This window comes from Collinsella sp. LCP19S3_H3, from assembly GCF_052119145.1.
Taxonomy (GTDB): Bacteria; Actinomycetota; Coriobacteriia; order Coriobacteriales; family Coriobacteriaceae; genus Collinsella.
In genome coordinates, this window is record NZ_JBQKFW010000005.1 from 1 (window position 1) to 115,343 (window position 115,343).

General features: G+C 59.7%; 99 protein-coding genes, 1 tRNA gene, 1 rRNA gene, 2 pseudogenes and 1 riboswitch. Of the genes and pseudogenes, 43 read left to right on the forward strand and 60 right to left on the reverse strand.

All coding sequences use genetic code 11. From position 1 onward, the window contains the following. From ACTQZF_RS03645 to recJ, 10 genes are all read right to left on the reverse strand, one after another. Positions 1-196, reverse strand: a 16S ribosomal RNA gene (locus tag ACTQZF_RS03645); the annotation flags it as partial. A 537-nt stretch (positions 197-733) separates the two neighbouring features. After that, a complete protein-coding gene (rplT, locus tag ACTQZF_RS03650; protein WP_006234421.1) occupies positions 734-1,093 on the reverse strand; it encodes a 50S ribosomal protein L20 in 360 nt (119 codons plus the stop codon). Positions 1,094-1,139: 46 nt separating this feature from the next. After that, positions 1,140-1,331 (reverse strand): 50S ribosomal protein L35, encoded by a 192-nt coding sequence (rpmI, locus tag ACTQZF_RS03655; protein WP_006234422.1) that lies wholly within the window; start codon positions 1,329-1,331, stop codon positions 1,140-1,142. Positions 1,332-1,363: 32 nt separating this feature from the next. Next, positions 1,364-1,933: a translation initiation factor IF-3 gene (infC, locus tag ACTQZF_RS03660; protein ID WP_006234423.1), complete on the reverse strand. Its 570-nt coding sequence runs from the start codon at positions 1,931-1,933 to the stop codon at positions 1,364-1,366. A gap of 432 nt (positions 1,934-2,365) precedes the next feature. Then, a tRNA-Leu gene (locus tag ACTQZF_RS03665) sits at positions 2,366-2,452 on the reverse strand. A gap of 39 nt (positions 2,453-2,491) precedes the next feature. Continuing rightward, positions 2,492-3,925: a transglutaminase-like domain-containing protein gene (locus tag ACTQZF_RS03670; protein WP_441554578.1), complete on the reverse strand. Its 1,434-nt coding sequence runs from the start codon at positions 3,923-3,925 to the stop codon at positions 2,492-2,494. Between the two features lie 253 nt (positions 3,926-4,178). Next, positions 4,179-5,045, reverse strand: coding sequence for a class II fructose-1,6-bisphosphate aldolase (gene fba, locus ACTQZF_RS03675; protein ID WP_154517212.1), 867 nt, complete (start codon positions 5,043-5,045; stop codon positions 4,179-4,181). Between the two features lie 194 nt (positions 5,046-5,239). After that, entirely contained in the window at positions 5,240-5,923 is a 684-nt protein-coding gene (locus ACTQZF_RS03680; protein ID WP_427796208.1) for an MBL fold metallo-hydrolase, read from the reverse strand. An 86-nt stretch (positions 5,924-6,009) separates the two neighbouring features. Beyond that, the gene (locus ACTQZF_RS03685; RefSeq protein ID WP_154517206.1) at positions 6,010-8,370 is read right to left on the reverse strand and encodes a RelA/SpoT family protein; all 2,361 of its coding nucleotides are present in this window, start codon (positions 8,368-8,370) and stop codon (positions 6,010-6,012) included. Positions 8,371-8,384: 14 nt separating this feature from the next. Continuing rightward, positions 8,385-11,672, reverse strand: a complete 3,288-nt coding sequence (gene recJ, locus ACTQZF_RS03690) for a single-stranded-DNA-specific exonuclease RecJ (RefSeq protein ID WP_441554579.1) — start codon at positions 11,670-11,672, stop codon at positions 8,385-8,387. 275 nt (positions 11,673-11,947) lie between these two features. On the opposite strand from recJ, the gene ACTQZF_RS03695 reads away from it, so the two are divergent. After that, positions 11,948-12,946, forward strand: a complete 999-nt coding sequence (locus tag ACTQZF_RS03695) for a bile acid:sodium symporter family protein (protein WP_427794445.1) — start codon at positions 11,948-11,950, stop codon at positions 12,944-12,946. 30 nt (positions 12,947-12,976) lie between these two features. Here ACTQZF_RS03695 and ACTQZF_RS03700 read toward each other — a convergent pair whose 3' ends face one another. The 8 genes from ACTQZF_RS03700 to ACTQZF_RS03735 form a co-directional block, all read right to left on the reverse strand. After that, a complete protein-coding gene (locus tag ACTQZF_RS03700) occupies positions 12,977-13,774 on the reverse strand; it encodes a DUF4931 domain-containing protein (protein WP_441554580.1) in 798 nt (265 codons plus the stop codon). Between the two features lie 3 nt (positions 13,775-13,777). Then, positions 13,778-14,455: a copper homeostasis protein CutC gene (locus tag ACTQZF_RS03705; protein WP_427729154.1), complete on the reverse strand. Its 678-nt coding sequence runs from the start codon at positions 14,453-14,455 to the stop codon at positions 13,778-13,780. 123 nt (positions 14,456-14,578) lie between these two features. After that, on the reverse strand, positions 14,579-15,292 hold the full coding sequence (locus ACTQZF_RS03710; protein WP_229770701.1) for an ABC transporter ATP-binding protein: 714 nt from the start codon (positions 15,290-15,292) through the stop codon (positions 14,579-14,581). Then, entirely contained in the window at positions 15,293-16,153 is an 861-nt protein-coding gene (locus tag ACTQZF_RS03715) for an ABC transporter ATP-binding protein (RefSeq protein ID WP_427719717.1), read from the reverse strand. Further along, on the reverse strand, positions 16,143-17,222 hold the full coding sequence (locus ACTQZF_RS03720; protein WP_427719716.1) for a branched-chain amino acid ABC transporter permease: 1,080 nt from the start codon (positions 17,220-17,222) through the stop codon (positions 16,143-16,145). Before ACTQZF_RS03720 ends, ACTQZF_RS03715 begins: the two co-directional genes overlap by 11 nt. A 9-nt stretch (positions 17,223-17,231) precedes the next feature. Further along, positions 17,232-18,113, reverse strand: a complete 882-nt coding sequence (locus tag ACTQZF_RS03725) for a branched-chain amino acid ABC transporter permease (protein ID WP_154517188.1) — start codon at positions 18,111-18,113, stop codon at positions 17,232-17,234. Between the two features lie 139 nt (positions 18,114-18,252). Then, complete coding sequence (locus ACTQZF_RS03730) at positions 18,253-19,440, reverse strand: ABC transporter substrate-binding protein (RefSeq protein WP_427719715.1); 1,188 nt, start codon at positions 19,438-19,440, stop codon at positions 18,253-18,255. Between the two features lie 269 nt (positions 19,441-19,709). Further along, positions 19,710-20,876: an ABC transporter substrate-binding protein gene (locus ACTQZF_RS03735; RefSeq protein WP_427719714.1), complete on the reverse strand. Its 1,167-nt coding sequence runs from the start codon at positions 20,874-20,876 to the stop codon at positions 19,710-19,712. Between the two features lie 250 nt (positions 20,877-21,126). Between ACTQZF_RS03735 and ACTQZF_RS03740 the strand changes: the two genes are divergently transcribed. Beyond that, positions 21,127-22,470, forward strand: coding sequence for a homoserine dehydrogenase (locus ACTQZF_RS03740; RefSeq protein ID WP_441017283.1), 1,344 nt, complete (start codon positions 21,127-21,129; stop codon positions 22,468-22,470). Between the two features lie 214 nt (positions 22,471-22,684). Beyond that, positions 22,685-23,434, forward strand: coding sequence for an SDR family NAD(P)-dependent oxidoreductase (locus tag ACTQZF_RS03745; protein WP_441033393.1), 750 nt, complete (start codon positions 22,685-22,687; stop codon positions 23,432-23,434). Positions 23,435-23,842: 408 nt separating this feature from the next. Here ACTQZF_RS03745 and ACTQZF_RS03750 read toward each other — a convergent pair whose 3' ends face one another. Next, the gene (locus ACTQZF_RS03750; protein WP_441554581.1) at positions 23,843-25,405 is read right to left on the reverse strand and encodes a cation:proton antiporter domain-containing protein; all 1,563 of its coding nucleotides are present in this window, start codon (positions 25,403-25,405) and stop codon (positions 23,843-23,845) included. A 184-nt stretch (positions 25,406-25,589) separates the two neighbouring features. Here ACTQZF_RS03750 and ACTQZF_RS03755 point away from each other — a divergent pair, with 184 nt between their 5' ends. The 5 genes from ACTQZF_RS03755 to ACTQZF_RS03775 all read left to right on the forward strand — a co-directional run bounded on the left by ACTQZF_RS03755 (position 25,590) and on the right by ACTQZF_RS03775 (position 34,277). Next, positions 25,590-29,336 (forward strand): phosphoribosylformylglycinamidine synthase, encoded by a 3,747-nt coding sequence (locus tag ACTQZF_RS03755; RefSeq protein ID WP_427747911.1) that lies wholly within the window; start codon positions 25,590-25,592, stop codon positions 29,334-29,336. Between the two features lie 100 nt (positions 29,337-29,436). Beyond that, positions 29,437-30,372: a DMT family transporter gene (locus ACTQZF_RS03760; RefSeq protein WP_441554582.1), complete on the forward strand. Its 936-nt coding sequence runs from the start codon at positions 29,437-29,439 to the stop codon at positions 30,370-30,372. Between the two features lie 135 nt (positions 30,373-30,507). Then, on the forward strand, positions 30,508-32,418 hold the full coding sequence (gene iorA, locus ACTQZF_RS03765; protein ID WP_441554583.1) for an indolepyruvate ferredoxin oxidoreductase subunit alpha: 1,911 nt from the start codon (positions 30,508-30,510) through the stop codon (positions 32,416-32,418). Further along, positions 32,418-33,026, forward strand: coding sequence for a 2-oxoacid:acceptor oxidoreductase family protein (locus ACTQZF_RS03770; protein WP_441554584.1), 609 nt, complete (start codon positions 32,418-32,420; stop codon positions 33,024-33,026). The genes iorA and ACTQZF_RS03770 overlap by 1 nt, the downstream gene beginning before the upstream one ends. Positions 33,027-33,041: 15 nt before the next feature. Next, positions 33,042-34,277: a phenylacetate--CoA ligase family protein gene (locus tag ACTQZF_RS03775; RefSeq protein ID WP_427719611.1), complete on the forward strand. Its 1,236-nt coding sequence runs from the start codon at positions 33,042-33,044 to the stop codon at positions 34,275-34,277. 55 nt (positions 34,278-34,332) lie between these two features. On the opposite strand, the gene ACTQZF_RS03780 is transcribed toward ACTQZF_RS03775, so the two are convergent. Together ACTQZF_RS03780 and ACTQZF_RS03785 are read right to left on the reverse strand one after the other, a co-directional pair. Continuing rightward, positions 34,333-35,484 carry a diguanylate cyclase domain-containing protein gene (locus ACTQZF_RS03780; protein WP_441554585.1) on the reverse strand — a complete coding sequence of 384 codons (1,152 nt, stop codon included), beginning with the start codon at positions 35,482-35,484 and terminating at the stop codon, positions 34,333-34,335. 150 nt (positions 35,485-35,634) lie between these two features. Beyond that, on the reverse strand, positions 35,635-36,657 hold the full coding sequence (locus ACTQZF_RS03785) for a 2-keto-3-deoxygluconate permease (RefSeq protein ID WP_427719609.1): 1,023 nt from the start codon (positions 36,655-36,657) through the stop codon (positions 35,635-35,637). 514 nt (positions 36,658-37,171) lie between these two features. On the opposite strand from ACTQZF_RS03785, the gene ACTQZF_RS03790 reads away from it, so the two are divergent. Next, a complete protein-coding gene (locus tag ACTQZF_RS03790; protein ID WP_441032797.1) occupies positions 37,172-37,984 on the forward strand; it encodes an HD domain-containing protein in 813 nt (270 codons plus the stop codon). On the opposite strand, the gene ACTQZF_RS03795 is transcribed toward ACTQZF_RS03790, so the two are convergent. From ACTQZF_RS03795 to ACTQZF_RS03805, 3 genes are read right to left on the reverse strand one after another with little or no spacing between them, the layout of a single operon-like run. Beyond that, positions 37,981-39,186, reverse strand: a complete 1,206-nt coding sequence (locus ACTQZF_RS03795) for an FAD-binding protein (RefSeq protein ID WP_441032800.1) — start codon at positions 39,184-39,186, stop codon at positions 37,981-37,983. The two genes, ACTQZF_RS03790 and ACTQZF_RS03795, sit on opposite strands and share 4 nt — an antisense overlap. Beyond that, positions 39,187-40,002: an electron transfer flavoprotein subunit beta/FixA family protein gene (locus ACTQZF_RS03800; protein ID WP_441032803.1), complete on the reverse strand. Its 816-nt coding sequence runs from the start codon at positions 40,000-40,002 to the stop codon at positions 39,187-39,189. Between the two features lie 2 nt (positions 40,003-40,004). Then, positions 40,005-41,606: an FAD-binding oxidoreductase gene (locus ACTQZF_RS03805; RefSeq protein WP_427719605.1), complete on the reverse strand. Its 1,602-nt coding sequence runs from the start codon at positions 41,604-41,606 to the stop codon at positions 40,005-40,007. Positions 41,607-41,950: 344 nt separating this feature from the next. On the opposite strand from ACTQZF_RS03805, the gene ACTQZF_RS03810 reads away from it, so the two are divergent. The 9 genes from ACTQZF_RS03810 (at position 41,951) to ACTQZF_RS03850 (ending at position 51,633) form a co-directional block, all read left to right on the forward strand. Continuing rightward, positions 41,951-42,247, forward strand: a complete 297-nt coding sequence (locus ACTQZF_RS03810; RefSeq protein ID WP_154517147.1) for a hypothetical protein — start codon at positions 41,951-41,953, stop codon at positions 42,245-42,247. Further along, positions 42,244-42,753, forward strand: coding sequence for a hypothetical protein (locus ACTQZF_RS03815; protein ID WP_441554586.1), 510 nt, complete (start codon positions 42,244-42,246; stop codon positions 42,751-42,753). The genes ACTQZF_RS03810 and ACTQZF_RS03815 overlap by 4 nt, the downstream gene beginning before the upstream one ends. 87 nt (positions 42,754-42,840) lie before the next feature. Then, entirely contained in the window at positions 42,841-43,443 is a 603-nt protein-coding gene (locus ACTQZF_RS03820) for a hypothetical protein (protein WP_441554587.1), read from the forward strand. A 279-nt stretch (positions 43,444-43,722) separates the two neighbouring features. Then, on the forward strand, positions 43,723-43,851 hold the full coding sequence (locus ACTQZF_RS03825; RefSeq protein WP_427794193.1) for a hypothetical protein: 129 nt from the start codon (positions 43,723-43,725) through the stop codon (positions 43,849-43,851). 110 nt (positions 43,852-43,961) lie between these two features. Beyond that, on the forward strand, positions 43,962-45,128 hold the full coding sequence (locus tag ACTQZF_RS03830; RefSeq protein WP_441554588.1) for a hypothetical protein: 1,167 nt from the start codon (positions 43,962-43,964) through the stop codon (positions 45,126-45,128). 87 nt (positions 45,129-45,215) lie between these two features. Next, entirely contained in the window at positions 45,216-45,932 is a 717-nt protein-coding gene (locus ACTQZF_RS03835) for a DUF554 domain-containing protein (protein WP_427747902.1), read from the forward strand. An 88-nt stretch (positions 45,933-46,020) separates the two neighbouring features. Next, the gene (locus ACTQZF_RS03840) at positions 46,021-47,781 is read left to right on the forward strand and encodes a TerB N-terminal domain-containing protein (protein WP_441554589.1); all 1,761 of its coding nucleotides are present in this window, start codon (positions 46,021-46,023) and stop codon (positions 47,779-47,781) included. After that, the gene (locus ACTQZF_RS03845) at positions 47,774-49,072 is read left to right on the forward strand and encodes an ATP-binding protein (protein WP_441017292.1); all 1,299 of its coding nucleotides are present in this window, start codon (positions 47,774-47,776) and stop codon (positions 49,070-49,072) included. The genes ACTQZF_RS03840 and ACTQZF_RS03845 overlap by 8 nt, the downstream gene beginning before the upstream one ends. A gap of 116 nt (positions 49,073-49,188) precedes the next feature. Continuing rightward, positions 49,189-51,633 carry a DEAD/DEAH box helicase gene (locus ACTQZF_RS03850; protein WP_441554590.1) on the forward strand — a complete coding sequence of 815 codons (2,445 nt, stop codon included), beginning with the start codon at positions 49,189-49,191 and terminating at the stop codon, positions 51,631-51,633. 204 nt (positions 51,634-51,837) lie between these two features. On the opposite strand, the gene ACTQZF_RS03855 is transcribed toward ACTQZF_RS03850, so the two are convergent. From ACTQZF_RS03855 to ACTQZF_RS03870, 4 genes are all read right to left on the reverse strand, one after another. Beyond that, positions 51,838-52,713: a spermidine synthase gene (locus ACTQZF_RS03855; RefSeq protein ID WP_441554591.1), complete on the reverse strand. Its 876-nt coding sequence runs from the start codon at positions 52,711-52,713 to the stop codon at positions 51,838-51,840. Next, the gene (locus tag ACTQZF_RS03860; RefSeq protein ID WP_441554592.1) at positions 52,714-54,621 is read right to left on the reverse strand and encodes an elongator complex protein 3; all 1,908 of its coding nucleotides are present in this window, start codon (positions 54,619-54,621) and stop codon (positions 52,714-52,716) included. 98 nt (positions 54,622-54,719) lie between these two features. Further along, the gene (locus ACTQZF_RS03865; protein WP_441554593.1) at positions 54,720-55,616 is read right to left on the reverse strand and encodes a DUF4097 family beta strand repeat-containing protein; all 897 of its coding nucleotides are present in this window, start codon (positions 55,614-55,616) and stop codon (positions 54,720-54,722) included. Next, the gene (locus ACTQZF_RS03870) at positions 55,616-56,332 is read right to left on the reverse strand and encodes a helix-turn-helix domain-containing protein (protein WP_441554594.1); all 717 of its coding nucleotides are present in this window, start codon (positions 56,330-56,332) and stop codon (positions 55,616-55,618) included. Before ACTQZF_RS03870 ends, ACTQZF_RS03865 begins: the two co-directional genes overlap by 1 nt. Before the next feature lie 267 nt (positions 56,333-56,599). Between ACTQZF_RS03870 and ACTQZF_RS03875 the strand changes: the two genes are divergently transcribed. The 3 genes from ACTQZF_RS03875 to ACTQZF_RS03885 all read left to right on the forward strand — a co-directional run bounded on the left by ACTQZF_RS03875 (position 56,600) and on the right by ACTQZF_RS03885 (position 61,422). After that, complete coding sequence (locus ACTQZF_RS03875; protein ID WP_441057144.1) at positions 56,600-57,472, forward strand: class I SAM-dependent methyltransferase; 873 nt, start codon at positions 56,600-56,602, stop codon at positions 57,470-57,472. A 119-nt stretch (positions 57,473-57,591) separates the two neighbouring features. Next, positions 57,592-58,473, forward strand: coding sequence for a tRNA (guanine(46)-N(7))-methyltransferase TrmB (trmB, locus tag ACTQZF_RS03880; RefSeq protein WP_154517108.1), 882 nt, complete (start codon positions 57,592-57,594; stop codon positions 58,471-58,473). Between the two features lie 267 nt (positions 58,474-58,740). Then, the gene (locus tag ACTQZF_RS03885) at positions 58,741-61,422 is read left to right on the forward strand and encodes a DEAD/DEAH box helicase (protein WP_441554595.1); all 2,682 of its coding nucleotides are present in this window, start codon (positions 58,741-58,743) and stop codon (positions 61,420-61,422) included. Between the two features lie 79 nt (positions 61,423-61,501). On the opposite strand, the gene ACTQZF_RS03890 is transcribed toward ACTQZF_RS03885, so the two are convergent. From ACTQZF_RS03890 to ACTQZF_RS03915, 6 genes and pseudogenes are all read right to left on the reverse strand, one after another. Then, positions 61,502-63,259, reverse strand: a complete 1,758-nt coding sequence (locus ACTQZF_RS03890) for a DUF2130 domain-containing protein (RefSeq protein ID WP_441554596.1) — start codon at positions 63,257-63,259, stop codon at positions 61,502-61,504. Between the two features lie 150 nt (positions 63,260-63,409). Further along, positions 63,410-63,970: a metallophosphoesterase gene (locus ACTQZF_RS03895; protein ID WP_427719591.1), complete on the reverse strand. Its 561-nt coding sequence runs from the start codon at positions 63,968-63,970 to the stop codon at positions 63,410-63,412. Between the two features lie 92 nt (positions 63,971-64,062). Further along, positions 64,063-64,200, reverse strand: a complete 138-nt coding sequence (locus ACTQZF_RS03900) for a hypothetical protein (protein WP_427719590.1) — start codon at positions 64,198-64,200, stop codon at positions 64,063-64,065. Between the two features lie 18 nt (positions 64,201-64,218). Continuing rightward, positions 64,219-64,545: an HIRAN domain-containing protein gene (locus tag ACTQZF_RS03905; RefSeq protein ID WP_117655201.1), complete on the reverse strand. Its 327-nt coding sequence runs from the start codon at positions 64,543-64,545 to the stop codon at positions 64,219-64,221. 123 nt (positions 64,546-64,668) lie between these two features. Further along, on the reverse strand, positions 64,669-66,048 hold the full coding sequence (locus ACTQZF_RS03910; protein WP_441042181.1) for an aldehyde dehydrogenase: 1,380 nt from the start codon (positions 66,046-66,048) through the stop codon (positions 64,669-64,671). 8 nt (positions 66,049-66,056) lie between these two features. Further along, positions 66,057-66,602, reverse strand: a pseudogene (locus tag ACTQZF_RS03915) (iron-containing alcohol dehydrogenase); the annotation flags it as partial. A 375-nt stretch (positions 66,603-66,977) separates the two neighbouring features. On the opposite strand from ACTQZF_RS03915, the gene ACTQZF_RS03920 reads away from it, so the two are divergent. Next, positions 66,978-67,538 (forward strand): ferritin family protein, encoded by a 561-nt coding sequence (locus ACTQZF_RS03920; RefSeq protein ID WP_154517090.1) that lies wholly within the window; start codon positions 66,978-66,980, stop codon positions 67,536-67,538. A 250-nt stretch (positions 67,539-67,788) separates the two neighbouring features. Here the strand turns inward: ACTQZF_RS03920 and ACTQZF_RS03925 are convergent, their stop codons facing one another. Both ACTQZF_RS03925 and pdxR read right to left on the reverse strand, forming a co-directional pair. Then, positions 67,789-68,661 (reverse strand): hypothetical protein, encoded by an 873-nt coding sequence (locus ACTQZF_RS03925; RefSeq protein WP_441554597.1) that lies wholly within the window; start codon positions 68,659-68,661, stop codon positions 67,789-67,791. A 546-nt stretch (positions 68,662-69,207) separates the two neighbouring features. Next, positions 69,208-70,638, reverse strand: a complete 1,431-nt coding sequence (pdxR, locus tag ACTQZF_RS03930; RefSeq protein WP_441554598.1) for a MocR-like pyridoxine biosynthesis transcription factor PdxR — start codon at positions 70,636-70,638, stop codon at positions 69,208-69,210. A gap of 145 nt (positions 70,639-70,783) precedes the next feature. Between pdxR and pdxS the strand changes: the two genes are divergently transcribed. The 3 genes from pdxS to ACTQZF_RS03945 all read left to right on the forward strand — a co-directional run bounded on the left by pdxS (position 70,784) and on the right by ACTQZF_RS03945 (position 73,779). Then, positions 70,784-71,674, forward strand: coding sequence for a pyridoxal 5'-phosphate synthase lyase subunit PdxS (pdxS, locus tag ACTQZF_RS03935; RefSeq protein ID WP_154517081.1), 891 nt, complete (start codon positions 70,784-70,786; stop codon positions 71,672-71,674). 20 nt (positions 71,675-71,694) lie between these two features. Next, a complete protein-coding gene (gene pdxT / locus ACTQZF_RS03940; RefSeq protein ID WP_441540911.1) occupies positions 71,695-72,282 on the forward strand; it encodes a pyridoxal 5'-phosphate synthase glutaminase subunit PdxT in 588 nt (195 codons plus the stop codon). A 375-nt stretch (positions 72,283-72,657) separates the two neighbouring features. Then, positions 72,658-73,779 carry an IS110 family transposase gene (locus ACTQZF_RS03945; RefSeq protein ID WP_441554599.1) on the forward strand — a complete coding sequence of 374 codons (1,122 nt, stop codon included), beginning with the start codon at positions 72,658-72,660 and terminating at the stop codon, positions 73,777-73,779. A gap of 423 nt (positions 73,780-74,202) precedes the next feature. Here ACTQZF_RS03945 and ACTQZF_RS03950 read toward each other — a convergent pair whose 3' ends face one another. Next, positions 74,203-75,102, reverse strand: coding sequence for a hypothetical protein (locus tag ACTQZF_RS03950; RefSeq protein ID WP_441554600.1), 900 nt, complete (start codon positions 75,100-75,102; stop codon positions 74,203-74,205). Positions 75,103-75,316: 214 nt separating this feature from the next. Here ACTQZF_RS03950 and ACTQZF_RS03955 point away from each other — a divergent pair, with 214 nt between their 5' ends. Further along, positions 75,317-75,727 carry a peptide deformylase gene (locus ACTQZF_RS03955; RefSeq protein WP_154517072.1) on the forward strand — a complete coding sequence of 137 codons (411 nt, stop codon included), beginning with the start codon at positions 75,317-75,319 and terminating at the stop codon, positions 75,725-75,727. Positions 75,728-75,953: 226 nt separating this feature from the next. Here ACTQZF_RS03955 and ACTQZF_RS03960 read toward each other — a convergent pair whose 3' ends face one another. Then, positions 75,954-77,435, reverse strand: a complete 1,482-nt coding sequence (locus tag ACTQZF_RS03960; RefSeq protein WP_427719776.1) for an aminotransferase class I/II-fold pyridoxal phosphate-dependent enzyme — start codon at positions 77,433-77,435, stop codon at positions 75,954-75,956. 202 nt (positions 77,436-77,637) lie between these two features. After that, complete coding sequence (locus ACTQZF_RS03965) at positions 77,638-78,495, reverse strand: LysR family transcriptional regulator (RefSeq protein ID WP_441048506.1); 858 nt, start codon at positions 78,493-78,495, stop codon at positions 77,638-77,640. A 118-nt stretch (positions 78,496-78,613) separates the two neighbouring features. Between ACTQZF_RS03965 and ACTQZF_RS03970 the strand changes: the two genes are divergently transcribed. From ACTQZF_RS03970 to ACTQZF_RS03980, 3 genes and pseudogenes are all read left to right on the forward strand, one after another. Next, positions 78,614-79,525, forward strand: coding sequence for a DMT family transporter (locus ACTQZF_RS03970; protein WP_427794950.1), 912 nt, complete (start codon positions 78,614-78,616; stop codon positions 79,523-79,525). Between the two features lie 267 nt (positions 79,526-79,792). Next, positions 79,793-79,936, forward strand: a pseudogene (locus ACTQZF_RS03975) (KUP/HAK/KT family potassium transporter); the annotation flags it as partial. Positions 79,937-79,974: 38 nt separating this feature from the next. Further along, positions 79,975-80,136: a hypothetical protein gene (locus ACTQZF_RS03980; protein ID WP_441546571.1), complete on the forward strand. Its 162-nt coding sequence runs from the start codon at positions 79,975-79,977 to the stop codon at positions 80,134-80,136. 79 nt (positions 80,137-80,215) lie between these two features. Here the strand turns inward: ACTQZF_RS03980 and bsh are convergent, their stop codons facing one another. Next, the gene (gene bsh, locus ACTQZF_RS03985; RefSeq protein WP_427719772.1) at positions 80,216-81,181 is read right to left on the reverse strand and encodes a choloylglycine hydrolase; all 966 of its coding nucleotides are present in this window, start codon (positions 81,179-81,181) and stop codon (positions 80,216-80,218) included. A 244-nt stretch (positions 81,182-81,425) separates the two neighbouring features. After that, positions 81,426-81,845 carry a peptide deformylase gene (locus ACTQZF_RS03990; RefSeq protein WP_154517060.1) on the reverse strand — a complete coding sequence of 140 codons (420 nt, stop codon included), beginning with the start codon at positions 81,843-81,845 and terminating at the stop codon, positions 81,426-81,428. Positions 81,846-82,038: 193 nt separating this feature from the next. Between ACTQZF_RS03990 and ACTQZF_RS03995 the strand changes: the two genes are divergently transcribed. Then, complete coding sequence (locus tag ACTQZF_RS03995; RefSeq protein ID WP_441554601.1) at positions 82,039-83,352, forward strand: NCS2 family permease; 1,314 nt, start codon at positions 82,039-82,041, stop codon at positions 83,350-83,352. 136 nt (positions 83,353-83,488) lie between these two features. After that, positions 83,489-84,154 carry an alpha/beta hydrolase gene (locus ACTQZF_RS04000; RefSeq protein ID WP_427719770.1) on the forward strand — a complete coding sequence of 222 codons (666 nt, stop codon included), beginning with the start codon at positions 83,489-83,491 and terminating at the stop codon, positions 84,152-84,154. Positions 84,155-84,213: 59 nt separating this feature from the next. Here the strand turns inward: ACTQZF_RS04000 and ACTQZF_RS04005 are convergent, their stop codons facing one another. The 4 genes from ACTQZF_RS04005 to ACTQZF_RS04020 form a co-directional block, all read right to left on the reverse strand. Further along, complete coding sequence (locus tag ACTQZF_RS04005) at positions 84,214-85,548, reverse strand: uracil-xanthine permease family protein (protein WP_441554602.1); 1,335 nt, start codon at positions 85,546-85,548, stop codon at positions 84,214-84,216. A 122-nt stretch (positions 85,549-85,670) separates the two neighbouring features. Further along, positions 85,671-86,804: a 5-methyltetrahydropteroyltriglutamate--homocysteine S-methyltransferase gene (locus tag ACTQZF_RS04010; protein WP_441554603.1), complete on the reverse strand. Its 1,134-nt coding sequence runs from the start codon at positions 86,802-86,804 to the stop codon at positions 85,671-85,673. A gap of 148 nt (positions 86,805-86,952) precedes the next feature. Beyond that, on the reverse strand, positions 86,953-87,849 hold the full coding sequence (locus ACTQZF_RS04015) for a LysR family transcriptional regulator (RefSeq protein WP_441017188.1): 897 nt from the start codon (positions 87,847-87,849) through the stop codon (positions 86,953-86,955). A gap of 10 nt (positions 87,850-87,859) precedes the next feature. Then, positions 87,860-88,768 (reverse strand): HAD-IIB family hydrolase, encoded by a 909-nt coding sequence (locus ACTQZF_RS04020; protein WP_441041835.1) that lies wholly within the window; start codon positions 88,766-88,768, stop codon positions 87,860-87,862. A gap of 161 nt (positions 88,769-88,929) precedes the next feature. Next, a riboswitch (TPP riboswitch) is annotated at positions 88,930-89,040 on the forward strand. 51 nt (positions 89,041-89,091) lie between these two features. On the opposite strand from ACTQZF_RS04020, the gene thiM reads away from it, so the two are divergent. Genes thiM through ACTQZF_RS04035 form a run of 3 tightly spaced genes read left to right on the forward strand, consistent with a single transcriptional unit; the run spans position 89,092 to position 90,968 of the window. Beyond that, complete coding sequence (gene thiM / locus ACTQZF_RS04025) at positions 89,092-89,931, forward strand: hydroxyethylthiazole kinase (RefSeq protein WP_441554604.1); 840 nt, start codon at positions 89,092-89,094, stop codon at positions 89,929-89,931. 3 nt (positions 89,932-89,934) lie between these two features. After that, on the forward strand, positions 89,935-90,276 hold the full coding sequence (locus ACTQZF_RS04030; RefSeq protein WP_427719764.1) for a thiamine-binding protein: 342 nt from the start codon (positions 89,935-89,937) through the stop codon (positions 90,274-90,276). Next, positions 90,273-90,968 carry a thiamine phosphate synthase gene (locus ACTQZF_RS04035; protein ID WP_441041833.1) on the forward strand — a complete coding sequence of 232 codons (696 nt, stop codon included), beginning with the start codon at positions 90,273-90,275 and terminating at the stop codon, positions 90,966-90,968. Before ACTQZF_RS04030 ends, ACTQZF_RS04035 begins: the two co-directional genes overlap by 4 nt. A gap of 356 nt (positions 90,969-91,324) precedes the next feature. Here ACTQZF_RS04035 and ACTQZF_RS04040 read toward each other — a convergent pair whose 3' ends face one another. Further along, positions 91,325-92,194 carry a patatin-like phospholipase family protein gene (locus tag ACTQZF_RS04040; protein WP_427719865.1) on the reverse strand — a complete coding sequence of 290 codons (870 nt, stop codon included), beginning with the start codon at positions 92,192-92,194 and terminating at the stop codon, positions 91,325-91,327. Between the two features lie 258 nt (positions 92,195-92,452). On the opposite strand from ACTQZF_RS04040, the gene ACTQZF_RS04045 reads away from it, so the two are divergent. The 4 genes from ACTQZF_RS04045 (at position 92,453) to ACTQZF_RS04060 (ending at position 95,517) form a co-directional block, all read left to right on the forward strand. Further along, positions 92,453-93,076, forward strand: coding sequence for a flavodoxin family protein (locus ACTQZF_RS04045; RefSeq protein WP_427728306.1), 624 nt, complete (start codon positions 92,453-92,455; stop codon positions 93,074-93,076). Between the two features lie 184 nt (positions 93,077-93,260). Next, positions 93,261-93,602, forward strand: a complete 342-nt coding sequence (locus tag ACTQZF_RS04050) for an arsenate reductase family protein (protein ID WP_441554605.1) — start codon at positions 93,261-93,263, stop codon at positions 93,600-93,602. Positions 93,603-93,688: 86 nt separating this feature from the next. Continuing rightward, complete coding sequence (locus tag ACTQZF_RS04055) at positions 93,689-94,819, forward strand: GTP-binding protein (RefSeq protein ID WP_427719863.1); 1,131 nt, start codon at positions 93,689-93,691, stop codon at positions 94,817-94,819. Between the two features lie 98 nt (positions 94,820-94,917). After that, positions 94,918-95,517: a tRNA (cytidine(34)-2'-O)-methyltransferase gene (locus ACTQZF_RS04060; protein WP_441554606.1), complete on the forward strand. Its 600-nt coding sequence runs from the start codon at positions 94,918-94,920 to the stop codon at positions 95,515-95,517. A 130-nt stretch (positions 95,518-95,647) separates the two neighbouring features. Here ACTQZF_RS04060 and ACTQZF_RS04065 read toward each other — a convergent pair whose 3' ends face one another. The 7 genes from ACTQZF_RS04065 to ACTQZF_RS04095 form a co-directional block, all read right to left on the reverse strand. Then, the gene (locus ACTQZF_RS04065; protein ID WP_427794253.1) at positions 95,648-96,709 is read right to left on the reverse strand and encodes a hypothetical protein; all 1,062 of its coding nucleotides are present in this window, start codon (positions 96,707-96,709) and stop codon (positions 95,648-95,650) included. 9 nt (positions 96,710-96,718) lie between these two features. Continuing rightward, complete coding sequence (locus tag ACTQZF_RS04070; RefSeq protein ID WP_441554607.1) at positions 96,719-97,390, reverse strand: DUF4230 domain-containing protein; 672 nt, start codon at positions 97,388-97,390, stop codon at positions 96,719-96,721. Positions 97,391-97,604: 214 nt separating this feature from the next. Further along, positions 97,605-98,420, reverse strand: coding sequence for an FxLYD domain-containing protein (locus tag ACTQZF_RS04075; RefSeq protein ID WP_441554608.1), 816 nt, complete (start codon positions 98,418-98,420; stop codon positions 97,605-97,607). Between the two features lie 193 nt (positions 98,421-98,613). Then, on the reverse strand, positions 98,614-99,216 hold the full coding sequence (locus ACTQZF_RS04080; protein WP_441554609.1) for a recombinase family protein: 603 nt from the start codon (positions 99,214-99,216) through the stop codon (positions 98,614-98,616). 255 nt (positions 99,217-99,471) lie between these two features. Further along, the gene (locus tag ACTQZF_RS04085; protein ID WP_441554610.1) at positions 99,472-101,985 is read right to left on the reverse strand and encodes an excinuclease ABC subunit UvrA; all 2,514 of its coding nucleotides are present in this window, start codon (positions 101,983-101,985) and stop codon (positions 99,472-99,474) included. Further along, the gene (locus tag ACTQZF_RS04090; protein WP_441554611.1) at positions 101,978-103,096 is read right to left on the reverse strand and encodes an AAA family ATPase; all 1,119 of its coding nucleotides are present in this window, start codon (positions 103,094-103,096) and stop codon (positions 101,978-101,980) included. The genes ACTQZF_RS04085 and ACTQZF_RS04090 overlap by 8 nt, the downstream gene beginning before the upstream one ends. A 93-nt stretch (positions 103,097-103,189) precedes the next feature. Continuing rightward, the gene (locus ACTQZF_RS04095) at positions 103,190-105,193 is read right to left on the reverse strand and encodes a GTP-binding protein (protein WP_441554612.1); all 2,004 of its coding nucleotides are present in this window, start codon (positions 105,191-105,193) and stop codon (positions 103,190-103,192) included. Between the two features lie 245 nt (positions 105,194-105,438). Here ACTQZF_RS04095 and mscL point away from each other — a divergent pair, with 245 nt between their 5' ends. Continuing rightward, positions 105,439-105,864 (forward strand): large conductance mechanosensitive channel protein MscL, encoded by a 426-nt coding sequence (gene mscL, locus ACTQZF_RS04100; RefSeq protein ID WP_154517006.1) that lies wholly within the window; start codon positions 105,439-105,441, stop codon positions 105,862-105,864. 117 nt (positions 105,865-105,981) lie between these two features. Here mscL and ACTQZF_RS04105 read toward each other — a convergent pair whose 3' ends face one another. After that, positions 105,982-106,470: an N-acetyltransferase gene (locus tag ACTQZF_RS04105; RefSeq protein ID WP_154517003.1), complete on the reverse strand. Its 489-nt coding sequence runs from the start codon at positions 106,468-106,470 to the stop codon at positions 105,982-105,984. 77 nt (positions 106,471-106,547) lie between these two features. Here ACTQZF_RS04105 and ACTQZF_RS04110 point away from each other — a divergent pair, with 77 nt between their 5' ends. Continuing rightward, the gene (locus ACTQZF_RS04110; RefSeq protein ID WP_427747514.1) at positions 106,548-106,844 is read left to right on the forward strand and encodes a hypothetical protein; all 297 of its coding nucleotides are present in this window, start codon (positions 106,548-106,550) and stop codon (positions 106,842-106,844) included. 48 nt (positions 106,845-106,892) lie between these two features. Here the strand turns inward: ACTQZF_RS04110 and ACTQZF_RS04115 are convergent, their stop codons facing one another. Next, on the reverse strand, positions 106,893-107,597 hold the full coding sequence (locus ACTQZF_RS04115) for a class I SAM-dependent methyltransferase (RefSeq protein WP_441554613.1): 705 nt from the start codon (positions 107,595-107,597) through the stop codon (positions 106,893-106,895). 440 nt (positions 107,598-108,037) lie between these two features. Here ACTQZF_RS04115 and ACTQZF_RS04120 point away from each other — a divergent pair, with 440 nt between their 5' ends. Next, positions 108,038-108,439, forward strand: a complete 402-nt coding sequence (locus ACTQZF_RS04120; protein ID WP_427728325.1) for a hypothetical protein — start codon at positions 108,038-108,040, stop codon at positions 108,437-108,439. 129 nt (positions 108,440-108,568) lie between these two features. On the opposite strand, the gene ACTQZF_RS04125 is transcribed toward ACTQZF_RS04120, so the two are convergent. Then, a complete protein-coding gene (locus ACTQZF_RS04125; RefSeq protein ID WP_154516992.1) occupies positions 108,569-109,384 on the reverse strand; it encodes a putative RNA methyltransferase in 816 nt (271 codons plus the stop codon). Between the two features lie 178 nt (positions 109,385-109,562). On the opposite strand from ACTQZF_RS04125, the gene ACTQZF_RS04130 reads away from it, so the two are divergent. Next, a complete protein-coding gene (locus ACTQZF_RS04130) occupies positions 109,563-110,945 on the forward strand; it encodes an MATE family efflux transporter (RefSeq protein ID WP_441016533.1) in 1,383 nt (460 codons plus the stop codon). A gap of 27 nt (positions 110,946-110,972) precedes the next feature. On the opposite strand, the gene ACTQZF_RS04135 is transcribed toward ACTQZF_RS04130, so the two are convergent. Beyond that, positions 110,973-111,203, reverse strand: coding sequence for a LysR family transcriptional regulator substrate-binding protein (locus tag ACTQZF_RS04135; RefSeq protein WP_441554614.1), 231 nt, complete (start codon positions 111,201-111,203; stop codon positions 110,973-110,975). Between the two features lie 74 nt (positions 111,204-111,277). Here ACTQZF_RS04135 and ACTQZF_RS04140 point away from each other — a divergent pair, with 74 nt between their 5' ends. Continuing rightward, positions 111,278-112,003 carry a uracil-DNA glycosylase gene (locus ACTQZF_RS04140; protein WP_441554615.1) on the forward strand — a complete coding sequence of 242 codons (726 nt, stop codon included), beginning with the start codon at positions 111,278-111,280 and terminating at the stop codon, positions 112,001-112,003. Positions 112,004-112,053: 50 nt separating this feature from the next. On the opposite strand, the gene ACTQZF_RS04145 is transcribed toward ACTQZF_RS04140, so the two are convergent. The 3 genes from ACTQZF_RS04145 to ACTQZF_RS04155 all read right to left on the reverse strand — a co-directional run bounded on the left by ACTQZF_RS04145 (position 112,054) and on the right by ACTQZF_RS04155 (position 115,236). Then, on the reverse strand, positions 112,054-112,734 hold the full coding sequence (locus tag ACTQZF_RS04145) for an SDR family NAD(P)-dependent oxidoreductase (protein ID WP_441055090.1): 681 nt from the start codon (positions 112,732-112,734) through the stop codon (positions 112,054-112,056). Between the two features lie 9 nt (positions 112,735-112,743). Beyond that, positions 112,744-113,466, reverse strand: coding sequence for a VUT family protein (locus ACTQZF_RS04150; protein ID WP_427728338.1), 723 nt, complete (start codon positions 113,464-113,466; stop codon positions 112,744-112,746). A 156-nt stretch (positions 113,467-113,622) separates the two neighbouring features. Continuing rightward, positions 113,623-115,236, reverse strand: coding sequence for a peptide chain release factor 3 (locus ACTQZF_RS04155; RefSeq protein WP_427719358.1), 1,614 nt, complete (start codon positions 115,234-115,236; stop codon positions 113,623-113,625). Positions 115,237-115,343: the final 107 nt, after the last annotated feature.

Consider the following 115,343-nt stretch of genomic DNA (forward strand, 5'->3'; position numbering starts at 1 on the left):
GGGCGCCATGCGGCACCCGGGGGTATCCGGTATTACCCGTCCTTTCGGGCGGCTATCCCGGGGGAGGGGGCAGGTTCTCCACGTGTTACTCAGCCGTTCGCCACTCGCTTCTATCCGAAGATAGGTGCCGTTCGACTTGCATGTGTTAGGCGCGCCGCCAGCGTTCATCCTGAGCCAGGATCGAACTCTCCGTCCAAATATGTTTGGGCCTCGAGCCCGTCCGGTCCTCTCAGTCATTCGCTGATCGGTTCCGTTCGATTCATATGGTTCTGTATAGGAAAAGGAATTTCTCGGGGCCGCCTCTCGGCGGCCTTGCGAAAAACGAATCCAAGTCAGACCATTTCAAATGGTTCGATGTCTGCCCGGATGCGACACATCTGGTGTGTCCATCCTCGCAGTATCCGGTTCTCAAGGTGCACGCCCCGCGGCTCATCCGGTCCGACCGGGCCGCGCGGCAAGGAGATATATTGCCAGACCGCGAAGCGATGTGGGACGTCAATTCCACTCTTCACAAGTCCTACACAATATATCGCTTCCTATATAAGTAATAGAAAGGCTGGTGCAGAAATACTGCACGTATCAGATGATGACCCTTCGGTTAAGAGATATATAAAGATCGGTCACCTGTAAGTGTCTATCTACCCGCGCTTTTGCTATATAAACCAGCGCCTTAGATAAAAAGAGGGAGCGCCGCGCACAGCGCGACACTCCCCTAGCGATTCAAGAGAATCAATTAGGCCTCGAGAGCCTTCTTGGCGATGGTAGCCAGCTCGTTGAAAGACTCGATGTCCTCGTAAGCCATCTGAGCCAGGACCTTGCGGTCGAGCTCGATACCGGCGACCTTCAGGCCGTGCATGAACTGAGAGTAAGAGATGTCGTTCAGGCGAGCAGCAGCGTTGATACGGGTGATCCAGAGAGAGCGAATCTCGCGCTTCTTATTGCGGCGGTCACGGTACTGATACTGCAGAGAGTGCTGGACCTGCTCTTTAGCATGCTTGTAAGTACGCGAAGCGGCACCGTAGTAACCCTTCGCACGGTGCATAACGGTACGGCGCTTCTTCTTGGCGGCAACAGCGCGCTTAATACGTGCCATGTTCTATCAACTCCTAGACGGTTAAACGAAAAACGGGAACGCTAACTTAGGCGAGACGCGACTTGATGACCTTGCGGTCGGCAGCGGCGATCTCGGTCTCCTGACGGAAGCCACGCTTACGCTTGGTGGACTTCTTGCTCAGGATGTGGCTCTTGAAAGCCTTGGCGCGCATAAGCTTGCCGGTACCAGTCTTGCGGAAACGCTTCTTGGTGCCGCTGTGGGACTTCATCTTAGGCATGAAATACTCCTTAATCGGTTACAGAACACTAGTTACTTAGTATCACTTGCCGCTTTATCCTCATCAAAGGCGCCCTTAATTGGGGCGAGCAGCATAAGCATGTTACGGCCTTCCATCTTAGGCTTGGACTCGACCGTAGCGTAAGGCTTAAGATCCTCGGCGAGACGCTCGAGAACGTTAAGACCCTGCTCCGGGTGAGCCATCTCACGGCCGCGGAACATGATGGTGATCTTAACGCGTGCGCCCTTCTTGAGGAAACGCAGAACGTGGCCCTTCTTGGTCTCGTAGTCGCCAACGTCGATCTTGGGTCGGAACTTCATTTCCTTAACCTCGACCTTGGACTGGTTCTTACGAGCAGCCTTGGCCTTCATGGCCTGCTGGTACTTGAACTTACCGTAGTCCATGACCTTGCAGACCGGCGGCTCCGCGTTGGGAGCGATCTCGACAAGGTCGAGACCCTGATCGTCGGCGACGCGCTGGGCATCGCGGATGGCGAACAGGCCGAGCTGAGAGCCATCGACGCCAATCAAACGGCACGAAGATGCAGTGATCTCGTCGTTGATGCGGGTGTCATCAGACTTAGCTATTTTCCCTACCTCCATTCATAAAAAAATAACCCGGCGCTTTTTTGCAACCAGGTCGTACACATAGACATCCTCGATATGAGGAAGAGAATCTAAGTTGTATGACCAGTCAGCTGCTCATTGGCGCCAAAAGGTGGGAACCCTCGGGTTCCTCTTTAGGGCATTGCGGAAACAACGCCTTGGCGATAATAACACGTACCGCTCGTTATCACATTACGTACACGAAAAAGGGGGCCTTAACCCCCTTGAACGCTCTTTTGCATGTATGGTGCCCGAGGCGAGACTCGAAGGGCCTTCGCTTCGCGAAGCCCCGGGCTTCGGGCGCATGGCGCCCTCGCCACGCTCCGCTACAAACAGGCCACAGGCCTGTTTGCTTAACGCTCCGCGCGCTCACGCGAGTTCGGCACGAAAAAGGGGGCCTCGACCCCCTTGAACGCTCTTTTGCATGTATGGTGCCCGAGGCGAGACTCGAACTCGCACGTTGTTGCCAACGGTGGATTTTGAGTCCACTGCGTCTGCCAATTCCGCCACTCGGGCACGTATTGCGTGAGTTAGTTTATCACAGCTTTCCGTAGATTAGTCCGAAAATGGAACTTCGAGCATTTCGATGAGTTCGACCGTGCGGAGCATCTCGCGCTGGCGGCATCCGCGACCGTCGACCGAGGCCTCGCCCATCTGGTTATCGTAGGGGTCCTCACGCATACCGTCAAAGACGGGTTCAAACTCTGCCTGGAACCGACAGTTTGCCACCATGCGCCATGGATCGAGGTTGCCAAAGTAGTGGCGGCGGCGCCATTCCTCCCCCATCCTGCGTGCCGAGGATCCAAACGAGACATCGGCGTTAAGCCAACCCGTCTGCGGTGTATAGAACTCCGCCCAGTCATGCGAGCCCACCGAGTCGGGCGCAACGTACAGGCCGCTCTGCCAACGTGCGGGCACGCCGGCGATGCGGCACATGGTGATAAACGTGAGTGCCATAACACCGCAATCACCGCGAAGCGAATGCGCGCAGTCATCGGCGATAGAGCCCAGAAGCAGATACGGTGGCTGGTATCGATAGTCGATATGATGCGTCAAATAATCATAGATAGCCCGAGCGCGGTCGAGCTGATCCTCGAGACCATCGACAACATGTTCGGTCAGCTGCTGCAGATACGGCGTGAACGCAATATGCGGTCGGTCCTCGGAAATATCCTTGGGCAGCGGCGCGTCCATACACGGATGCGCCGGAAGCGCTCCCCCGTAGATATCGCAATAAGCGGCATCAATCAGATAACGATAGGTCACTGAGAACGATCGATCAGCCGAGGAAACCCACGAGGCGGTACGCGCCAAAGCGTTCGCGGGAGCAAGGACCCCCTCCGGCGTCATATCGAGAATCTCGATATGAGACTGCTGGCGGCAGGCTGCGGCAACGGGAAGCCATGCGCGAACGGTCTCCCCCTCCAGAGCACCGGGAACAGACACGGATGCTTTAAGCGTAATAGCACGAGACAGCCCGCCCTGTGATTCCATCTTCTTAAGCATCTGGTTGCGCAGCGCAGTTCCATCCGTAGAATCGGGACGCAGGCCCGGAACCTCCTTGGGATACACACGCAAAGAATCAAGGAAGTTGTCGAGAACGAACAGTTCACCATCGATAAAGCGCCAGTCGATGCGCTTGCGATCGATTAGGTCGTCAAACTGATCCTCGGTAAACTCCGGCCACTCCTCGCGGATCATCGCAATAGCCTGATCGCGCGACACCGAAAAATGAAACGACGTCTCGATCATGCGATACCGCTCGGCACGAACGCAAGCGGCCAACGAGGGATCAGGGTTCTGCTCCAAAAGACGGTCGCAAGCCGCAACAGCCTGCGCCAGATACCCGGCGTCCTTGAGACGAAGGATCTCAGGTGGCAATCCAATGTCGAGATGACGAAAATCATCGCAACAAACATCAACAGAGCAACCAACGGGGCCCTCGGCAACAACCTTTCCATCGGCAGGCAAAACATTAACGACAGCCATAACCACTCCCACGCAGAACGACAACCCGAGACCATTGTACCGACATAAAAAGAAAGCCCCAACAAGGGAGCCATCAACACCGCTGAGCGGTAGTCAAATAAATAATTCAGCCCAGTAACCCCGTATCGAGTTAACGAAGGAGGCCCCGTTTCCCCGGAGCTGATTCCATCGCGCGACTTCTGGCGAAGCCAGGTGAGCGCGAGGGAAACAGCGTAGGGGAAACGGGGCCTCCGGCGGGAAGTTAAACCGCTACTTACGCCTTGTTGACGGAGCCAAACTCCTCCATGAGCTCCTTGGTGCGGGCAACGATGGCCTCGCGACCGGGCTTCAGGAGCTTGCGGGGGTCATAGCCCTTGCCCTGCTGATCCTTGCCAGCCTCAACGTACTCACGCGTGGCGGCAGCGAAGACAAGCTGCAGGTCGGTGTTGACGTTGATCTTGGAGATGCCCAGGGAGATGGCCTTCTTGATCTGATCCTCGGGGATGCCGGTACCACCGTGCAGAACGAGGGGCAGGTCGCCGGTCTGAGCCTTGATCTCGCTCAGACGCTCGAAGGAAAGACCGGCCCAGTCGGCGGGATACACGCCGTGGATGTTGCCGATGCCGCAGGCGAGGAAGTCGACGCCCAGGTCAGCAATCTGCTTGCACTCAGCGGGGTCAGCGAGCTCGCCGTTGGAAGTCACGCCGTCCTCGGTGCCGCCGATGCCGCCGACCTCGGCCTCGATGGACATGCCCTTGGAATGGGCAAGCTCAACGAGCTCCTTGGTGCGATCGAGGTTAAGCTGGAAGGTTTCCTCGTGAGAGCCGTCATACATGATGGACGTGAAGCCGGCCTCGATGCACTTGAAGCAGTCCTCGTAAGAACCGTGATCGAGGTGAAGGGCGACGGGAACGGTAACACCCGTGGCCTCGACGGCAGCCTTGACCATGTCGGCGCAGACCTTGAAACCGCCCATCCACTTAGCGGCACCAGCGGTGCACTGAAGGATCAGCGGAGACTTGGCCTCCTCGGCGGCCTGGAGAATAGCCAGAGTCCACTCGAGGTTGTTGGTGTTGAAGGCACCGAGAGCATACTTGCCGGCCTCGGCCTTCTTGAGCATGTCTGCTGCGTTGACGAGCATAAAAGAAACCTCCTGTAAGGTTGCTCCGATAACGCATGAGATTTTACCACGGCGTACCCGAGCGTAAACGTTCGTTTGTTCACGAATATCGTCCAAACAGACTTTTTTTGACCGTTTGCCCTACGGAATCGGCCCGTTGGGGAAAATATCTTGACGTTTGGACACTTCTCGTGCTTAAGCAGCTGACTACAAAGCTACATCTGCATGAAAGGGTTCTGCATGAGCTCGCGCGCCATAGTGGTCGAATCACCATGCCCCGTTAAACAAACGGTATCGGCTGGAAGCAGCTGGGCGAGCTTGGAGAGCGAGCGCAGAATCGCCGCCTCGTCTCCACCGGCGAGATCGGTGCGGCCGTGGCTGCCCGGGAACAGGGTGTCGCCAACAAAGGCGATGCTTCCCTGCTCGGTGGCGGCGAACAAGACAATGCCACCCGGTGTGTGACCGGGCGTCTCGATCACCTGCAGGCAGATATCACCCAATTCAATCGTATCGCCCTCAGCAAGCAATCGCGTCGGCTCGCCCGGATCGGGCGTATCGATGCCCCACATCGCTCGCTGCTCCTCGATATTCTCACGAGATACCAACACGTCCTTCGCACCTAACTCATATAGGAAACCCTTACCGACGGCGGCTCGCGCTCCGGCAACGCCACCTACGTGATCGGCATGGCCATGGGTGCAGACAGCGCCTAGCACGTGCGCGTCAGGATGCTTGGTATAGATATGTTCCACAAGACGCTCACCTTCCCAGGCCGGATCGATAATCAGGCATTCGCCGCTCGAGATTACGGCGTAACTGTTGGTCTGAATGGGGCCGTTTACAAGCGCCTCAATCGAAGCCGTACCCCGAGGGGTTAAGTCCAAAGCTGCAGTGACCATGAGCACGTCCTCCTTCTACAAGCGTCGAGGCATCAAACGATGCCTCGAACGTAGCCAATATCATTACCGTTGTGCGTTCGTCACGCCTATACGCGACGCTTAAGCTGAGCCCCACCCTCGCCAGGCATCAGACGTCGTGCGTCATAGACCGAGTCAACACTGCTGATGGATGCCAGCAGCGGATCCAGACCACTCGCATCCGAAATCTCGACCATAAAGCGCAGGGTCGCAATGCCCTCGCGGTTGGTCGAGGTAGCGGCGGAAAGGATATTTCCGCCTGCATCGCCAATGGCGATGGTGACATCCTTGAGCAAGCCCATACGATCCAAGCACTCGACCACGATCTCGACCTGGAAAAGCGTATCGGCAGCACCATCCCACTCCACGTCAATCATGCGCTCGGGGTGTTCCATGAGACCCTTGACGTTGGGGCAGTTGGCACGATGCACCGAGACGCCTCGACCGCGCGTGATAAAGCCCACGATGTCGTCGCCCGTCACCGGATTGCAGCAATGCGCCAGACGAACCAGCAGGCCGCTGTTGCTCTCGCCCTTGACGATAATGCCGTTACTTGCACTCTTGCCACGCTTTTGCGGTTTGCGGTTGGAACCGCGGGCAGGCTGCTTGACGACCTCAGCGATGGCTTCGGCCTTGGTAAGCTGCTCCTCGGGCTTGGGATCCAAGATTTGCTCGACCTTATTGCCCACAGCGCGCGGGGCGACCTTGCCCGCGCCAACGGCTGCGAACAGGTCCTCGAGTTGCTTGAAGTTAAACTGCTCCGCCACGGCATTGAGTGCACGCGTGGATCGCGGCGTAGAGATGCCGTACCCGCGCTTGCGCAGGTCCTTGGCCAGCATATCGCGACCGGCAGCAGCGTCATCGTCTTTGGTCGCAGCGGCGAAGTAACGGCGAATCTTTGACTTGGCCGAAGGCGTCTTGACGATCTTGAGCCAATCGCGCGACGGCTTGGAGCTCTTGTTAGTCAGGATCTCGACACGGTCACCCGTCTTGATTTCGTGCGTGAGCGGAGCCACCGCACCGTTGATTTTGGCGCCGACGCAGTGGTTGCCGACCTCGGTATGAACAGCGTAGGCAAAGTCGAGCGGTGTAGAGCCCGCACGAAGCGCCATGACCTCACCCTTGGGCGTAAAGACAAAAATCTCCTGGTCAAACAGGTCGACCTTCAGTGAGTGCAGATATTCTTTGGCATCGGTGATCTCGTCAGAGGCTGCCCAATCGAGCGAGTGCTTGAGCCAGTTAATCTGATCGTCCAGACGCTGTGCGTCGTTGGTCTTGGAGGCAGACGATCCGCCCGATTTCTTATATAGCCAGTGGGCGGCGATGCCGTACTCGGCCTGCTCGTGCATCTCGTAGGTTCGAATCTGAATCTCGAGCGGACGGGCCGTGGGGCCGATAACCGTCGTATGGAGCGATTGGTAGTTATTGACCTTGGGCATAGCGATATAGTCTTTAAAACGACCGGGCATGGGATGCCACAAAGTATGCACGGCACCAAGCGTGGAATAGCAATCGCGCACCGAATGGGTGATGACGCGCAGCGCCACCAGATCATAAATCTCGGAGAACTCCTTGCCCTTGCGCTTCATCTTTTGATAGATGGACCAATAGTGCTTGGAACGACCGTTGATCTGAAAACCCTCAAGGCCAATGCGGTCGAGCTCATCGGTAAGCGTCTTGATAGTCTCGGCCAGAAAGCGTTCGCGAACCTCGCGCGACTCTGCCACCATGCGGGCGATGCGCTGGTAAGCGTCGGGTTCAAGGTAGAAGAAGGACAGATCCTCGAGTTCCCACTTGATAGAGCTCATGCCCAGGCGGTCGGCCAGGGGCGCATACACATCCATGGTCTCGCGCGCCTTAAACAGGCGGCGGTCCTCGCGCAGGGCGGCAAGCGTGCGCATATTATGCAGGCGGTCGGCGAGTTTGACGATGATGACGCGAATGTCCTTGGACATGGCGAGGAACATCTTGCGCAGCGTAAGCGCCTGCTTTTCGTCCATGTTGTCGACTTCGATGTTGGTGAGCTTGGTCACGCCGTCGACGAGCTCTGCCACGGTTTCGCCAAACAGACCCGAAACATCGGCAAGCGAGGTATCGGTATCCTCGACGGTATCGTGCAGCAATGCAGCGCACACCACATCGCAGTCCATCTTAAGGTCGGCCAAAATGATAGCCACCTCGACGGGATGGTTAATGTACATCTCACCCGAGCGCCGCTTTTGGTTGCAGTGCTTCTCGGCAGCAAAGCAGTAGGCCTGCTCCACCTTGGAGAAGTCATCCTCACTCATATATTTAAGGCACAGGCGCTCCAGCTTGTCGTAGCTGTCCGCCATAATCTCGGGCGGCAGATCATCGGCATGCGTATAGTGCTCCATCTCCGAAAAGGGCTGGAGGGCGGAATCATGGGCGGTACGGGCTGCGGCATCCATCGAGGTCCCCTTCCCTAGGCCCGCGGTACGATCGGGCGGTTAATTTTGGTAAGCATATCAGAAGCGCACGAATCGAGTGCCCAACTCCGGAAAGCCGAGAACTCCATGCGCGAGCGCAAGCCCTCCAAATAGCGGATCGACCTGCTCAACTGCACGCGCCCGGGGTTTTCGGTCATCGCGATGCGACGGGTATCGTCAAACCCCGAAACGTGACAGAAACCGAGCTCTTCGAAGATTCCCAAGCCGCTTGCCACCGAACGCTCATCGACCGGCGTGCGCGCGTCGATTGCAAGGCACATCTGCGCAATGTCGATATCGCTTGCGCAGAATGAATCGTCCCCCGTCTTGCCACGATTGGAGCGCCACATGGTCTGCAGCGCCCGATAGAGCGTGACAAGCTCATCGCGCTCGGGCGCGTAACAATCGAGCAGGCGCTCATTAATACGAGCGTCACGAGACGAATAGAGCAGGTGAATCACGGCAGGCTGCCCATCGCGGCCGGCACGGCCACTCATCTGGTTAAACTCAATCGCGCCAAACGGCATGTGGTAGAGCACGACATGGCGGATATCGGGCAGGTTGACGCCCTCACCGAAGGCCGAGGTTGAAACGATGCAGCTCAGGCTGCCATCTCGAAACGCCTCCTCGACGCGTCGGCGATCGGAACGCGCAAGCCCGGCGTTATAGAACGCGATATGGGTCGCGCAGTCGGGCACACGTTTGCGCAACGTCTTGGCAAGCGCCACGGACTGGTCGCGCGAATTCACGTAGATGACGGTCTTCTCCCCCGTCGCAACGATCGAAACCAGGCGATTTTCACGGCTCGCAAGGTCACGATCGTCCTCGAGTTGTAGGTTCTCGCGAACGGTCTCGTCGACCACCGTGCTGGTAATCGGCAATACGCGAGCAAGCTCTGCCACAACTGGAGCCGTCGCGGTAGCCGTTGCCGCCATGACAACGGGGTCGCCCAGGGCTTTAAGAATATCGGGCATATCGAGGTATGCACTCCGGTCACCACCCTTAGCAAGACCGGCATGGTGCGCCTCATCGATAACAACGAAGCCAATACGTCCAGAACGCGCAAATCGATCGCGGTGGATAGACAAGAACTCGGGCGTCGTGAGAACGATACCGGTACGACCCGAAGCAAGGCCGGCGAACACGTCATCGCGTACGGCCTCCACGGTCTCGCCAGTCAGCACGCCGACACCAATGCCGAGCGCGGCCATCGTCGAGGAAAGGTGATAGGCCTGATCGGCAACGAGCGAACGCAAAGGATAGACAAAAATGCTCGCACGCCCGCGAAGAACCGCCTCGCGCGCGGCATGCACATGGAAAATCAGAGACTTGCCACGCCCCGTCCCCATAACGGCCAAAACGCTCTGATGGTCGGCAAGCGCGTCGAGTGCCTCGACCTGCGCGCGATGCGGCTGATTCGAGCCGATAAAGCTATGGATAAGCGAGCGCGTGAGCTCGGTATAAGAAAGCTGGGCGAGCGTCTCGCGTTTACGCGACTCCAGGCGCAGGCCAGAATCCGCCGGTTGCACGCCGCGGCGAAGCTCACATGCCGGATCGTCGATATTGGGCGCCGCGGTATCGCGCACCAAGACATCTTTGATCATGAGCTTGGGCTTCACACGTCCCTGCCAATGCTCGGCCACGGCCTCGAACACCAAGTCGACGGCGCTGTCGCAATTGATGAGCCTATCGATCTGCGGCACGCGGAACATGATGGCCGGCACACTCGCGGCACCATCGGTCGCCACAAAGCGCATGTGCTCGCCGGTTTTGCCCACCACGGCGCGATCGCACATCGTCACGCCCTCGGCGGCCAGAAGCGGCACCTTATTGCCCTGGCCAAACGGCTCAAGACGGGAAATTTGCTCGATAGTCTCGATATTTAGCTCGGAGAGATCAACGGTGGCGGCAACCTCGTCAGTGTCCTCAAAGTCCTCGGCGGGAAGCTCCGATAGCACGGCCGAAAGGCGACGGCGGAACTCATCGAGCTTGGATGCCTCGATGGTCACACCCACCGCACCGGCATGCCCGCCGCGACGAATCAGCAGGTCGGAGCAACGCTCGACGGCGTCGAACAGGTTGATCTTGCCCACCGAGCGGCCCGATCCGCGCGCAACGCCATCCTCGATCGAGAAGAGCAGCGCCGGCACGTGATAGCGATTGGTCAAGCGGCTCGCCACGATGCCCTTGACGCCCTCGTGCCAGCCCTCGCCGCCCACGACGATTGCGCGCCCGCCGTCATAAGTCTCCTCGACCTTCGCCGTGGCATCGCGCGTAAGCTCGGCCTCGATCTCGCGGCGTTGGCGATTGATTTCCTCGAGCTCGGCGGCAAGCGCGCTCGCTTCGATGGGGTCGCGGGCAAGCAGCAGGTCGAGCGCCAGCTTGGGATCGGCCATGCGGCCGGCAGCATTCAGACGGGGGATGAGCGAAAACGACAGGCCGTCGGCCGTAATGGTAGAAAGGTCGGCCTTGGCAAGTGCGGCAAGCGCGATATAGCCGGGACGGGCCGTCACGCGCATCTGCTGGATGCCCTCGGCGACCAGTGCGCGATTCTCGGGCGTAAGCGGCATCATGTCGGACACGGTGCCCAGCGCCGCGACCTCTATCAGCGAACGCCAATACGACGGCTTGCCCAAACGCTCGCCCAGGACCTGCACCAGCTTGAGTGCCACGCCGGCACCGGCAAGCTCGCGCGAGGGACCCTTGTCCTCGAGCTTGGGGTCGGTCAGGGGCACGCCCTGCGGCACCTGGTCGGACGGCTCGTGATGGTCCGTGACCACCAAATCGATCCCCAGGCTCTCCAGATAGGAGGCCTCTTCCTTGGCGGCAATGCCGTTATCGACGGTCACGATCAGCTGGGGGCGAGCGAGCTCGTTAACGCGGTCGAGCGCCGCACGCGACAGGCCGTAGCCCTCGTCAAAACGATGCGGAATAAACGGCGTGACGTTGGCGCCAAACGAACGCAGCGCCTCGGTCAACAGACAAGTCGACGTAATGCCGTCGACGTCAAAATCGCCAAAGACGGCGATGCGCTCGTGGCTGCGAATAGCACGCTCAACGCGGTCGACGACGACCGCCATACCCGGAATAACGAGCGGGTCCGCCCAGTCGCGATCGAGCGAAGGCGTCAGAAAAAGCTGGCCTTCCTCGATGGATGTAATGCCGTGCGCAACCATAATGCGCGCCACCAGCCCGGGTATGCCCAGGCCAGCCGAAAGCTCCTTTTCGAGCTCGGGGTTTTGCTGAGCGACCGCCCAGCGATTCGTTGTCTTAAGCGATGACATAGGCGCCCACCCCCGATAGGGGCATGTCGCCGCGATACCTCTCACGGTTCATAGCGATGAGTCCTCTGTGTATGCCCGCTTCGGCAGGCAGATCTGTTGAACGGATTTATTATACCGTGCGGCGCGGACGCACAACGTCCAGCACGCCGTGGTTTCGATAAACGAGGGCGGTAATAGCCTCGAAATAATCGAGCGTTTCAGCCACACGGACGCATGCGAGCGTCTAGCATATCCATTCAAAACGGATTCACGAGCAAAGGGAGTCACAAGCGCATATGAAGCAATGGGTTGGACTGGGTAAGTTCCTCGCGGGGCATATGCAGATCATCGTTCCGATTTGCGTGACGCTCGGCGTGCTCTTTCCCCAGCAGATCGGCGTACTCAAGCCCATCGTCCCCACCCTGTTTGCCTTTATGACGTTCCAAGGTGCCCTCAGCAACACCTTCCATCAGGTAGCCGAAGTATTCCGCCGTCCGCTGCACCTGATTTTGGCGCTGCTGGTCTCGGCGGTGCTTATTCCCATAACAGCCTATGCCATGGGGTCGCTGTTCTTTGGCTCCAACCCCAACCTAGTCTGCGGTATCGTGCTCGAGTACAGCGTACCTGTGGCAGTCACTGCCTTTATGTGGATTAGCATGTTCGGCGGCAACGGCCCGCTCGCGCTCACCATCATCCTGACGTCCTCGGTTATCTCACCCGTTACGATTCCGCTCACGCTTAAGCTCTTGCTGGGCGCCACCGTCTCGATCGACGTGCCGGGCATGATGCAGAACATGGCCTTCATGATCGCTATCCCCGCCCTGCTCGGCATCGTGATTAACGAACTCACGCGCGGATGGGGACACGAGAAGCTCTCCCCCGCGCTCTCGCCCGCCTGCAAGTTCATGATGATGGGTGTTATCGCGTCGAACTCCACCGCCATGAGCGAGTACGTGCTGCACATGAACGCGGTGCGCTTGGAAGTCGCCCTCTTTATTTTGATCTTCGCCATCAGCGGCTTTGTCGTCGGTATTCTGGTCGCCCGCGCACTGCATCTGCCGTATAGCGAAACGACTACCATGTGCTTTACCTGCGGCATGCGCAACATCTCTTCGGGCGCCGTCATCGCCACGCAATACTTTCCGGGCGAAGTCGTATTTCCCGTCATGTGCGGAACGCTGTTTCAGCAGGTACTTGCCTCGCTTATCGGGCATCTCTTTGAGCGTCTAACCGGCGAGGAGCGCGCTGCCCAGCGCAAGCGCGTCGAGGCCGGCCGCGACGCCATGGCACGCTAGGCTGTCCGCATTACGCGGGTGTTAGTCTTGCTATACGAGCGTTTCCAGATGCGCGCGCAGGCGCTCAGCATCGATATCGAGCGTCGTCTCGGCATTGACCTGGGCCAAACGATAGCCGACAAAGTAGGGCGAAACCACCCAACGCGGCAGCGCCTTGGCAATGGTCCGACCGCCCAGGTGATAGAAGAACAAGTTGTACGACTCTGCACGGCCACCGTGGTGCTCGTTTAGGATATAACGCAGAGCTACCTGGATCGCATCGGCGAAGAGATCCGCCTCGGCTTGGTCCCGCGTGTCATCGCTGGCGGCGATTCCCCGCGGAGCTGAAACGTTGACCTCAAAGAACCCCATAATCGGTTCGGTTGAGATGTTGACCGCAATTCTCCCCTGTTGCCAGACATTGATGCCTTCGAAATTAGCGGAAGTCAGCGAAGCATAGCCGTCTTCCTGCTCCAAACCCACAATCTGCATGTGCGGATGAACGAGACTACCGCCCGAGAGCGGACCCTTGTTCTTGTACATGAGCACGCTTCGATACTGCTGTGAATCGATCATCTGCTGCCAGCAATCCAGGGCAAACCGCATCACATGATGCAGCTCGTCCGGCGCATAGGTCACCAGGTCTGCGTCGTGGTCGGCCGACTCGATCAGCACGGTTTGACGGGTGGCGCGCAGGGTCTTGAACTTATTCTCGAGCCAGATACAGTCACCGTCGCGCCGGATGATATTGGCGAGTTCCTCGGTATCGCAAAAGGGGCACGCGGTGCCAGGGCGCCGGTTGTCGTCGGGCTTCCCGCTCGCCTGCTGAACGTCAAATACCAGGGGCACGGGTTATACCTCCAGCGGCACGATCTTGGTGCCATGGAGCTCGGAGACGCCCAGTGCCGCAGCCACGGTATCGCGGTTGGCCGTGGAAATGCCGCCGCCGGGAAGGATGGTCAGGCGATCGTCCGCGTAGTCGATAAGGTGCGACAGATGCTCCAGGTTGTCCTCAATCGGCGTGCCGGCGGCACCGCCATGCGTCAGGATGCGCGTTATGCCGCAGTCGGCGAGCGTGTCAATCGCGTCGAGCTGAGCCTCGGGCGAGAGCTGGTCAAACGCCATGTGAAAGGTGATGTCGATGGGCTCGCGCTTGCACTCCTCGGTCGCGCAGCCCGCAGCCATCACAAGGGCGCCCAACGCAAGTTCATCGAGCGCCCATCCGCCGGCACAAGGCTTGCAGCAACCAAAGACCAAGCCATCGACGCCGGCACTTACGGCAAGGCCCAAGTCCATCTCCATCATGCGCAGCTCGTCCTGGTTGTAGTGAAAGTCGCCGCCACGCGGACGGATCATGCACATCACCCGTGCATCGTGCTCGCGAGCATAGCTGGTCGTAGCGCTGATAACGCCGGCCGAGGGCGTGGTGCCTCCAACCGCAAGGTTGTCGCACAGCTCAATGCGTCCCGCACCGGCCGCAATGGCCGCCGGCACCCGCTCAAAGTTCTCGGCACAAAACTCGTACAACATAGATAGACCCCCAGATGACACTTCTATTTCCACACGGCATTGTCGCACTTTAAAAACCAAGCCAACGGATCATTTCAAAAGGGGCGCTGACCGAGTTGGTCAGCGCCCCTATTACTGGATGGATTAACCACCAAGATAAGCTTTGCGGACGTTGTCGTCGTGCAGCAGCTCTTGGCCGGTGCCGGTCATGGTGATCTTGCCGGTCTCGAGCACGTAGCCGCGTGTGGCGATGGAAAGCGCCATCTGCGCGTTCTGCTCGACCAGGAGCACCGTGGTGCCGGCCTTGTGCAAATCCTCGACAATCTGGAAGATCTGCTCGATCAGGATCGGCGCCAGACCCATGGAGGGTTCGTCGAGCATGAGCAGCTTGGGGTTACTCATAAGGGCACGACCCATAACGAGCATCTGCTGCTCGCCGCCCGAAAGGGTGCCAGCCACCTGGCGACGGCGTTCCTTCAGGCGCGGGAACTGCTCGTAAACACGTTCGAGGCCCGGGGCAACCGTGGACTTGGGCTGTGTATAGGCACCCATCTCCAGGTTCTCCTCGACCGTCATCTGCAAAAAGGCACGACGCCCCTCGGGTACCTGAGACAGGCCCTTGCCAACCAGCTTGTCGGCGGGCGTATGGATAATGTCCTCGCCCATAAACTTGATGGAGCCGGTCTTGGAGCGCAGCAGGCCCGAGACAGTCTTGAGCGTCGTGGACTTGCCGGCGCCGTTCGCGCCAATCAGGGCCACGATCTCGCCCTCGTTAACGTTAAAGGAGATGTCCTTAATGGCGTGGATGGCGCCGTACCAGACGTTGATGTTGTAGACGGAAAGCATCGGCTCTGCCATTTAGTTCTCCCCCTTATCCTGCTTGCCCAGATAAGCCTCAATAACGGCTTCGTTGTTCTGGATTTCCTCGGCCGTGCCCTTGGCGATGACCTTGCCAAAGTTAAGCACGCAGATACCCTCGCAAATATTCATGACAAGCGACATGTCGTGCTCGATGAGCATGATGGCAATGCCAAAGGTGTCGCGAATCTTGACGATGTTCGCCATGAGCTCCGCAGTCTCGGACGGGTTCATGCCGGCGGCAGGCTCGTCGAGCAGTAGTAGCTTGGGATTGGTGGCAAGCGCGCGGACGATCTCCAAACGACGCTGAGCACCGTAAGGCAGCGAGCCGGCCTGCTCGTTTGCCAGATGTTCCATATCAAAGATAGACAGAAGCTCCATGGCGCGCTCATGGGCGGCCTTCTCGTGCTTCCAATACGTCGGCAGGCGCAGCACGCCCTCAAAGCCGGAGTAGCGCTCCTGGTTGTGCAGGCCGACCTTTACGTTGTCCTCCACCGTCATGGTGTTGAACAGGCGGATGTTTTGGAAGGTACGAGCGATACCCATGCGGTTGACCTGGTAGACGGACTTGCCCGAGGTGTCCTCACCGTCGAGCAGGATGGTGCCGTGCGTGGGCTGGTACACCTTGGTGAGCAGGTTGAAGACCGTGGTCTTGCCGGCGCCGTTGGGGCCGATGAGACCGGCGATCTCGGTCTTACCGATGGTCAGGCTAAAGTCGTCGACCGCCTTGAGGCCGCCGAACTCAATGCCCAGGTGGATGCACTCGAGCGCCGGGCGCTCGCCCAGGTCGCGGTCGGGAACGATGGCGCCAGAAGGATACGGGACCATCTTGCCCTTGTTGAACTCAAACTTACTGGGCATCGGTTGCCACCTCCTTCTTGGAAGCAAAGCGGTCCTTAATGCGCGCGAAGAACGCCTTGAGCTGCGGGTTGTTAGTAAAGACCATGACCAGAATCAACACGATGGCGTAGATGAGCATGCGGTAGTCCGAGAACTGACGGAGCAGCTCGGGGAGCACCGTGAGCAGCGCCGCCGCGATGACGGAACCGCGCATGTTGCCCAGACCGCCCAGGACCACGAACACCAGAATGAGAATCGACGTGTTGAAGTCGAACTTAGTGGCGGAGAGCTGCGAGAAGTTACCGCCGAAGAGGGCTCCGGCAGCACCGGCGAGAGCGGCGGAGACCACGAAGGCGATCATGCGGTACTGGGTGACGGAGATACCCACGGACTCGGCAGCGATCTTGTTATCGCGCACGGCCATGATGGCACGACCGGTACGGCTGCGGACCAAGTTGAGCACAATCACGAGCGCAACCATAACCAGGATGGCGCCAGCAAGGAACGTCGAGTAGGTCGAAACACCAGATGCGCCCTGGGCACCCTTGATGATAGCGGTGCCGTCTTCGAGCAGGTGTAGGTCGTCGATCGTGGAATTGCCCGTGATGTTAAAGATCACGTGCAGGCCGCGGGAATCGACGCCCACAATGAGGCAGGTAACGATCTCTTTGATAATCTCGCCAAAGGCCAAGGTTACGATGGCCAGGTAGTCACCGCTCAGGCGAAGAACCGGAATACCGATCAGGAAGCCCAGAATGGCAGCGGCGATAGCGCCGACCACAATGCTGATGATCAGACGCACCGGGTCAGACGGAACGGCGCTCTCCAGCGCGACGGCGGTGACGATTCCCGTATAGGCGCCGACGCTCATAAAACCCGCGTGGCCCAGCGACAAGTCGCCCGCGATGCCGACGACGAGGTTGAGCGAGATGGCCATGACGATATAGGCCGTGATGGGAACCAGCTGACCGACAATCATGCGCGGAATCATGTGGTTAGACTGCATAAAGAACACGATGGCGAACGCCACAACGCACATGGCGTACGTGACAAAGTCGTGACGCGTCTGCTTGTCTGTAAGAAACTTCATAACGCTCACCTACACCTTCTCGGGTACGTACTTGCCCAAGAGGCCGGCAGGCTTGACGAGCAGGACGATGATCAAAACGCCAAAGACGATGGAGTTGGCAAGGCTCGTGGAAATGTAAGCCTGCGCCATCGCCTCGATGATGCCGATGAGAATGCCGCCGACAAAGGCACCGGGGATGGAGCCGATGCCGCCGAAAACGGCAGCGTCGAAGGCCTTGATGCCAGGCATGGCGCCCGTGGTGGGCTGCAGAACCGGCGAGTAGGAGCACAGGAGCACACCGGCGATGGCGGCAAGGGCGGAGCCGATGGCGAACGTCATCGAGATGGTGCGGTTGACGTTGATGCCCATGAGCTGAGCGGCGGCCTTGTCCTCGGACACGGCACGCATGGCCTTGCCCATCTTGGTCTTACCTGTAAAGATCATCAGACCGGCCATGATAACCAGGCAGGCGACGATGGTGACGAGCGAGACGGCACTTACGTTGAACTTGGCCAAGAACTCCGGCACCGGGAAGGTGACGAGCGAAGTGAAGTTCTTGGGCGTGGCGCCCCACAGAAGCTGCGCGGCATTCTGCAGGAAGTAGGACACACCGATGGCCGTGATCAGAACGGCCAGCGGGCCTGCTTGGCGCAGCGGCCTATAGGCCAGACCCTCAATGAGAACACCGAGAACCGTGCAGACCACACAAGAGAGAACTACAGATGCCCAGCCCGGGAGGCCGAGATACGACGTGGCGCAGAACGAGACATAGGCACCGACCATGATGACATCGCCGTGAGCGAAGTTGAGCATCTTGGCGATACCGTAGACCATGGTGTAGCCCAACGCGATGATGGCGTAGACGCTGCCCATGGACAGGCCGTTGACCAGGTATTGGATAAAGACCGTCATGTTCCACATCCCCCTTTCGAATAGGTTTCTAGTTGATGTATGAAACAGGGACGTTACGTTGTCCCCAGATACCAAGCAAGCAGGGAAGGCGAAAACCTCCCCTGCTTGGGATCAAAACCGCTCTATGTAAGGCGGCCTATTAGGCCAGTACGTACTTGCCGTCGGTGATGACATACGCCGTAGGATCCTTCTGGACCTGGCCCTTGTCGTTCCAGGAGAGCTTGCCGGTCAGACCGTCAACGGTAATCTTGAGCATAGCCTTGGGCAGCTTCTCGGCGACCTCGGTCGGGTCGGCGTCGACACCAAGACCGGCCTCCTTGAGGGCCTCGGCCACCGCGTGCACGCCGTCGTATGCATCGGCGGCAAACTGGTCGGGGGTATCGCCGTACTTATCCTTGTAAGCGTTGACGAAGTCGGCGTTCTTCTCGTCGTCGGCGGAGAACGGGGTCATGAGCAGCAGACCCTCGGCAAGAGAGGTGTCGAAGCCCTCGACGCCCAGGATGCCGTCCATGCCGTCGCATCCCATCATCTTGACGTCGTAGCCCATGTCCTTGGCGTTCTTGAGCAGGACGGACGCCGGCGTGTAGTAGATCGGCGCAAAGATCATGGTGGCGCCGGCCTGCTTGGCCTTGGTCAGCTGGTTGGTAAAGCTCGTAGCGGAGTCGTCCTTAAAGGTCTCCTCGTCAACAATCTCGAGCTTAGACTCAGCGGCCTGGGCCTTAAAGGAATCTGCAATGCCCGAAGAATAAGCGTCGCCGGAGTTATAGAACAGCACGAACTTCTCGTCCGCATACTTCTCTGCCAGGAACTTGGCAGCGTTGACGCCCTGGTTGGGGTCGGTAAAGCAAACCTGGAAGACGCAATCCTTTCCGTCGGTGACGTCCTCGGAGGACGCGGACGGGGTGATCATGAATGTCTTGGGGTCGTTACTGCACTCTGCGGCAACGGCAACCGACGCACCCGTGGTGGTCGGGCCGACGAGGGCCTGCATGCCCCAGTCGAGCAGGTTATTAAAGGCGTTGACGGCCTTCTCGCCGTCGGCCTGGTCGTCCTCGGCCTTGCTGGCAAGCGGCAGCTCCTTGGTGGAGAAGTCCTTGCAGCCAAGCTCGACGCCCTGGGTAACGGACTTGCCGTAAGACGCGGCGGCACCGGTCAGCGGGCCAATGGTGCCGATCTTAAACGAAGCGTCGCTCGAAGCGGAACCGCTGTCGCCGCCGTTGGAGGAGCAGCCAGCTAGAATGGACATCGCCCCCAGACCTGCTGCGCTCGCGATAACGCTCCTGCGATTCATAACAGGGTTCAATGACTTACCGGTGAGGCTCGACATGCGGCTCTCCTCTCAAATCTCGTCGGGTTTCGGTTACCCGACAGGCCATCCTCCGCCGTCTTCGGCGTTCGCAAAATAGTAGACGCTTTAGTTGAGAAAAGTGGCGATTATTTCAACTTTTCTTTTGCCTTATCCATTTATCCATAATTATGCGTATTTTTGTCGGTTTATACAGTTTAGAGATTTTATTGTGTGAAAGTAATGTTTCCGTTTTGTTACAAGCTTTCCTGCCCTGAATAACATGGCCCCACCGGTCTCGTTATATGCACTTAGGCGGCGATGTACTTGCCGTCCTGAATCACATAGGCCGTAGCGGGCTTCTCGACTTGGCCCTCGTCGTTCCACGTGAGCTCGCCTGTCAGGCCCTCAATCTTGATCTTGCGCATAGCCTTGGCAAGGTCGCCGGCAATGTCGGCGCCGTCGACCGTAATGTCGATGTCCGCCTCATCGATTGCCTCGACAATCGCGTGGATGCAGTCATAAGCATCGGCGGCAAACTGGTTGGGCGTCTCGTTGTAGGCGTCCTTATATGCCTTGACGAAGTCGGCGTTCTTCTCATCGTCGGCAGAGAACGGGGTCATGAGCAGCACGCCCTCGGCAAGAGAGGTGTCGAAGCCCTCAACGGAGAGCAGGCCGTCCATGCCGTCGGTGCCCATGAGGGTCATTTCGTAGCCCATGTCCTTGGCGTTCTTGAGCAGGACGGACGCCGGCGTGTAATAGATCGGGGCAAAGATAAGCGTGGCGCCGGCCTCCTTGGCCTTGGTGAGCTGGTTGGTAAAGCTCGTGGAAGAGTCGTCCTTAAAGGTCTCGGTATCGACGATATCGAGCTTGGACGCCTTGGCCTGCTCGGCAAAAGCGTCGGCAACGCCCGAGCTATACGTATCGCCGGAGTTGTAGAACAGGGCGATCTTGGCGTCTGCATACTTCTCGGCCAGGAACTTCGCGGCGCTGGCGCCCATGGTGGGATCGGTGAAGCAAACCTGAAAGACCGTGGTCTTATCCTTGGTGACGTCGAGCGACGAGGCCGAAGGCGTGACCATGAGCATATCGTCGGCGATCTCGCCCGAGACGGCGACGGCGGCACCAGTCGTGACGGGGCCGACGAGCGCCTGCATGCCCCAGTCGCACAAGGTATTAAAGGCGTTGATGGCCTTCTCGCCGTCGGCGACGTCATCCTCGGACTTAAGCGAGAGCTTGAGATCCTTGGTCGAGAAATCCTTGGCGGCGAGCTTGGCACCTTTCTCGGCCGAAACGCCATAGGTTGCCGCGGCGCCGGTCAGAGGGCCGATGACACCGATCTTGAAGGTCTTACCGTCATCGGCGGAGCCGCCGTCCGAGCCACCCGACGAGCAACCAGCGAGTGCGGCAGCGCTGCCGAGCGCCGCGGCGCCGGCGAGAAAGTTCCTACGGCTGAGCGTGCTGTTGATGTTGAACATGGTGTCCCCCTTTTTCGCTGGCCGCGGTGCGGCCGTCTTGCGGTACGGGGCAAACCTTATGGCGCAAACGTTGACAGTTTGTTACGGAGTTCCGTTTGTAGCGAGCATGTTTCCAATGTTTCCGCAGCGTTTCGGGGGTGCCGTTTTGTGCGACTCCTGTTGCCTGGCGAGCACGCGCTCTCGGTTCACGCTAGAATGCACTCAACATTACTTGATCAATCAATCTATAAGATGCACGAAGGAGCTATCTATGAGCGAACCCCTGCGCACCGTGAACGTCGGTCTGATCGGTCTGGGAACCGTCGGCGGCGGCGTGGCCCGTCTGATCAAGAGCCACCACGATGAGTACCTGGCCGCCTACGGCATCGACCTTAAGCTGACCCGCGCCTGCGCGCTTGCCTGGGAGCAGGCCGAGGCAGCCGGTATTGAGCGCGAGGCCTTTACGAGTGACTGGCATGACGTCGTTACCGACCCAGCCGTCGATATCGTCGTCGAGCTGATCGGCGGCGAGCATCCCGCGACCGAGATCTTCACCACCGCCTTTGAGAACGGCAAGCACGTCGTCTCTGCCAACAAGGCCCTGTTGGGCCGTCATGTCGAGACGCTCGCCGAGAAGGCGCGCGCGTGCGGCGTGCAGATTAAGTGCGAGGCCAGCTGCGGCGGCGGCATCCCCATCGTGAGCACGCTCGAGCACGACCTGGTGGGCAACAAGATCCTGACCATCGCCGGCATTCTCAACGGTACCACCAACTATATCCTGTCGCGCATGGACGCCGAGGGCGCCGATTACGCCGACGTGCTTGCCGACGCGCAGGCCAAGGGCTATGCCGAGGCCGACCCGTCCGCCGACGTCGACGGCTTCGACGCCGCCAGCAAGACGGCGATCCTCGCCTCCATCGGCTTTGGCACCCGCGTGACCACCGATGATGTGTACCAGCAGGGTATCCGTACCATCGGCGCCGAGGACATCGCCCAGGCCCGTGAGCTCGGCTACACCATTAAGCTGCTCGGCATCGCCCGCAACACCGACGCCGGCGTCGACGTCCGCGTGCATCCCACGCTGATCCCCGCCGACCACATGCTTGCCAAGGTCAACGGCGCCATGAACGCCGTCTACGTGGTAGGCGACGCCGTGGGCGAGACCATGTTCTACGGTGCCGGCGCAGGCTCCTTCCCCACCGCGAGCGCCGTCGTGGGCGATATCCTGTCGCTCTCCGAGCAGATCAGCCGCGGCGTGGCTCCGCTGCCCGAGATTGAGCCCTATGGCCACAACCTCGCCTTTAAGCCCATGGACGAACTCCAGACCAAGTATTATGTGCGCCTGAAGGTCGCCGACCGCGTGGGTGCCCTGTCCGAGACCGTCGATATCTTTGCCAAGCACAACATCTCGATCTCACTCATCAACCAGGTCGAGGACGGCAAGTCGGGCGTCAGCGATGCCTGCTCGGTCATCTTCCTGACGCACCGCGCGCTCGAGAAGGACGTCCAGGCTGCCGCGGCCGAGCTTGCCAGCGTCGACTGCGTGGCCGAGGTCGCCAACGTCCTGCGCATCGAGAACGTCGAGGCCTGGACCGAAGGCGTCATGGCCAACTAACCCAACGCTCGCCTAGCAATACGCGCTTTGAGGGCTCCCGTCCGATGTGGGACGGGAGCCCTTTTGCCTCCTGCCCTAAGCACAACGGCAGAGCACATTTGCGCGAGCCGCTCATCGGTAACGCGCGCCACCGTTCACCGATATGCAAACGCGGTCGATTCCGGCTACCGCTACGCTGTGCTGAGAATGTCCGCCCGCGATGAGAGGAAGCACTATGTTGCTCGAGGGCAAGAAAGCAATCGTCACCGGAGGCACGCGCGGTATCGGCTATGCCATCGCCTGCCGTTTTATCGAAGAGGGTGCCGCAGTCACCGTCTTTGGCTCGCGCCAGGAGACTGCCGACGCGGCCGTTGAGAAGCTGGCGGCCGCCTATCCCGACGCCAAGGTCTGGGGCCGCTCCTGCGACCTCACCTCACTCGAGGCCGTGACCGAGGCTTTTACCCAGGCTGCAACCGACATGGGCGGCTTGGACACGGTCGTCAACAACGCCGGCATCTCCCAGCGCTCGCCGCTTTTGGACTACACGGCCGAGGAGTTTGCAAAGGTCATGGACCTCAACGTCGTCGCCGTCTTTAACGGTCACCAGGCAGCCGCCAAGATTATGACCGAGGCCGGCCACGGCGGCACCATCACCACCACGAGCTCGATGGTCGCCAAGTACGGTCAGCCCTCCGGTGTCGGTTACCCCACGTCCAAGTTTGCCGTCAACGGCATGGTCCAGTCGCTCTCGCGCGAGCTCGCCCCCATGGGCATTCGCGTCAATGCCGTCGCACCCGGCGTAACCAAGACCGATATGGTCGCCAACCTGCCCGAAGAGGTCATCAAGCCCATCATCGCCACCATTCCGCTGGGTCGCATGGGCGAGCCCGAGGATGTCGCCAACGCCTTTGTTTTCCTGGCGAGCGACATGTCCTCCTACGTCACGGGCGCCGTGCTCCCCGTCGACGGAGCCGCCCGCTCCTAAAGGTCGCAAGCCACGACTTCGAACCTCAACGAGGCCCAACGCAAAAGGCGCGCTGCCTGCATCAACCGCAGGTAGCGCGCCTTCTTCTGTTTGTAAGGGAAACAGCGTCCCGGTATTTCAGCTCAGAACGGGACACAGCTTCCCTCAGGGCCATGTTTCGGAAAATGCGCCCCGTTTTGAACGCCAATTCTGGGACGCGCTTTCCGCAAGGCCTTTGATTCGGAAAGCGCGTCCCATTTTGAACCTTCAGACTGGGACGCGCTTTCCTGCAGGAGTCCAAAGCGGAAACCGCATCCCACTCCGGGCGTCCATTCTGGGATGTGACTTCCCGATGGGGGCCGATGCGGAAACTGCGTCCCGTTTCGGGTCTTTAAAGCGGGACGCGGCTTCCCCTAGGGAAGCATCTCGTTATTTGCCGTCGTCGTCCTGGGCTTCATCGCGCGCGTAGAGCTCCAGCATGCGGCGGCGGTATTCGCGCACGGCGAGCTTGGCGCGCTCCAGGCGGCGGCGCTCACGCGGAGTCAGCTTGGACGGGTCGATCTCGTCGCCATAGGTCTTCTCAGCCAGCAAATGAGCGGCGTCCACGATACGGGCATCGATGTGGCCGCTTGCCGCCTCGGCGGAAAGACGCTCGGCAATCGTATCGAGCGTAGGCAGGCCCTCGAATACGCGACCATGGCCATGCGAAGTCAGCAGCTCATGCTCGCGCGCGAGCAAGCTCGCTAGGTCGTGGTGAGCGCGCAGGATATCGAGTGCGTCGGCAGGGTGCTCGGCGACCTCTGCCACGGCAGTGGCCGGCGCGGCATCGACCACGCGATAGAAGAGCTGCGCGAGCAGCGGCATCAAGAACACCGTGATGGCACCGGCGGCTACCATAACCGAGGCGACGTCTTGCGACAGAGCGCCTGCGTTGACGGCCACACTCGTCACGGCAACGATGATCGGCAGGGCCGTGGTGCAGTACAGAGCCACGGTAATGCGGCCATACGCCGAAACGTCACGTGTCGCGGGACAAATGCTCATAGAGACAAGGATCGGCACGGCGCGAATGATCAGCAACGCCGCGATAAAGCCCACGAGCAGACCCGGGCGCGACGCCACGGCCGTCAGGTCAATCTTTGCGCCCGACACGGTAAAGAACACCGGAATCAAAAAGCCATAGGCCAGGCCATCGAGCTTGGTCTCGAGCGTATGGTTGCCCTCGGGGATGATATAGCGCAGGACAAAGCCGGCGGCAAAAGAGCCCAACACGATGTCGAGGTCAAAGATGGCGGAAAATGCCACGAGTGTGACCAGGATGAGCACCGTCAGGCGCACGAACGTCTGCGACGTCGTGTCGGCCCGTTCCTCGACAAACGCAAAGAAGTGGCTGCCGACGCGCTTGGAGCGGCTCGGAACCACGGCCAACAGCACACAGACCAGTGCAAACAAGCCAAGGATCACGAGCGTCTGGATACCTGTACGAGCGGAGAGCAGCACCGACATGGCGAGCACGGGACCGAGCTCTCCCCACGTGCCATAGGCAAGGATGGAGTCGCCCACGCGCGTGCCGGTCAGCGAACGCTCACGCATGATGGGCACGAGCGTGCCGAGCGCCGTCGAAGTGAGCGCCAGCGTCACGGCGATACCGTCGAAATGGCTGACCGAGAACCACGGGGTAAAGCGCACGGCAAGCCAGGCGATGCCAAACGTGACGACCCACGTCGCCATACCGTAGCGTCCCTCGACGCCCGTGATGTTCTTGGGGTCGATCTCAAAGCCGGCAAGCAGAAACAAAAAGGCCAGACCGAGCTCGGACACAAGCGATACCTCGGCATCTACATGGATGACGCCGAGCATGTGAGGTCCCAGCACCGCGCCGAACACGAGCAAAAAAACCGTCTCGGGAACGGGCTTTCCGGGAATCGCCGATGCGATAAAGGGGCTTGCGAAGGCCACAAGCGCGATGATGGCGAGCGAAACGAATGCCATGTGATGCCTTTCTCTTGTTTGCGCTTCACTGTAGCACCCTCGCCGTCCTCAATACGCCATGAGCTGTCGTATCATAGTGACGTTTACAAACATGTGGCTCAAGGCGACCGCGAGGCTTGTCCCGCAAACCGACCGCTGCCGCATACCGCACCGTACGCCCAACCGATCAGGAAGGCAGGAACCAATGGTCTCTCGTATTTACGTGGAGAAGAAACCCGGGTTCGACGTCGAGGCTCAGCAGCTCAAGGGCGAGCTGACCGAAATTCTCGGCATCAAGGGCATCGAGGCCCTGAGGATCATCAACCGCTACGACGTCGAGGGCATCGACGAGGAGCTTTTCCGCTCCTGCGTGCCGACCGTCTTTAGCGAGCCCCAGGTCGATGTGACCTACGACGAACTCCCCGCAAGCGATGGCGCCGTCTTTGCCGTCGAATTCCTGCCTGGCCAGTTTGACCAGCGCGCCGACTCCGCCAGCGAGTGCGTGCAGCTCATCAGCCAGGGCGAGCGCCCCGCCGTGCGCTCCGCCAAGGTCTATATGATCTCGGGCGCTCTGGACGAAGCCGCCATCGAGGCGATCAAGCACTACGTGGTGAATCCCGTCGAGGCCCGCATCGCCTCGCTCGACCTACCCGAGACGCTGTACATGGAGACCCCCGAGCCCCAGCCCGTCGAGGTGCTCGACGGCTTCCGCGAACTCGACGAGGCCGGCCTTGCCGCCTTTATCTCCGAGCGCGGCCTTGCCATGGACGAGGCGGACATCGCCTTCTGCCAGCAGTACTTCCGCGATGAGGACCGCGACCCCACCATCACCGAGATCCGCGTGATCGACACCTATTGGTCCGACCACTGCCGCCACACCACCTTCGGTACCGTCCTGGACGACGTGACAATCGATGACGCCGTGGTACAGCAGGCCTTCGACCGCTATATGGAGATGCGCCACGAGCTCGGTCGCGACGCCAAGCCCGTCTGCCTCATGGACATGGGCACCATCGGTGCCAAGTACCTTAAGAAGACCGGCGTCATGACCGATGTCGACGAGTCCGAGGAGATCAACGCCTGCACCGTCAAGGTGAAGGTCGATGTCGACGGCGAGGACCAGGACTGGCTGTTCCTGTTTAAGAACGAGACCCACAACCACCCGACCGAGATCGAGCCCTTCGGCGGTGCCGCCACCTGCGTGGGCGGCGCCATCCGCGACCCGCTCTCTGGCCGCAGCTATGTGTACCAGGCCATGCGCGTCACCGGCGCCGGCGACCCCACCGTCCCGGTCTCCGAGACGCTCGAGGGCAAGCTGCCGCAGCGCAAGCTCGTGACCACCGCTGCCGCCGGCTACTCCAGCTACGGCAACCAGATCGGCCTTGCCACCGGTCAGGTCAACGAACTCTATCACCCCGGCTACGTGGCCAAGCGCATGGAGGTCGGCGCCGTCGTGGGCGCCACCCCGGCAAACCACGTGCGTCGCGAGTGCCCCGCCCCCACCGACAAGATCATCCTGCTGGGCGGCCGCACCGGCCGTGACGGCATCGGCGGCGCCACCGGCTCCTCCAAGACCCAGAACACCGATTCCATCGAAACCTCGGGTGCCGAGGTCCAGAAGGGCAACGCCCCGGTCGAGCGCAAGCTGCAGCGTCTGTTCCGCCGCGGCGACGCCTGCCGCCTGATCAAGCGCTGCAACGACTTTGGCGCCGGCGGCGTCTCGGTCGCCGTGGGCGAGCTTGCCGACGGCCTGTATGTCGACCTGGACACCGTGACCAAGAAGTACGACGGCCTGGACGGAACCGAGCTCGCTATCTCCGAGTCCCAGGAGCGCATGGCCTGCGCCGTCGCCGACGGTGACGTCGAGGAGTTCATGGGTTATGCCGCCGAGGAGAACCTGGAGGCGACCGTCATCGCCGAGGTTACCGCCGAGCCGCGCATGCGTATGGCCTGGAACGGCGTCGCCATCGTCGATCTGTCCCGCGAGTTCCTCAACTCCAACGGCGCACCCAAGCACCAGGTCGCCCACGTGTGTGCCCGCAGCGTGTGGCAACCCAGCTGGGCCGGCACCACGCTTGCCGAGCGCATGACCTCGCTTGTCACCGATCTCAACGTCGCCTCCAACAAGGGCCTTTCCGAGCGCTTCGACTCCACCATCGGTGCCGCTACCGTGCTCATGCCCTTTGGCGGCAAGACGCAGCTCACCCCGAGCTCTGCCATGGTCGCCAAGTTCCCCGTGGACGGCGAGACCACCACGGCGAGCGCTATGGCATGGGGCTTCAACCCCTACCTGATGGAGGCCGACCAGTTTGCAGGCGCCTACCTGTCCGTGGTCGAGTCCATCGCCAAGCTCGTTGCCGCCGGCTTTGAGCACAAGCGCGCCTACCTCTCCTTCCAGGAGTACTTTGAGCGCCTGCGCACCGAGCCCGAACGTTGGGGCAAGCCCATGGCAGCCGTCCTGGGCGCCCTTATGGCCCAGGTCGACCTGGGTGCCGGCGCCATCGGCGGCAAGGATTCCATGAGCGGCTCGTTTGAGGACGAGGCCGGCGAGCTCAACGTTCCGCCGACCCTGATCAGCTTCGCTGTCGCCGTGGGCCGTGCCGCCCGCGCCGTCTCCCCCGAGTTTAAGGGCCTCACGCACCGCGTCGTTCGCATCGCCCCCGCCACCTACGGCGAGGACTACCGCCCCGATGCCCAGCAGCTGCTCGCCGCGTTTGACGCCGTCGAGGCGCTCACCGCTACCGGCGACGCCCTGGCCGTCTCCACGCCCGGCTACGGCTGCGGCGCCGAGAGCCTCTTTAAGATGTGCGTCGGCAACCAGATCGGTATCGAGCTTGCCGAAGATGTGGACGTGGAGAGCCTCTTCACCCCGCTCTACGGCAGCTTTATCGTCGAGCTCGCCGAGGACGCCGAGCTGCCCGAGGTCGCCGACGGCGTTGTCGTCGAGCCCCTGGGTACCACCGTCGAGGGCTATGTCATCGACACCGGCTCCGAAGTCATCGAGCTCGCCGAGCTCCAGGAGGCCTGGGAGAGCGGTATCGAAGGCGTCTTCGCCTACCGCAGCGCCGGCGAGACCCCCGAGGTCGAGGCCATCGACTTCCGCGCCAAGGATATCCACGTGTACGGCGGCGCCAAGATCGCCCGCCCGCGCGTGATCATCCCAGTGTTCCCCGGCAACAACTGCGAGTACGATAGCGCCCGCGCCTTCCGCGCCGCCGGCGCCGAGGCCGACACCTTCGTGATCAACAACCTCACGCCCGAGGCCGTCGCCGAGAGCACCCACGAGCTCGCCCGCCGCATCCGTGCAAGCCAGATCGTCATGATTCCCGGCGGCTTCTCGGGCGGCGACGAGCCCGACGGCTCCGCCAAGTTCATCACGGCGTTCTTCCGCGCTCCCGAGGTCACCGAGGCAGTCCGCGACCTGCTCAAGGCCCGCGACGGCCTGATGCTGGGCATCTGCAACGGCTTCCAGGCCCTGATCAAGCTCGGCCTGGTGCCCTACGGCGACATCGTCGACGCCACGCCCGATGCGCCCACGCTGACGTTCAACACCATCGGTCGCCATCAGAGCCGTCTGGTGCGCACCCGCATCTCGTCCAACCTGTCCCCGTGGCTGTCGCAGTGCAGTCTGGACGACCCCTACACCGTCGCCATCAGCCACGGCGAGGGCCGCTTTGTCGCCAACGATGAAGTGCTCGCCCAGCTGATCGCCAACGGCCAGGTCGCCACGCAGTACGTGGGCGAGGATGGCAAGCCCAGCATGGATCTCTCCGTCAACCCCAACGGCTCCGCGCTCGCCATCGAGGGCATCACGAGCCCCGACGGCCGCGTCCTGGGCAAGATGGGCCATGCCGAGCGTCGCGGCGACAACCTGTATCGCAACGTGCCCGAGCATGTCCCCGGCGATAAGTTCATGCCGATCTTTGAGAGCGGCGTAGCCTACTTCGCTTAAATACGTTCCCATCGGGTACAATCCCCTCGGGTAACAACACCCGCCACCGGCACACCCGGTGGCGGGTTCTTTTTTACTTCGCGCATACAGGAAGGACATCATGGAAAGCCGCAAGCCGTATCTCGCCACCCTGCCCGGACTCATCCTGGGCTGCCTCGTCTGCTGCGCACTCTGGGGGTCGGCTTTCCCCTGCATCAAGATCGGCTATGAGCTCTTTGGCATCCCCGCGCACGATAGCGCCTCGCAGCTGCTCTTTGCGGGCTTGCGCTTCACGCTTGCCGGGGCCCTGGTTATCGTTGGGATGAGCGCGGCCCAGCGCTGCCCACTCGTTCCACAGGCTCGCGACATTAAGCCCATCTGCATCCTGTCGCTCTTCCAGACTATCGGGCAGTACTTCTTTTTCTACCTGGGACTCTCGCGCGCCAGCGCCATGTCGAGTTCCATCATCGAGGCCAGCGCCAACTTCCTCGCCATCCTCTTTGCCGCTCTGGCGTTTCGCACCGAAAAGCTCGATGCGACCAAGGTGCTCGGCTGCGTACTGGGCTTTGCCGGCGTCGCATTCGTCAACCTTTCGGGTGCGGACGGCACCTTTGGCTTTACACTCGACGGCGAGGGATTTATCTTGGCTTCCACTATTGCGGGCGCCCTGTCGACCTGCCTCATTGGCATCTTCTCGCGCGAGCATGACGGCGTCTTGCTCGCCGGCTGGCAGTTTTTAGTCGGCGGTTTGATCCTTACCGCCATCGGGTTTTTGATGGGCGGCGCGCTATTCCCCACCGAAATCGCCCCCGCCATCGCGCTCATCATTTATATGGCGCTCATTTCCGCCGTCGCGTACTCGCTGTGGTCCCGCCTACTCGCCGTCAACCCCGTTAGCCGCGTTTCGGTCTTTGGCTTTATGAACCCGGTCTTTGGCGTGCTGTTGAGCGCGTTGTTGCTCGGAGAGGGCGCTGGCACGAGTCCCGTTACCGTAATTGTGGCCCTGCTCTTGGTCTGCAGTGGCATCATCATTGTCAACAAACCTAAAAAGGCCTAACAAACCACCCCGTTTTGAAAAGGGCAGCTCTCACTTTAGCTTAATAGAGTACACTGTATCTCGTTGATTTCGTACCGAGTCGCGGCGACAGACGCCGTCTTGCCGTAACGCGCCGGCGACATCGAGGAGATACAGATGCATAAGAAACTGGTTATGGGAAACCAGGCCTTTGCGTATGCCGCGCTTGCGGCGGGCGTTCGCGTGGTCGCCGGTTACCCGGGCACGCCGTCGACGGAACTTGTCGAGACAGTTGCCAAACTCAAGGCCCAAGGTAGTGCCGAGGGTGTCCACGTCGAGTGGTCGACCAACGAAAAAGCCGCGCTCGAGGTGCTGGCAGGTGCATCGTATGCAGGAGCGCGCTGCCTTTTTACCTGCAAACAAGTTGGACTAAACGTTGCCTCCGACCCGCTCATGAGCCTCAACTACGTGGGCATCAAGGGCGGCCTGGTGCTGTTTGTTGCCGATGATCCCGGCCCCATCTCCTCTCAAACCGAGCAGGATACGCGCCGCTTTGCCGCATTTGCGAAGATCCCCGTGCTCGATCCGCAAAATCTGGAGCAGGGTTACGCGATGATGCAAGAGGCATTTGAAATCTCGGAGCGCTACCATACGCCCGTTATCGTGCGCCCCACCACCCGCGTATGTCACGCCTCAACCTATTTGGAGGTACCCGAGCATACCGTCGCACATCCCGCTGGCACCTTTGAGAAGGATCCCAAATGGGTTATCTTCCCGCGCCGTTCGTTTGCCGCCCATGGCGAGGTTAACGAGCGCCTGCTGCAGATTGCAGACGCCTACTCCAGCGGCAAGGCCGCAGACGCGTTTAACCCCATCGAAAACCATGGCGATGCCACGCCGCGCCTGGGTATTATGGCCGGTGGCGTCTCGTATGCATACACGTGCGAGGCGCTGGCGATTATCGAGCGTCGCGCCGCCGCGGCAGACATCGCCGTGCCGCCCTATCGCTTGATGCAGGTCGGCCTTCCCTATCCCTTCCCCACTGCAGCTGCCGAGCGCTTTGCCGAAGGGTTGGGTCAAATTCTCGTCGTCGAAGAGCTCGACTTTGTCCTTGAGGACGAGATGCTGCGTCTAGCGGGCCGTACGCACGCGGCATATACCGTGCACGGCAAGCTCAACGGCACCATGCCCGGTCGCGGCGAGAACACCGTCGACGATCTGGTTGAGCGCCTGGCGGCGTTCCTTGGCATCCCCGCCCAGGCTGTTACCCCACGCGCCGACGCTTCGCTTCCCAAGCCGCCCGCGCTCCCCGTGCGCCCACCGGTACTTTGTCCCGGATGCCCGCACCGTGGCAGCTTTTACGCCGTCAAGCAGGCACTCAAAGCGATAGGCGCTACCGACGCCGTCCTTTCGGGCGATATCGGCTGTTACACGTTGGGCAACGCCGCCCCGCTCGATGCCGTCGACACCTGCCTGTGCATGGGGGCCGGCATCACTATGGCCCAGGGCCTAGGTATTGCCGAACCCGCGCGAAAGCAAATCGCTTTTGTGGGCGACTCCACGTTCTTTGCCAGTGCCATGACCGGCATCGCCAACGCCGTCTACAACGGCCACGACATCACTGTCATAGTGCTGGATAACGCCACCACCGCCATGACGGGCGGCCAGCCTCATCCAGGCACCGGCCTGCGTTTGGATGGTACCAAGTCCCAGCCCATCAAAATCGAGGCCGTGCTGCACGCCTTGGGCGTCACCTGCATCGAACATGCCAACCCGTTTGACCTAGCCCAGACAACCGAAGCCGCCCAACGCGCCATTACGCACGAAGGCCCCTCGGCGCTCATCTGTGAGGGCCTCTGCATTACGCTGAGCAAGCCCAAACCCGCGCTTTGCGTCGACGAGAGCCGCTGTACAGGCTGCAAACGCTGCATCACGCAGATCGGCTGCCCCGCTATCTCTTGGGACGCCGAGCAACGACGTGCACGCGTTAACCCGACCCTTTGCAACGGCTGCGGCCTGTGCACGCAGGTCTGCAAGTTTGGAGCCATCGGTCCAAACGCAGAGGCCGCGAAGGGAGGCGAGGCCTAATGCTCAACATCATGATTACCGGTGTGGGCGGCCAGGGCACCGTCCTTGCCGCCAAGTTGCTCGCGCAGGCAGCCGAAACCCGAAATTGGCGGGTGCGCACCGCCGAGACCATTGGCATGGCCCAGCGCGGCGGCTCCGTCGTATCGCATGTCCGACTGGCAAATCAGGACGAGCCCCGCATCGACGCGCCGCTTATCGCCCACGGCGAGGCCGACCTCATCATTGCATTTGAGCCCGCCGAGGCCGTGCGCTGCCTGGGCTATCTACGTCCCGGCGGCGCCTTGGTAAGTGCTACGAGTAGCGTGCAACCCGTAACGGCGGCGCTCTCGCGTGACGCCTATAGCTCCAAGCCTTTCCTAGAATACCTGCGGCAGACTGTCCCCAATTGCCTGCTGGTCGACGACACCGCACTCATTAAGCAGATCGGCTCGCCCAAAGCGCTCAACGTCGCGCTGCTGGCAAGCGCCGTCGCCATAAGCGACCTGGGGTTCACCGTCGAGGAACTTCGCGCAGCCATGCACGCCAGCGTGCGCTCCCAATTTGTCGCACTCAATGACCGCGCCATTGATGTGGCCGTTGCCGCCATCTCCGCATTCGCCTCCCGTTAACGCAAGGACAAAACCATGAAGATGCAGCCCGCGCAGCTTGAGCTTATTACCAAGCAGTTCCAGACCCTTAAAGACCGCTCGCCGTTTTATGCCAAAAAGTTCGACGGCATTGACATCGCAAACATTTCCACACAAGAAGAATTTGAGCAGCTGCCCTTTTCCGAGAAGGCGGACCTTCGCGAGGCGTACCCGCTTGGCATCCAGGCCGTACCAGACGAAGAAGTCGTTCGCATCCACAGCTCATCCGGAACCACCGGCACGCCCGTGATCATCCCCTACACCAAACAGGACGTGGACGACTGGGCCGATATGTTCGCCCGCTGCTATCGCACGGCCGGCATCACCGCGCAGGACCGCATCCAGATTACCCCGGGCTACGGACTGTGGACGGCGGGTATCGGCTTTCAGCTGGGATGCGAACGCCTAGGCGCCATGGCCATTCCCATGGGTCCCGGCAACACCGAAAAGCAGCTCAAGATGATGCAGGACCTAGGCTCGACCGTCATCACGGCAACCTCGAGCTATGCCCTGTTGCTGGCCGAGGAAATCACCAAACGCGGTCTGCGCGACAAGCTCCACCTAACCCGCGGCGTCATCGGCTCGGAGCGTTGGGGCGAAAAGATGCGCAAGCGCATCCAAAACGAGCTGGGCATCGAGATCTTTGACATCTACGGTCTCACCGAGATTTACGGTCCGGGCATCGGTATCTCGTGCCGCGAGCACGACGGCATGCATATCTGGTCCGATTACGTGTACTGCGAGATCGTCGACGCCAAGACCGGCAAGGTCCTTCCTGACGGCGAAGTGGGCGAGCTGGTTCTTACAACCCTGCGCAAGCAAGGCGCACCGCTTATCCGCTACCGCACGCACGACCTGACACGCATCATCCCCGGCACATGCGCCTGTGGCCTTGACCACCCGCGCATCGACACCCTGGTCGGGCGCACCGACGATATGATCAAGGTCAAGGGTTGCAATATGTTTCCCGCGCAGATCGAGGAAGTTCTTAAGTTCGTCGACGGAGCGAGCTCGGAGTACCAGGTAATGATCGAGGCCGTCAACGGTCGCGATGTACTCGAGCTACTGTTCGAAAGCGAGCTGACGGGCGCCGAGCGCGATGCATGCGAGCGCGAAGTGGCTGCCGTCTTTAAGGCCAAGATCGGCTGCACGCCCAAGGCGACCGCCGTACCGCTCGGTGAGCTACCCCGCTCCGAGAAAAAGACGAGGCGCATCTTCGACAGCCGATACTAGTCCCCGAAAGCGCAGAAGGGGCGCACGACCATCGCAACGGTCGTGCGCCCCTTTTTTAGCGTATCTGGACGCCGGCTTTCTTCTTCTCGCGCTTTACGCGGTAGAGCTCCGCGTCGGCAGCACGGAGCAAGTCTTGCCAGGTATCGACGCCATCACCAACCCGTGCGTAGCCGATGGACATCCGCAACAGATACGGAACCTCGGCGCGCGCGAGCTCGTCGTTGATTGCCGCGCACAGATGCAAGATATCCTGCTCCGCCATCGCCTTTTGAAGCACCACGAACTCATCGCCGCCATAACGCGCGATAAAGCTACCAGACGCCGAGCAGACTTCTTTGAGTGCAGCGGATATGACCTGAAGAGCATGGTCGCCCTCCACATGTCCATAGCGATCGTTAATCTGCTTAAAGCCGTCGGCGTCCATCATAAGCAGATACACGTCTTCGGCCTGATCCACATTTGAGAAGAGCGACAGTATATAGGTCTCAAAACGGTTGCGATTGTTGAGGCCAGTCAACGGGTCGGTCGAGATGAGCTGCTCCTGGAAGACAATGTAGAGCAACAATATGCTAATCATTATGCCGACACAAAGGCCGGGCACCGAGTATACGACCTGAAAGGTACCGCCCACCAGGGCCGGAATGGCGAAAAATGCCAAGGTTCGATAGATGGTCTTCGTCTGCAGGCTCTCGACCCTGCGAGATTGCACAAACGCATGTAGGGACGTATGTATAACGTAGCAGTAGCTGACAATGGGCTGGATCATATAAGCAGAGCCGCGACTATACACGCCCTGCGAATCGATATAGAACAGGGCGTGCGTCCAGTAACTGGTAAACGCCAGCACGACCACCAGAACCGTAGGCGACGCTACAAGCACCACCCTATAGCGCGAGGCCAAAAGGCGAGAACCCTGCACCGTCTCGGAATAGATAAACCAAATGAGACACACGATGGCAAAGAGCGAAAACGAAACCGCGTTGGAAATCCAGTTGACAGCAATGCCCAACGTGTCGTCCACACCATCCAATAGCACCCAGATCATATCGAATAATATGTACGCGGCAGAGGTGTAGCCAAGCGTGCTAAACAATAGCTGCTGGGTGCTCGAGAACAAGGAGCGACGACTCCGCACGGCAAGCCCGATAAGAACAATCATGCTTAGCAGGAATATCTCAATCTTGAGCGCCTTAACCACCAGGCCCATCTCCCCGCCATCAAACCGACAGCGCTTCTCCGAGCCGCACGCATCACCATAACTCCCCCAATCCAGAGGGGAATGAGGGAATAACACCAGAGCGCCCGGGCGCTCTCACGGCGCGAGTTGCACGCCAGCATCATTGATGGGCGCCGATGGCTACTCGCCATCGATGTCGGCCGCGACGGCTTCCTCGATGGCCTCGACACCGGCGGGCGACAGGTCTTCCTTGCCCTGGTAGAACTTCTTATCGACCCAACCGGTCAGAATCGGAGCCATGATTGCCGTGATGATGACGGCGGTGGCGATCTGAGCGTATGCGGCGGGCGCAAGCTCGGCATAGCGCGGCGCGACCTCGGCAAGAGCAACCGGCGTGGTCATAGCCGTGCCGGCGATAGTGGAACAAGCCACGGCGGCTTTGCCGTTACCGCCGCACAGGCGCTCGAACGCAAAGGTGATGGGACCGACGACAAACAACGTGACAAGGCCCAGCAAGATGCCGGAAATGCCGCCGGTGATAAAGCTCGACAGGCTCATAGACGCACCGAGCTGAAATCCGATGACGGCGATCGCAGGATTGGTGCCGGGAACCAGCAGGTTCTTGATGAACGGGAAGAGGTTGCCCAAAACCATGCCAATCACGAGCGGCAGAATGGAACCGATGATGGTGCCAACGGGAATGTTGGCAAGACCAGAGACACCAAGAATGATCATGGTAACCGCAGGGCCCGCCGTGAAGAACAGGATGCCCACGGCGCCCTGCTCGGACTCGTCGCCAAACTCGCCCATGATGCCCGTGTAGAGCGCCATGTTGCAAAACGTAATGCCGCCGATGATGGAAACCGAGCTCAGGCCCAAAAAGTTGTCGTTAAAGAAATACGCAACGCTCAAGCCCAGCACGGCTGCCACCACAAGCTTAGGAATCAGTACGACGATGCCGGTCTTGATGGCACCCGGCGTGGACTTAAAGCTGATGCCGGCGCCCACAAACAACAGGATCGCGGCGACGATGGTATTGGAACCGCCGCGGCAGGCGGCGGTAAAGAAGCCGCCGATCTCGAAGACCTGCGGGCAGAAGGTATTGAGCAAAAGGCCGACGATCATCGGGTAGATCATGATGTCACCCGGAATGCGCGGTACTTTGAATTTCTTTTGCTCGTTGGCGATCGCTTCCTGTGCCATGAAACCCCCATTTCCGCCGACGCAGAACAAAAGCCCACGTCATGCTTTGCTACAGTAAAGTTTGACCATGGTACCAGAAGAAGCAGACCGGCTCGGTGAGAAATCCGATTCGTTGGGCCCGGACGGTAAACGCACCCCACTCCTATACGAGGCTCAAAACGATATAGAGCCCGATACCCGAGACGCAGCACCACAACATCGACTTTGTCTTGATTGCCACCGCAACGACGCCGACAGCCGCTGCGAAAAGAGCAGGCAAATAAAGAGCGATGTGCAGACGAAACCCGCAATAGCGGTGGGGACATCGACAACGGCGCACCTATCGCAACATTGGTAAGCATCACCGGCCAGACGGTTTTAACGATTTTGAACACCATAGCGTTCCTCGTCCCGACAAGCTTTCCGAGCCGCATTCGACGACATGGCAGAATCATCGCCCGGCGGCAACCGAGTTCACCTACAATTGCCACCGGATCGAAAGACGCAGAAAGACACAGCTTTTTAGGAAGTCATTATGACAGCTATCGATCGAACGGGGGCAATCGCGGCCTTCAGGACCTACACCGATGCCTACGATGCCGCCAATCCGCGTATCGCGCTCAAAATCGAGCATACGTACCACGTTGCCGAGGCATGTGATGCCGTGGCACGTGAGCAGGGCTGGTCACCGCAGGACATTGACCTGGCGTGGCTTTGTGGGCTGTTGCACGATATGGGCCGCTTTGAGCAGCTGCGACGCTGGGACACGTTTAAGGATGCCGAGAGCATGAGCCATGCGAAGTTGGGCCTCGAGGTCCTTTTTGGCAAAAACCCTGCAGACGCGCCCGCGGCAACAAGTATCCGCGACTTTATCGACAGCCCGGCAGAAGACGAGCTCATCCGCGCGAGCATCGCCTATCACAGTGACTTTCGCCTGCCGGCACAACTCGACGAGCGTACACGGTGCTTCTGCGATATCGTGCGCGATGGCGACAAAATCGACATTATGCGCACCATCGCCGACAGCACCGTCGACACCATCCTCAAGGTGGATGAGGACGCATTTCTCGCCAGCCACTTCTCGGCGCCGACGTTGGCCGCCTTTGACGAGCGCCGCTGCGTCGCACGTGATGAACGCGACGAGCCCGCGGACTACCTGGTAGGACTCATCTGCTTTATGTTTGAGCTCGTCTATCCGGCGAGCCGCGCGCTGGCGCGCGAGCAGGGCGATATCTACCGCCTGCTCGACGCGCCCTTTGGTATTACGCAGCCCTTTACCGACCCCGCCACACAGGCAACCTGGAGCCGTCTTAAGGAAGAGATGCGCGACTGGCTGGCGCGCGCCTAGCGCTCAAGCTGGGCTAGCAGCTCCTCGACGACCTCGACGGCATCACCGACAACCTTGTACTGGGCAGCACCAAAGATGGGGGCATCCGGGTCCTCGTTGATGGCGATAATGCATTCCGCCCCACCGATGCCGGCAAGATGCTGGATGGCGCCCGAAACACCGATACTCACAAGAATCTTGGGCGAAACCGATACGCCCGTCTGGCCAATCTGATGGCGATACTCCAACCAGCCGGCCTCCACGACGGGTCGCGTGCAGCCAAGCTCGGCTCCCAGAGCCTCGGCGAGCCTTCGCATCAGCGGCAGGTTTTTCTTGGAACCAATGCCGCGACCTACCACGACCAGGCGCTCGGCATCGGCGATTGAAGCCTGCTGTCCCCACTCCTCGGCGGGAATCGAGATCTCGACACGAGCCTTAGCATCATCCGCAAGTGCTATCTGGGTGATCGTGCCGGAGCGACCGTAGTCAAAGTCGGGCGCCTTAAAGATGCCGGGGCGCACCGTTGCCATCTGGGGACGATGATTGGGGCAGACGATGGTGGCCATCAGGTTGCCGCCAAACGCCGGACGCGTCTGTTGCAGCAGCCCCGTCTCCGTATCCATCGAAAGCACGGTGCAGTCAGCCGTAAGGCCCGTCTGCAAACGCACGGCAACGCCGGGTGCCAGTTCGCGGCCAAAGGCGGTCGCTCCGTACAGAATGGCCTCGGGCTTGCGCTCTGCCACCAAATCGCAGATGAGGCGGGCGTAGACCTCCACATCGTTCTGGCGCAGACGCTCGTCGCGACAGATCAGGACCTCGTCTGCACCGGCGCAAACCAGATGCTCCAGGTCACCGAGAGAACCCTCGGGGCCCATGCCGACCAGCGCCACCAGGCGACAGCCGCGTGTATCCGCAAGCTCACGGCCCTTGCCCATGAGCTCGAAGGCAACGGGAGCCACCGTATCGTGCTCGTCGGTCTGCGCGAATACCCAAATGTCTCGATATGCATCGAGGTCAACCGCGCCGGCGGCCTCCTCGCGCTCGATCGAAATGGCATTGACGGGGCAAGCGTCGACGCACCCGCCGCATAGGATGCAGCCGTCGGTTACGCGGGCGCAACGGTTGGGCCGCTCGCCTTCCACTACGATGCCGCCCGAGGCACAGGCGCGAACGCAGCGACCACAGCCGATACAGGCTTCGCTATCGATAATCAGTCCGCTCATCTATGCCATCCCCTCGATAATCTTGGCAAGTTTCGCCGCCTGCTCGGACGCCGTTCCGTCAACGGTCTCGCACGTTTGGTCGCGGTCGGGCACAAACGATCGTACGACCTGTGTCGGCGAGCCGGCAAGACCGCAGCGCGCGGGGTCGGCGTTCACGTCGGCAGCGTTGACCACGCGCACGTCCGCCTCCTCGGCCGCACGAATACCGGCGATACTCGGCATGCGCAGTTGGCCAATCTCCTTGGCAGTCGTCATCGCGCACGGCATCTCAAGATAGACCGTCTCCTCGCCGGCATCGCAGCCGTGAACAAGCGCCACTGAACCACAGGTCGTAAAGCCCGCACTCTGCACGCAGCTCACGTCGGTCACGCAGGGAATCTCGAAGGCACCGGCAAGCTCGGGACCAATCTGGGCCGTATCGCCGTCCACCGCCATCTTGCCGCAGATGAGCAGGTCGAAGTCCTCGTCGAGCGCCTCGATACCGCACTTGAGGGCATAGGTGGTTGCCAGGGTATCGGCACCTGCAAAGGCGCGATCGGTTAGCAGCAGTGCGTCATCGGCGCCTCGGGCGATGCAGTCGCGCAATAGCGATTCAGTCGCGGGGATGCCCATCGACACCACCGTTACGCGCACGTCCATGCCAAAGCCGATAAAGTCGTCCTTCAGCGCCAGCGCGCATTCCAAAGCGCTCGCGTCAAAGGGATTAATGACCGCCTGCTTGCCATCGCGCACGATGGTATTGGTCTTGGGGTCCATCTTGACCTCGGTGCTGCCCGGCACCGCCTTGACGCACACCACCATATGGAAATCGCTCATCTTCACGCGCCCCCTTTCTGGACGAGCTCATCCAAGAGCTTCTCCGAAAACAGGTTACCGCGGCCCAGCTGCCCGGCAGGATCGAGCTGGAGCTTGAGCCGCGCCGACTCGATCATGGCCTCGTGACCGTACATCGTCTCCAAGAAGCCCGCCTTAATCTTGCCGACGCCGTGTTCGGCGGAGACAGCGCCGCCCATGGCCGTGACCTCGGAAGCCCACTGGGCAAAGAGCTCTTCGCCGCGGCGGTAATCCTGCGCATCGCGCGGCAGAATGTTCACATGCAGATGGTTGTTACCGATGTGCCCCCAGGCGGCAGATTCAAGCCCACTTTCGGCCAACGTGCGGCGATAAAGGGCGATGACATCGGCCAAGTGCGCGTTGGGCACCGACATATCCGACCCCAGCTTGGTAATGGTGGGGTCCGTACGGCGACGCTCGTCGATGAGCATGTTGACGCTCTCGGGCACCGCATGGCGGAAGAATCGCTGACACTCGCGATCGACCTCGGTACGCGCGACCCATGTCGCATCGTCGCTGCCGCCCGCAAGCTCCAGTACCCACCCCAAGTGATACAGCTCCTCAGTCGCCTGGGCTTCGTCGTCGCAGTCGAGCTCCACGTAGACACAGACCTTGGCGTCTTTGTCGAGCGCCGGCAGCGAGGCGAACGCAGTCGACTGCTCGCGCTGACGACGCAGGATATCCAGGGCGCCCGCATCGAAATATTCGATGGCAGCCGCGTGGGACAGGACGGGACGTACAGAATCGGTGAAGGACACGGCCTTGTCTTCGCTGTCAAAGAAGCAGCTCACGCCCCAAACGACCGCAGGCGCCGCCTGCAGGGCAATCTCGAGCTCGGTGATGACGCCGAGTGTTCCACACGCACCGATAAACAGATCGATGGCATCCATATCGTCAGCAACGAAATAGCCCGAAGCATTTTTGGTCTTGGGCATGGTGTAGTCGGGAAGGTCGAGCTCGAGCGTGCGGCCCTGCACCGTGACGAGCGAAAGGCGACGACCCTGTGCAAAAACCTCGCCACGGTGAAGCTCGAGCAGGTCGCCATCGGTCAGCACGACATGAAGGCCCGTGACGTGAGGGCGCATGGGGCCGTAAGCGTAGCTACGGGCGCCGGAAGCGTTGCATGCCGCCATACCGCCCAGGCAGGCAGATGCCTCGGTGGGATCGGTAGGAAAGAATTGCTCGGGAGCTTCCTGGAACTCCTCGTAGGCCTCAAGCGATGCCTGGTCCCAGCCGGCAGTCGGCAGCACTTTCTTGCCCAGTTGCTTGCGCAGCTCAGACAGCACGACGCCGGGCGCCACGCGCAAAAGAAAGCGGCCCTGCTCATCGCGGCGAATGCCTAGGTAGCGATTCATGCGGGAAGTATTGAGAATGTGACCGCCATGAGGCACGGCGCCGGCGGCAAGACCGGTCCGGGCGCCCTGAACCGTCACCGGGACACGCTCGGCATGGAGCTTTTCCATAATGGCGCGGACCTCGTCCTCCGTTGTCGGAAACGAGATGCTCGAGGCCTCGCCCGATGTGCGAGACTCATCGCGACCATACTCTTCGAACTCGTCGGTGAAGGGTTTGATGGTTGCAGACACGCGAACTCCCCCTTTAGCTAACTACAGTGTTTGCAGGGAAATGTTACCGCATCGTTTCACCGACATGTTCGAGACCGTCTCCATAATTGACGTTTTTAACGTTCGCGCAATTCGGCGAACGGTGGAATTTTCGAGACAAGCGACGCTTTTGCCACACGTTGCCGCGCAGCCACAACATGTGCATTTATCAGTCAAAAATAGTTGAGATTTTTTTCACATGCTTTTACCTGCGGGGATATCGGCTCGTCAAGCAATTGGTTAGTTATTGGGCAAGTTGCGGCTGATACGGTCGGCATCGACAGCCAAACCAATAGGAGTTTTGGCCCCAGAGCAGGGAGGTTTCCATGGCATATTACTGGCCCCAATACGGTTTCGCCATCGAAGTCGATGACGACCCCTATCTCTTGCCTTTCGACGAAGATGCATTTCCAGGTACGGAGGTCTACCACGTCACCACCGATGTGATCTGCGACCCCGAGTCGTTCTCGGCGCTCGCCCACCACATCGCGCGTATCCACAACATCGAGCTCCCTCACGACTTCGACGAGCTCATCTACTCGCGCCGCCTGATGCTTCACATGCTCTTTGGAGCGGACCCGTCCACGTTCGCACGTGTCTACACCACCAAGGACGCCGCATGAGTGCGAAGAAGCCGCCCTGCCTTGCAAGACTGGGGCGTCGCAAGAAACTCGTCGTTGTCTGCCTGGCTGTCGTCTGCGCCCTCATCGCCGTAGGGCTATACGCCTGGCAGTCGCAGCCCGTGCCCGAAGCGGGCGCCTCAGTCACGACGGCAGAAGGTAAATCGCGCCAAGAAATCCAGGATGAGCTCGACGCCATCGTCCGCGACAACATGATGACGATCTCGGTCGCGCCGGTCGCACAGTTGCAGGAAGGCGGCAAGTTGCGCGTCAACGTGCAGAACGTCCAAGACAACAAGTTTCCCCAGCGCTTCCGCGTGATTCAAAACGACGAGACCATCTATGAGTCCGGTGTGGTCGAAGCCGGCAAGACGGTTGAGACCTGCCCCGCCGGCGATATCCAAGAAGGCGAGGCATATATCGAGATTCAGGCACTCGATGCCAAGACCTACGACACCCACGGCAATCCGACGCGCGTCAAAGTGCGGGTGGCACAGGCAGAAGGCTAGTGGCCGACGCGCTCGCAGGGGCAGCACCCTGTCCCCATTCGTCCAACCATCACGGAAACAGTCCGTGACGAGCAGAAAGGATCGATTATGAACACACCCATGAACCTGAGCGGAGCCAGGGCACTCGCCGTGGGCGCAGGGCTTACGCTCGCACTTGCGATGGGCGCCGCGCCAACGGCGGCCATGGCAGAGGTGCGCGTTGGAACCACCGATGTGACGGTGAAGGCCGACATTAGCAATGTTTCGTTTAAGGCGCCAACGGTCATCCCTTTTGCCGCCAAAGCCGACGGAACGCTTGTAGGACCCTCCGACAAGACGATTACCATCGACAACCTCTCGGCATACGGCATCCACGTCACCAACATGAAGGTCACGGCCACGAACGACTGGACAATCGTTGCAGACGCAAAGACGGGCTCGGCCCAGAACTCCATCGATTTTAAGGTTGGCCCCGATGAGGCAGAAAAGGATGCCAGCTCGGCGACTCAGACTACGGGCCTCGATCTTTCCAAAGACGCAAGCTTCGACATGAAGTACAAGGACATTGCCGACGGAACGGACAAAATTAGGCTCAATGTGAGTGGCCACGTCGCCCGCGTCACGCGTGACATCTACCACGCCACCGGTACGGGAGATCAAGTGGCAAGCATCACCTGGACGGTCGAGCCCGGTGCGCACGCCACGTCCTAAGGCGATTGCACTGGCCGCCATCGTCGGCATCTTGGCGTCCGCACCCGCAATGCCTTTGCTCAACAAGAGCAAGCGCAGGCGGCCACAGAAGTGACCGTCGATCTTTCGGGCCTTAATCGCGGCAGCCGTCACGAGCCGCTCGTCCAGACGAGCGACACCCGGCAACTCATTGCGGTAGGCGTCGCCACGGTGGGAGCAGGACTGACGTGCCTAGGCCTGCACATCAAACGCAACCAATAGCCAAGCACGACCGGAGTACGCGGAATAGATAGGAGAACCATGGCACCCAAAAACCTTTTGCCCGTTGCCGCGCTCTGCAGCGCACTGGCGAGCGGTACGCCTCTCGCCGCTTGGGCGACGCCCGCCACGGCAAGCTCTTTACCGCAAGCTCCTTACCGCAAGCTCTGAACCCCGCGTCGAATTCGTCGGGTATCGTCGCCTGCCAACGTTTTTCGCTCGCACATGCCACGGTCCGAACCTCGGGATGCCTTCACCTCAATACGGTCGACTCGATAGTCGTGGATATCAATCGACCGGACAAGGAGAACGGCCCCCGGACAGGTTGCGCCATCTGCACATGGAAATCGGCTGCAGTCAACGCCGATGGCGACCCATGCGACTTAGAGCTGCGCATCGATATTGCCTCGGTCGATGACTCGGCGAACGGGGCAAAGGTCGTCTTCGACAGCGCGGCCCATGAAGAAGAAGGGGGTGTATGCCTGGGCTGCGTTCCCTCGAATGTCGATGGCGCGCAGCCCATCATCTCCTTTACGGCGTCGCTGCGGCTGACCAAGGCGGACACCGAAGCCATCGCAACGGGAGATGCGCCTTTGCTGTTCTACGCTGGCGACGCGGACGACCAAAAGGCTCAAAGCACCAGGCAGAAGGGCTCGCTTAACCTCACGCGCGGATCAGAACCCGCCCCCATCAATATCGATGCCCAGGCGCCGGGCGTGCAGCGCATTCTCGCCGATCCGGCGCTGCTCCAAATGACATGGCACGGAGTGGGGTCCGTCGAGATTGCCGCTCCTATATCGAGCGATAATGACAAATCCCCCAAAGACGAGGTCGCAGACGCACCGGCACATGTTGACGATGCATCATCAGAAGACAACGCTGCGGTTCCTCTCGAGAAGCCAAGCGGCAGCGCCACCGAACTAGGCGATTCCCAACCGAAAGACGGCCTGGACTTTGCCGCTCCCCCAGGTGTCGACGAAGGCAACTGTTGCATGATGGTCGCGCTCGACCACACGGAAACCGTCGATGCTGCAAGCATTGAGCCAGTCGCTGCCAATGCGCCCCGCCGCAAAAATATCCTCATCGCATTCCCCAACACCGTCGAGCTCGTCTTTTTGCCTTCGGGCGAAGTCGTCGCGCCTACGGCACTTACAGCAGTGGGAGCAAAGAGCGCATCGAACGATATCCAAGCTATCTCGGCACTTGATGCCACAACGACCGCCAAGTTACACCTTTATTCCGTTGCAGCAGACGGAACGCGAACCGAAGAATTCGACGGAACCAAGCTTTTGGTTCCTCGTCGCATCGGTATCCAAGAAGACGTCCCCTATCAAATGGAACTTGAAGGGTTCGATCGCGCACGAGATGCCGACATCATTGCCGCAGCCATCGAATCCCCACAGCACCTCATGACGCTGCGCTTCGACTTTAGCCCCATCCTGTCCTAGACCGCTAACTGCCGCTTGGCTCGGATACTGAGCGCCCCTCCCCGTTCTGCTACGATTGCCGCGTTGGCATCAATTACAGGAGGGTTCATGCCGGGTTTAGGAACGATCATCAACGTCGCGCTTTTGATCGCGGGCGGTCTGCTTGGCCTTATGGGTGGGCGCTTCATTACGCCTCGCATCCAAGACACGCTCATGAAGGCGTCGGGGTTGTGTGTTCTGTTTATCGGCCTGGGCGGCACCATGCAAAAGATGCTCGTTATCGATGGAGAGGCGTTGGCGACCACCGGCACCACCATGCTTATCGTCTCATTTGCCCTCGGTTCGCTCATCGGCGAGGCCATCAACCTGGAGGCCGCCATCGAGAACCTCGGCGAATGGCTCAAGCGCAAAACCGGCAGCGAAGGCGACAACGAGTTCACCAACGCCTTTGTCTCGGCATCGCTCACCGTGTGTATCGGCGCCATGGCCATCGTAGGATCGATTCAGGACGGTCTGCTCGGCGACTGGTCCACGCTTGCCCTGAAGGGCGCGCTGGACTGCATCATCGTCTGCACCATGACGGCCTCGCTTGGCCGCGGCTGCATCTTCTCGGCCCTGCCCGTTGCCGTATTCCAGGGCACGATCACGCTTTTTGCCGGCTCACTCTCCCCCATCATGACCACCGCAGCCCTCGACAGCCTTTCGCTTGTGGGCTCTATGCTCATCTTCTGTGTTGGGGTTAACCTTATTCGACCTCAGACCTTCCGCACGGCCAACATGCTCCCCTCCGTCGTCGTGGCGGTCATCTACGCCCTCTTGTTCTAAATCTATCTACGTAGCGGTTTCTCGAACACCTGTTTGATGCTGTGCTATGATATGAGGTCACCGAAGCTGCGTTAGGAGAGGAGAAGCGGTGGCCGACCAGGACGTGAAGATGCTCATCGAGCGCATTATGGCCGAGGCCCGGACCCATCAGTCCGCCCGCTTCTCAAACGAAATCTATGCTGACGAGCCGATTCTCAAGACCGGTCGACAGATGCAGAACTTCCTCCCCGACCAGTACCGCAAGATGCGCGAGATATCGCGCTGGCAAGATGATCCCAAAGGCGGCGCGGGACGTTGGCTATCGGAGGCGGAGCTCTTTTACCGCCAAGGCCTGCTGATGGCCGACTTCGAGGACGATTGTCCCTACAACGGCACCTTTAAGTCGTACTTTCCCACCTACAATGCCATGAGCGATCGACAGTTGCGCGGCTACTTTACCTGGCGTGCCCAAGTGCGCCGCGGAACTGTCGAGGAAACGTCTACGTCCTTTGCCTTCCTGTATCTCTATGAGCTGATCTGCGGCATTGGCGTAGATGACCCACTCGATGGCTTTAGCAAGATCAAGGCCTTTTGGAATGCCTATCGTGCCTTCGAGCCCGGCATCGACCGGTTTGCACGCGTGTGGTTGCAAGATTACGCCGTTTTCCACGGGCTCGACCCCAAACTGCTTCGCGACTCTAAAACCGTCATGTTCGATAACGCCCTTATCGAGCTGCGGCGCGCGGCTCGAGGCCTTGCACCTGCACCGACGCCGTCGGATCTGCCGCCTGCGCGTCGTAAGACCTCCGAGCCTACGCTCCCCCTCCCGCCCGACGAGGCGGGCGAGGAGCGACTCATGGCCGCTATCAACGCCCTCTCCACGTATAACCTCGATAACTCTAGACTCGATCGCAGCCACCATCGCGACCTACGCCACGTGGCATGTGCCGTGTACGTCCGCATGGCGCGCTACTATGACACGCATCGAAAGACCGGTATCGTGGCAAGCTTGTTTGGGGAGGAGACGGCCATGCCCTATACCATGTTTGCCTCGGCCGTGTTCTTTGCGCCCGAGCGCCAAGAGGACTGCGAATACCGTCTTGACCCCATCCATATCTACCGCTGCCAAAACGGTTTTTGGGAATGCATGCGAATTCACGGCAGCAGGCAAAAGAGCAGCAAGCTTGGTGAGATGATGCGCGCCTGCGACCAACGTCTGCGCCTGGCCCTAGCCCCCGCCCACCCCCTGAAGGAGGAGAAGGTCCCCAAATATCTGGCCAAAATCATCGATGACGAGATCGTGGCATGGCTTTCGTGGGATGCCGCACACCAGCCCGTCAAGATCGATATCGATTTGAGCCAGCTGGGGCACATTCGGAGCGCCGCCGCGCAAACGCGTGAAGCGCTTTTGATTGATGAGGAGCGCGAGGACGGCACGCCCGTGGAAGCCGAGGCAACGTTTATCGAGCAGCCGGGCAGCGAGTCTGCGCCCGGCATGACTGCCGAACCTGGCGAGATGACCATACAGCAAGACGAACCCGACGAGCCGACTGTCTCCGCCGAAGAGTTTGGCGTCATGGCACCGCTCCTCGTGTCTGCGCCCGCACCCGTAACGCCCGCGTCTGCCGAAGCTACGAACAAACTCGCGCCCGCCGAAGATGCCTTTCTTCGCGCGCTCCTCGAGCAAAACACAGCGCAAGCGACATCGGCAGTGGAGAGGTCGGGCCAGAGCGAGGATATGCTCGTCGACAGCATCAACGAGACGCTCTTTGACCTGGTGGGAGACACCGTTATCGAGTTCGGCGCGGCAGGACCGCAAATTATCGAGGATTACGAAGCAGACGTGAGAGGATACCTAGACCATGAGTGATACCGCATCCGCAGCACCCCGCGTGCCCAAGCGCGTCGCTGCCGTCATTCTCAACTCACTCAAGGGCGGTGTGGTCCCGCGCATCGGCCTTCCCTATATCACCGTAGGGCGCGAGGTCGAGATCCGCGCCCTGCTCACCGATTTGAGTCTCATCGCCGACGGTGGCGCGAGCTTCCGGTTTCTGGTCGGTCGCTACGGCGCAGGCAAGAGCTTTTTGCTCCAGACCATCCGCACGCACGCCATGGGCGAGGGGTTCGTCGTCGCCGATGCCGACCTGTCGCCCGAGCGCCGCCTGCAGGGCGGTCAGGGGCAGGGCCTTGCCACCTACCGTGAGCTCATCCGCAACATATCGACCAAGACGCGCCCCGAGGGCGGTGCGCTCAACCTTATTCTGGATCGCTGGGTCGCCTCGTGTGCCGACGTCGACGAGTCGGTCGTCAATGCCCAACTGGCCCCGCTCGAGGAGATGGTCCACGGCTTCGACTTCGCCCGCATGCTCCGCCGCTACCGCACGGCCGTATCCGAGGGCGATGAAGAGGCCATGAGCCGCATAACCAAATGGATCCGCGGCGAATACCGCACCAAGAGCGAGGCTCGCGCCGAACTGGGTTCCTCGACCATCATCAGCGATGACGACTGGTACGACTACGTTAAACTCATTGCGCGCTTTTTGGTCTGCAGCGGCTACAAGGGCATGCTGGTGCTCATCGACGAACTCGTGAATCTGTATAAGATTCCCAACGCGATCACGCGCCAATACAACTACGAGAAGATCCTGACCATGTACAACGACACGCTCCAGGGCAAGGCGCAGTACCTGGGCATGATCATGGGCGGCACGCCAACCTCCATCGAAGACCGCCGCCGCGGCGTGTTCTCCTACGAGGCCCTGCGCAGCCGACTCGCTCAGGGCCGCTTTGCACGCGAGGACCTTAAAGACATGCTCGCGCCCATCATCCGTCTGCAGCCACTCACCTACGAAGAGTTGCTGGTGCTGATCGAAAAACTCATGCAAATTCACGCCGGCTACTTTGGCTGGACGCCAACGCTTACCGAGAGCGACCTGGTGGACTTCCTCAAGATTGAGTTCGGTCGCGTGGGAGCCGACACGCATCTGACGCCGCGCGAAGTCATTCGTGACTTTATCGAGCTGCTCGACATCCTATGCCAAAACCCCGACGCCAACGTGGCCGAGCTGCTGCAAAGCGTCGGCGGTGACGCGCCGGCAGCCGCAACAGACGACACCGGCACCGCAGGCGCCGACCGCAACTTCGCCGAATTCGCCATCTAACCTGCCAAAAAGGGACAGGTTTATTTTGGCAGGTTTTATCTGGGCAAACATTGAAGCAGTCATGCAGCAAGCCACTGCCCGCCGCGTTGAGAGATTCGCTTTTGAAAGGAGGCCCCGTGAACGCCTTTGACCGCTACGCCCCGTTTATCCAAGACTTCATCTACTCCCACGATTGGGAGAGTCTCCGCTCCATTCAGGTTGCGGCGGCAGATGCCATCTTTAACACACAAGACAATGTGCTCCTGACGGCATCCACGGCTTCCGGCAAAACCGAGGCGGCCTTCTTTCCCATCCTGACCGAGTTTTGGGAGAAGCCGCCCGCGAGCGTGGGCGCCCTCTACATCGGCCCCCTCAAGGCGCTCATCAATGATCAGTTCGTCCGCCTTAACGACCTCTGCGAAGAGGCCGATATCCCTGTCTGGCACTGGCATGGCGATGTCTCGCAGTCGCACAAGGCTAAGCTCATCAAAAAGCCGAGCGGCATCTTGCAGATTACGCCCGAGTCACTCGAGGCGCTCCTGATCCATAAGCACATGGCGATCCCGCGCATGTTTTGCGACCTGCGCTATGTGGTCATCGACGAGGTCCACTCGCTCATGCGCGGCGACCGTGGCGGGCAGACGCTCTGCCTTATCGAGCGACTCTCGCGCATGGCCGGCGTGCAGCCTCGACGCATTGGCCTTTCGGCCACCATCGGCGACCCCGAGCGCACGGGCGCTTTTCTCTCACAGGGAACGGGACGTGAATGCGTTATCCCCCGTTTTGAGGAACCGCGCCGCGTGTGGCGCATCTCCATGGAGCACTTCTACAACTCGGGTCCCCAGGCACAGCAGCGGGGATTCGAGAGCATGGGTCCTCAAGAGGCCGAAGTTCTTGCTTCCGAGCGCATTGAGGCAGCGGCACCCACGGCGCTGCCGGCCGACACCCAAGGCACGAGCCACAGCGGACAGCCCACACAGGAGGAGCGCCGTCAACGTCGCAAACGGGCACAGGGTAAGGCTACCTCCGGGAACCGCTGCACTTCTTCGGCCCCCGAGGGCGAAGTCGACATCCCCCGGGCCGCCGAGCAAGCGCTCCTCAACCCCACCGACACCGCACCCGACAACGCCGATCCCGGCATGGGCTATATCTTCGAACACACCCGCGGGCGCAAGTGTCTGGTCTTTGCCAACTCGCGCGAGGAGGCAGAGGCCGTATGTTCCATGCTGCGCAGCTACTGTGAGAGCCGACACGAGCCTGACCGTTTCCTCATCCATCACGGCAATCTTTCGGCATCGTTGCGCGAGACGGCAGAAGAGCTCATGCGCGATGAGGAGCAGGCACAGACGACCGTCACCACCTCTACGCTTGAGCTTGGCATCGATATCGGCCGTCTGGAGCGTGCATTTCAGATCGATGCGCCATTTACCGTCAGTTCCTTTTTGCAGCGAATGGGCCGCACGGGACGCCGCGACCTTCCGCCCGAGATGTGGTTTGTCATGCGCGAGGAAGAGCCCGAGCCGCGCACGATGATGCCCGAAACCATTCCGTGGAAGCTCCTGCAGGGCATCGCACTCGTACAACTCTATCGCGAGGAAAAGTGGGTCGAGCCGCCCGAGCTCGATCGACTCCCCTACAGTCTGCTCTATCACCAGACTATGTCGACGCTTGCCAGCACCGGAGAGCTCACGCCGGCAGAACTTGCCCAGCGCGTGCTCACGCTCAGTTATTTCCACCGCGTCTCAGCCGATGACTATCGCGTGCTGCTGCGTCACCTCATTAAGATCGACCATCTCCAGGTCACCGAGGGCGGCGGGCTCATCGTGGGCCTCGCGGGCGAGCGCATCATCAACAATTTTAAGTTCTACGCCGTGTTTCAGGAAAACGAGGAGTTCACCGTCCGCAGCGAGTCGGCCGAGCTGGGCACGATCGTCAATCCCCCACCACCCGGTGAGCGCATCGCCATCGCCGGGCACTGCTGGATTGTCGAAGAAGTGGACTGGAAGCGCCACACCGTCTTTGCCACGCAGGTCAAGGGCCGTGTGCCGGCCTACTTTGGCGATTGCCCCGGCGACATCAACACGCATGTACTCGAGCGCATGCGTAAAGCGCTCAACGAACATGCCGCGTATCCGTACCTTATGGGCAACGCGCGAGCCCGTCTGGCGCAGGCTCGCCATACGGCCGAGATTTCGGGTGCGGGCACTAGGCCGCTCATTAACCTGGGCGGCGACACCTGGGTGCTCTTCCCCTGGCTGGGCAGCTATGCCTTTTTGGCGCTCGAGCGCATGCTCAAGATTAAATGTGCCGCGGAGCTGGGCCTTCGCGGACTCGACCCGTCGCGCCCGTACTTTATGCAGTTTAAGATGAAGGCCGACGAAGAGACGTTCTTTGAGGTACTCGCCGCCGAGGCCGAGAAGGACTTCGATCCCATCGAGCTCGTCTATCCCGGCGAGGTGCCTTACTTTGATCGTTACGATGAGTTCGTTCCCGAAGAGCTCGTGCGTAAGGGCTTTGCCGAAGGCGTGCTCGACATAGATGGCATGAAGCAGCGTGTCCGCAGCTGGCGCGACCACGCATAAAACGGGGCTGACTATATGAGCAGTCAATTTGGGACGGGGCTATTTTAGCTGCCCTTGCAGGTAAAGCGAAAGGTTTGTCCGATTAGTGGCAGGGATAGCTAAAATAGCCCCGTCCCAAATTGACTGCTCCCGATGTGGAGCGAGCCGGCATCCGAGAGCAGCTAAAAAGCCCCGTCCCAGAAAGACTGGTCGCAGAAAGACGCGCTAGTCGTGAAGGACGGCGCCGAGGAAGTCGGCGTCAAAGGGCACGGCTTCGGCAAAGGCATAGTTCCCGTCGCTGGCGATGAGCAGGTAGTTTTCCTCGCCGCCGAACTCTGTATCGCCACAGGGGACCACCCAGCCGTGGGCGAATACCTCGAGTGCCGTGGCAGCGCAGTCGCGCAGGAACGTTACATCGCTCCCCTCGTTTGCGCTCACGATATTGGCAACGTAGATACCCCCGGGGTTCAGGCTGCCCCGCACTAAACGCAACGCCTCAACCGTCGCCAGCTCGCGTACGGGCTCGGCACCGCCAAAGCAATCGCTCACGACCACGTCGTAGCGACGATGGCCCACGCTCGTCACACCCAGATACGAGCGAGCCTCAGCGGTTATCACCCGCAGGCGATCGCCCGCCGCGCGCTCTAGCTCGTCTAGGTAGAACCAGCGGCGCGCCAGGCGCGTAATCTCTCCGTCATACTCGATAACGTCCATGCGCAGACCCTCGTGCGACATCAGCGCAAATTTGGGATAGGCAAACCCGCCGCCACCTAGCATAAGCATACGGCTGATACCGTGACCATAAACGTCACGCATCGCATCCTCGGCCTCAAACACGTCGTCAAACGCGCGATAATACGCAAAGACGGGCTCCGCCCAGCGCTCGCCGACGTAACTCGCGCTTTGGTAGACACCGCCTTGCACCAATACGCGGACTTCATCGCCGCCCTCATCGTGCACGCGTTTCACACGCGCCAATCCATTGCGGGTTCGCGCGACCTGCAGGCAGGCAGCGCGAACAGCGACGGCAGCCGCGCCCAGCGCCGCGGCTCCCAGAGCAACGCCGGCAACAACGCCGGCAGAAACACTCGGTTTGTTCATCTAGAGCTCCTTTTGCAGATAAAGGCCATGGTCATAAAATCCAAGATGGCGATAGTACTCGCGCGTGCCAATCGCGCTGATCACGTTGATGCGTGCATACCCCGCATCCCGGGCAATCTCGCACGCACGCTCTACGAGCAAACGCCCCAACCCGTGATGCTGCGCCGCCTGGCCCTGGTCGCCCACGCGCGCCGCCATGCCGTACACGTGCACCTCGCGAATCATCGCCTCGTCCGGCATCGTCGGCAACTCGTCCGCATGCGCGGCAACAAACGAATGGTCGGGCAGCGACAGGCGCAAAAAGCCCGCAATCTTGCCCTGCGGCGTCACCCACTGCAAAAAGCGCTCGTGCGTCACCGGCGTCTCGTACGCCACATCCTCGTCAAGGGTCAGCTCATCCAAGTCGGCACCCGCCGTGCTGATCTCGCGATAGCGAATCTCACGCACCGTCGCACCGTCACCCCGAGCAGCCAGGCGGTTCTCAACGAGCTGACGCAGGTTGGGCTTCTTGTTGCCCACCATAATGTCGTCGGAGCTAAAATCGCGAATCATGCGGCTGATACGGCAGAACGGCGGCGTCACCACGATGTCATCGGCTAGCACGTCGAGTAGCTCCTCCTCGGTATAGGGGCGCCACTCGCCGCGCTCGTAACAGCCCACCAGACGCGAGCCCTCGATGAGCGCGCACGGGTAGACCTTGACCTCGTCGGGCATAAAGGCCCCCTCGGTCATAAAGCGCTCGTAGTCGCGCTTGTCCCCCTCGGGTGTGGCACCCAGCAAGTTGAGCATAAAATGCGCGTGGATCTTAAAGCCAAACAGGCGCGCAAGCGAAAACGCCCGCTCGATTTGCCCCACCGAAATGCGACGCTCGTTGATATCGAGCAGGTACTGGTCGAGGCTCTGGATGCCCATCTGGATCTTGGTGCAGCCCAGGCGGCGGATGAGCGTAAGCGCCTGCGGCGTTACGGCATCGGGGCGCGTCTCGATAACGAGTCCCACCACGCGATGCTTCGCCGTCTCGTTGATGCGCTGCTGACGCTCGAGCTCCTCTATCGTTGCCGTCTGCCACTCGGTGACCTCGCCCCACGGCGTACCGGGGCCGTACAGACGACGCACCGCACGGTTATAGCCGCCCACGGCAGCATCCACACGCTCCTGCTCGTCGGCAACGCCGGCAGCGAGCTCGGCCTCGTCTGTCGCAATGCCGGCAGCCCGATAGCGCTCGCGGCGCTCCGCTACCACCGGCGGCAGCGCATCGGCGGGTGCATCGTCGAGCAGACGCCCCGCCTCGGCACGGCTGATACCCGGACGCGCCAGCATGGGGTTGGCCGCCACGCCGGCGACGGCATCGTCATTGAGCGCACGGAAGAGCTCCGACATAAACCACGTCTGATAGCCTTCCGGATAGTCGCTCCAGGTGCCACCGAGCACAATGAGCTCAATCTTATCGGTCGCATGCCCCATCTGCGAAAGCGCGGTCAGACGAGCGCTCACCTGCAGATACGGATCGAAGCAGTTTTGCTCAGCACGGGCGCACGCGGGCTCGGCATGCAGATAGCTCTTGGGCATGCGCAGATCGTTGGGACAAAACAGACAATCGCCCGAGCACGGCCACGGCTTGGTGATGACGGTAATGGTCGCTACGCCCGAAGCCGTGCGGCGCGGCTTCATGCGTAGCACCTGCAGCAGTTGACGTTCCAGATCGGCATCGACATTCCACGCAGCCCAACGAGCCGGATCCTCACGTTTAACCCGCTGGTAGAACGGCAGCAGACGGCGCTTGGCCAGATCGCGCTTGTCGGCACCCTCACGGCGCGCCTCGGCATGTATCAGTTTGACGAGCGCCTTGTCGTCTACGGTCTCGCCGCAACGCAGAGCCTCGAGTATGTTCAAGATAATCTGTTCCATGCCCCCATTGTAAAGGCAAAGGCGCCGGAGCCCGTCACGGCCCCGGCGCCTCCATCAAACAGTGCAGCTATGGTTTATAAGTCTTCGATAGCCGTCTGTCACTCCGGATCAAACGACATGTCGCCCGAACCGACCTTAAAACGATACGTGGCAGACTTATCGCCGTTATCGAATTCATGATTCAAAATAGTCTCGCCATCGTAGCCAAGCGGAAGGAAATCGCTCTCGAAGTCGCCGCTGCCCACGGTAAGGCTCGCCTTAAAGCCCGTAGAATTCGGAACCGTCATCTCCACATCGCCCGAGGCCACGCTCACGTCCATCGACTTCGCGGGGGCCTGGTAGAGCTCGAACGTCGCATCGCCCAAACCGACCTCAGCGCTGAGCGCATCAGTCACGCTGCCCGTAAACTCTACATCTCCCGCACCCAGGACAAGATCGAAACCATCACAGATGACACCGGCAATCTGCAGATCACCCGAGCCCACGTGCGCGTTGACTCCCTTCAGATGTTCGGCAACACGGCGTGGCAGCTCAACCGTAACTGAGCGATCGATTGCCTTACCGTCATCACTTCCAAACTGGGAAACCTTGAGCGTCGAGTCCTCGACGGATGCGATGTTTTGCATCGCGGCCTTGGAGGCATCCATACCCTCGGCAACGCGCCCCCGCTCTATAACGCGAGCCTTGTTGCCATCAACAACCTTGACGTCCACCGAAGCCGCATTGATATCGAAATCGAGGTAGCGGAACTCATCGGCATCAAAAGTCGCACTCGAAAGTTGCTGAGGCCGAGCGGAATAGTTTCCGCTATTCAAGGAATCGTCCTCGTCAAACATATCGTCAAAATCAGACAAATGGCCAGATAGAATACCGGTCGTACGCACCATATCGGAATGAGCCAATAGCCGCGAAATGCCAAAGACAAGCCCAATGATGAGCACAAACGCTCCGACGCCAACGCCCAAGCGTACCTTGGATTCATGCGAAAGCTTCATCATTCATCACCCTCTTTGGCAATCGGCTCAGCGGTGGTCGCGGTAGCCACGTCAGTATCAACCGCAGCGGAAACATTCTGAGCCCTAGCTGTCACCGGTGCCGGACCAACCTGAATATCACCGCGCGCCCAATCGCCATCGAGCGCACGCGCCACCCAGTGATAGATAGGGATCGTAAAGAAGATCAGCGCAGCAAAGGGGCCGGCGCCAAACGGGAACATCAGCAAAAAGAACAGTAGCCAGCACACGGCCCAATACGGGAACGACTGGAACGGGCCCTTCACCGGAGTCGAGCCAACTGTGCCGCCACTCGTCGCCTGCGCCGTAGCAGCATTGGCGGCCTGCGCACTCCAGCTTGCCGCTTGCGCCACCTTGGCCGCAGCATCACTCGCCTGTGTTGCCGCCTCGGTGGCACGTGCCGCCGCCTCATGGGTGCGTGCGCGCTCTGCCGCCTCGGCCTCGCGCTGGCGGGCGCGGTCCTCGTTCTCAAACTCGATATCGTCCTCGATCTCATCGCTCGGATTGAGCAGCTCGTCCAGGCTCACGCCATAGAGCTTGGCGAGCGAGATCAGGTTCTCGGTATCGGGCGAGCTCTCCGCGCGTTCCCATTTGCTGACCGCTTGGCGCGACAGTCCCAGCTTTCGTGCCAGCCCTTCTTGACTAAAGCCTTTGCTGCGGCGAAGGTCGGCGAGCCGCTGCGCAGTTTCTACATTCATGGTTCCTCCTATGTGATGCCAGCCGTGCCGCCGGACCGTTTTTGTTCTTAAGGCGCCTTGCACAGTTAAAAATCTATCCGCCACCGCCAAAAGCATGCCACCTATTCTAGTGAGATTTTTGACAACCGGCGGTTGCGGGTGCATATGAGCTGCGGAAATGTGTCCAAACAAAGCAATGGCACCTAGCTTGGTTGTCCCCGTTGCGGCGTTAACGGTAGTATGGTCGTACTGTTAATTCCGCACCGCCAACGGAGGGAGTTCCGCGCCGTGAACCGCGATTTCGCCTCATCGCTCATCCAGCTCAACAACACGTTCTATCGCGAGCACTCCGCCTCCTTTTCCGATACGCGTCAGGCCCCGTGGCCCGGCTGGGTGCGCACCATGGACATCGCACTCGAGCAGCTCGACGTCGCCACAATCGAGCATCCCGTCCGCGTCTTCGATCTCGCCTGCGGCAATATGCGATTCGAGAACTTTGCCGCCGGCGGCGCACTTGCCGCCAAGGGCGTCGACGGCGCAAACTCCTCGGCAGACGCCAGCTGCCCGTTTGAGTTCTATGGCGTCGACTCGTGCCAAGACCTGGCTATCGATGCACGCGGTCACGCCCTGCGCATTCCCAACCTGCACTTCCAGGAACTCGACGTGCTCGATGCCCTCATGAAGCTCAACCCCGCCGAGACACCCGACGTGCTTTTCGACGCCCCGCTCGCCGACATCTCGGTCTGCTTTGGCTTTATGCACCACGTGCCGTCGTGCGAGTACCGCGTACGCGTGCTCGACGCCCTGGTGCGGCAGACGCGCCCGGGCGGCATCATCGCCATTAGCTTTTGGGAGTTTATGAACGACGAGCGCATGGCGCGCAAGGCCGTTCGAGCCGAGGCCCGCGCCGAGCTCACCCCGCCGTTTGAGGGTTACGATTCAGCGCAGTTTGAAGCCGGCGACCACCTCATTGGCTGGCAAAACGACCGCCACGCCTACCGCTATTGCCACCACTTTGACGATCAGCAGATCACCGACCTGGTGCGCGGCGTTCGCACGTTCTACAAGAGCGGCGAGGTCCCCGTACGCGAGCTTGAGCGCTTCCATGCCGACGGTCGCAGTGGCGAGCTCAACCGCTACGTGATTCTCAAGCGCCTGTAGGCGCCGACGACTCGCCGTCGAGCCGCACCGCGTCTTTCGGGCAAGCTATGCCTACCCTTTTTTCAACCCATTGATGGAACGCGCAGCTATGCGTTCCATACTTATGACCAAGGAGCCTCATGGGAGCCGTCCACGTTCGCACGCCTAAGAACTTTGTGCTCGAAGAGCGCCTGGAGCGCTACGCCGATGCGATTGAGACGAACCCTGAAATCTATGCCGGAGATTGGCGCGAGGCCTGTGCGCCCGCAGGCAGCAAGTCTTTCGAACACCTTCACCTGGATCTTGGCTGCGGCAAGGGAACGTACCTTGTAGAGCGCGCGGCCCACGAGCCAAACACGCTCTTTATCGGCATGGACCAGGAGCCCATCTGCATCGCCTATGCCGCACAGAAAATCTGCGAGCAAGAACTGACCAACGCACTCGTCCTGCCCCGAGGCGCCGCATCGTTGCCGCAGCTGTTTGCCACAGGCGAGCTCGATGCCATCACCATCAACTTTCCCACGCCGCAGCCTAAGGCCAAGTACGCCAAAAAACGACTCGTCCATGTCGACCATCTGATGCTCTACCGCCCGCTTTTTTCAGCCGGCGCCACCGTCACGCTGCGCACCGACAGCAAGCCATTGCGCGACTACGCCCTGGGGCAGTTTGCCGCGGCCGGCTACGACACACTATGGGTAAGTGACGACGTTCGCCGCGACCATCCCGAGCATCCCGAGACCGAATACGAGCGCCGCACGCGCGAGATGGGTGCCGCCGTCTATGGCATTTGCGCCACTCCCGACGCGCTGCCCAGCGACGAACAGCTCACGGCGGGGCGCGCGCAGGAGCAAAGCCTTGCGTGCTACCTGCCCGACAATCTCGATGAGCTCACCTACGTGCCCCTCGGCATGGAAGAGGCCGTCGAGAACTTTAAAAACCGCGCCCGCAAGGGCAAGAAGCGCTTACCGCAGGAGTCCCAGGGGCCTCTGATGGTCGCGGCTTCGGCAAACAAGCGCAAATAGGCGCCAGCAAACGACCCTCAAATCTAAGTGAGTAGACTTTATTGCAATAGCCAAGCACAACCCACGTAACCAATAATAAAACCGCAGGTAGAGCCTTTGCGCAAAAGCCATGTGCTCGCGATATTGCAAAAAGTCTACTCACTTAGTTGGCAACTGCACCAAACAGCTGGGCAGAACGCCCATTTCCTGCATTTTCTTGCCTGCGAACGCATCGATGCGACGCTACGCCATAATAGTTGGCGGACAATCGCGAGAGAAAGCAAACACATGGCACAGACCACGACAGATACCGCCGCCAGCACCGTCTCCGGTGCCGGCGCCGCCAGCTCGTTCTCGGGCGGCACGGGAGCCGAAGCCGAGTTTGGCTCGCTCGGCGCGCTCTCTCCCACCTGGTGGGAGCCCGAGGACGGCAGCGAGCCCGAACCATGGCTCACGCCCGATCAGGCCTTCGAACGCTTCTTTGAATGGACGAGCGACCGTGGCATTGAGCTGTGGGATCACCAAGAAGAGGCCCTCATGGACCTGGCCGCCGGCGATCACGTCATTTTAGGCACACCGACCGGATCGGGTAAATCGCTCGTCGCACTGGGCATGCTCTTTATGGGCATGGCTCAGGGCAAGCGCTGCTATTACACGGCCCCCATCAAAGCCCTGGTCAGCGAAAAGTTCTTCGACCTGGTACAGGTACTCGGCCGCGATAACGTCGGCATGATCACCGGCGATACGCATATCAATACCAAGGCGCCCGTCATCTGCTGCACGGCCGAAATCCTTGCCAACGATGCGCTGCGCGAGGGCGAGGGCGCCGACGTGGGCTGCGTGGCCATGGACGAGTTCCACTACTTTGCCGACCCCGACCGCGGCTGGGCCTGGCAGGTACCGCTGCTCACCCTGCCCCACACGCAGTTTATGCTCATGAGCGCCACGCTCGGCGATGTCTCCGCCATCGCCGCCTCGCTCGAGGAGCACACCGGCGCTGCTTGCGACTTGGTTGTCGATGCCCCGCGTCCTGTTCCGCTGAGCTACGACTATGTGACGACCTCCCTCGAGGGCACGGTCGAGCTCGCCATGCGCCGTGGCGAGGCCCCGCTCTATATCGTGCACTTTAGCCAGGATGCCGCCCTTGCGACGGCACAGTCGCTCGCCAATTTTGGCATCGCCAGCAAGGAGCAGCGCGAAGCCATCAAAGAAGCGGCAAAGGGAACGAGCTTCTCCACGGCCTTTGGCAAGATTCTCAAGCGCCTGCTTGGATGCGGCGTCGGCGTGCACCATGCTGGCATGTTGCCGCGCTATCGCCTGCTGGTCGAGCGCCTGGCGCAGCAGGGCCTACTGCCCGTCATTTGCGGCACCGACACACTCGGCGTCGGCATCAACGTGCCCATCCACACCGTGGTCCTCACTGCGCTCACCAAGTTCGATGGTTACAAAATGCGTCGCCTGCGCGCCCGCGAGTTCCATCAAATTGCCGGTCGCGCCGGTCGCTCGGGCTTCGATACCGAGGGCATGGTAATCGCCGAGGCACCTGAGCACGAGATCGAGAATGCCAAGCTTATGGCCAAGGCGGGCGACGACCCCAAAAAACTCCGTAAGATTAAAAAGAAAAAGGCCCCCGAGGGCTTTGTCTCATGGAACAAGCAAACTTTTGAGCACCTGATCGAGACGCAACCCGAAACACTCAAGCCACGCCTGCGCATCACGCACTCTATGGTGATTAGTGTGGTCGAGCAGGGCGGCAATGCCCGAGCCCGCGTACACGACCTCATCGAGACAAGCCTGCAGACCCCCGAAGAAAAGGCCAAGCTCGAGGTTCGCACCGACGAGATCTTCGCCACGCTCATCGACTCCGGCGTCGTCGTGCGCACCGAGGTGCCGCCCGCACCCGACGCTCCGGCTGACGCCGCGCCGGACATCGACTACGCGCTGACGGTCGACCTGCCCGAGGACTTTGCGCTCGACCAGCCGCTCTCGCCGTTTTTGCTTGCCGCGCTGGAGCTGCTCGACCCCGAAAGTGAGACCTATACCATGGACCTCATCTCGATGGTCGAGGCCACGCTCGAGGACCCCAAGCAGGTATTGCGTGCACAGGAGCGCGCCGCACGCGATCGCGCTATGGCCGAAATGAAGGCCGACGGCATCGAGTATGAGGAACGCTTGGAGCGCATTCAAGACGTCACGTACGAAAAGCCGCTCGAGGATTTGCTCGACGCCGCTTTTGACAAGTACTGCCAGGAAGTGCCCTGGGCAAACGACTACCAGCTCTCTCCCAAGAGTGTCCTGCGCGATATGCTGGAAAGCGCGAGCGATTTTAAGGGTTACATTCAAAAGCTCGGCATCGCCCGCTCCGAGGGCATTTTGCTTCGCTACCTGGCAGAGGCCTACCGTTCGCTCGACCGCACCGTACCCATCGAGAAGCGCGACGAGCGCCTGCGCGACATTATCTCGTGGCTGGGCTTTGTGGTGCGCTCGGTGGACTCGAGCCTGGTGGACGAGTGGGAGAACGCCGGCAACCCGGCAGCCCTCAATGCCGCGCCGCCACAGGGCATCGACGAGGTCGTGGCGGACCGCCGCGGCTGCACGCTGCTGGTGCGCAACGCGCTCTTTCGCCGCGTGACCCTTGCCGCCCGTGAGCACGTTCGCGACCTGGGCGAGCTCGACAACGACTGGGGCATGAGCGAGATCCGCTGGCAAAAGGCCCTCGATGCCTACCATGAGCTGCACGAGGAAATCCTCACCGACGGAGATGCCCGCAGCGCCGCGATGTTTTCCATCGATGAGTCCGACGAGAAGACCGCGCACGTATGGCACGTGCACCAGATCTTTGCCGACGAGGACGGCGACCACGACTTTGGCATCATGGGCGATGTCGATCTGGACGCCACGCAAGACGGCGGTGAAGTCATCTTCAAAAACTACCGCGTCGGCTTTATCGAAGACCTGCTCGAGGACTAGTCGAACATACTGGAACGAAACGAAGCGGGGCCGTTGGCAATATCGCCAGCGGCCCCGTTTTTGCACTATACGCTATGCCTTACTCGGTATCCTCGACCTCATACGAATCCACCTCGGCTGGCTCATCGTTTGTCTCTGGCGCAGCCCCGCGCGCCTCGTCAAACGCCGCCTTCATGGTCTTGTTGCCCCACGTGAGCTTGCGAATGGTAAGATCGTCGGCCTTCTTGTTGGCTAGGCGCAGATTGTTCTCGGAGGACAGCAATGCCTCCTTGGTTTTCTGCAGATGGCTAATCGTCTTGTCGATCTCATCGATTGCCGTTTGGAACTTGCGGCTCGCGATCTCGTAGTTGCGACCGAAATCATTCTTGAACTTCTCCATCTTGGCTTCGAAGTTCGTGACGTCGATATTCTGCTGTTTGTACTCCGCCAGCTCCTGCTTATAGCGCAGTGAGCCCATGGCGGCGTTGCGAAGGAGCGTGATCATGGGAATGAAAAACTGCGGGCGAATCACGTACATCTTCTCGTAGCGATAGCTCACGTCGACTATCCCTACGTTATAGAGCTCGCTCTCGGGCTCGAGCAGCGTGCAGAGCACCGCGTACTCACAGCCTTTCTGGCGACGATCGTGATCGAGTTTCTTAAAGAAGTCCTCGTTTTTATGCTTGGTCGCGGTCTCGTCGTTCTCGTTTTTCATCTCGAACATAATCGAAATGACCTCGTTGCCGCTCGCGTCGCACTCGCGGAAGATAAAGTCGCCCTTGGTACCCTCGGACGCATCGTTATCCTTCTCGAAGTACGCGTTGGGAAATGCCGTCATGCGCAGACGGTTAAACTCGGTCTCGCAGTGCTGCTCGAGCGACTCGCCCACCATCTTGGTGGACAGACGGACCTTCATGTCCTTAAGGCGCTCGATCTCTTCATCCTTGTAGCGAATCAGGTCATCGCTCGCGCGCTTGGCCTGCGCAAGCTCGAGCTCGTGTGCCGCCTTGGCCTGTTCCTCGCGAGAATCGCGCACCGCCAGCTCGCTCGTCAGTTTGGCACGCGCCTCATCGCGCTCTCGCTCCGCCGCGGCGACCGCCTTCGACAGCTCCATTTTTGCAGAAAGTTCTTGCTCACGAAGCTGTGCACGAAGGCCCTCGGCCTCGCGCTCAGACTGAGCCTTTGCGGCGGAAAACCTCTCTTGTACCTTCGCGCGATAGTCAGCAAGCGCGCGCTCGGCCTCGCTGCGAGCGGCATCGAGCTCACGCTGCGACTCTGCCGCGGCAGCGGCAAGCGCCATCTCCTGGGCCTTGTCCGCCGCGGCAAGCCTGGCCTGCAGCTCGGCAATCTGAGCATCACGTGCAGCTAAATCGTTTTGAGCGGCATTGCGCGCCGCCGACTCGACAAGCTTGGCTTCGTCATCTTTGCGCTCCAGCTGCGCACGCAAATTGTCAATCTCGCGCTGGAGTTCGGCATTCTCCTTTTGAGCGTTGGCTCGTGCCTCTACCGCCGCGCGCTGGCTTGCACTCTCGCGCTCTGCGGCAGCGCCCTCGAGCTTGGCACGCAGCTCGGCGAGCTCAGCATCGCGCTTGGCAACCTCTTGTGCCAGCTGTTGAGCCGCAGCGTTCTTCTGCTCGGTAAGCTGAGCGTTGCGCTGGGACTCTGCCTGCTGCAAGGCAGCCATCGAACGCGAGCGCTCAAGCTCCAGCGCTTGCTCGCCCTCGCGCTGGACCGCCTTCACACGCTCATCCAGGTCGCGCGAAAACTCGGCATCGCGCACTTGCTTGACGATATCCGCATAGCCGGACGCGTCGACCTTAAAAACTTCGCCGCAATGTGGGCACTTGATCTCGTTCATAGCAGCTCCTCGAAGGACGCAAATTTCAACCGCCTACACTCTACCGCGCCGCACGGACAAAAAAGGTGCCGCCACCATAATGGCAACGGCGCCAGAACCGCCACAAAGGTGCCCGTCCCCTTTGTGGCGTTTTGCGTGACGGTTCGAGAATTACAATCCAAAGAAGCCTAGGATTTGGTCACGGCTTACGGGCTTGTACTCGTTGGCATCGAGGCCGACATCGTAGCGAAAGATAGGACGTTCGCGATCGCGGTTGCGCGTATTGGTGCGGTCTCCCCTGCTGTGGATATGCCCGTGCAGCATGATGGCGCCACGTGCCTTGCCATTCCAGCTGAGCATGGGGTAGTGGCTCATAACCAGACGATGACCCTTGGCATAGCCGGGGGCAATCTCCAGGTAATCACGCACGTCTTCCCAAATCTGCGGCACGTCGGGATCTTCCCAGTCGCCGTCATGGTTACCACGGATGAGCGTCACGTTCTGGCATTCGATGCGCTCGCGCAGGCGCACGGCATCCGCTAGGGGCAGACGATAGGTAAAGTCGCCCAGAATATAGAGGCGGTCGTCCGCAGCCACGCACTCATTGATGACATCGATGACCTTGCGGTTCATCTCCTCAACCGAGCCAAACGGTCGGTCCATGTCGTGCAAGATATTCGTATCGCCCAGGTGCAGGTCGGCGGTAAACCACATCATCGTCTCAGTCCTCATTTCGCAACGCGTCCAACTCGTGCTAAGTATACAGACGCAGCGATGCGGCAGTTGCCCAAAGAGCCCGCCAAACAGTCCGCGACGGCGCTTGTCTATTTATTCGTACCTTTACCCTGGGCGTTCTTATCCTTTTGCTTTTTGCGATCCTGCTCCAGCTCATCGTCGTCGAGTAGCATATCCCACTCAAACGAATCGTCCGTCAAATCGAACAGGTCATCGTCATCAAACATGGCAGCCTCCCTTACCGATTAGCGGGCATCCACCACATAGAGGCCAACGCGCACCTGGTGCCACGGGCTACGCTCGGGGGCAACCTGCTGCACGCGGGCCTCAAATACGTCCTCATGGCCGTAATACATCATCAAGGACAGCGGACCGACCTCGTTTCCCGGAACATAGCCAAGCTTGGTGTTGCCGTAGTAGATCGCAACCGCCTCGGGATCATGGGGATTATCGCGCTCGGCGCACAGCGTCAGTTTATCGCCCGCTTTAAGATCGCCCAGGACCAAAGCGCCGTCGGCATACTGAAATCCCGCAATGTGAAACGACAGAAGAACACGTGAAGGCTCGTACATAGCAACTCCCCTAACGGCCGGATAAACCGGCGTTTAACCTTATTGAGAAGTCTACGGGTCCGTGCGGACACAAATTCATCCTGTCTGCGTCTTTTCGACCGTTTGTCCCTACGCCATCTGATTTTAATGCACAAACATGCGCACGAATTTGTGCTTCCAGTTTGCGTAAGGGGCATAGCGGAATGGCACGTCCAGCCACGTTGCCTTGTTCACGATGCTCTTCTTGTGGCTAAACGTATCGAAGCTCTCGCGTCCATGGTACTGCCCCATACCGCTCGCTCCCATGCCGCCAAAGCCCATATGGCTCGTAGCCAGATGCATGATCGTGTCGTTGACGCAACCGCCACCAAAGGGCACGTAACGCACAAAGCGCTGCTGAACCTCACGGTCCTGGCTAAAGATATACAGGGCCAGCGGCGTCGGACGATCCGTAATAAACGTCTCGGCCTCGTCTAGGCTCTCAAACGTAAGCACCGGCAAGATGGGGCCGAAAATCTCCTCCTGCATCACGGCGTCATCGGGGGCCACGCCGTCCAAAATTGTCGGCTCAATCTTGAGCGAAGCCTCGCGCGCAGCACCTCCAAGCACGACCTTATCGGGATCGATCAGCCCATGCACGCGCGCAAAATGCTTGGCATTGACGATATGCCCGTAATCCTCGTTGTCGAGCGGATGCTCGCCAAACATACGGCGCGCCTCTTCCTTGATGAGGCCCAGCAACTCGTCGTGCACACGCGTATCGACCAGCAGGTAGTCGGGCGCCACACAGGTCTGCCCCACGTTGAGCCATTTACCAAAGGCGATACGCCGTGCCGCAACCTTCAAGTTTGCCGTCGCATCCACGATGCAGGGACTCTTTCCACCCAGCTCAAGCGTCACGGACGTAAGGTTTTTACTTGCGCGCTCCATGACGAGCTTGCCGACCGGAACGCTACCGGTAAAGAAGATCTTGTCCCAGCACTCATCGAGCAGCGCTTCGTTCTCGGCGCGCCCGCCCTCGACAACTGTCACCAGGCACGGATCAAATGCCTCTTCGCAGATCTGCTTGAGCACCGCACTCGATGCCGGAGCATAGGCGCTCGGCTTGATGACCACGGTATTGCCCGCGGCAAGGGCGCCGGCGAGCGGCTCGAGCGTTAGCAAAAACGGGTAGTTCCACGGGGCCATGATGAGCGTGACGCCATAGGGCACGGCTTGCGTTTTGCACACACTCACGGCGTTGGCAAGGTCGCACGGACGCAGGCGCGGACGGCTCCATCGAGCCACATGTGCGATCTGATGACGAATCTCGGAAAGCGACGTGCCGATCTCGCACATATACGCCTCGTCATGCGACTTTCCCAAATCGGTCTTGAGCGCATGGGCAATATCGGCCTCGTGGGCCCGCACCACATCGCGTAAACTCACGAGCGCACGACGTCGAGCATCGACATCAAACGTGGCGTGCGTCTTAAAGTAGACGCGCTGGTCTCCGACAATGCGCGCAATTTCCTCGGTGTTCATGGACCCTCCTAGTTCTCGCCCTCAAACATACCACCCGCGACGACCTCGTACATGCGCATCAGCTCCAAACGGTCCATCAAAAGTGGAACGGGGTACAGCGGATTGGCCTCGGCATCGGCATGCGCCGCCATCTCGGGAATGTCAGAGCGGCGAATGCCCGTCACATATTTGGGAATGTCCAAGGCGGCGTTCATTCGAACGACCCAATCGATAAAGGCCTCGACGGCATGCGTCAGGGCGCCCATGCCCGTCTGCCCCGTAATGGAGGCGGGCAGACCTCGCGTGAACTCGGGGTCGTGCACCGCAAAGCGTGGGATAAGCACAAAGTCGTTAATGGGGTACTTGTGGTGCGTCTCGTCATCGGTGATAACCGCCGCGAGCGTGACTTCGCTTCCCGTACCGGCGGTAGTGGGAACCGCAATAAGCAGCGGCAGGAGACGGTGGACGCGCAGCAGGCCGCGCATCTTGTTGATGGGCTTGTTTGGCTGCGCGATTCGTGCTCCCACGCCCTTGGCACAGTCCATGGCCGAGCCACCGCCAAAGCCGATAATGGCCTGGCAGGCGCTCTCTCAGCATGCTCCAGAATGCGTGTCTCGGTATAGGGCAGCACCGGCAATGCGATGCGAAAAACCGTTTGATACGTTCGGCACCAGGCGCAGCGGGCTAGATGCATAAAGGAAACTCCCTCATTTGTTGATTGGTCAACATTTGTTCGACCGATTGTACTCATCAGAGGTCGCAGGCGGCCTGCCAATCGTTAATCAATCAACATCCTCATCTCTCAAAATTGTTTTATCAAAAATCATTCCTAATAGGCTTCACATTTTGTTGCATTTATGGATAATAGAACTCGTCAAGACGCACGTCCGGAGAGGGCCCTTACGGGATCGGACAAGCGCCCCATCGCCATCCATCGAAAGGATCGAATCATGAAATTTGTTTGCCCCGTTTGCGGTTATGTGGAAGAGTTCGACGGCGACCAGCTGCCCGAGGATTTTAAGTGCCCCCAGTGCGGCGTTCCCGGTTCTCGTTTCCTGAAGCAGGAGGAGGGCAAGCTCGAGTGGGCTGCCGAGCACGTCGTGGGCGTCGCCAAGATGGAGGGCGTCTCCGAGGACATCGTTGCCGACCTGCGCGCCAACTTTGAGGGCGAGTGCTCTGAGGTCGGTATGTACCTGGCCATGGCTCGTGTCGCCCATCGCGAGGGCTATCCCGAGATCGGCCTATACTGGGAGAAGGCTGCCCACGAGGAGGCCGAGCACGCCGCCAAGTTCGCCGAGCTCCTGGGCGAAGTCGTGACCGACTCCACCAAGAAGAACCTCGAGATGCGCGTTGAGGCCGAGAACGGCGCCACCGCCGGCAAGACCGATCTTGCCAAGCGCGCCAAGGCCGCTGGCCTCGATGCCATCCACGATACCGTGCACGAGATGGCTCGCGACGAGGCTCGCCACGGCAAGGCTTTCGCCGGCCTGCTCAAGCGCTACTTTGGCTAAGCCAACCGCCTGAGAGATAATCTCTAACTTTAAAGGGCCCGAACCGCATGGTTCGGGCCCTTTTTCGTGTCTCATGAACTCGTTAACGCCCTGAAATAGGGCCACTTTCGGCATCGACTTCTTGTCAAAAACTAAGTGAGTAGACTTTTTGGAACTTGCCGAGCAGACCATCCATATTGCTCTATAAAGCCGCAGGTAAATGACTTGTTGCAAAACGGCCTGGTCGCCATCACGCCAAAAGTCTACTCACTTAGATCCGCGCTGTCCACGATCGAGCTGCTTTGTGTCCAATGGACATCTTTCCGTCGATTACTCCCAATTTTGTCCAGTCAACGAATAGTTCAGACCGGAGTAATGCCTCAACCCTTTGCTCATCCGAGCTTTTATCGCGATATTCAACATCGAGCATCCTGCATACGGCCTTAACGATCGCACGGAATCTATCCTCATCGGATATCTGTCCGTGTGTCAGGAGAAGCACGTCGTAGCCCATGGCTTGAAGCGCCGTCATGCGGTCAGCGTCACGCAAGCCATCCCCCGCGCGCCCGTGCGAGGCCTTTCCCTGACATTCAATGGCCACCTGTCGCCTCCCGTCCGGCGAGGAAAGAAGTAGATCGATATATACGCGGGTCTTTCCTACAATCGCTCGAGCACTTGTGCTTAGCACCACTTTGACATTGAGCTCTATGCCGCAAAACCCTTCACCTCCCAGGGCTCGCGGCAGTCCAAGCAACAAATACGCCTCGACCTCAAAAGGCGAAGCGGCACCCAATGGAACGAGATGCGACACCGCCATAAATCGATTGCCGTAACGCATCCCGCAAACATCTGAACAAAAACGGTCAAGGTCCCCATCCAAAACCAAAGCGTCGCGACGCCATAAATTTGAGGCGGTGCCGCCCTCGGACGGGCAGCGCACCCAACCCAACGTTGTCGAAATCGCACCCGAATCAATTGCATGCGAAAGCTCCACCTCAAGTGGCGCCGGCAGGGCGCATACCGCAAACAAGCCGCACATCTCCGCCAATACCAGAAGAAGTTGGAGATCCGTCAGATGTCGAGACATGATAAATGCCGTCAGTAGAGGAGACGTGACCAAAAATCCATGCTCCGTTTCCAGCACGGATTCCCTGGGGAGTTCACCAAGAAACAGCCGCTGCCTAATGTTGGCAGGGCAAGTCCGTTTGTTTCTCGTCCGAACCAATGTATACAACGGAAAACCGAGCGCGACCGCAGCCGTCGGGTTGCGGACGAGGTCATATCGCTGCCGGTCTTCATCCGGCCGCGGAAGCGGAGGACACAAAGCGCTGACTTGAGGGGGCAAACGCCAGTACCTAAAAGCCGATATGTCACAAAGTAGATCCTTCATAGGCACAGGAAAGCACGAATTTCAACCCAGTGGTCTCTCATTGGGGCGAACGCACCAAAAATGGCTCCGAACGAACTGCAAGGTTTTCAACAGCCCTCCCCAACTGGCCAAAAGCTTACCGAGAGCTGGACGAAGCCCTGTTGAAAACCCCATTTTTTTTCTCATGCGGTAGCTTTGCGCGGCAAGTGAGTAGACTTTTTGGGACATCCCGAGCAGACCGATGATCCCACTTCTCAAAACCACAGGTAGATAGCTTGTTACAAAACTGTCTGGTCGCCAAAGTGCCAAAAGTCTACTCACTTAGGTTACAGAGTGCCCCATTAGCTGCGATTCCAGGGTATTAAGCACCTCCGGACTCAGGTCGTCATACTGGACAAGAATTTGAATTGAGTTTTCAGGGACAGATGCGCCATCGGCACACCAATAACAGTTACTGATATCGATAAAAGGGATGCTCGAGAGCGTGAGGGCCTGCGCAAAAGAGCTTCCGCCCGTTCCCCGCTCCGCAACCACGGTGCAGTAAAGACCTGCGTCTGCATGCTCGATCGAAACCTCTCCTGCTGTAAACGCATTCCGTACAAGCGCCGCCAGGCCATCACGCGCCTCACGAGCACGAACGCGCACGCGGTTCACATGTCGCTCGTAATCACCCGATTCCAGCAAACGAGCCAAAGCGACCTGGTCGACAGAGCTCACCGACGAGGCGTAGAAACCAAGGTTGCACCTAAACCGCTTCATCAGCTCATCGGGCAACACCATGTACGCTAGACGCAACGCCGATGAAAGGCTCTTCGAAAACGTGTTGGTGTAGATGACCGATTGAGCGGCATCGATCGAAGCAAGCGCGGGAATCGGCTTGCCGGCCAGACGAAACTCGCAATCAAAGTCATCTTCGATGAGATATCGACCTGGTCGCTCGGCGGCCCAGCTCAGCAGCGCATAGCGACGCGCAATGCTCGTCACCAGGCCGGTCGGATACTGATGGGACGGCATCAGGTGAAGGACATCGGTCCCCGTTTTCTGCAGAGCGCTCAAGTCTACGCCCTCATCATCCAACGGGATATGTCGAACTTTGCAACCCATAGCCTGATAGATGCGCGTCAGGCGCAAATAGCCCGGGTCCTCAACGGCATACACCTTGTCGGCGCCAAGCAACTGAACCAACATGGTATCGAGCAGCTGGGCGCCCGCACCGATAACAACGTTGTTGGGGTCGACATTCATGCCCCTTGTCCCGCGCAGATGGTGGGCAATTGCGCGTCGTAGCCGAGTGGTGCCCTGTGCCGGCGCGGTCGAAAAGATTTCGCGCTCGTCTTCGGATGCCAGCGTCGCCCGCAGCGCGCTTTGCCAAAGCCGCGCCGCCTCCAAAGCAGAAGGAGAAAGTGCATCGAATCGCTCGACCTGTCCGTTGACATCATGCGCGCCGGAACCCGCAGAGACGGCATCCCGGTCGATGCCCTCTGCAGCCGAAGCCAAAACCGGTGCATCCGGAAGCTCGCAAGCGTAGTAGCCACGACGCGGCATTGAGCAAATATAGCCCTCGGCAAGTAACTGGCTATATGCATTCTCGATGGTAATGACACTGATTCCCAGATGATTGGCAAAGGCGCGCTTAGACGGAAGATGCTCCCCCGCCGCAATGCGTCCAGCAACGATATCATCTCGAATTTGCTGGTAAATATACTCATAGAGCGATGCTTCGCCGCGTTTTTCCAAATTGTAGTCAAGCATGAGTTTATCACCTGACCTTATTGAGTCATTCAATCTGGTATTAGTCTGGCCTTATTATTATCTCTAAAACTGAGTATTTCGCCATACCCAGCTCCCCGATAGGATGTTCCGTCAAGCAATGCACATGCCAACCAAGGGAGCAACCATGGCAGAACAGACCAGCAAGGCAGATCGCGTCAAACTCAATCGCGAGCTCGCGCAGATGCTCAAGGGCGGCGTCATCATGGACGTCACCACGCCCGAGCAGGCACGCATCGCCGAAGAGGCGGGCGCCTGCGCCGTCATGGCACTCGAGCGCATCCCGGCCGACATCCGTGCCGCAGGCGGCGTCTCACGCATGAGCGACCCCAAGATGATCAAGGGTATCCAAGAGGCCGTCTCCATCCCCGTTATGGCCAAGTGCCGCATCGGCCACATTGTCGAGGCGCAGGTCCTGCAGGCCATCGAGATCGATTACATCGACGAGTCCGAGGTTCTCTCCCCTGCCGACGACGTCTATCACATCGACAAGACCCAGTTTGACGTGCCGTTTGTCTGCGGCGCCCGCGATCTGGGCGAGGCGCTGCGCCGTGTTGCCGAGGGCGCCACGATGATTCGCACCAAGGGTGAGCCGGGTACGGGCGATGTCGTCCAGGCCGTGCGTCACATGCGCAAGATCCAAAAGCAGATCCGCGACGTTGTTGCCCTGCGCGATGACGAGCTCTTTGAGGCAGCCAAGCAACTGCAAGTTCCGGTCGAGCTGGTGCGCGAGGTCCACGCCACGGGCAAGCTTCCCGTCGTGAACTTTGCCGCCGGCGGCGTAGCGACCCCCGCCGACGCCGCGCTGATGATGCAGCTGGGCGCCGAGGGCGTCTTTGTGGGATCGGGCATCTTTAAGAGCGGCAACCCGGCCAAGCGCGCCGCCGCCATCGTCAAGGCCGTGGCAAACTTCACCGATGCCAAACTCATCGCCGAGCTTTCGGAGGACCTGGGCGAGGCCATGGTGGGCATCAACGCCGACGAGATCGAGATTATCATGGAAGAGCGCGGGCGCTAGTCCAGCAGAAAGGATCGCCCATGAGCGATTATGCAGACCAAACGGTCGCCGTGCTGGCGGTCCAAGGCGCTTTTGCCGAGCACGAAGCAAGACTATCCGAGCTGGGCGCACACTGTATTGAGCTGAGGCAGGCGGCCGATTTGCAGCAGAACTTTGACCGTCTGGTACTTCCCGGCGGCGAGTCCACCGTTCAGGGCAAGCTACTTGCCGAACTCGATATGCTCGAAGATCTTCGTACCCGCATTGTTGAAGGCATGCCTGTACTGGGAACTTGTGCCGGTCTGATTCTGTTGGCGCGCGACCTTGCCGCCCACGATGACAAGGGAACACCGCGCTTGGCAACCATGGATATACTCGTTGAGCGCAATGCCTATGGCAGGCAGCTCGGCAGTTTTCGCACCAAGAGGCAGGTAGACGGTATCGACGGTGAAGTGCCGTTAACGTTTATCCGCGCACCCCGCATCGTCGAGGTGCACGGCAATACCAAGGCCCTAGCCGAAGTCGATGGCCGCATCGTCGCCGCCCGTCAAGACAATCAGCTCGGCGTCACCTTCCACCCCGAGCTCGACGACGACACCCGCCTCCACGAGCTCTTCCTCCAAATGTAGGCAGAAAACAAACGAACGTGGATTTTCGGACGCATAGCAAATGAGAGTGGAAATCTCCCACTTTGAGCTTGGATGCAGGCTCAAACCGGGAGATTATCCACTCTCATACTATGTAGTCGTTGGGGACGTTCTCAACGACTACATTGCGAGAGACGGCCACGTTTGCCCAGATAATACCGACCAAAATAAACCTGTCCCTTTTTGGCAGGTTTGGATCAAGGCAACGCCGGTGTCTTGGCAACGACAGACACTATGACCCAATCCGAGGGCACTAAAAAGATAGGAGCCCCCGCTCGTGACCGCGGGTCGGGGCTGCGACAATGATGTTGAAGTGCCATAGGCGCAGCCGCGCCGCAACGAGGTTGGGAGGCTCCCATGCCAAAGTATTCTACCGCGTTCGGGATGGACGTCCACCTGAGGTCGACCACCGTCTGCGCCCTCGACGCGGACACCGGCGAGGCCGTGACGAGGAGGTTCCCCGGCAACCCCTGGGGCGAGATCGCCGGGTGGATGGATGGGTTCCCCGGGCCGTCGCTCGCGGCCTACGAGAGCGGCTACCTCGGCTTCGCCCCGCAAAGGGAGCTCGCCGGGCTCGGCGTCGAGTGCGTCGTCGCCGCGGTCTCGAAGATCCCCAGGTCGGCCGCCGACTCGGCCTCCAAGAACGACAGGAACGACGCCGCCAGGATGGCCAAGGCGATACTCGCCCACGACATCTCCCCCGTATGGGTCCCCTCCCCCGAGGTCGAAGGCATCAGGGACCTCGCCGGCGCCTACGACGGGGCGACCGCGCGCCTGGCGACCGCCAAGCAGCGGCTGCTCGCCTTCCTCGCAAAGCGGGGGTTCGTCTACGGCGGCACCACGCCCGCCGGCAACCCGAGGAAGTACTGGACCTACGACTTCCTGAGGTGGCTCGACAAGGTCAGGCCGGAGGACGATGGCGGGGTTCGGACGCTCGCCGCCCTGAGGAACGAGGTCGAGGCCGCGGCGGAGGCCCGGGCGGACCTGCTCTCCGAGTACAGGGCCGCCGTGGATGCCAGCCCGATCGCCGCGGAGGTGGCCGCCCTCCAGTCGATCAAGGGCTGCGCCTTCGCGCTGGCCGCGGCCTTCTCGGCCGAGGTCGGCGACTTCACGAGGTTCCGTTCCGGAAGGCAGGTCACGGCCTATTTCGGCCTCGCGCCGAGTCAGAGGTCGAGTGGCGACTCCGTGCGGCTCGGAGGCATCAGCGGTGCGGGCAACGCGCTCGTGAGGAAGCTGGCCGTTGAGGGTTCATGGTGCTGCGCCGCGGCACGGCACCAGCCGAAGCTCATGCCAAGGGACACGGGCGTGCCCCTCGAGATAAGGATGCACGGGAGGAAGGGGTCCGAGCGGCTCCTGCGGCGGCGCGAGGAGATGCTCGCCCGCGGCATGCCCGCGGCGAAGGCCAACGCGGCCACCGCGGCCGAGCTCGTGAGGTGGCTCTGGGCCCTCGGCATGATGTGCCGGGAGGGCGCGGAATAGACATAGCCCCCGTCCCGGCGAGCCGGGCGGCCTTCGGGGATACCCCCTATTTCGCTGTGCGCGCGGAGCCCTCCGCATGCGCCTCGACAGACTTGGGGAACCCCGCCGAAGGAATGGAGTGCGGGCCGACAGAACGGTATCCGCGGATATGAGACTGAGCCGAAGGCGTCGATGACATGCCGGGGGCGGACCGGGACGGGTTCAACGGCAGGCCCCGCCGACCGATTGCAAGCGGTCGGCGGGGCCATTGTGGCTCTTGACAGCGGATTGGGTCATATGAGCAAAAACCCGCCAGAGCGAGCAAGGTGCCTTGAAGCGAGGCGGCATTGACCTTCTGGTCATGCCGCCGAAGTTGAAAGGCAGATTGCCGCTCTGGCGGGCTTGCAGCGTCGGCCCGTTACGGCGTTTGGTAAAACGCCGTAACTAAAAACGGTTGCCGCGGAAGCCACCGCCGTTGCGGCCGCCACGGTCGCCGCCTCGACCGCCGCGGTCGCCGCCACGGTTGCCGCCGAAGCCGCCACGGTTGCCACCGCGGTCGCCATAGCCACCACGGTTGCCGCCAAAGCCGCCGCGACCGCCACGATCGCCGCCACGGTCACCAAAGCCGCCACGGCCACCGCGACCACCACGGTCGCCGCCACGGCCACCGCGGTCGCCAAAGCCGCCGCGACCGCCACGGTCGCCGCCACGGCCACCGCGGTCGTCACGGCCGCCGCGAGGACCGCGATCCTCGTCCAGGCCCATGGCGACGAGCGGAGCGATAACCTTATCGAGCGCGGCCATCAGCTCGGTGGCCTCCTCGTAAGAAAGCTCGGGCAGGAGCTTCTCCTTCTTGTTGGCAAGCTCGACCAGGCCCTCAGCGGCATCCTCGGCAGCGAAGACGACGATCTTGCGCATATCGCCCTCGGCGTTGTCGATGCGGCCGACCAGATCGGCAGCCTCGGCCTCGGCCATCAGGCCATCGAGCTCACGAAGGCGCATGCCCAGCAGATCGGACATTTCCTTCTGCTCCATCTTGGGCTTGAGGTCAAGGAGCTTGATGGCGCGCTCGATGTTCGCCATACGCTCGGCCTTAGCCTCTTCCTCCTTGGAAATAGCAAAGCGACGGCTACGCAGCAGGCGGGCGGCCTTCTGCATCTTGTCCATCAGCTCTTCGTCATCGTAATCAACGGCGGCCTCGACAACCTCGTCCTCCTCCTCGGCGGAAACCTCGTCAGCAGCCTCAACCTCGGTAGCTTCGGTCTCCACGGTCTCGACTGCCTCGACCTCGGCAGCCATGGTCTCGTTCTCGGTCTCGTTCATGATCTCTTCGTTCTCGGACATGAGACTCCTTCTTGGCCCTCTCGGGCATCATCGCCCCATTCGCGGGGCCCGTCGCGCACTCTTTGCGCTTTAAACATTCATGCCTCTCGGCAAAACGTCCATTAGTTTATGGTGTCGCCATCCAATCTAGCTGCAGAATCTATGTGCACACATTAATGCGACATGTCGCGGTATCATGGCCTGAACCAAACGTGTCCACCTTAAGGAGCCCGCCATGATTAAGCCCATCATGAAATCCGAGTTCTTTTTGCGCCTGCCTTCCGAAGACGCAGGGCCCGACGATGCCGTGATCGGGCAGGACCTCCTGGATACGCTCCACGAGCATGAGCACGAGTGCGTGGGGCTCGCCGCCAACATGATCGGCGTGCGCAAACGCATCATCTGCGTAAAGGACGGCAACAGGACGCTCCTGATGTACAACCCTCAAATTCTTGAGCAGGTCAATGCCTATCAGACCAGCGAAGGATGCCTCTCGCTGATCGGCGAGCGTCCCTGCACCCGCTATCGTCGCATTAAGGTGGAGTATTTGGACGAGAACTTCGTCCACCGCATCAAAAACTTCTCGGGCTACACCGCCGAAATCATCCAGCACGAAATCGACCACTGTAACGGCGTCGTTATATAGTTCCGCGAGTCAAGGAAAATGATCTGTTTTCCTCCGTCCCCTTTGGATCATGGTAACGACGCAGGCTGAGCACACGACAGCGAGCGAGCCGCATTTGCGCCAAGGTGACGTGAAATGAGAGGGCGCTGACCTTCTGGTCGCGCCCTCGAAATTGAACGTCAGATTGGCGTGAATGCGGCTCGCGTAGCGTCAAGCGGTCCGCCGTTCGGTAGAACGGCGGAACCAATTAGGACTGGCGGTAGTGATCAAAGAAATCGGCGAGGTCTTCGAGCGACTCTTTGAGCACTTCCATGCGCGGCAGGTACACGATGCGGAAGTGATCGGGCTCAGCCCAGTTGAAGCCGCCGCCACGCGTGATGAGAATCTTCTTCTCGTGCAGCAGGTCGAGGGCAAACTGCTCGTCATCGGTGATGTTGAACTTTTTAACATCCATCTTGGGGAAGATATAAAACGCCGCACGCGGCTTGACCACCGAGATGCCGTCGATCTTGCTGAGCGCCTCATACACAAAGTTGCGCTGCTCGTAGACACGACCGCCGGGGCGGATGTAGTCGTTGACCGACTGATGGCCGCCAAGCGCCGTCTGGACGATCGACTGGGCCGGCACGTTGGAGCACAGGCGCATGTTGGAGAGCATGTTGATGCCCATGATGAAGTCGCTCATGCAGCGCTGGTTGCCCGAAAGCACCATCCAGCCAATGCGATAGCCCGCGATCATATGCGACTTGGACAGGCCGCTAAACGTAATGCAGGGCAGGTCGGGGGCGAGCGATGCAATGGAGACGTGCTCGTAGCCGTCCATGCACAGGCGGTCATAGATCTCGTCGGCAAAAATCATGAGCTGGTGCCTGCGCGCGATCTCAACGATGCCCTCGAGCACCTCGCGCGGATAGACCGAGCCCGTGGGGTTGTTGGGGTTGATGATGACGAGGGCCTTGGTCGCGCTCGTGACCTTGGACTCCATATCCTGCAGATCGGGATACCAATCGGCCTGCTCATCACACAGATAGTGCACTGGATGTCCACCGGCAAGAGTTGCGCACGCCGTCCACAGCGGATAATCGGGGCTGGGAATCAGAATCTCGTCGCCATTGTCGAGCAGCGCGTTCATCGAAAGCTGAATGAGCTCGGACACGCCGTTGCCCGTGTAGATATGTTCCATCTGAACATTGGGCAGGCCCTTGATCTGCGAATACTGCATGATCGCCTTACGCGCAGAGAACAGACCGCGCGAGTTGGAATAGCCTTCGCAGTCGGGCAGCTGCTGGCGCATGTCCTTGATGACCTCATCGGGCGTGCGGAAACCAAAGGGCGCCGGATTACCGATGTTGAGCTTGAGGATGCACTCGCCTTCGTCCTCCATACGGGCTGCCTCGTCGACAACGGGGCCGCGCACGTCATACAGAACGTTCTCGAGTTTGGTGGATTTAGAAAAAGTACGCATGGTGGTGCTCCTTGCAATTTGAGCTGAGGGATAGGGTTCGGGCTTGGAAACGTTGTGGGTCGATGATGTCTCGCCTTGATCGGCGTCACCGGCGAGCAGCCAGGTAACATCGACCTCCAAAATGCGGGCGAGCAGCTCTGCCACATCGCGCCGCGGAATCGTCTTGCCGCTCACATATTGGCTCATCTGACTCTTGCCGAGTTTTTTGCCGAGCATCTCCGATGCGCGGATTACGTCCGACTGGCGAACGTCGCGATCGGACATAGCCTGTCGCAGGCGATCGCTAAACGTCTCTTGGGTCACAGGAACCTCCTTGCTGGCAAAGTTCAATTTACAGAACACGAATTGAACCAAGGTTCAATTTAGCAAGCAGTATAGCGCCGTGCTATTTCTAAAAGTTCAATTTCAAAAATAACATGACCTAAACCTCAAGATTTATCCCAAGGCGATAACGACGTGCGCCCATTTAGAGGTATTCGAGAAAACGGGCGGCGGCAAGCGAAACATCGGCCGTTCGATATATGGCGTTGATCTGCCGATGGGGATGCCCTTCGAGCGGACGCACGGCAACATCGAACTGACAGCGGCGCATGATGAGAGCGGGAAGAATGCTCACACCCAGGCCGTCCTCGACCATAGCCATAATCGCATAGTCATCCCAGGTCGACAGTTTTGAGTGCACTGCCAGTCCCGCCCGACGAAACAGCGGCGTAATCTCGTCATCGGTGCCGCGTTCTAGCAGAATAAACTGCTCGTTGGCCAAGTCGGCAAGAGAGACGACCTCCGCCGTGGCAAACAACGAGCCTGACGGCACTACCGCCATTAACTCGTCGCGCACCAAAGGCAGCGATGTCATGCCGTTTTCTCGGGGCTCACGAGGGATAAAGCCCAGATCGCAGCGACCCTCTGCCACCCATTGTTCAATCTCTGAATAGTCGCCCATCAGCAACTCGTAATCGACGTCTGGATGATCAGCACGAAAACGCGCAATCACCGGCGGCAGCACGTGGGTCGCCACGCTCGAAAACGTACCGATGCAGATTTTGCCGCGCATGAGCCCGCGCATCTCATCCACCCGTCGCTGCAAGCGAACGAATTCCTCGCAGAGCGCCTCGACAGCCGGCATGAGCTGCCGCCCGTCGGCAGAAAGAGCAACACCTTCACGACTGCGGTCGAGCACCTTAAAGCCCCAATCGGCCTCAAGATCGGCCACCATGCGGCTCACGCCCGATTGCGAGTAGCTCAGGCGCTCGGCAGCACGCGTAAAGCTTCCAGCGCGCACGGTCTCCAGCAGCACCTGCATCTTTTGAATATTCGTTTCCACGACATGCCTCCACCTTTGCATGAGTTTTTGTCATGTTTTCCATGCATTATATTCGCTTTTCTTCTAAAGCCAGTTCAACCATAGTGAACATGCACGGATATAGAGGGGACGGCAGCGCATGAACAACGGATTGATTACGTATTTAGCAGCATTGTTGTTGTTTGGCTCCAACGGCATCATCGCTGCGGCCATCGCACTCCCGAGCTCCGATATCGTGCTGCTACGCACTTTTCTGGGAGCCCTTTCGCTTGTCACCATCCTCGCCATTACCCAACGCCATAAGCTGCAGGCGCCTTCTCGCCCCCGCGAAGCCGCAGCCCTCCTCCTCTCGGGAGCCGCGCTGGGCGCCAGCTGGATTTTTCTGTTCCGCGCTTATCAGACGATCGGCGTCGGCGTTTCTTCGCTGCTGTACTACTGCGGCCCCATCATCGTCATGGCCCTCTCTCCGTTTATCTTTGGCGAAAAACTAACCGGTGGCAAAATCGCCGGGTTTATCGCAGTCGCCTGCGGCGCTTTTCTCATTGCAGCGCAAGGTCTAGGCGGCAATATGCCCATTGCGGGCATCGTCTGCGGAATCGCCTCGGCCTTCTGTTATGCATTGATGGTCATCGCCAGCAAGGGCGCGCCGCACATAGAAGGCCTCGAGAACTCCGCGCTCCAGGTGAGCGCCGCCTTTGTGACCGCGCTGGTCCTTACACTCGTCACCCAAGGCACCCCCTCATTCCTGTCCGCCAGCATCGCCGCAACCATCGATTGGCGCGCCGTCGCTATGCTCGGCGTCGTCAACACCGGCATCGGTTGTCTGCTCTACTTTAGCGCCGTCGCCAAACTGCCCGTGCAGACCGTCGCTGTCGTCGGCTACCTCGAGCCGCTTTCGGCCGTCGTGTTCTCGTCCGCCCTTTTGGGCGAAGTCATAACACCGGTCCGCCTGATGGGCGCCGTGCTTATCATCGGCGGCGCGATCTTTTGCGAACTCGCCGGTAAACGCTCAGGCGCCAAGACCGGTATCGCTCAGGCAGCACGCGTCTAAAAGTTCCCTCTTCAGTTTCAAAGCAGGAGCGCGTCCGCAGTTATTACATTGCAGCAAAGCCATACAGCGGATGCTCCCCTGTTTTGAAATGCTACCTGCGTACATAAATAATCCCCAGCTGGGGATTATTGTCTACAATTACCCGATGTGCCAAACAGCTCTTGTATGTATAAAGACGGCATAAAAGTTATCTGTCCAAGACAGATAACCGGATGTCCAAGGGAGTCCACGTGGCGCACGCCAAACTGGAGGCAAACCTCCAAGACCAGCACGGTCAAGTACGTGGTAATCGCCATGAAGGCCGACAACCACAACGAGGGCGGCATCTTCGCCCTGTTTAGCCTGGTGCGCAAAGTGGCGCCGTGGCTGATCCTACCTGCCATGATCGGCGGCGCGGCGCTGCTCGCCAATAACTCCAGCTCGAGGTTCAGATCGAGGAAGCCGAGGAAATGGATGTCGGTATCTTCTCGGACGAGCTTGGCAACGGCAACGAAGCCGGTAGGGACATGAACGTCGACCCCACCGAGCTGCTCGGGAGCGTCACCGATACGCCCGAACAGCAACAGCTCGACGGCCTCGAGAGCGAACAACTCAACGACGCCAACTTCTAACGACGTCGCGCGGCGACGACAGCGGCCCTGCGCCTCACAGGAGGCGCAGGGCCGCTTTGCATTGCAGTAAAACCGCCGGCTACGAACGACGCGGCTCGGGAACCACGAGCCTATCGGGGCTCGCGCCCTCGGCATCCATCAGGCTCACGTAGCGAATCGACGGATCCTCATACGTTGAGTAATAGTAATTGCCCGTGCGCGCGCTAAAGCATCCGGTGTAGATAGTCTTCTCGAACTTGCCGTCACCCATCTTGGACGCACCCTCGATCATCGCCACCCCCTCGAGCGAGCGGAACATGCGAATGACGTTCTCGGCCTCGCTGTCTTTTTGCGGGTAATTGGCATTGAGGTATGCCGCCTTTACAAAACGGCTCGGCGAATAGCAGTCACCCGGAATACCGCGCATGCCGGCACCCGCGCCATAGGGCTTGAGCTCGGCGCCACGCCATGTCGCCGTCTGAGGAAAATCGCTTGTGGCGGTGATATAGGTGCGCAGGTTTTCCATGTGCCACGGGAAGGTCGGCTGATTGGCAAGGGTGTCGACCGGATCGTCGTATACATGCAGACCGTCAGCCATCATCTCGACCACGATGCTGCGCCGGCTGTCGCCGATAATCCAATGGAGCAGCGACACACCCAGCCCCTCTCCGGCAGATTTGGCAACAATCACCGTGTCGCGCAGCGCAGCCTCGACCTCGTCGACCGTCGAGAACGTCGCTGCCACCCACAGGGGAAACTCATAGGCCGCGATATTGGTCTTGCCATCAACCGGGTCCTCGGCATACTCGGCATAACCGGGAAAGTTGAGCCCTGCCACAGCCAGACCCGCATCGTTACCACAGTCGAAAAACATAGGATAGTTCTTGTAATCGATGCACATGCCGATTACCGCGTGTGCCGCCGACGCATCGTCGATAAACGAATACGGGATATGGAACCCGCGGGGCATCACGCGAACCTGTTGGCCGTAGCTAAAGCTCCAGTCGAGGTTGCGACCCAGATACATGTTGCCGGAATTATCGGTAAATCGAATGCTCGTGCACATGGCGCCTCCTAGCCATACGTCCTTGTTAAGCTCATTGTTACCAAACAAATAGGCGCTAAACACAAAAGCCCGGACATGACAATAACGTCACGCCCGGACCACACAAGCAAGATAAACTCAACCAAGTCAACCTCGCAGGTCGTCTAAGGGGTCAAAGTACCGCAGATTGCCACGAAAGAGGAGCGAAGCGTACTTAAGGTACGCGAGCGACGATTGAGCGGCAAGGTGCGGTACTTTGGTCCCCTTAGACCAACTTTCCAAGACAGTGATCGATCATATGCTGGATCATCTGTGCCTCAAAGCCCGTGTAGTCGCGGCGGCACTCCTTCATCTTGCCGTCGACGATCTGGTCAAAGGCAACCTTGCACTTGATATAGCGCGTGGACTTGGTGATTTCGTCGTGCGTCAGGCAGCTCTCCTCCATCTTGCTGGCGCCCAGGCCAAACACCAGACGGGGGTTGTAGAGCACGTGGGGCTCGCCGGCGTCGTCCAGATAGACGCAGACCTTCTTGGTGACGCCAATCTGGTTGGCGGCAAGGCAGCCGGCGTCCTCGAGCGACTTGATGGTATCGATCAGGTCCTGTGCGACCGACTCGTCCTCGACAGTCGCAACCTCGCAACGCTGGGACAGGATAGCCTCGTCGCGGCAGAGCTCTTTAATCATACGTTCCTCCAAAGAGTTCAATGTAACTGCTTAAGTATACGGTACCTACACATTTTCATGCGAAAAATACCGTCCGCCTGTTACAAAGCGCCGAACTTCAACATGCGAGAAACATCGACCTTCCAAAGGCGATATAGTAGGTAAGTTCGTGTCAATCGGCCTAAACTCGGGGCCGAACAAGGAAAGGGTATGCATGGACGAACTTTTTCACGTCAGCGAGCGCAAGTCCACAATCGGGACCGAACTTCGCGCTGGACTGACAACATTCCTGGCGATGGCCTACATCATCGCCGTCAACCCTGCGGTGCTCTCGGGCGCTGGCATCGATGCGGGAGCGCTCGCCTGCGCCACCTGTCTGGGCGCCGGCATCATGACCATCTGCATGGGCATCTTCGCCAACCGCCCGCTCGCCTGTGCGTCGGGCCTGGGCATCAACGCCATGATTGCGGGCATCACCGCCACCATGTGCGGCGGTGACTGGCACGTTGCCATGAGTGTTATCTTCCTCGAAGGTATCATCATCTTGCTGCTCGTCCTTTGCGGTCTGCGCGAGGCCATCATGGACGCCATCCCCGTGGTCCTGCGCCACGCCATCTCGGTGGGCCTGGGCCTGTTTATCGCCATGATCGGCCTGTGCGACGCCGGCATCATCACCGCTGGCGCCGGTACGCTCGTCGGCCTGGGCGACATCGCCTCCCCCACCTTTATCGTCGGCATCATCTCCATCGTCGTGACGGTTGCCCTTGCTTCCCGCAACGTGCCGGGCTCGCTGCTCATCGGCATCATCGTCGCCGTTATCGCCGGTATCCCGCTGGGCGTCACCCATGCGCCCGAGGGTCTCATCGCACCGCTCGACTTCTCGACCTTTGGCGCCCCGTTTGCCAGCACTGCTGATGGCAACATGGCCATCGTGAAGGTCCTGACCGACCCGATGCTGCTCGTCGTTGCCTTCTCGCTGCTCATGAGTGACTTCTTCGACACCATGGGCACCGCGATGGCCGTCGCCAAGCAGGGCGAGTTCTTGACCGAGGACGGCAATGTCGAGGACATCCGTCCCATCCTGGTCGTCGACTCCGTGGCCGCCGCTGCCGGTGGCTTTATGGGCGTCTCCTCCATCACCACCTTCGTCGAGTCCACCTCTGGCGCTGCCGACGGTGGCCGCACGGGCCTCACCTCCGTCACCACCGGCGTGCTGTTCATTCTCGCCGCGTTCTTCTCCCCCATCGTCACCATCGTTTCCAGCGCCGCCACCTGCGGTGCTCTGGTCTACGTCGGCTACCTCATGATGAGCGAGGCCTCCGAGATCGACTGGTCCGACGTGTCGCAGGGTTTCCCAGCGTTCATGATTGTCGCCGGCGTGCCCTTCACCTACTCCATCTCTGCCGGCATCGGTCTGGGCTTTATCGCCTACGTGGTCGTCTCACTCTTTAAGGGCGAGGCCTCCAAGATCAAGCCGCTCATGTGGATCGCAGCACTCGCCTTCCTCGTCTACTTCTTTGTAGCGTAAGGGCAAAGCTGCTAAAGCAAAACCTCAAGGCGCAGAGTCGTATCAAGCGGCTCTGCGCCTTTCTTTTAGCGACGGTCCCTACGCCGACGTGCGACAATCGTATTTGTAGATGTCGAAATGCAGAGAGAAGCTTGTCATGGAAGCGCGTCAAAAGCAGATAACCATTCATTCAAAACATGTCGAAAGCGCGCCCGTCATTTACCTTCCCGCGGTCATGGGTGACGGCACCGAGGTCTATAGCCGTTGTCTTGAGCTTGATTGCCCGCCATTCACCCTGGTCGCCATTGGCGGGCTCAATTGGAATCGCGAGCTGAGCCCTTGGGAATGCGACGGAACCGTGCGCGATGCCGAGCCCTTTGGTGGACAGGCGTCCGAGTTTCTCGATGAACTGCTGAATCGGATAATCCCAGAGGTCGAGCCATCACTTCCCTGCCCGCCTACCTGGCGCGGCATTGCCGGTTACTCATTGGCGGGCCTCTTTTCGCTTTGGTCGCTCTGGCAGACCGATGCCTTTGACCGCGCCGCAAGCGCATCGGGGTCCCTATGGTTTCCCGGATTTCTCGATTACGCACACGGGCACACGATGCCAGCCGCGCCCAACGCCGTCTATCTATCACTCGGCAAAAAGGAGACCAAGACGCCCAACCGCATGATGCGGCACGTACTCGACGACACACGCGCAATGGAAAAACTACTCGGCGACCGAGGCATCCCCGCGACCTTCGAGCTCAACCCCGGTAACCACTTTGCCCAAACCGGTCTGCGCATGGCCCGCGGCATACACTGGATACTGACGCATTAAAAATGGCGCCCACGCGTACGCACGGGCGCCATTTTTTTTGATTTAGCTGAACACAACTACTACTCGACAGTCTCCTCGAGTTCAGAAACGGCGAACTCAAAGTCGTTGCCAGGCAGAATCGCGTTGAGCACGATGCCCACCAGCGAGCCCACGGCAAGGCCCGAAAGCGAAATCGTCACGCCGAACAGCTTCAGCACGATGGCACCGGCGGCGCTGTAGGCAATGCCGAGTGAAAGCACGAGCACCAGAGCGGCCACCAGCACGTTGCGGTTGTTCTGGAAATCGACCTGGTTCTCGATGAGGTTACGGACGCCCACGGCGCTGATCATGCCATAGAGCACGAGCGACACGCCGCCGATAACGCATGCCGGCATGGCGGCGATCACGGCAGCGAACTTGGGGCAGAACGAAAGCACGATGGCGCAGCACGCGGCAATGCGAATCACGCGCGGGTCAAACACACGCGTCAGGGCGAGCACGCCGGTGTTCTCGCCATACGTGGTGTTGGCCGGAGCGCCAAAGAGCGAAGCCAGAATCGTGGCGAGACCATCACCGAGCAGCGTGCGATGCAGGCCGGGATCGGCGATGTAGTTGCGCTCGCAGGTGGAGCCAATAGCGGATATATCGCCGATATGCTCGATCATGGTTGCAAAGGCCAGCGGCATGATGGTGATGATGGCCGTCGTGGCAAGGCCGCTATCGAACTGCGGCCCAAAGAGTGCAAACACCGTGTTGTCCCACACGACAGGCAAGCCAAGCCAGGGAGCGGCTGCGACGCCGGAGAAATCGACCTCGCCCAGCGCAGCCGCAACGGCATAGCTCACCACGACGCCCAGTAAAATCGGCACGATCTTGACCATGCCGCGACCCCAAATATTGCAGATGACGATTACGGCGACGGCAACCACGGCAACGAGCCAGTTAGTCTGGCAGTTGGCAATAGCGGAACTCGCCAGGATCAGACCGATCGAAATGACAATGGGGCCAGTCACCACCGGCGGGAAGAAGCGCATGACGCGCTTGGCACCAAACGCGCGGAAGAGCGCCGCAAGCACTGGGTAGAGCAAACCGGCGCAGGCAACGCCCAGGCAAGCGTAGGGCAATAGCTCGGCCTCGCCGTTGGGCGCGATTGCGGCATAACCGGCAATAAAGGCAAACGATGAGCCCAAAAATGCGGGGACCTTACCGCGTGACAGGAAGTGGAAGAGCAGCGTGCCCAAGCCGGCAAACAAAAGCGTTGCCGATACCGAAAGGCCGGTGAGCACGGGCACCAGCACCGTGGCACCAAACATGGCAAACAGGTGCTGCAGACCGAGCAGGAACATGCGCGGGCGGCCGAGCGACGAAGCGTCGTAGATGGCATCGGTGACGGCGGGCGTCGAGGACTGGGACATGGATGTCCTTTCGAATGGAAGGGCGCTCGGGCATAGCGGATAACCTGCCCGAACGATACGGTCCGAACCATTGTACGCGATACACCATGTCTCGCACGCGCCGTCACTTGCAAACGGTACCGCTATTTCCAAACACGTTCGGCAATACGCTTGACCAGCGCGATCTTTGCCCACTGCTCGCCTTCGGTCAGCTTGTTGCCAATCTCGCAGCTGGCAAAGCCACACTGCGGAGACAGATACAGATTCTCAAGCGGCACGTACTTTGCTGCCTCATGAATACGCTCGACGGTCGCGTCCTCGTCCTCGAGCTCGGCTGCCTTGGTGGTCACCAGGCCCAACACGACCTTCTTACCGGGCGCAACATACCTGAGCGGCTCAAAACCACCGGCGCGCGGAGTGTCGAACTCCAGATAGAACGCGTCAACGTCCTCATGCGCAAACAGGTACGGGGCGATGGGATCATAGCCGCCCTCAAAGGCATAAGTAGAGTGGTAGTTGCCACGGCATACATGCGTATTGATCACCAAGTCGTCAGGCTTGCCCGCGATGGCGGCATTGTTGAGCGCCACGCCCAGCTCGCTCACCTTTTGCAGGTCAACCGGGCTCATGCCGGTCTTGGACACAAAGTCAGTGTCGCAATAGATGCCCCAGGTGCAGTCATCAAATTGGATGTTGCGGCAACCCGCGGCATACAGATCGGCAATCACGGTGCGGTATGCTGCGGTGATGGCATCGGCGAGCTCTTCGTCGGTCTTGTAGACGGCGCGCAGGCTCTCCTGCTGGCCATCGCAGCGGTCGAGCGTGACTTCGGAGAACGTCTGGATCGGCGCCGGAATGGTTTGCCGCGCGACCTGGCCCTCGCCCTCGAGCGCCTTGACAAACTTGAAGTGCTCGACGAACGGATGGTTCTCGCCGCTAATAGGTCCGGTCACCACGGCGGTGTCGGCGGTAGTCTCCTCATCGTGGAACATATAGCCCGTACGCGAGGTGCGGCGCTCGATGCCGTTGAGACCCCACATAAAATCGAGGTGCCAGTAGCTGCGGCGGAACTCGCCATCGGTGATGACCTGCAGGCCGGCGGCCTTTTGCTTTGCCACCAAATCGCGAATGGCCTCGTCCTCGACTGCCTTAAGTCCCTCGGCATCAAGCGCGCCTGCCGCATAGGCAGCGCGGGCGTCCTTTACGGCCTGCGGACGAAGAAAACTGCCGACGATATCGGCGCGAAACGGCGCTTTGAGCTGGGTGGAATTGCTCATAGGAATCTCCTTTTGCATGGAATGCTTTGGCGAGAAAGAGTATGAGCGCACTCCTGGTTATCGTAAAATATGCGTTTATATATGTTTGCCATATAGTTTTCCTATAGCCATTTCGACAGCTCAAGACAGCAACATCAAACGCTACCGGTTAGATATGCCTCCGGATGGCCTCGACATAAGCCTGTCCATAGCGCGTGAGCGTCGTATTCTTGCGCGTGATAATGCCAATCTCCATGTATTCATCTACATCGAGCGGAATCGAGATAATACCGGGGCCATTAAGCTCGTGGCTAATCACGCCCGAACACACCGTGTAGCCGTTGAGGCCCATGGCTAGGTTGAACAAGGTCGCACGGTCGCGCACGCGGATATTCTTGCGGCGCTCAAACGTCGAGGTCAGTTCCTCGGAATAGTAAAACGAGTTGTAGCTGCCTTGCTCGTAGGACAAAAACGGATACTCCTCGAGGTCATCGAGCGTCACGCTGGCGTGGTCCGCCAGTGGATGGTCGGCGCATACAAAGACGTGCGGCGTGGCGCAGAAGAGTCCTTCGAATACGAGCTCGTTGGCCGCCAGCATGCGCTCGATAACCTCGCGGTTATGTTCGGATAAGTACAGAATGCCCAGTTCACTCTTCATGTGCGCGACATCTTCGATGATCTCGTGAGTCTGTTCCTCGCGCAGGGTAAAGTCGTAGCGCGCGGCATCGAACTCACGGATCACGTCGACAAACGCATTAACGGCAAAGGAATAATGCTGACAGCTCACACTAAAGTGCGGCACTTGCTCGGATGCGCCCTTGTACTTGCCCTCGAGCAGGTCGGCCTGATCGAGTACCTGGCGCGCGTAGCCCAAGAATGTCTCGCCTTCCTCGGACACAATGACGCCCTTGTTGGTGCGCTCAAAGATGTGCACACCCATCTCGTTTTCGAGATCGCGAATCGACGCGGTAATCGAAGGCTGCGACACAAAGAGCCGGCGCGAGGCCTCGGTAATGCTGCCGCATTCGGCAACCTTAACAACATACCTGAGCTGCTGAAGCTTCATGACTTTCTCCCTAGACGTTCGTGACGCCATGACCCGTCGCGTCCACCTGGCGCATAAACGACGGCATCGCCCCCGTCGCGGCGCAGGCGGCAATCTCATGCAGAGCCCCGGCAACCGCATCGTCTGCCGCAGCACCGATATGCCAACGCGCGGAAGCCGTGACGGCCTCATTGGCATTGGCGACTGCAACGGAGTTGGGAACGGCATTAATCATGGGCAGATCGTTATCGGAATCGCCGAACACCGCCACCTCGTCGGGCGTTAGGCCCAAAGCACGCGCCAGCTCCAGCGTGGCACAGCCCTTGTCCCAACCAGCCGGAAGAATGTCAAACAGGCGCACTCGGTTGTTGGGAAACACAAGCGAGAGTTCCGGCACCTCGGCGGCAACGCGCTCGCGTAGCTCCGCGAGCCCTTCACGCGAACGGGCACTCCAGATATTCGCCTTGAACACCGGCGCGTCACCGACAACGGGACGGCACGGGGCCTCTTCGCCTTTGAGCCACGCGTTGCCGCCCGACTCCATAGCGCGATGCACGCGCTCGGGGTCGCTCGTCACACAATAGGCGTCATTGTCCCAAAAGTCATCACCCAGGCTGTAGACCTTCAGATAGGTATCATCGGTCTCTTGCTCCAAGTAGTCAGCCAAGCGAATAAGGGCGGTATTGTCGGTCGCATGCGAGGCTACCACCTCACCGTCGACAAACATGACCTGGCCGTTGCAGAACGCACCGGTCGAGAAGCACTCGGAGCGATTACGAAACATCCAGCCCATCGCGGACGGCTGACGGCCCGAAACCGGGCCAAAGTGCAGGCCCGCCGCCTGCATGGCATGAATGCCCTCGATGGCGTAGTCGCTGGCGCCGTCATGCCCGGCTGGAATCAGCGTATCGTCCATATCGGTCAGCACAAGTTTGATCATAGAGTCCCCCAGTCATTTTCACCGTATCCATTGTAGCGACCTGCCAATAAGGGACAGGTTTATTTTGGCAGGTTTTATCTGGGAAAATGCGACACCCCAGTTGCCACCTACCAAAATAAACCTGTCCCTTTTTGGCAGGTGCGCTAGTATAGGGAACAACAGATTCGATGCGGGAGTGCCGGCGGTGCAAACCACAAGGCTGAGAGGGCATGGGGCCCAATCCTTTGAACCTGTCAGTTAATGCTGGCGTAGGGAGCATGCCGCCTTTACAGGGGCGCTGTCTATGCACAGCGCCCCTTTTCTATGCCAAGGAGGCATGTGCAGTGATTGATTCGAAACAGCTTAAACAAAATGTGGTCAAGGCCGTGGAGGAGATTCGCGCCACCAACCCGATGGCCGGCTCCATCACCAACACGGTGACGATCGACTTTGTCGCCAACGCGCAGCTCGCCGTAGGCGGTTCGGCCGCCATGGTCTATCTGCCCGACGAGGGCGAGGCGCTCGTTGCCGGCGGCGGCGCCATCTATCTCAACATGGGCACGCTCTTCCCCATCTACGCGCAGACGATTCCCCGTGCGGCCAAAGCGGCACACGACGCCGGCAAACCCTGGGTGCTCGATCCGGTGGGCCTGGGCATCGGTAGCCTGCGCACCCAGCTGGTAAACGAGCTCAAGCAGTACAAGCCCGCCATCGTGCGCGGCAACGCCTCCGAGATCATCGCGCTCGCCGGCCTGTGGGGTCTTGAAGGCGAGGCGGCTGACCTGAGCCGCGTGCGCGGTGTCGATACCACCGATACGGTCGACGCCGCCCGCGGCGCTGCCGTGGCACTCGCCCGCTACACCGGCGGCGCCGTAGTGGTCTCGGGCGAAGTCGACCTGATTACCGACGGCACGACCGTGGCCAAGTCCCACGGCGGCAGCCCGCTCATGTCCAAGATTACCGGCTGTGGCTGCTCGCAGGGCGGCGTCCTGGCCGTGTACGCTTGCGCCGCCGATCCGTTTACGGCAGCCATCTGCGGTACCGCTGTCTACAACGTTGCCGGCACGCGTGCTGCCGCTGTCGCTGATGCCCCGGCAAGCTTTAAGGTCGCCTTTATCGACGAACTCTACCGCGCGACCGCTCAGGATATTGCGAATAACCACCTCGAGCTCGAGGAGGCATAAGCCATGTCCGAACCCGCAACCGCTGCCGACATGAACACGCTCGTCGCCGTAGCCATCGCCCCGTGCGGCACAGGCGACGAGCTGTCCGCCGAGGTCGCCGAGGTCGTGCGCGTCATTCGCGAGAGCGGCCTTCCCAACCGCACCACCTCGATGTTCACCGAGATCGAGGGCGACTGGGACGAGGTCATGCAGGTCGTACGCGACGCAACCTTTGTGTTGGCAAGCAAGGGCATCCGCACCGAAGTCGTGCTCAAAGCCGATATTCGACCCGGTTTTACCGACACCATGACCGGCAAACTCGAGCGCATGGAAGCGCAGATCAAAAAGCAGGAGGAAGCACGATGAGCATCCGCGACAACCTTGATATCTCGGCCTATCTGGTACTCGGCCCCGAAAACACGCTGGGACGTCCCGTGGGCGATGTGGTAGCGCAGGCGCTGGATGCCGGCTTTACCTGCATCCAGGTGCGCTCCAAGGTGGCAAGTGCCCGCGAGATCATCGCGCTGACCGGCGATGCCGCGCAGGCTATCGCTCGCGCCGGCAAGACCGGCAAGGTCGCCCTGCTTATCGACGACCGTCTGGACTGCGTACTCGCCGCACGCGAACAGGGTATCGCCGTCGACGGCGTGCATGTGGGCCAGAGCGATATTCCCGTCGAGGTCTGCCGCAAGCTTCTGGGCCCCGATGCCATCGTGGGCCTTTCGGCCCGTTGCGAGGAAATGCTCGAGTACGTCAAGACCGCCGACATGAGCCTAGTCGACTACCTGGGCATCGGCCCGCTCCACGAGACCGAGACCAAGCGCGACTGTGGACGCGCGGCAGATGGCTCCATCATCACCAAGAGCTTTGAGGACCTGGCCGCGCTCCATGCGGCAAGCCCCGTTCCCATCGTGGTCGGCGGCGGCGTCAAAAAAGACGATCTGCCGCAGCTCAAGGCCACCGGCGTCGAGGGCTTCTTTGTGGTGAGCGCCGTCTGCAGCGCTGACGACCCCCGTGTCGCAGCCACGGAGCTTGTCGATGCCTGGCAACAGGCATAGGCATAGGCCGAGCAGCTGATTCGCAGCCTCATATCTTCAATAGCGCAAAGCGCATCCCAGTTTGGACCTCCATTCTGGGATGCGTTTTCCATATAGAGAGTCAGCGGGAAACTGTGTCCCAGTCTAGACGTAGATTCCGGGATGCACTTTCCGGAATCCGCCGTCTGGGAAACTGTGTCCCGTTCTGGGCGCAAATTCTGGGACATGCTTTCCGAAATCCGCCCAACGGGAAACTGTGTCCCAAACTACGGCCGAAAAGTGGGGCACGCTTTCCCGAGCGGTCTCCATGGGAAACTATGCCCCATTTCGAAGGCTCATTCTGAGATGCATTTTCCGCCGAGTCAGCGACCGTGGCTCTACCCTGCCAGATACACCTCTAGTGCGGGCAACGTGGCCTCCGCATCACGCCGACCGACCTGGTAGATACGTTCGAGCTCCTCTGGCTCACGACACAGCGATGGCACCTTCACCGATTCGCTCGGACGCACCACAAAAACCTCGTCGCCGGCCTCGCGACGCGTCAGGTCATCGAGCGTGGCGTTATAAACCTCGTGCCGGTGCTCAAGCGCCGCGACAAACTCTGGATAGCGGCGAAACACGCGGCGCAGCATAGGCATCAAGCTATTGGGTTGTTTCACAAAGCCCGCCGGCTGCGTCAGCACCACGATGTTACGGTCATACCCCTGCGCAAACAGCCATGCGCTGGGAATAGAATCGGCCACACCGCCATCCAGATATCGATGTCCATCAATCCAGACGGGCTTGGTCGCCACGGGAATCGCCGACGATGCCCGAATCCACTCGATATCGCGCTCGTCGCCATACGGCAGATCGTGATAGACGGCCTTGCCCGTCTCGATATCGGTACACACGCACGTAAATCGCATGGGGCAGGCGCGATACGCCTCCAAGTCGATGGGATCGCGCTCGATAGGCACCTCGTGATAGGCAAAATCGGCATTGAACATATCGCCGGTTCGCAGCCAGCTGGTCACGCTCGCATAGCGCTTGTCGGCACAATAGGCTTTGTTGTAGCGAATGGCGCGGCCGATCTGGCGCGATTTAAAGTTGTAGCCAAACGCCGCGCCCGCCGAGACACCCACCATATGATCGCAGGTCAAACCGTGCTCCATCCAAACGTCGAGCACGCCCGCCGTATACATACCGCGGTAGCCGCCTCCCTCGAGCGCAAGCCCCACTGTGTGTGATGTCTCCGGCTGTGCCATGCAACCATCTCCGTTCCCATGCTTTTGAACTCAACAAGTATATCTGTCAACGTATGCCGTCAGAAACGTGTTTATAAGCATTTATCGAACGTTTCCCAATGCATTCCCCATGCCGTACCGCAATGCCCCTAGATGGCCTTAGGCATGAACGCCCTTAAGAACGTTGCGGGATAAACATCGCCCGCACCATGCCAACGTCATCGCACGCAACGTGAGATAATTCTCAGCAGAAGTCACCGACAGCAGAGGGAGTTTGTGATGAAGGTTCTTTTGGTCAACGGCAGTCCCAAGGCAAACGGAAACACCGCCCGGGCGCTCGCCGAAGTCGCCGAGCAGCTCAATGCCGAAGGCATTGATACCGAGGTATTTCAGCTGGGCGCCAAGCCCATTCGCGATTGTATCGGTTGCGGCCAGTGTGGCAAGCTTGGGGGTCGCTGCACCTTTGACGACGACGTGGTGAACGAGCTCATCGCTGCCGCTGAGCAGGCAGACGGCTTTGTCTTTGGCTCACCCGTCTACTATGCGCACCCCAGCGGACGCATCCTTTCGGCCCTCGATCGCGCCTTCTATGCGGGCGGGCACGCCTTTGCGCACAAACCCGGCGCCGCGGTCGCTGTCGCCCGTCGCGGTGGCACGTCGACCACCTTCGATGTGCTCAACAAGTACTTCACCATCAACCAGATGCCCGTGGTCGCCTCCACGTACTGGAACAACGTCTTTGGTCGCGTGCCCGGCGACGCCGATGGGGATGCCGAGGGCCTTGCCACCATGCGCAACATCGGCAAGAACATGGCCTGGCTCCTGCAATGTATCGAAGCAGGACAGGCCGCCGGCATCAGCGCGCCCGAAGCCGATCGCGAGCGCACCAACTTCATTCGATAAGTCCAGCGGTGGTCACCTCGATGTTCTATCAATGTCAGCGAAAAGCCAGCTGATGAGGCAAGGTGCCTTGAAAGAGGAGGGCGCTGGGCTGTTGCCCGCGCCCGACGATTGAAAGGCAGATTGCCCATCAGATGGCTTTGCAGCGTCGAGGTGACCGCCGTTCGTTAGAACGGCGGAACATGCTATGAACGTGCAAATCTTCGGCACCAAAAAGTCCTTCGATACCAAGAAGGCCCAGCGCTATTTTAAGGAGCGCCGCATTAAGGTGCAGTTTATTGACCTTAAGGAAAAGGAGATGAGCAAAGGCGAGCTCACGAGCGTGATGCAGGCGGTCGGCGGCATCGACAATCTGCTCAACCCCAAAGCCAAGGACGAGGAGACACTCGCACTTATCCAGCACCTCACTCCCAGCCAGCGCTTTGATAAGCTGCTCGAGAATCAGCAGGTACTGGCCGAGCCCATCGTGCGCAACGGCAAAAAGGCCACCGTCGGTTATTGCCCCGATGTATGGGGAGCCTGGGAGTAGCCTGTGTTATTTGCCGGCGCGTGGGTATAAGAGCAGGCGTTTGGCATAAGATTCAGCTGTAAGCCATATCTAACAAAGGAGGGCACATGCCCAACAAGCCCGTGAAGATTATCATGCTTACCGGATACCTCGGTGCCGGCAAGACCACGCTGCTCAACCATATCCTCGCCAACGACGGCGGCATCCGCGCCGCCGTGATCGTCAACGATATCGGCGAGATCAACGTCGACGCCAGCCTTATCGCCGACGGTGGCCTTTCCGAGACCGACGACCTCATCCCGCTCACCAACGGCTGCATCTGCTGCACGCTTTCGGACGACCTGGCCAACCAGCTGCAGGGCATTGCCGATTCGGGCAAGTTCGACTACATCATCATCGAGGCCTCCGGTATTTGCGAGCCTATCCCCATCGCCTACACCATCTCGAGCTTCTGCGACGAGGCTAAAGTGGGCGGCGAGCCCAAGCTCGCGCTCGACAACATCGTTGCCGTGGTCGACTGCGCCCGCATGTACGACGAGTTCAACGGCGGTCGCGACCTGCTGGCCGAGGATATCGACGAGGACGACATCGAGAGCCTGCTCATCCAGCAGATCGAGTTTTGCTCCACGCTGATCCTCAACAAGACCGATACCGTGAGCCCTGAGCAGATCGCCGAGCTCAAGGCCATCGTGCGCAGCCTGCAGAAGGACGCCGTGATTGTTGAGGCTCAAAACGGCGAGGTCCCCATGGAGGAGCTGCTCGATACCGATCGCTTCGACTTTATGCGCGCCTACAACTCCGCCGCCTGGATCGAGGCCATGGAGCATCCCGAGGAGCACGACGACCCCGAGGTGCTCGAGTACGACATCGAGACCTTTGTGTACTCGCGCCGTAAGCCGTTTGACCTGCAGAAGTTCACCGATTTTGTTGAGCAGGAGTGGCCCGACGAGGTCATTCGCGTCAAGGGTCCGCTGTGGCAGACCGGCGATCCGGACATGTGCTACATGTTCGAGCAGGCCGGCCGCCAGATGCGCCTGATGGAGAACGGCTTGTTCGTTGACTCGGCGCCCGAGGGCGAGAAGCAGAAGATCATCGACGAGAACCCCGAGATCATGCAGATTTGGGACGACGAGACGGGCGACCGCATGACGAGCCTGTGCATCATCGGCCGTCACATGGACAAGGATGCGCTCATCGCCGCCCTTGATGCCTGCCTGACCGACTGGCACCGCGCTTAGGTTATCCAAGTGGGCGTTTTCCGCCCACGTAACCATCAAACCACCACGAAGGCGACTGCCCCTTCGTGGTGGTTTTTCGTTCTATGCCAAGGAGATTCATGTTCAATATCGTGCTGTATGCGCCCGAGATTCCGGCCAATACGGGTAATATCGGCCGTACCTGCGTGGTTACCGGCGCCCGCCTGCATCTGGTGGAGCCACTGGGCTTTTCGCTCGACGACAAAACGGTGCGTCGCGCCGGCCTGGGCTACTGGCAAAACTTGGACGTGACGACCTATGCCAGCTGGGAGGATTTCCTTGCGCGCAATGACCTCTCCCCCGCTGACGACCGCTTGCATCTGCTGACCAAAAAGGCACGCCGAACCTATGCGCAAAGCACTTACCGTGACGACGACTATTTGGTCTTTGGCAGCGAAAGCTCGGGGATTCCCGAAGGGCTGCTCGTCGCAGCGCCCGAGCGCTGCGAGCGCATTCCCATGCTGCGCGATTGTGACTCACTCGACAACGCCGAGGCCTGGGAAGCCCACGAGGAATCGCTCGGACATACCGAGAACGGCCATGAGGCCATCCTTCGGCAGGATATCTGCGGCAACTTCGTCAATCCGGACGACTACCGCATCAGCGCACTCAACCTCTCCAACAGCGCCGCCATCGTCCTCTACGAAGCCCTGCGCCAGACAGGCTTTGCCGGCATGTAAAAACCTGCCATTAGGGGACGGGGCAGAAATGGTAGACTTTCAAACTCTCTAGTCCTTGACAAAATGGTTTTGACATCAAATGCGGCAAAGGGACAGTCCCTTTGCCGCATTTGGCTGCTAGCAATTCACGTCAGAATTCAACTTCAAATACAAATGACTGCCGAAGTTCTCGCTTAGCTTGGCTTGTCAGGCTCGAATTCGCCCTTATGTTCAGCTTGCTGCATGCCTCATCGATAGCCATAGCAAGCGATACGGACATGGTCATGGTCGTCTCGCTTTTCAATTCAACCCGATAGCTCTTCGCCTTGTTTTTATCCTCTCCACCGCATCTCGTTTCGATTAACAAGAGAATGTCAGAGTCATGGGCATACCAATGGAGTTCAGGGCGCTGTGGAACCATGTCTCCCTCAAATTCCTGTGTAAACAGGATTTTCTTCTCATTTCTCGTTAAATCGCTCAAAGAGCCGTTGATTCGAGCCGAGCCCTTCTTTCCCGCTTTGGCATTTCCCTTAACCTGGTGGCCTCTCCGAGTTTCCTCGTACTCCGTCACCTCCAACTTGCAGCGCTTCGCGCCAAGCATGAACGCAATCCGTCTCAACTCGGCCATCTTGTCTTGTTGCATGGTTGCGAAATAAGAGTCAAGATCAACAAAGCGAGACCGATCAAAAGCATCTATGTAATATGTGGAATAAAGAGATGGTTTAGGGTAGAAAGACAATTCGCTATCCCCGATTGCCTCGCGGTACAGATTGAAAATCTGCGTACCCTTAACGGTATCCAGCCAACCAATAGCATCCCTACAGGCGTCGATGCCCCGACGCTCATTTCCGTCAACAATTCGAATCATATTCGGCAAATAAAATGAAGGACTCTGATAGGTCTCCTTGGTTACCGGCCTGTATCTATTAAGCTGCTGCTGGTATGCCCAATCGTTGATGGCGTCACCGATATCCGCGGCAGCACCTGCCGCACCATCGGCCGCATCAGCAATAGCCGCCAAGGCGTCATCGACCATCGGAGTTGCAGCACACATTACACCATCGGCAACTTTCTGTACGGTTGCAACCGCGCCCGCCATCGCGCTTCCGGCGCCATCAACCAACCCGGCAGCGGCCTTACGGATATCAAAACTCTGCTTATGTCGCGACAGCTCCTCCCTTTCGACAACAGCTAGATCGTCTTTATCCTCCATAGTGACCTCCTATTTCCGATAGTCGAAATCAACCGTATATTCATCGCCAAATGCCGAGTTGAACATCGCACGGATATTTGCTTCGGCGTTCACTCGAGCCTCTTCGAGCAGCTTGCCATCCTTGATGGCCTCGCTTTCACTCCGCTCCTTGCACTGCGCTTCAAACGCCGTGACATCTTTGACCTCAATGGGGTTGAGGATGTTGTTGCGTTCCTCGAGAGCACCCGACTTATTCATATTCGGCGTGTTCGAGATTACATAAGGCTCATCCATCGTAATGGTCAGCTTTTTCTTGTTTGTATGTATCTCTGCCGTCTCGAGATTCACACCCGCCTTAATGGTTCCCACATATCGGTACCAAAAGCTGTTTTCCGTAAACGGGATATCAAACCAATCGAAGAACCTCTTGGTATCCGTCACCTTATCGACAATCGCATAGTTCTGCGATGCAGAAACCATCTCGTTCTGGGAAGCGATGCGTTCAAACACGACCGACGGGGAAAGCGTATTGGGGGTCGTTTCTTTCGCGCCCGCAGCTTTGCCGTTACTAAAGATGGTAATGAAAAGTACAGCCACAATCACTCCGCCAAGCGCCAGGCCCGCAAAGAATACCTTGGGCTTTGTCAGGATTCTCCCGAGTTTCGCTTTCAGCGCCCCCATGCCTTCCTCCATCTCATCCATCCCCTATTCCTTTCAAAATCCCTGTTATTTAAGAAACTGCCGTGGGTTATACCTCATGCCTTAATTGTCGTTTTCAGCATGTCTTTAGACGAGGGCAGTTGTTTGCAATCCGAAATAATACACATTCGTTCGCAGCACTTGTTGTTCAATATTTGGCATAAAACGGGCAGGTCAACCATTCATTGCCGATTAACCCGCCCCTTCCGTGCAGAACTTATTTATTTACATCGTAGCTGGAAACAGATGCGACAACGCGCGCAGCGTCAACATCGGACATTGCCTCGAACTTGACTTTCTCACCCGGCGCCCACGAAGAAGTGTCCGCATAGGTCTCCTCCGCTTTGATGTCATCTGCATCATAGAGAGCAAGTGTCAGGCTGACGTTAGAGAACGACATACCAGAGGTGTTCTCAACTACCGCCGTATACGTATACAGACCGTAACCGTCATCCGATTTTTCGAAATTTGCTCCCTGAATCAAACTGTTGATGGCATCCTCATAGCAGGTCTTCTCTGTTACGGACTTTCCATTCTTAATTAAGTCGTTGAAATCATCCTTATATTTTTCCCCTACTTCCAGCCCGTAATTATCAACAAGCTTCTTGAGTTGCGCAGACCGCTTATCGTAGACTTTATTCCACTCTTCGTAATAATCCGCAGACGATTGCGAGTAGTCCTCGGTCACCTTAAGCTGGTCATCAAGCAGATTCAGATACGTGATTACGTCCTGTTGCATCTTGGAATCCTTAAACCTAGCGTTCTTGAGTTCCTTGTCGTTCTTGATTTCGGCCTCAATAGCTTCCTGGATGTTCTCGGTTGAATGAGGATCATCATCGTTTGCATTAGATTCAATGACGTCGAACCTTCTCTCGAACCCGGCGGCGATAACATTCATCGCCTTATCGTCGACATATTTCGACTTTGCAGCGTTTGCATCATTCTGTGAACAGGCCGAAATGAACCCCAGAGAACAGGTGAGCAGAACAAGCAAACCCATCACGGGCATCTTATTAGTAATATTTCGTTTCATGACTATTTCCCTTCGATTGACGTTACAGCTCATAACCCCTCGTCAAAAAGCAGACGAATTGGCAACGCGGTGGCACTATTTGGTTCCAGGGCGTGAACTGGATAAACATCGAGGGAAGGAGTGGCTCTGTGCAATAAACTCCCCTCTTCAAAATGTCTAGTTAAAGAGGACGGACAGACGGCGAACGGTCATATCAGTTCGTGTCCGCCCGTCTCCAACGATCGAACGTCGATGCGCTGACGTTCAGGGGCGTTGCGGCCTCTCGCCTCGTAACTTCATCCCCTTCGAGTGATTTGATTACATCGTTATAGCCATCCGGGCGTTCGAGCGCCGGCCTCCCAAATCTCACGCCACGCAGGCGCGCCGACGCGATACCCTCCGCCTGGCGCTGCTTGATGTTCTCGCGCTCCAGCTGCGCCACGTAGCTCAAGATCTGAAGGACCAGATCCGCCATGAACGTTCCCGTGATGCCATCGGGTTGCTCGCGCGTATCGAGTAACGGCATATCAAGCACCACGATGGCAGCACGCCTATCCACCGTGATGCGTCGCCATTCATCGAGGACTTCACGATAATCGCAACCTAAACGGTCGATACTTTTGATCACGAGAACGTCACCCTCGCGCAACCTGCGAAGAAGACGCTGGTACTGGGGACGTCTAAAGTTCTTACCGCTTGCCTTGTCAGCGTAAATCTGACCCTGTTGAACGGGAAACCTTCCCAGTGCGTCTAACTGGCGGTCCAAGTTCTGGTCCGCGGAAGAGACACGCACATACCCAAAGATTCGATTGTCCATAATTGCCCCTATCGGCCGCCTCTTGGCAGCATCGGCTCAAGCGAGAACCCACTCACTATAGGGCGTGCAAATTTCGCGAATGGGCTGAGGTCATTTTGGCCCTCGGACACAAGCTGTTCAAGTGCTACGTCGACAACATGCTAGCTTTTAACGGTAATTAACTGCTTTTAACTAGAATTGGCTAGAAAAGAAAAGCGTGATGCTGACAGGCTTTGCCGGCATGTGACAAAGGGACTGTCCCTTTGTCACATTCGGTTATAGGTAGCGACCGGTGATGCTCGCGGAGCAGGCCACGATGTCCCCCGGCGTGCCGGCGCAGACGACTTGCCCGCCCGCATCGCCACCGCCCGGCCCCATGTCGATCACATAATCGGCATTGCGGATAAGGTCGAGATCGTGCTCGATCACGATAACCGTGGCGCCCTTGGCGACGAGGCCGTCAAACACGTTCAGCAGCACCTGAACATCGAGCGGATGCAGGCCGATCGTGGGCTCGTCGAATACGAATACGGCATCGTCCTGCACGCGGCCCATCTCGCTCGCAAGCTTTAAACGCTGCGCCTCGCCGCCCGAAAGCGCCGGCGTGGGCTCACCGAGTGTAAGATAGCCCAAGCCCAGGTCGTGCAAGGTCAGCAAGCGCGCCTGAACCTTCTTGAGCCCCACCGTGGCGTCGAGAGCCTCGTCCACGCTCATGTCCATGAGCTGCGGCAACGTAAGCTTGCTCCCGTCCTTGCCCTCGCGATGGATATGCGAGGCGGCCTCGGCGTAGCGCGAACCACGGCATGCCGGGCAGACGATTTCGACGTCGGGCAAAAATTGCACGTCGAGCGATATCGAGCCCGTGCCATCGCATGTAGGGCAGCGCAAGGCGCCAGTGTTGTAGCTAAAGGCACCCGCCTTGTAGCCGGCTGCCTTGGCCTCGGGCGTACGGGCGAAAGCGCGACGCAGCTCATCATGGATGTCGGCATAGGTCGCTACCGTCGAGCGCACGTTGGCGCCGATAGGTGTAGCGTCAATCAGGTTTGCGCGTGCGATGCCCTCGGCGTCGACCCAGCGCACATGACTTGGCAGGCGCTCGCCAGCTGCCTGGGCCTTAAGCGCCGGGATGAGTGTCTCGAGCACCAACGTCGTCTTACCCGAACCCGAAACGCCCGTCACCGCGACAAGGCGACCGCGCGGTATATCGACTTCGAGCGGCTTGACGGTATGGATGGCATCGGTTGCCATGCGGATGTGGCCCTGATCGAACATTTCCTCGTCAGTCACCTGCGGACGCATACGCTTGGGGTCTGCGCGCAAAAACGGGGCGATGCGGCTGCCCTGCGATTGTTCGACCTCGTCCACCGTGCCAGCGGCAATCACATTACCGCCGCCTGCTCCGGCAACGGGGCCCATCTCGACCAGATAGTCGGCTTCCGCCAGCACACGTGTATCGTGGTCGACAACAACCACGGTGTTGCCGTCATCAACCAGATCGCGCATCACGCCTACCAGACCATCAACATTGGCAGGATGCAAGCCAATCGAAGGCTCGTCCAACACATAGAGCACGCCCGTCGATCGGTTGCGCACCACGCGGGCGAGCTGCACGCGCTGACGCTCGCCCGTGGAGAGCGTGGCGCCGGCGCGATCGAGCGAAAGGTAGTCGAGACCCAGATCGACCAGGCGACGGGCCGCGCTCAAAAACGAATCGCAGATATCCATCGCCATGGGCCGAATCTCGGGCGGCAAGGATGCGGGCACCCCGTGCACCCACTCAACCGCATCACCAAGCGTCATGGCCGCGGCCTGCGCCAGATTGATACCGCGCACCTGGGGCTGGCGCGCAGCCTCGGAGAGGCGCGTGCCGCCACAGTCACGACATGGCCCCTCGCGCAAAAAGCGCGCCACGCGTTTTAAGCCCTTATCGTCTTTGACCTTGGCGAGCGCGTTCTCGACGGTATAGACGGCATTGTAATAGGTAAAGTCGAGCGGCGTAGCACCCTCGCCGTTTTTGGGAACGTAGAGAATGTGCTTCTTAACCGCCGGACCGTGGAACACAATGTCACGCTCTTGAGGCGTGAGCTGGTTAAACGGCACGTCGGTGCGCACACCCATCTCGCCTGCCACTTGCTTCATCAGATCCCACATGAGCGTGCCCCAGGGAAGCACCGCGCCTTCGTTGATAGTCTTGGACTCGTCGGGCACCAGGCTCGCCTCGTCCACCTCGCGCATGACACCGGTGCCGCCGCAGGTGGGACACGCGCCGCTGCTGTTAAAGGCAAGGTCCTCGGCACCCGGCGCGTAGAACTCACGGCCGCACTCGGGGCACGTGAGCGACAGGCCCGCGGCCACGTTAAGACTCGGCTCCACGCGCGCCCCGCAATGCGGGCACACGTGATGGGCGCAACGGCTAAAGAGCAGACGCAGGCTATTGTTGAGCTCGGTCATGGTACCAAAGGTCGAGCGCACACCCGGCACGCTGGGGCGCTGATGCAATGCGAGCGCCGCCGGTACGTGCAGCACCTCGTCCACCTGGGCATGTTCGGCCTGCGTCAGACGACGGCGGGTATAGGTGCTAAGCGCCTCCAGGTAGCGACGCGAGCCCTCGGCGTAAAGAACGCCCAGTGCCAGCGAACTCTTGCCCGAACCCGATACGCCAGCAATACCCACGAGCTTTCCCAGCGGAATATCGATATCGATGTCCTTGAGGTTGTGCACACGCGCGCCACGTACCTCTATAGCCTGCGGGCTCATCTTCTGTTCCGTCACCTTTATCACCCTACTCATGCCATAAAACGCGGTCGCGGATGTACTCGCCCAGCATGGGCACGGTAAACCGGACGAGGCCGTATCCGGCAGCCTCGATGACGCGCTCGCGAATCAGGCTTGCGCGATATTTACTCGCCCAGCTTTGGGTGCGGTCGCAGCGCTCAATGATGTCAGCCATGCGCGTCGGCTTGCCCCCATCAGCCGCCATGGCCTCGATAAAGAGGCGCTGCGGACTGCGCAACCCGTAATACAAAGGGGCGTCGACTGCTTCATAGAACTCGGAGATGGCATCCGTGTGCCCAGCCTCAACATCGCGCTCTTCAATGACCCGCGAGTCACGCCGGACAGCAGACCTCCACATGTAATATCCCACCAGCTGAACCATATAGGGATGCCCCATGCTCTTGCGCGCCGCAAGGTCCGCCGTCTCCGCATCAACGCAAAGACCAGTGCCTCTGACCGTCTGGATATATGAATCGCGCACTTTGGGCAAAGAAATCGCCCCCAGCGTACGCTGCTGGGCGCGGCGCAAAAACGTTACGCTCGGCTCTTCGAGCAAGTCATCGACCATGCTGGGCAAGCCGGCAAAAACCAGCACAAGACCGCGCTGGTCGCTATCGGGCAAGCCCGTAGCATCCTGGTCTCCGAGCACCTGCTGATAGAGAACGGCCAGCGCCGCCAGCTCCTCGATAGATGCCGATTGGGCCTCGTCAATCGCAAACAGTAAGCCCTTTCCCGGCCCGAGTTTCTTGAGGCGTTCGTTGACTAGCCCGCGCAACGTCTCGCCTTTTGCCCGCGCCGCCTCGACCGACATTCGGCCAAACGACGGACCAAACTCCATTGACGTCACAACGGGTTTATTCGAGCGAAGCGCGTCGGCCAAGCGGTCGCATAGGCCAAGCGAGGCGGAATCGGAGACAACCGCCCATCCGCGCTCGCTAGCTAAACGCTGCAGCTCCCGCAAGAGAACTGTTTTGCCACAGCCGCGGTTTCCCGTAATGAGCATGAGCCTGCCCGGCGCTCCGGCGCCGTTATCGAGCCCTTCCTCGAAATCTTCGATGACCGACTCGCGGCCGATGAGTATCGGAGGCCGCTTGCCAGCCGTGGGCTTAAAGGGATTTGGATTCATGTCGGCCTCCTCGGATTGGCAAACCCTGGTAACAGTTATACCAACTTATACCGAGTTATACCAACAGGATGCGACAAAGAGACTGACCCTCTATCACCTATGGCCGAAAAACTCGACGTCCGCCGCTCGCCAGGGGCGGAAGGTGGCGGGATCGACCTTTACGTGGGCTGCCTCGGGGACGTCGTACCACTTGACCGTGTAGCCAGCGCCGTGAGAGCAAAAGATCGAGTCGGGCGTGTTGGGTAGATCGGCCTCGGGCTCATAGGCGACAGTCTCGATGACGCGCTCGGCATCATGGCATGCCGCATAGCCGGCAAACTCCAGGTACAGATGCCCGCGACCGCTCGTGTAAGCGGCCACCTCCAGCGCATAATCCTGCACCTCGGATGCCGGCACGCGACCCACAAGCTTTGCCCGTTCGCCCGCCATCGTCGGCGGCTCGTACTCGGCACCCATACGCGTGGCGTCTGACAACGCCCTGCCCACACACTCCCCCGGCACCTCGAGCTCAAAGCGATACCACGGCTCCAACAGCACCGCCGCGCCGGCCTCACGCGCCTGCATGAGCCCCTGGCGAATCGCGCGGTACGTGGCCTGGCGAAAGTCGCCGCCCTCGGTGTGTTTGGCATGCGCACGGCCACCTGTGAGCGTAATGCGCACATCGGTGATGGGCGAGCCGGTCAGCACGCCCAGGTGATCGCGCTCCATGGCGTTTGTGAGCGCCAGGCGCTGCCAGTTAAGATCGAGCTCGTCGGTCGAAGTCACGGTGCCAAACTGCACGCCCGAACCCGCCGGCAACGGCTCTAGGCGCAGATGCACCTCGGCATAGTGGCGCAGCGGCTCAAAGTGGCCCACGCCCTCGACCGGCTGCGAAATAGTCTCCTTATAGAGAATGCCGCCGGGCTCAAACGAAATCGAAAGGCCAAAGCGATCGGCCAACACCCGCTGCACGACCTCGAGTTGCACGGCGCCCATCAGCTGCAGGTGAATCTGCTCCAGATGAGTATTCCAGCTTACGCCGAGCATGGGATCTTCGTCCGCCAACTCAGTCAGCGCTTTAAACACCGCATGGACATCGTGTTCACCCGGAAGCACCGTATAGGTGAGGACCGGAGCGATGACGGGCGCATCACACACGGGCTCCGCACCCAAGGCGTCCCCTGGGCGAACGTGCGCAAGACCCGTCACGGCACAAATACCGCCAGCAGCAACTTCTTGGGCAAGCTCATACTTTTCGCCGTTATAGATGCGCACCTGATCTACCTTCTGCTCCCATACCTCGGCACCGGAACGTCCGCTGATCATCTGTTTTGCACACAGTGTGCCGCCGGTCACTTTAACCCATGCCAAGCGCTCGCCGCGATCCCCGCGGCTGACACGATAGACGCGCGCGGCAAACTCCGGAAGCCATATCTGTTCGCGCATCAGCACGCATATACCATCCAGCAGCTCGCTCACGCCCTGGTCCTTGAGCGCCGAGCCGGCAAAGCAGGGAAAGAGCTTGCGCTCGGCAACCATGCGCGACAGCGTTGCGACGGAAAGCTCACCTGCCTCAAGAAACTCCTCGAGCGCCGCCTCGTCCAACGCAGCAGCGTCCTCCTGAACGGCGCCGCCCTCCAGCAGTTCGTTGGCATCCAGGCAGCCTTCGGAAAGACGCCGCCCAAGTTGTGCCAGCAAAACATCGCGGCCGGGATTCTCCAAATCGATTTTGTTGATATAGATGAACGTCGGAATGTCATAGCGTGCAAGCAGGCGCCACAGGGTTTCGGTGTGCCCCTGCACGCCGTCGTTGGCGCCCACAACTAAAATCGCGTAGTCGAGTGCGCGCAGCGTGCGCTCCGCCTCGGCAGAAAAATCGACATGCCCCGGTGCATCCACGAGCATGACGCGGGTATCACCGTGGTCGAGCACGGCCTGCGACGAGAAAATCGTAATGCCGCGCTCGCGCTCGATCGCGTTAGTGTCCAGATGCGAATCGCCATCGTCCACGCGGCCGCGCTTACGAATGCGACCCGCATCGAACAGCATGGCCTCGGCCAGCGTGGTCTTGCCAGCATCGACATGCGCCAAGATTCCAACGACCGCTTGCTTCGACATGGCTCTCCTCTTATTGCAAGCCCGTCGCACGCGGAAACGGGCGCTCTCATTCCACACTGGATGATACAATTTACGGGCCGGCGGGCGAAGCGGGCCCTATCCCCCGACCGAGCTCATCGCCCCGCGTTGCCGTGCGGCGATTTTCGTAGGTTCGCGCCTTGCGAAAGCCGGCACCTCCCCTTTTTGCCTGCCCGGGCTCATCCGGGGCGGCAACAACGCGAACCCCACAACAGCGAGGAGTCACCATGAAGACATTGCTCAACGAGTTCAAGGAATTCATCAATCGCGGCAACGTGATGGACATGGCCGTCGGCGTGATTATCGGCGGCGCATTCACCGCCATCGTGACCTCACTTACCGATAACATCATCAACCCGCTTATCTCCGTGATTGCCGGCGGTAGCGCTACCGAGATCTCGGGGCTGGTGGTGCCGGGCACTAATATCGACTTTGGCGCCTTTATCGGCTCGTGCATCAATTTTTTGATTGTGGCGGCAATCGTCTTTGCCATCGTCAAGGCATTCAACAAGGCGCAGGAAATCGGCGACAGGCTCGCCGGTGCCACCGCCGAGGAAGCCGCACCGGCGCCCGTCTGTCCGTATTGCCTGGAAGAGGTGCACGAAGGCGCGACCAAGTGTTGCCACTGCGGAAGCGAGCTGCCCCGAGCGTAGGTGCCTTAGAGCCGACAGCGAGCGACATCTACCACCTTGCAAAACAGCGCAGAGATCAAAATGGCCCCACCCGGGGCCATTTTCGCTTACACGGAGCGTAGATACGCGCCCCCGCTCTTATGCCTCGCGCAGCCAGTCAAATGCAACACGCGGCGTGCCGTCCGACACATACACGACGCCGGCACGCTCAAACCCCGCTTTAATACTCGCGCCCTGCATGGGCAGGTTGTCCCGATGCGTATCGATACGCAGATGGTCGGCACGCTCTTTGGCAAAGGCGAACATCGCAGCCGCGATACCGTGCACGGTGCCGTCGGACGCCACACGGTGCAGCACGGCGTACGGAGTGTCGCTACGCCATTGCCCATCCTCAATTACGTCATAGCACTCGTCCGGGCCCGGTAAAAAGGCAAACGTCGCCACCACGCGGCCGTCGACTTCGAACACATAGCTACCACCGGCGGCGATATCGGCAGCCAGCTGCTCGGCAGAAGGCGTGCCCTCGGGCCACTGCGTGGCGTTGCCATGCGCGCGCATAAAGGCACGGGCCGCGTCATAGATAGCCATGACGGCGGGAATGTCGGTATCGAGGGTTTTTCTGATCATCACGCGGCGACCTCACGTTTATTGGTATCACTTTGATTGAGCAATGATACCAGCGTTTGAAGAGGGGTGAGAAGCAGATGGGAAGCAAAAAGCGAGCCGCCTGGTCAAAGGCCAAAAGCGAGTTTTTGGGCGCTGCCACCGGCGGCGCTATGAGCGACCTGTTTGCGCGCGAGGACGAGCGCCGCGACGCCCTGAACGCCGAGCGCGATGAAGCCTGGCGCTACAAGTCGTGCGAGCGCAAAAACCGTTACGACACACGCGCCGAGGCCGAGGCCGTTATGGCCGACTGCGAAAACCGCGGGCGGCGTGGTTTGGCCTGCTACAAATGCGAATACTGCGGCGGCTGGCACCTGACGTCGCACCCTTGGAAATAGGCCCCGCATCGGCACGGCACTGACGGAGCGCCAACCATCGCACGCAAGCTACGGGCGCGGCGGCACCAAAACATCGTAACGAACGGCCTTGCCCGCAAGTTGATAGCTCGGCTTAACGCCGGCAAGCAGCGGCCCCTTCACCGGCCGCTTGATAACGACCTTGCGCGGGCGCACCGCAAGCGCAGCTTCGACCAGCGTCTCCTCATCGGCACACGGCTGTTCCAGATGATGCAAGAGTTGAAACTTCTTTTTAACCGCCGCGCTCTTTGTGCGCTCGGGAAACATGGGGTCCAGATACACCACATCGGGAGCGGTGAGCTCGCCCTGCCCGATCAACTCAGTTATATGGTGAAGGCCGGCAATGCTGTCCTCGCCCGCATGCAAGCGCATGTGGGCCACGGCAGTCGCAAGCGCCGGATCATCTGCCGCGCGATCCAAGGCATCCTTGAGGAGCGCCGCGATCACGCAATCCTGCTCATACAGATCGACGGTAAAGCCCGCAGCCGCCAGCAGCAGCGAATCCTCGCCAAAGCCTGCCGTGGCATCAATCGCCCATGGGCACTCGACGCCTTTTGCGCGCGCAGCCTTTACCAACAGCTCTTGCTGCAGACGACCCTGTTTGAGCCGTGGCAGCATGCGGACAAAATCGGCACGCAACTCCATCGTGCCGTCGGTGAGCGTGAGGCCCGCGGACTTCCCGATCAGCTCAAGCCCCGCGGCCCGAGCAACAGAAAAGGGATCGACGACGCCCATGGGTACTCCTTAACAAGCAAAATGAATACGTGAGCGCCGTTTATGCCAGCACCCAACCGTCCGCTATTGTCCCACATGCGACATGGCCCACAGCATCCCAATGCAAAGCACCGCCATCAATCCCGTGCACACGGCAGCGATCACAGAATCGCCCATGCGCCTTCCCAACGACCGCGGCTCATGCACTCGCCCCGCTCCGTACATCATGGCTCCTCCTTAAGAACAGCTCCTTGTTACGGTCTCATCATCGCAGCGCCGCACATGAGCTGCCATCGATTTGGCTTACGTCCAGCTTTCCTTTTTGAAAGGTCGAATTGGGCTGCGCGGGCTCAAAGCGCTTTCAGGCGCACGCATCGCTGCGTTGAACTACAATGTGCTTCACCATATGTGCAGCACATGGGCTACGCCAGATCGGCGTACTCGTATCGAAAGGACCAGCCATGAGCTCCGCTCGCAAGACTCTCAAAATCCTTGCCCTCATCTACTTTGTTTTGGGCATCGCCAGCCTCGTCATCGCCGGTATCGGTATCGCCAGGGGCAGCCTCGATTCCACGTACGGGTCGAACGCCATGCTCGCCGCGGTCGTGCTTGTCGTCAAGGGCATTGTCGATCTTTCCGCAGGTGTTGCGGGCATCAAGGGCGCCAACAAGCCCTCGCAGGTGGATAGCGCGTTTAAGCTCGGCATCGTTGCCGCAATCGCCACGATTGCGCAGGCCGTGCTCACGCTTCCCGCACTCGGCGGCAGCGCCGTCAATATCGGTGCCTTTGTCATCGTGGTCTACGACCTGTTCTTTGTTCAGCAGGCGCACGCCGTTAAGGCCGAGAACAAGGACCGCCTGTAGGCACTCGCTTCTCATAACCCCTGCAGCCAAGCAACTAACATGGGCCGATCGCGCAGTAACGCGGTCGGCCCTTTACATTTGCCCAGATAAAACCTGCCAAAATAAACCTGTCCCTTTTTGGCAGGTTGGTTAGCTGTGGCGGTACTCGGCAATGATGAAGTCGATGTCGGTTTTAAGGGTGTCCAGGTTTGCCAGGCGCTCTTTGTCGGTAGGGCGTGTGCGGTAGTAGTACGGCGTCATCTGGAACACCGCCTCGATGTCGGCCTGGGTCTGGAGCGTAATATTCGCGGACACCCGCTGTGTGCCGACCAGTTTAAGCTCCATCGTCTTCGGAAGCTTTTCGTCGTTGAGGTACGGCGTGTCGTAGAGCACCTCCTTGAGCCCAAAGAGATGACGGGCACCCGGCACCACGGTGTAGAGCGAACCCTCCGGCGCCAACACGCGGGCAAACTCGCGCTCGTTAAAGGGAGCAAAGAGCTCGGTCACCATATCGAAGGCGCCATCGGCCACTGGGATGTCTTTCATGTTGGCCACAAAATAGGTCGCATCGCCGCGCTTGGCGGCCAGGCGTACCATTTCTTTGCCTAGGTCAAAGCCATAAGCGTCCACGCCCGGCACCGCGCCCATGGCGCTGGTGTAGTAACCCTCGCCGCAGCAAATATCGAGCAGCGTCATGGGGCCGCCTGTAGACGCAGCACGCCCAGAAACCCGTTTGCGCACCAGCTCGACCATTGCATCGCGCAGCGGCGCATAGTAGCCACGGTTCAAAAAGTCACGACGGCTGCGTGCCTGCGACTTGGGATCGCCCATGGAGTCGCCGCTCTTGGACGAACGTAGCAGATATAGATAACCCTCGCGCGCACGGTCAAACCGGTGTCCGCCCGCGCATGCAGCACCGCGCTCGTCGTCCACCAACGGCTCATGGCAAACGGGACACAACAACATGGCAACTCCTTAGCGCGAACAACACAACGCACACCATTGTCGCACGCCTTCCCCACCTAGTCATTGGGGACGTTCTTGAATGACTAGTCGTTTAAGAACGCCCCCAATGACTAGGTGATTAGGAGTATCATCGTCTGCGCAAATAAGCACGAAATAGCACGTTAGAAATTGAGAGCGTATGGCTGATACCGCATCTAAGCACATCGACATGACCACCGGCTCGCTGTGGCGCAATATCCCCCTGTTCGCCTTGCCCGTGGCCGCCACGAGCATCTTGGAGCAGCTGTCAAACCTCATCGCCACGGTCATTATCGGTAACTTCTCGGGCGACCAGGGAACCCTCGCCATGGCGGCAGTCGGCTCCAATGTTCCGCTTACCAGCCTTATGCTCAACCTGTTTATTGGCATGTCGCTTGGCTCCAATGTGGTCATCGCCAACGCTATCGGCCGCAACGATCAGAACATGGTCAAACGCGCCGTCCATACCTCGATTTTAATGGCGCTTGTAGGCTTTGCCGTCATCGCTCTGGGCGAGATCTTTGCCGAGCCCATGCTCGCCGCGCTCAACGTTCCCGCCGAGACCATGCCGCTCGCTTCGCTCTATCTACGCGTCTTTTTGCTCAGCATGCCCTCAATCTTGCTCTACAACTTTGAGGCCGCGATCTTCCGCTCCGTCGGCATCACCCGCATGCCGCTGCAAGCGCTTGCCGTGTCCACCGTCCTCAACATTGGCCTGGACCTCATCTTTGTCCCCGTACTCCACTGGGGCGTCGCGGGTGTCGCCATCGCCACCGCCATCGCCTACACCGTCAGCGCCGCTACACTCTTTATCCGCCTGCTCAAGACCGACTCCGTCGTCCGCGTCACCCCGCGCGACCTTGCTATCGACCCCGTCGCCCTCAAGCGCATCGTCAAGATCGGCCTGCCCGCCGGCATCCAAAGCGCCGTCTTTGCCGTCGCCAACATCATCATCCAGTCCGCCATCAACAGCCTGGGCACCGAGGTCATGGCGGCCTCGAGCGCCGCCATGAGCCTGGAGTGCGTGTGCTACAACCTGCTCAACAGCTTTAGCCAGGCTTGCACCACCTTTGTGGGACAAAACCACGGTGCCCGTCAGATCGACCGCTGCACCAAGACCCTTAAGGTCTGCCTGGTCGAAGGCGGTGTCGTCGCGCTCACCACGATTATTGTTATTGTCGGCCTGGGGCGCGAGATCCTGTCGTTGTTCAACAGCGATCCCAACATCGTCTCAATCGGCTATATCCGCGTGTGCTCTATCTTCCCTGCGTACGCCTTTATCATGCTCTACGAGAACATGTCCGGCTACCTGCGCGGCTTTGGCATCTCGCTCATGCCCGCCCTTATCACCATGATCTGCGTCTGCGGCATCCGCTTCTATTGGGTATTCTGCGTGTTCCCGCACTTCCGCACCTTTGCGAACATCATGATGGTCTACCCCATCAGCCTGGGCACCACGGCGTTCTTTATGGTCGTGGCGGTACTACTCTGCCACCCGGCACGCACCCATCGCGCCACCCAAGCCAAAGCGACAGCCTGCTAAACACCGCACTCAACGCCACGCCAGTCATTAATTGACAATATGCGAGCTCATATGGTCGATAAAGCGCCTCGTGGCGATAGGCATGGTGTCCCAGCTGCGCCAGGCCGCCACTACGTCGCGTGAGGGGGCGTGCACGATGGGACGTACGCGAATATCGGCCCGCATGCCCTCCACAGTACGACGGTAGAGCATACTCACGCCTAGACCCTCCTCCACCATCGCCATAATGGTGTAGACGGCGGTGGACTCGCCCCTCATACAGCCGCGGCATAAAGGCAACCGGTGCGCCTTTACAATAGATGCCAACATAGCATTTGCCATAAAGGAGCTCCATGGACACCGCAACTCGCAACCGCAACATAGCAACTTGGTTGGGCGATGCGCCGCAGCCGGTACGTGACACTACGAACCAGCTGCTCGAGCGCATCGCCCTTTTGCGTGCCGAGCAGACCATCTACCCGGCACAAGACGACATCCTCAATGCCCTCGCCTACACGCCGGCCGACCAGGTCAAAGTTGTCATCTTGGGCCAAGATCCTTATCACGGGCCCAACCAGGCCATGGGGTTATCGTTCTCGGTCCCCGCGACGCAAACCAAGTTGCCGCCAAGCCTGCGCAATATCTATAAGGAACTCAAAGCCGATCTGAGTTGTCCCATTCCCGCCACGGGAGATCTGACGCCATGGGCACAACAGGGCGTCCTGCTCCTCAACACTACGCTTACCGTGCGCGAGCATGCCGCGAACTCACACGCCAAGCTGGGCTGGAGTACGCTCACCGACTACGTTATCGAACGCTGCTGCCAGCTACCCCAACCGGTAGTCTTTTTGGCATGGGGCCGCTTTGCCCAGCAGATGGTTGAGGGCAAGCTCGCCGCAATCGACGCGGGCAAAACAACCGGCAAGTTCTGCCTTGCCTCCACTCACCCCTCGCCGCTTTCGGCCAACCGTGCCACGGCAGAACTCCCCGCTTTTATGGGGTCGCGACCCTTCTCGGCAGCCAATCGGCTACTCGAACAGCACGGCTCGACCCCCGTCAACTGGACTTGTCTCGGCTAAAAATCGATACATCAAAAACGCGCCCGACGGCTTTCCATCGGGCGCGTTTCCTATTCGGGCCAAATAAATTGTGTGCGGCCGGCCTCGCCGCCATCAATGAGCAGGCTCTGCCCGGTCATAAACCGGTTGGTCACGCCCACAAAGTAGATCCATTCGGCGATCTCTTGGGCGGTTGCCCAGCGTTTAAGCGGTGTAAGCTCCATAATCTGGTTCCACAGGTGTTCGTCTTCCATCACGCAACGGTTGAGCGGCGTGATAACGCCACCCGGGTCCACACTGTTGGCGATGGCCTGCGGTGCCAGGCGGTTTGCAAGGTTCTTGGTGTAGGCGATAACGCCGCCCTTGCTGGCAGCATAGGCGGGAAACTCCGATCCCGTATGCCCGCTCGCCGACCCCACATTGACCACGGATTTGATAGCGGGCGCCGGCTTGGCAGCAAGCCCCTCCCCCACAAAGGCGTAGCACTCGGTCACGTTGATGGTGCCACACAGGTTGGCGGCGATGTCGTCAGCCGAATCCTGCGTACCCGCAACGTTCACGATTACCTGGGGTTCAAGATCGCCTGGAAACGAGTCAGGCTCGCGTACATCAACGACCAGATGGCGGTAGCGCTCATGTTCGATCACCGCCGGCAGCAGATCAAAGCCCACGACCTCGTGGCCCTCGTCCAAAAAGCGCTGCACGCACGCGGCTCCGATACCGCCCGAAGCGCCCGTAATCAAAACCCGCATACTTGCTCCTTAGGCGGTTGCGTGGCGCTCAAGGTACTCGGCGCCCACATTCTCACGCTCCCAGCCGCGCACGACCTTGTAGCCCACGGGGCTCAGGAAGACCTCGCACAGCAGCTCGGCAACAGCGCCGGTCAGCGAGCACATAAGGACCTGCACCCAGGTCCAACCAAAGAACGTGTGGCTCACCACAATGGCAAAGACCAGGTTGTCGATAAACTGGCCAACACCCGTGGACACATAGGAGCGGAAGGCGAAGCTCGCAAAGTTATTCTTTTTGAGCATACGGCCGAGCGACTGGTTGAGCGTGGAGTTAACCACGGCAGAAACGAACATTGCCAGCGAAGAGCCCAGCACCACGTACCAGGTGCCGCCGATGGTGGCGTTAAGGGCGGTGTTGACCTCGATCATGCCCGTGTCGTAGTAGGCGCCCCACATACCGGGTGTGAGCGAGCACGCCCAAAAGCACAGGCTCACGGCAAGGTTGACCGCCAGTGCGAGGATAGAGATTTTGATGGATGCCTTGGCGCCAAAGCGCTTGCAGATCATGTCCTGGCACAAAAACGAGACCCAGCTCACCACAAAGCCGCAATCGAGTGCCAGATACGGCAGGCTGATGAGCTCTTTGTTGGCCAGCAGGTTCATCATGATAACGCTCACGAAAAACAGCGAAACCGTTGCCGCGGGAATGCTCCGCAACAGGACCTTGTAGTCCTCCATGACCTTCTTGATCATTATGTACTCCTTTGGTTTTAGGTTTAACGAGCAGGATATCGGACCCGAACTGCTCGGACGCCCCGGTCTTGAGACGACGGTGGGCATGATAGCCGCTTACGCGGCATCAGGCAAGCAGGCAGCGCGGCAGCCCCGCAGGGCCGCCGCGCCGATGCGTTAAAAGACTACGTTGCCAAACTCCGACAGGATAAGGTCGGGATTGTGGTCGGTTGCCCAATCCACGTTCCACGGGCTCGTAAACAGCAACAGCTTGCCACCGCGCATGTCCTCGACGCGCAGTGTGTCACGCGTGAGCGAAAGGCCCGGGATATCGATGGTGTCGGGGTCGTTCTGGATCCAGCGAATGTCCGTATAGGGCAGCGGCTGGCGACGAACCTCAACACGGTACTCGGCCTTGAGGCGGCGCTCGAGTACCTCAAACTGTAGCACGCCGACCACGCCCACAATGACGCTCTCCATGCCGGCACCAAGCTCGCGGAAGATCTGGATGGCGCCCTCCTGGGCAAGCTCCTCCATGCCCTTGACGAACTGCTTGCGCTTGAGCGTGTCGACCTGCGTAATGCGAGCGAACATCTCGGGGGCAAACGTCGGGATCTGCGGATACTGCACATGGCGCTTGCCGGAGCACACGGTGTCGCCGACGCTAAAGATACCCGGGTCGAACAGGCCCACGATATCGCCCGCGTACGCCTCGTCCACGATGGCGCGGTCGTCGGCCATCATCGACGTGCCCGTGGCAAGCTTAAGCTTGCGGTTGCCCTGCACGTGGAAGGCATCCATGCCGCGCTCGAACTTACCCGAGCAAATGCGCACAAAGGCGATGCGGTCGCGGTGGTTCTTGTCCATGTTGGCCTGGATCTTAAACACAAAGCCGCTAAAGTCGTCGCGGCAGGGATCGACCGGTTCACTGGTAAGCGTATCGGTATAGGCACGCGGCGTCGGGGCCAGACGCAGGAACTCCTTAAGGAAGGGTTCCACGCCAAAGTTGGTAAGCGCCGAGCCAAAGAACGCCGGGCTCAGCTTGCCGCAGGCCACGGCATCCAAGTCGAGCTCGTCGCCGGCGCCATCGAGCAGCTCGATGTCATCCATCAGGTTCTTATGGTTCTCCTCGCCGATGAGCTCATCCATGGAAGAATCGCCCAGCTCGGCCTCGACCTCGGCGACCTTCTTGGTGGCGTTGGCGTGACCGTCGCCCTCAAAGGCAATGACGCGACGGGTCTGACGATCGAACACGCCGCGGAAATTGCGGCCGCTGCCAATCGGCCAGTTCATGGGATACGTATTGATGCCCAGGACATTTTCTATCTCTTCCATGAGCTCAAACGGATCGCGAGCCTCGTGGTCGAGCTTGTTCACAAAGGTGAAGATGGGAATGTGGCGCAGCGTACAGACCTTAAAGAGCTTCTTGGTCTGGGCCTCGACGCCCTTGGCGCCGTCGATGACCATGACTGCGGCGTCAGCGGCCATAAGGGTACGGTAGGTATCCTCCGAAAAGTCCTGGTGACCGGGGGTATCGAGGATGTTGACGCAGGCGCCGTTGTAAGTGAACTGCAGCACCGAGGAGGTGACGGAAATGCCGCGCTCCTTCTCGATGTCCATCCAGTCCGAGACGGCATGCTTGGCCGAGCTCTTGCCCTTGACCGAGCCGGCGGTCTGGATGCTGCCGGTATAGAGCAGCAGCTTCTCGGTAAGCGTGGTCTTACCGGCATCCGGGTGGCTGATGATCGCGAATGTGCGGCGCGACGAGATTTCATCCGACAGGCTTGCCATGCGGATCCTTTCTTGCATTGAGTGCATTACGTCGTTGTAACCGCACTATTGTAGCCGCGAAATTCCGCTCTAGGGAGCCTATCAGGACAAATTCATCAGTTGGGGCC

Bases quoted from the DNA above. Each gene is read 5' to 3' on its own strand.
- rplT (WP_006234421.1), bottom strand. From the start codon at position 1,093: ATGGCACGTATTAAGCGCGCTGTTGCCGCCAAGAAGAAGCGCCGTACC.
- ACTQZF_RS03825 (WP_427794193.1), top strand. From the start codon at position 43,723: ATGGCACCCAAAAACCTTTTGCCCGTTGCCGCGCTCTGCAGCGCACTG.
- ACTQZF_RS03750 (WP_441554581.1), bottom strand. From the start codon at position 25,405: ATGGCATTCGTTTCGCTCGCCATCATCGCGCTTGTGGCCTTCGCAAGC.
- ACTQZF_RS04020 (WP_441041835.1), bottom strand. From the start codon at position 88,768: ATGATCAAACTTGTGCTGACCGATATGGACGATACGCTGATTCCAGCC.
- ACTQZF_RS04110 (WP_427747514.1), top strand. From the start codon at position 106,548: ATGGGAAGCAAAAAGCGAGCCGCCTGGTCAAAGGCCAAAAGCGAGTTT.
- ACTQZF_RS04055 (WP_427719863.1), top strand. From the start codon at position 93,689: ATGCCCAACAAGCCCGTGAAGATTATCATGCTTACCGGATACCTCGGT.
- ACTQZF_RS03835 (WP_427747902.1), top strand. From the start codon at position 45,216: ATGCCGGGTTTAGGAACGATCATCAACGTCGCGCTTTTGATCGCGGGC.
- ACTQZF_RS03745 (WP_441033393.1), top strand. From the start codon at position 22,685: ATGTTGCTCGAGGGCAAGAAAGCAATCGTCACCGGAGGCACGCGCGGT.
- ACTQZF_RS03815 (WP_441554586.1), top strand. From the start codon at position 42,244: ATGAGTGCGAAGAAGCCGCCCTGCCTTGCAAGACTGGGGCGTCGCAAG.
- ACTQZF_RS04105 (WP_154517003.1), bottom strand. From the start codon at position 106,470: ATGATCAGAAAAACCCTCGATACCGACATTCCCGCCGTCATGGCTATC.
- ACTQZF_RS03995 (WP_441554601.1), top strand. From the start codon at position 82,039: ATGGACGAACTTTTTCACGTCAGCGAGCGCAAGTCCACAATCGGGACC.
- ACTQZF_RS04040 (WP_427719865.1), bottom strand. From the start codon at position 92,194: ATGGCACAGCCGGAGACATCACACACAGTGGGGCTTGCGCTCGAGGGA.
- pdxT (WP_441540911.1), top strand. From the start codon at position 71,695: ATGAGCGATTATGCAGACCAAACGGTCGCCGTGCTGGCGGTCCAAGGC.
- ACTQZF_RS03855 (WP_441554591.1), bottom strand. From the start codon at position 52,713: ATGAACAAACCGAGTGTTTCTGCCGGCGTTGTTGCCGGCGTTGCTCTG.
- ACTQZF_RS04045 (WP_427728306.1), top strand. From the start codon at position 92,453: ATGAAGGTTCTTTTGGTCAACGGCAGTCCCAAGGCAAACGGAAACACC.
- ACTQZF_RS03715 (WP_427719717.1), bottom strand. From the start codon at position 16,153: ATGCCCAGTAAGTTTGAGTTCAACAAGGGCAAGATGGTCCCGTATCCT.
- ACTQZF_RS03770 (WP_441554584.1), top strand. From the start codon at position 32,418: ATGCTCAACATCATGATTACCGGTGTGGGCGGCCAGGGCACCGTCCTT.
- recJ (WP_441554579.1), bottom strand. From the start codon at position 11,672: ATGTCATCGCTTAAGACAACGAATCGCTGGGCGGTCGCTCAGCAAAAC.
- ACTQZF_RS04135 (WP_441554614.1), bottom strand. From the start codon at position 111,203: ATGAGGGGCGAGTCCACCGCCGTCTACACCATTATGGCGATGGTGGAG.
- ACTQZF_RS03705 (WP_427729154.1), bottom strand. From the start codon at position 14,455: ATGTTGTACGAGTTTTGTGCCGAGAACTTTGAGCGGGTGCCGGCGGCC.
- ACTQZF_RS03670 (WP_441554578.1), bottom strand. From the start codon at position 3,925: ATGGCTGTCGTTAATGTTTTGCCTGCCGATGGAAAGGTTGTTGCCGAG.
- ACTQZF_RS03795 (WP_441032800.1), bottom strand. From the start codon at position 39,186: ATGAGCGGACTGATTATCGATAGCGAAGCCTGTATCGGCTGTGGTCGC.
- ACTQZF_RS03775 (WP_427719611.1), top strand. From the start codon at position 33,042: ATGAAGATGCAGCCCGCGCAGCTTGAGCTTATTACCAAGCAGTTCCAG.
- ACTQZF_RS04000 (WP_427719770.1), top strand. From the start codon at position 83,489: ATGGAAGCGCGTCAAAAGCAGATAACCATTCATTCAAAACATGTCGAA.
- ACTQZF_RS03920 (WP_154517090.1), top strand. From the start codon at position 66,978: ATGAAATTTGTTTGCCCCGTTTGCGGTTATGTGGAAGAGTTCGACGGC.
- ACTQZF_RS03790 (WP_441032797.1), top strand. From the start codon at position 37,172: ATGACAGCTATCGATCGAACGGGGGCAATCGCGGCCTTCAGGACCTAC.
- ACTQZF_RS03905 (WP_117655201.1), bottom strand. From the start codon at position 64,545: ATGTACGAGCCTTCACGTGTTCTTCTGTCGTTTCACATTGCGGGATTT.
- ACTQZF_RS03730 (WP_427719715.1), bottom strand. From the start codon at position 19,440: ATGTCGAGCCTCACCGGTAAGTCATTGAACCCTGTTATGAATCGCAGG.
- infC (WP_006234423.1), bottom strand. From the start codon at position 1,933: ATGGAGGTAGGGAAAATAGCTAAGTCTGATGACACCCGCATCAACGAC.
- ACTQZF_RS04060 (WP_441554606.1), top strand. From the start codon at position 94,918: ATGTTCAATATCGTGCTGTATGCGCCCGAGATTCCGGCCAATACGGGT.
- ACTQZF_RS03910 (WP_441042181.1), bottom strand. From the start codon at position 66,048: ATGAACACCGAGGAAATTGCGCGCATTGTCGGAGACCAGCGCGTCTAC.
- ACTQZF_RS04125 (WP_154516992.1), bottom strand. From the start codon at position 109,384: ATGTTGTTGTGTCCCGTTTGCCATGAGCCGTTGGTGGACGACGAGCGC.
- ACTQZF_RS03960 (WP_427719776.1), bottom strand. From the start codon at position 77,435: ATGTCCGATCGCGACGTTCGCCAGTCGGACGTAATCCGCGCATCGGAG.
- ACTQZF_RS04155 (WP_427719358.1), bottom strand. From the start codon at position 115,236: ATGGCAAGCCTGTCGGATGAAATCTCGTCGCGCCGCACATTCGCGATC.
- ACTQZF_RS03820 (WP_441554587.1), top strand. From the start codon at position 42,841: ATGAACACACCCATGAACCTGAGCGGAGCCAGGGCACTCGCCGTGGGC.
- ACTQZF_RS03735 (WP_427719714.1), bottom strand. From the start codon at position 20,876: ATGTTCAACATCAACAGCACGCTCAGCCGTAGGAACTTTCTCGCCGGC.
- ACTQZF_RS03860 (WP_441554592.1), bottom strand. From the start codon at position 54,621: ATGGAACAGATTATCTTGAACATACTCGAGGCTCTGCGTTGCGGCGAG.
- ACTQZF_RS03845 (WP_441017292.1), top strand. From the start codon at position 47,774: ATGAGTGATACCGCATCCGCAGCACCCCGCGTGCCCAAGCGCGTCGCT.
- bsh (WP_427719772.1), bottom strand. From the start codon at position 81,181: ATGTGCACGAGCATTCGATTTACCGATAATTCCGGCAACATGTATCTG.
- ACTQZF_RS04095 (WP_441554612.1), bottom strand. From the start codon at position 105,193: ATGTCGAAGCAAGCGGTCGTTGGAATCTTGGCGCATGTCGATGCTGGC.
- ACTQZF_RS03900 (WP_427719590.1), bottom strand. From the start codon at position 64,200: ATGTTTGATGACGATGACCTGTTCGATTTGACGGACGATTCGTTTGAG.
- ACTQZF_RS04080 (WP_441554609.1), bottom strand. From the start codon at position 99,216: ATGGACAATCGAATCTTTGGGTATGTGCGTGTCTCTTCCGCGGACCAG.
- ACTQZF_RS03695 (WP_427794445.1), top strand. From the start codon at position 11,948: ATGAAGCAATGGGTTGGACTGGGTAAGTTCCTCGCGGGGCATATGCAG.
- trmB (WP_154517108.1), top strand. From the start codon at position 57,592: ATGGGAGCCGTCCACGTTCGCACGCCTAAGAACTTTGTGCTCGAAGAG.
- ACTQZF_RS04035 (WP_441041833.1), top strand. From the start codon at position 90,273: ATGAGCATCCGCGACAACCTTGATATCTCGGCCTATCTGGTACTCGGC.
- ACTQZF_RS04085 (WP_441554610.1), bottom strand. From the start codon at position 101,985: ATGAGTAGGGTGATAAAGGTGACGGAACAGAAGATGAGCCCGCAGGCT.
- ACTQZF_RS03720 (WP_427719716.1), bottom strand. From the start codon at position 17,222: ATGAAGTTTCTTACAGACAAGCAGACGCGTCACGACTTTGTCACGTAC.
- pdxR (WP_441554598.1), bottom strand. From the start codon at position 70,638: ATGCTTGACTACAATTTGGAAAAACGCGGCGAAGCATCGCTCTATGAG.
- ACTQZF_RS03870 (WP_441554594.1), bottom strand. From the start codon at position 56,332: ATGAATGTAGAAACTGCGCAGCGGCTCGCCGACCTTCGCCGCAGCAAA.
- ACTQZF_RS03800 (WP_441032803.1), bottom strand. From the start codon at position 40,002: ATGAGCGATTTCCATATGGTGGTGTGCGTCAAGGCGGTGCCGGGCAGC.
- ACTQZF_RS04030 (WP_427719764.1), top strand. From the start codon at position 89,935: ATGTCCGAACCCGCAACCGCTGCCGACATGAACACGCTCGTCGCCGTA.
- ACTQZF_RS04065 (WP_427794253.1), bottom strand. From the start codon at position 96,709: ATGGAGGATAAAGACGATCTAGCTGTTGTCGAAAGGGAGGAGCTGTCG.
- ACTQZF_RS03955 (WP_154517072.1), top strand. From the start codon at position 75,317: ATGATTAAGCCCATCATGAAATCCGAGTTCTTTTTGCGCCTGCCTTCC.
- iorA (WP_441554583.1), top strand. From the start codon at position 30,508: ATGCATAAGAAACTGGTTATGGGAAACCAGGCCTTTGCGTATGCCGCG.
- ACTQZF_RS04115 (WP_441554613.1), bottom strand. From the start codon at position 107,597: ATGGGCGTCGTCGATCCCTTTTCTGTTGCTCGGGCCGCGGGGCTTGAG.
- ACTQZF_RS03810 (WP_154517147.1), top strand. From the start codon at position 41,951: ATGGCATATTACTGGCCCCAATACGGTTTCGCCATCGAAGTCGATGAC.
- fba (WP_154517212.1), bottom strand. From the start codon at position 5,045: ATGCTCGTCAACGCAGCAGACATGCTCAAGAAGGCCGAGGCCGGCAAG.
- ACTQZF_RS03950 (WP_441554600.1), bottom strand. From the start codon at position 75,102: ATGTCCGAGAACGAAGAGATCATGAACGAGACCGAGAACGAGACCATG.
- ACTQZF_RS04070 (WP_441554607.1), bottom strand. From the start codon at position 97,390: ATGGATGAGATGGAGGAAGGCATGGGGGCGCTGAAAGCGAAACTCGGG.
- ACTQZF_RS03725 (WP_154517188.1), bottom strand. From the start codon at position 18,113: ATGACGGTCTTTATCCAATACCTGGTCAACGGCCTGTCCATGGGCAGC.
- ACTQZF_RS04145 (WP_441055090.1), bottom strand. From the start codon at position 112,734: ATGCGGGTTTTGATTACGGGCGCTTCGGGCGGTATCGGAGCCGCGTGC.
- ACTQZF_RS03685 (WP_154517206.1), bottom strand. From the start codon at position 8,370: ATGGATGCCGCAGCCCGTACCGCCCATGATTCCGCCCTCCAGCCCTTT.
- ACTQZF_RS04120 (WP_427728325.1), top strand. From the start codon at position 108,038: ATGAGCTCCGCTCGCAAGACTCTCAAAATCCTTGCCCTCATCTACTTT.
- ACTQZF_RS04075 (WP_441554608.1), bottom strand. From the start codon at position 98,420: ATGAAACGAAATATTACTAATAAGATGCCCGTGATGGGTTTGCTTGTT.
- ACTQZF_RS03760 (WP_441554582.1), top strand. From the start codon at position 29,437: ATGGAAAGCCGCAAGCCGTATCTCGCCACCCTGCCCGGACTCATCCTG.
- ACTQZF_RS03785 (WP_427719609.1), bottom strand. From the start codon at position 36,657: ATGGCACAGGAAGCGATCGCCAACGAGCAAAAGAAATTCAAAGTACCG.
- ACTQZF_RS03890 (WP_441554596.1), bottom strand. From the start codon at position 63,259: ATGAACGAGATCAAGTGCCCACATTGCGGCGAAGTTTTTAAGGTCGAC.
- ACTQZF_RS03865 (WP_441554593.1), bottom strand. From the start codon at position 55,616: ATGAAGCTTTCGCATGAATCCAAGGTACGCTTGGGCGTTGGCGTCGGA.
- rpmI (WP_006234422.1), bottom strand. From the start codon at position 1,331: ATGCCTAAGATGAAGTCCCACAGCGGCACCAAGAAGCGTTTCCGCAAG.
- ACTQZF_RS03780 (WP_441554585.1), bottom strand. From the start codon at position 35,484: ATGGGCCTGGTGGTTAAGGCGCTCAAGATTGAGATATTCCTGCTAAGC.
- ACTQZF_RS03710 (WP_229770701.1), bottom strand. From the start codon at position 15,292: ATGGCAGAGCCGATGCTTTCCGTCTACAACATCAACGTCTGGTACGGC.
- ACTQZF_RS04150 (WP_427728338.1), bottom strand. From the start codon at position 113,466: ATGATCAAGAAGGTCATGGAGGACTACAAGGTCCTGTTGCGGAGCATT.
- ACTQZF_RS04140 (WP_441554615.1), top strand. From the start codon at position 111,278: ATGGACACCGCAACTCGCAACCGCAACATAGCAACTTGGTTGGGCGAT.
- pdxS (WP_154517081.1), top strand. From the start codon at position 70,784: ATGGCAGAACAGACCAGCAAGGCAGATCGCGTCAAACTCAATCGCGAG.
- ACTQZF_RS03980 (WP_441546571.1), top strand. From the start codon at position 79,975: ATGGATGTCGGTATCTTCTCGGACGAGCTTGGCAACGGCAACGAAGCC.
- ACTQZF_RS04010 (WP_441554603.1), bottom strand. From the start codon at position 86,804: ATGAGCAATTCCACCCAGCTCAAAGCGCCGTTTCGCGCCGATATCGTC.
- ACTQZF_RS04015 (WP_441017188.1), bottom strand. From the start codon at position 87,849: ATGAAGCTTCAGCAGCTCAGGTATGTTGTTAAGGTTGCCGAATGCGGC.
- ACTQZF_RS03885 (WP_441554595.1), top strand. From the start codon at position 58,741: ATGGCACAGACCACGACAGATACCGCCGCCAGCACCGTCTCCGGTGCC.
- ACTQZF_RS04005 (WP_441554602.1), bottom strand. From the start codon at position 85,548: ATGTCCCAGTCCTCGACGCCCGCCGTCACCGATGCCATCTACGACGCT.
- ACTQZF_RS04050 (WP_441554605.1), top strand. From the start codon at position 93,261: ATGAACGTGCAAATCTTCGGCACCAAAAAGTCCTTCGATACCAAGAAG.
- mscL (WP_154517006.1), top strand. From the start codon at position 105,439: ATGAAGACATTGCTCAACGAGTTCAAGGAATTCATCAATCGCGGCAAC.
- ACTQZF_RS04130 (WP_441016533.1), top strand. From the start codon at position 109,563: ATGGCTGATACCGCATCTAAGCACATCGACATGACCACCGGCTCGCTG.
- ACTQZF_RS03945 (WP_441554599.1), top strand. From the start codon at position 72,658: ATGCCAAAGTATTCTACCGCGTTCGGGATGGACGTCCACCTGAGGTCG.
- ACTQZF_RS03755 (WP_427747911.1), top strand. From the start codon at position 25,590: ATGGTCTCTCGTATTTACGTGGAGAAGAAACCCGGGTTCGACGTCGAG.
- ACTQZF_RS03990 (WP_154517060.1), bottom strand. From the start codon at position 81,845: ATGATTAAAGAGCTCTGCCGCGACGAGGCTATCCTGTCCCAGCGTTGC.
- ACTQZF_RS03680 (WP_427796208.1), bottom strand. From the start codon at position 5,923: ATGGTCACTGCAGCTTTGGACTTAACCCCTCGGGGTACGGCTTCGATT.
- ACTQZF_RS03740 (WP_441017283.1), top strand. From the start codon at position 21,127: ATGAGCGAACCCCTGCGCACCGTGAACGTCGGTCTGATCGGTCTGGGA.
- ACTQZF_RS03970 (WP_427794950.1), top strand. From the start codon at position 78,614: ATGAACAACGGATTGATTACGTATTTAGCAGCATTGTTGTTGTTTGGC.
- ACTQZF_RS04090 (WP_441554611.1), bottom strand. From the start codon at position 103,096: ATGAATCCAAATCCCTTTAAGCCCACGGCTGGCAAGCGGCCTCCGATA.
- ACTQZF_RS03895 (WP_427719591.1), bottom strand. From the start codon at position 63,970: ATGAGGACTGAGACGATGATGTGGTTTACCGCCGACCTGCACCTGGGC.